This is a genomic window from Streptomyces sp. SCPE 10 (assembly GCF_051980735.1).
GTDB classification, from domain to species: domain Bacteria; phylum Actinomycetota; class Actinomycetes; order Streptomycetales; family Streptomycetaceae; genus Streptomyces; species Streptomyces misionensis.
Genome location: NZ_CP197069.1, coordinates 4,008,793 through 4,097,500, shown reverse-complemented (window position 1 = coordinate 4,097,500; position 88,708 = coordinate 4,008,793). Strand labels below are relative to the sequence as shown.

Annotated in this window: 77 protein-coding genes, 11 tRNA genes, 1 other RNA gene, 2 pseudogenes and 1 riboswitch (2 of these 92 running past the window's edge); of the genes and pseudogenes, 46 read left to right on the top strand and 45 right to left on the bottom strand. The window is 72.5% G+C overall.

Annotated elements, in window-relative coordinates; genetic code table 11:
- Positions 1-530: the 5' portion of a MarR family winged helix-turn-helix transcriptional regulator gene (locus ACSP97_RS19020; protein WP_355146823.1), read on the bottom strand. 19 nt of this gene lie to the left of the window's left edge; only the first 530 of its 549 coding nucleotides appear in the window; its start codon is at positions 528-530; the stop codon falls past the left edge of the window.
- 110 nt (positions 531-640) lie between these two features.
- On the opposite strand from ACSP97_RS19020, the gene ACSP97_RS19015 reads away from it, so the two are divergent.
- Positions 641-1,927 (top strand): MDR family MFS transporter, encoded by a 1,287-nt coding sequence (locus ACSP97_RS19015; RefSeq protein WP_440553479.1) that lies wholly within the window; start codon positions 641-643, stop codon positions 1,925-1,927.
- Between the two features lie 69 nt (positions 1,928-1,996).
- On the opposite strand, the gene ACSP97_RS19010 is transcribed toward ACSP97_RS19015, so the two are convergent.
- The 3 genes from ACSP97_RS19010 to ACSP97_RS19000 form a co-directional block, all read right to left on the bottom strand.
- Positions 1,997-2,797: a class I SAM-dependent methyltransferase gene (locus tag ACSP97_RS19010; RefSeq protein ID WP_440553477.1), complete on the bottom strand. Its 801-nt coding sequence runs from the start codon at positions 2,795-2,797 to the stop codon at positions 1,997-1,999.
- 52 nt (positions 2,798-2,849) lie between these two features.
- Positions 2,850-4,493, bottom strand: a complete 1,644-nt coding sequence (locus ACSP97_RS19005) for an ATP-binding SpoIIE family protein phosphatase (RefSeq protein ID WP_382013502.1) — start codon at positions 4,491-4,493, stop codon at positions 2,850-2,852.
- Between the two features lie 131 nt (positions 4,494-4,624).
- Positions 4,625-6,004, bottom strand: a complete 1,380-nt coding sequence (locus tag ACSP97_RS19000; RefSeq protein WP_355525599.1) for an NAD(P)/FAD-dependent oxidoreductase — start codon at positions 6,002-6,004, stop codon at positions 4,625-4,627.
- A gap of 377 nt (positions 6,005-6,381) precedes the next feature.
- Between ACSP97_RS19000 and ACSP97_RS18995 the strand changes: the two genes are divergently transcribed.
- Positions 6,382-7,179, top strand: coding sequence for a TetR/AcrR family transcriptional regulator (locus ACSP97_RS18995; protein ID WP_355321345.1), 798 nt, complete (start codon positions 6,382-6,384; stop codon positions 7,177-7,179).
- 271 nt (positions 7,180-7,450) lie between these two features.
- Complete coding sequence (locus ACSP97_RS18990; protein ID WP_440553474.1) at positions 7,451-9,322, top strand: sigma-70 family RNA polymerase sigma factor; 1,872 nt, start codon at positions 7,451-7,453, stop codon at positions 9,320-9,322.
- Here ACSP97_RS18990 and ACSP97_RS18985 read toward each other — a convergent pair.
- The gene (locus ACSP97_RS18985) at positions 9,309-12,578 is read right to left on the bottom strand and encodes an ATP-binding protein (protein ID WP_440553472.1); all 3,270 of its coding nucleotides are present in this window, start codon (positions 12,576-12,578) and stop codon (positions 9,309-9,311) included. The two genes, ACSP97_RS18990 and ACSP97_RS18985, sit on opposite strands and share 14 nt — an antisense overlap.
- 112 nt (positions 12,579-12,690) lie before the next feature.
- On the bottom strand, positions 12,691-14,760 hold the full coding sequence (locus tag ACSP97_RS18980) for an asparagine synthase-related protein (RefSeq protein ID WP_440553470.1): 2,070 nt from the start codon (positions 14,758-14,760) through the stop codon (positions 12,691-12,693).
- A gap of 700 nt (positions 14,761-15,460) precedes the next feature.
- Between ACSP97_RS18980 and ACSP97_RS18975 the strand changes: the two genes are divergently transcribed.
- The 4 genes from ACSP97_RS18975 (at position 15,461) to ACSP97_RS18960 (ending at position 20,527) form a co-directional block, all read left to right on the top strand.
- Positions 15,461-16,885, top strand: a complete 1,425-nt coding sequence (locus tag ACSP97_RS18975) for an MFS transporter (protein ID WP_355146806.1) — start codon at positions 15,461-15,463, stop codon at positions 16,883-16,885.
- A 114-nt stretch (positions 16,886-16,999) separates the two neighbouring features.
- Positions 17,000-18,232, top strand: coding sequence for an L-2-hydroxyglutarate oxidase (gene lhgO, locus ACSP97_RS18970; RefSeq protein WP_440553468.1), 1,233 nt, complete (start codon positions 17,000-17,002; stop codon positions 18,230-18,232).
- 63 nt (positions 18,233-18,295) lie between these two features.
- Positions 18,296-19,096 (top strand): tRNA (guanosine(46)-N7)-methyltransferase TrmB, encoded by an 801-nt coding sequence (gene trmB, locus ACSP97_RS18965; protein WP_355146802.1) that lies wholly within the window; start codon positions 18,296-18,298, stop codon positions 19,094-19,096.
- Between the two features lie 42 nt (positions 19,097-19,138).
- Positions 19,139-20,527: a PrsW family intramembrane metalloprotease gene (locus ACSP97_RS18960; RefSeq protein WP_358269946.1), complete on the top strand. Its 1,389-nt coding sequence runs from the start codon at positions 19,139-19,141 to the stop codon at positions 20,525-20,527.
- 45 nt (positions 20,528-20,572) lie between these two features.
- Here the strand turns inward: ACSP97_RS18960 and ACSP97_RS18955 are convergent, their stop codons facing one another.
- The 4 genes from ACSP97_RS18955 to ACSP97_RS18940 all read right to left on the bottom strand — a co-directional run bounded on the left by ACSP97_RS18955 (position 20,573) and on the right by ACSP97_RS18940 (position 24,204).
- Positions 20,573-21,517, bottom strand: coding sequence for an aldo/keto reductase (locus ACSP97_RS18955; protein ID WP_355146798.1), 945 nt, complete (start codon positions 21,515-21,517; stop codon positions 20,573-20,575).
- A 73-nt stretch (positions 21,518-21,590) separates the two neighbouring features.
- On the bottom strand, positions 21,591-22,652 hold the full coding sequence (locus ACSP97_RS18950; RefSeq protein ID WP_388292403.1) for a M23 family metallopeptidase: 1,062 nt from the start codon (positions 22,650-22,652) through the stop codon (positions 21,591-21,593).
- Between the two features lie 9 nt (positions 22,653-22,661).
- Positions 22,662-22,828, bottom strand: a riboswitch (cyclic di-AMP (ydaO/yuaA leader).
- Positions 22,829-23,142: 314 nt separating this feature from the next.
- A tRNA-Met gene (locus tag ACSP97_RS18945) sits at positions 23,143-23,216 on the bottom strand.
- 133 nt (positions 23,217-23,349) lie between these two features.
- A complete protein-coding gene (locus ACSP97_RS18940; RefSeq protein ID WP_440553465.1) occupies positions 23,350-24,204 on the bottom strand; it encodes an NAD(P)H-binding protein in 855 nt (284 codons plus the stop codon).
- An 87-nt stretch (positions 24,205-24,291) separates the two neighbouring features.
- Here ACSP97_RS18940 and ACSP97_RS18935 point away from each other — a divergent pair, with 87 nt between their 5' ends.
- Positions 24,292-24,888 carry a TetR/AcrR family transcriptional regulator gene (locus tag ACSP97_RS18935; protein ID WP_440553462.1) on the top strand — a complete coding sequence of 199 codons (597 nt, stop codon included), beginning with the start codon at positions 24,292-24,294 and terminating at the stop codon, positions 24,886-24,888.
- Between the two features lie 60 nt (positions 24,889-24,948).
- Here the strand turns inward: ACSP97_RS18935 and ACSP97_RS18930 are convergent, their stop codons facing one another.
- Positions 24,949-26,112, bottom strand: coding sequence for a dihydrofolate reductase family protein (locus ACSP97_RS18930; protein ID WP_440553460.1), 1,164 nt, complete (start codon positions 26,110-26,112; stop codon positions 24,949-24,951).
- The gene (gene lspA / locus ACSP97_RS18925) at positions 26,109-26,672 is read right to left on the bottom strand and encodes a signal peptidase II (RefSeq protein ID WP_440553459.1); all 564 of its coding nucleotides are present in this window, start codon (positions 26,670-26,672) and stop codon (positions 26,109-26,111) included. Before lspA ends, ACSP97_RS18930 begins: the two co-directional genes overlap by 4 nt.
- 375 nt (positions 26,673-27,047) lie before the next feature.
- Between lspA and ACSP97_RS18920 the strand changes: the two genes are divergently transcribed.
- On the top strand, positions 27,048-27,686 hold the full coding sequence (locus ACSP97_RS18920; protein ID WP_355321363.1) for a DUF2637 domain-containing protein: 639 nt from the start codon (positions 27,048-27,050) through the stop codon (positions 27,684-27,686).
- Between the two features lie 72 nt (positions 27,687-27,758).
- On the opposite strand, the gene ACSP97_RS18915 is transcribed toward ACSP97_RS18920, so the two are convergent.
- From ACSP97_RS18915 to ACSP97_RS18885, 7 genes are all read right to left on the bottom strand, one after another.
- Positions 27,759-28,298 carry an NADPH-dependent FMN reductase gene (locus ACSP97_RS18915; protein WP_358269951.1) on the bottom strand — a complete coding sequence of 180 codons (540 nt, stop codon included), beginning with the start codon at positions 28,296-28,298 and terminating at the stop codon, positions 27,759-27,761.
- Positions 28,295-28,462: a hypothetical protein gene (locus ACSP97_RS18910; protein WP_435799217.1), complete on the bottom strand. Its 168-nt coding sequence runs from the start codon at positions 28,460-28,462 to the stop codon at positions 28,295-28,297. Before ACSP97_RS18910 ends, ACSP97_RS18915 begins: the two co-directional genes overlap by 4 nt.
- A gap of 325 nt (positions 28,463-28,787) precedes the next feature.
- Positions 28,788-28,860: transfer RNA gene (locus ACSP97_RS18905), tRNA-Lys, on the bottom strand.
- Positions 28,861-28,948: 88 nt separating this feature from the next.
- A complete protein-coding gene (locus ACSP97_RS18900; RefSeq protein ID WP_355146782.1) occupies positions 28,949-30,457 on the bottom strand; it encodes an amino acid permease in 1,509 nt (502 codons plus the stop codon).
- Between the two features lie 112 nt (positions 30,458-30,569).
- A complete protein-coding gene (locus tag ACSP97_RS18895; RefSeq protein WP_440553456.1) occupies positions 30,570-32,705 on the bottom strand; it encodes a DEAD/DEAH box helicase in 2,136 nt (711 codons plus the stop codon).
- A 229-nt stretch (positions 32,706-32,934) separates the two neighbouring features.
- The gene (locus ACSP97_RS18890) at positions 32,935-33,456 is read right to left on the bottom strand and encodes a hypothetical protein (protein WP_440553454.1); all 522 of its coding nucleotides are present in this window, start codon (positions 33,454-33,456) and stop codon (positions 32,935-32,937) included.
- A 177-nt stretch (positions 33,457-33,633) separates the two neighbouring features.
- Positions 33,634-33,984, bottom strand: a complete 351-nt coding sequence (locus tag ACSP97_RS18885; RefSeq protein WP_355146776.1) for a metallopeptidase family protein — start codon at positions 33,982-33,984, stop codon at positions 33,634-33,636.
- A 94-nt stretch (positions 33,985-34,078) separates the two neighbouring features.
- Between ACSP97_RS18885 and ACSP97_RS18880 the strand changes: the two genes are divergently transcribed.
- From ACSP97_RS18880 to ACSP97_RS18860, 5 genes are all read left to right on the top strand, one after another.
- A complete protein-coding gene (locus ACSP97_RS18880; protein WP_440553451.1) occupies positions 34,079-35,629 on the top strand; it encodes a metallophosphoesterase family protein in 1,551 nt (516 codons plus the stop codon).
- Between the two features lie 80 nt (positions 35,630-35,709).
- A tRNA-Glu gene (locus tag ACSP97_RS18875) sits at positions 35,710-35,782 on the top strand.
- Positions 35,783-35,821: 39 nt separating this feature from the next.
- Positions 35,822-35,896: transfer RNA gene (locus tag ACSP97_RS18870), tRNA-Asp, on the top strand.
- Between the two features lie 24 nt (positions 35,897-35,920).
- Positions 35,921-35,994, top strand: a tRNA-Phe gene (locus ACSP97_RS18865).
- 73 nt (positions 35,995-36,067) lie between these two features.
- A complete protein-coding gene (locus tag ACSP97_RS18860; protein ID WP_355146773.1) occupies positions 36,068-36,400 on the top strand; it encodes a hypothetical protein in 333 nt (110 codons plus the stop codon).
- A 15-nt stretch (positions 36,401-36,415) separates the two neighbouring features.
- Here the strand turns inward: ACSP97_RS18860 and ACSP97_RS18855 are convergent, their stop codons facing one another.
- Positions 36,416-37,426 carry an ABC transporter permease gene (locus ACSP97_RS18855; protein ID WP_355525649.1) on the bottom strand — a complete coding sequence of 337 codons (1,011 nt, stop codon included), beginning with the start codon at positions 37,424-37,426 and terminating at the stop codon, positions 36,416-36,418.
- 147 nt (positions 37,427-37,573) lie between these two features.
- Between ACSP97_RS18855 and hrpA the strand changes: the two genes are divergently transcribed.
- From hrpA to ACSP97_RS18840, 3 genes are all read left to right on the top strand, one after another.
- Positions 37,574-41,518: an ATP-dependent RNA helicase HrpA gene (gene hrpA / locus ACSP97_RS18850; RefSeq protein WP_358269957.1), complete on the top strand. Its 3,945-nt coding sequence runs from the start codon at positions 37,574-37,576 to the stop codon at positions 41,516-41,518.
- 96 nt (positions 41,519-41,614) lie between these two features.
- Positions 41,615-41,689: transfer RNA gene (locus tag ACSP97_RS18845), tRNA-Asp, on the top strand.
- A 121-nt stretch (positions 41,690-41,810) separates the two neighbouring features.
- On the top strand, positions 41,811-41,984 hold the full coding sequence (locus ACSP97_RS18840; RefSeq protein ID WP_355146767.1) for a DUF6274 family protein: 174 nt from the start codon (positions 41,811-41,813) through the stop codon (positions 41,982-41,984).
- A 442-nt stretch (positions 41,985-42,426) separates the two neighbouring features.
- Here the strand turns inward: ACSP97_RS18840 and bldC are convergent, their stop codons facing one another.
- Entirely contained in the window at positions 42,427-42,633 is a 207-nt protein-coding gene (gene bldC, locus ACSP97_RS18835; RefSeq protein ID WP_003949541.1) for a developmental transcriptional regulator BldC, read from the bottom strand.
- Between the two features lie 555 nt (positions 42,634-43,188).
- Positions 43,189-44,031, bottom strand: coding sequence for a hypothetical protein (locus ACSP97_RS18830; RefSeq protein ID WP_355146765.1), 843 nt, complete (start codon positions 44,029-44,031; stop codon positions 43,189-43,191).
- Positions 44,032-44,230: 199 nt separating this feature from the next.
- Between ACSP97_RS18830 and ACSP97_RS18825 the strand changes: the two genes are divergently transcribed.
- Together ACSP97_RS18825 and ACSP97_RS18820 are read left to right on the top strand one after the other, a co-directional pair.
- On the top strand, positions 44,231-45,334 hold the full coding sequence (locus ACSP97_RS18825) for a Leu/Phe/Val dehydrogenase (protein ID WP_358269958.1): 1,104 nt from the start codon (positions 44,231-44,233) through the stop codon (positions 45,332-45,334).
- Between the two features lie 290 nt (positions 45,335-45,624).
- Complete coding sequence (locus ACSP97_RS18820; RefSeq protein ID WP_355146761.1) at positions 45,625-45,873, top strand: DUF3073 domain-containing protein; 249 nt, start codon at positions 45,625-45,627, stop codon at positions 45,871-45,873.
- Between the two features lie 93 nt (positions 45,874-45,966).
- Here ACSP97_RS18820 and purM read toward each other — a convergent pair whose 3' ends face one another.
- The 4 genes from purM to ACSP97_RS18800 form a co-directional block, all read right to left on the bottom strand.
- Entirely contained in the window at positions 45,967-47,034 is a 1,068-nt protein-coding gene (gene purM, locus ACSP97_RS18815; protein ID WP_358296005.1) for a phosphoribosylformylglycinamidine cyclo-ligase, read from the bottom strand.
- 34 nt (positions 47,035-47,068) lie between these two features.
- Complete coding sequence (gene purF, locus ACSP97_RS18810) at positions 47,069-48,598, bottom strand: amidophosphoribosyltransferase (RefSeq protein WP_355146757.1); 1,530 nt, start codon at positions 48,596-48,598, stop codon at positions 47,069-47,071.
- A 203-nt stretch (positions 48,599-48,801) separates the two neighbouring features.
- On the bottom strand, positions 48,802-49,173 hold the full coding sequence (locus ACSP97_RS18805) for an META domain-containing protein (RefSeq protein ID WP_355525658.1): 372 nt from the start codon (positions 49,171-49,173) through the stop codon (positions 48,802-48,804).
- Positions 49,174-49,292: 119 nt separating this feature from the next.
- Positions 49,293-50,090: a sterol carrier family protein gene (locus ACSP97_RS18800; RefSeq protein ID WP_440553443.1), complete on the bottom strand. Its 798-nt coding sequence runs from the start codon at positions 50,088-50,090 to the stop codon at positions 49,293-49,295.
- 153 nt (positions 50,091-50,243) lie between these two features.
- Between ACSP97_RS18800 and ACSP97_RS18795 the strand changes: the two genes are divergently transcribed.
- Positions 50,244-50,798: a Uma2 family endonuclease gene (locus ACSP97_RS18795; protein WP_440553441.1), complete on the top strand. Its 555-nt coding sequence runs from the start codon at positions 50,244-50,246 to the stop codon at positions 50,796-50,798.
- A 58-nt stretch (positions 50,799-50,856) separates the two neighbouring features.
- Here the strand turns inward: ACSP97_RS18795 and purL are convergent, their stop codons facing one another.
- Genes purL through purS form a run of 3 tightly spaced genes read right to left on the bottom strand, consistent with a single transcriptional unit; the run spans position 50,857 to position 54,061 of the window.
- Positions 50,857-53,115, bottom strand: coding sequence for a phosphoribosylformylglycinamidine synthase subunit PurL (gene purL, locus ACSP97_RS18790; protein WP_355146749.1), 2,259 nt, complete (start codon positions 53,113-53,115; stop codon positions 50,857-50,859).
- The gene (gene purQ / locus ACSP97_RS18785) at positions 53,112-53,792 is read right to left on the bottom strand and encodes a phosphoribosylformylglycinamidine synthase subunit PurQ (protein WP_440553439.1); all 681 of its coding nucleotides are present in this window, start codon (positions 53,790-53,792) and stop codon (positions 53,112-53,114) included. Before purQ ends, purL begins: the two co-directional genes overlap by 4 nt.
- Positions 53,789-54,061: a phosphoribosylformylglycinamidine synthase subunit PurS gene (gene purS, locus ACSP97_RS18780; RefSeq protein ID WP_137307596.1), complete on the bottom strand. Its 273-nt coding sequence runs from the start codon at positions 54,059-54,061 to the stop codon at positions 53,789-53,791. The genes purQ and purS overlap by 4 nt, the downstream gene beginning before the upstream one ends.
- Before the next feature lie 311 nt (positions 54,062-54,372).
- On the opposite strand from purS, the gene ACSP97_RS18775 reads away from it, so the two are divergent.
- From ACSP97_RS18775 to ACSP97_RS18755, 5 genes and pseudogenes are all read left to right on the top strand, one after another.
- On the top strand, positions 54,373-54,690 hold the full coding sequence (locus ACSP97_RS18775) for a histone-like nucleoid-structuring protein Lsr2 (protein ID WP_031164632.1): 318 nt from the start codon (positions 54,373-54,375) through the stop codon (positions 54,688-54,690).
- A 212-nt stretch (positions 54,691-54,902) separates the two neighbouring features.
- Positions 54,903-54,974: transfer RNA gene (locus tag ACSP97_RS18770), tRNA-Gly, on the top strand.
- 82 nt (positions 54,975-55,056) lie between these two features.
- Positions 55,057-55,132: transfer RNA gene (locus ACSP97_RS18765), tRNA-Gly, on the top strand.
- A gap of 143 nt (positions 55,133-55,275) precedes the next feature.
- A pseudogene (locus tag ACSP97_RS18760) lies at positions 55,276-55,693 on the top strand (LuxR C-terminal-related transcriptional regulator); the annotation flags it as partial.
- Positions 55,694-55,716: 23 nt separating this feature from the next.
- Positions 55,717-55,792 (top strand) — tRNA-Gly (locus ACSP97_RS18755).
- A gap of 43 nt (positions 55,793-55,835) precedes the next feature.
- Here ACSP97_RS18755 and ACSP97_RS18750 read toward each other — a convergent pair.
- From ACSP97_RS18750 to ffs, 6 genes are all read right to left on the bottom strand, one after another.
- Positions 55,836-56,735: a phosphoribosylaminoimidazolesuccinocarboxamide synthase gene (locus tag ACSP97_RS18750; RefSeq protein WP_440553436.1), complete on the bottom strand. Its 900-nt coding sequence runs from the start codon at positions 56,733-56,735 to the stop codon at positions 55,836-55,838.
- Positions 56,736-56,834: 99 nt separating this feature from the next.
- Positions 56,835-58,331: a N,N-dimethylformamidase beta subunit family domain-containing protein gene (locus ACSP97_RS18745; protein ID WP_355146744.1), complete on the bottom strand. Its 1,497-nt coding sequence runs from the start codon at positions 58,329-58,331 to the stop codon at positions 56,835-56,837.
- A gap of 194 nt (positions 58,332-58,525) precedes the next feature.
- Complete coding sequence (locus ACSP97_RS18740) at positions 58,526-60,337, bottom strand: hypothetical protein (RefSeq protein WP_440553434.1); 1,812 nt, start codon at positions 60,335-60,337, stop codon at positions 58,526-58,528.
- Between the two features lie 309 nt (positions 60,338-60,646).
- Positions 60,647-61,903, bottom strand: a complete 1,257-nt coding sequence (gene purD / locus ACSP97_RS18735) for a phosphoribosylamine--glycine ligase (protein ID WP_355525673.1) — start codon at positions 61,901-61,903, stop codon at positions 60,647-60,649.
- A 111-nt stretch (positions 61,904-62,014) separates the two neighbouring features.
- Entirely contained in the window at positions 62,015-64,309 is a 2,295-nt protein-coding gene (locus tag ACSP97_RS18730) for a DNA polymerase III subunit gamma and tau (RefSeq protein WP_440553432.1), read from the bottom strand.
- 75 nt (positions 64,310-64,384) lie between these two features.
- Positions 64,385-64,479: signal recognition particle sRNA small type (ffs, locus tag ACSP97_RS18725), an RNA gene on the bottom strand.
- Between the two features lie 73 nt (positions 64,480-64,552).
- Here ffs and ACSP97_RS18720 point away from each other — a divergent pair.
- Positions 64,553-64,640: transfer RNA gene (locus tag ACSP97_RS18720), tRNA-Ser, on the top strand.
- Positions 64,641-64,828: 188 nt separating this feature from the next.
- On the opposite strand, the pseudogene ACSP97_RS18715 reads toward ACSP97_RS18720, so the two are convergent.
- Positions 64,829-64,960 (bottom strand): annotated as a pseudogene (locus ACSP97_RS18715) (site-specific integrase); the annotation flags it as partial.
- A gap of 68 nt (positions 64,961-65,028) precedes the next feature.
- On the opposite strand from ACSP97_RS18715, the gene ACSP97_RS18710 reads away from it, so the two are divergent.
- From ACSP97_RS18710 to ACSP97_RS18695, 4 genes are all read left to right on the top strand, one after another.
- Positions 65,029-65,364: a hypothetical protein gene (locus ACSP97_RS18710; RefSeq protein WP_440558562.1), complete on the top strand. Its 336-nt coding sequence runs from the start codon at positions 65,029-65,031 to the stop codon at positions 65,362-65,364.
- A gap of 333 nt (positions 65,365-65,697) precedes the next feature.
- Positions 65,698-66,714 (top strand): hypothetical protein, encoded by a 1,017-nt coding sequence (locus tag ACSP97_RS18705; protein ID WP_440553430.1) that lies wholly within the window; start codon positions 65,698-65,700, stop codon positions 66,712-66,714.
- A gap of 422 nt (positions 66,715-67,136) precedes the next feature.
- Positions 67,137-68,735 carry a phytoene desaturase family protein gene (locus tag ACSP97_RS18700; protein WP_440553427.1) on the top strand — a complete coding sequence of 533 codons (1,599 nt, stop codon included), beginning with the start codon at positions 67,137-67,139 and terminating at the stop codon, positions 68,733-68,735.
- Positions 68,736-68,973: 238 nt separating this feature from the next.
- Entirely contained in the window at positions 68,974-69,195 is a 222-nt protein-coding gene (locus tag ACSP97_RS18695; RefSeq protein ID WP_355146732.1) for a hypothetical protein, read from the top strand.
- Positions 69,196-69,223: 28 nt separating this feature from the next.
- Here the strand turns inward: ACSP97_RS18695 and ACSP97_RS18690 are convergent, their stop codons facing one another.
- From ACSP97_RS18690 to ACSP97_RS18675, 4 genes are read right to left on the bottom strand one after another with little or no spacing between them, the layout of a single operon-like run.
- On the bottom strand, positions 69,224-69,979 hold the full coding sequence (locus ACSP97_RS18690) for an SDR family NAD(P)-dependent oxidoreductase (protein WP_355146730.1): 756 nt from the start codon (positions 69,977-69,979) through the stop codon (positions 69,224-69,226).
- Entirely contained in the window at positions 69,976-70,452 is a 477-nt protein-coding gene (locus ACSP97_RS18685; protein WP_355321396.1) for a cupin domain-containing protein, read from the bottom strand. The genes ACSP97_RS18690 and ACSP97_RS18685 overlap by 4 nt, the downstream gene beginning before the upstream one ends.
- Positions 70,449-71,048, bottom strand: coding sequence for a GNAT family N-acetyltransferase (locus tag ACSP97_RS18680; RefSeq protein WP_355525686.1), 600 nt, complete (start codon positions 71,046-71,048; stop codon positions 70,449-70,451). The genes ACSP97_RS18685 and ACSP97_RS18680 overlap by 4 nt, the downstream gene beginning before the upstream one ends.
- Complete coding sequence (locus ACSP97_RS18675) at positions 71,038-73,188, bottom strand: penicillin acylase family protein (protein ID WP_440553424.1); 2,151 nt, start codon at positions 73,186-73,188, stop codon at positions 71,038-71,040. The genes ACSP97_RS18680 and ACSP97_RS18675 overlap by 11 nt, the downstream gene beginning before the upstream one ends.
- 79 nt (positions 73,189-73,267) lie before the next feature.
- On the opposite strand from ACSP97_RS18675, the gene ACSP97_RS18670 reads away from it, so the two are divergent.
- The 4 genes from ACSP97_RS18670 (at position 73,268) to ACSP97_RS18655 (ending at position 75,917) form a co-directional block, all read left to right on the top strand.
- Positions 73,268-73,852 carry an HhH-GPD-type base excision DNA repair protein gene (locus ACSP97_RS18670; protein WP_355146722.1) on the top strand — a complete coding sequence of 195 codons (585 nt, stop codon included), beginning with the start codon at positions 73,268-73,270 and terminating at the stop codon, positions 73,850-73,852.
- Positions 73,853-73,917: 65 nt separating this feature from the next.
- The gene (locus tag ACSP97_RS18665; RefSeq protein WP_440553422.1) at positions 73,918-74,613 is read left to right on the top strand and encodes an HdeD family acid-resistance protein; all 696 of its coding nucleotides are present in this window, start codon (positions 73,918-73,920) and stop codon (positions 74,611-74,613) included.
- A gap of 218 nt (positions 74,614-74,831) precedes the next feature.
- On the top strand, positions 74,832-75,128 hold the full coding sequence (locus ACSP97_RS18660) for a type II toxin-antitoxin system VapB family antitoxin (protein WP_003986294.1): 297 nt from the start codon (positions 74,832-74,834) through the stop codon (positions 75,126-75,128).
- Between the two features lie 132 nt (positions 75,129-75,260).
- The gene (locus ACSP97_RS18655; RefSeq protein WP_382014409.1) at positions 75,261-75,917 is read left to right on the top strand and encodes a LytR C-terminal domain-containing protein; all 657 of its coding nucleotides are present in this window, start codon (positions 75,261-75,263) and stop codon (positions 75,915-75,917) included.
- Between the two features lie 84 nt (positions 75,918-76,001).
- Here the strand turns inward: ACSP97_RS18655 and upp are convergent, their stop codons facing one another.
- A complete protein-coding gene (gene upp / locus ACSP97_RS18650) occupies positions 76,002-76,637 on the bottom strand; it encodes a uracil phosphoribosyltransferase (RefSeq protein WP_146467331.1) in 636 nt (211 codons plus the stop codon).
- A gap of 170 nt (positions 76,638-76,807) precedes the next feature.
- Here upp and ACSP97_RS18645 point away from each other — a divergent pair, with 170 nt between their 5' ends.
- The 8 genes from ACSP97_RS18645 to ACSP97_RS18610 all read left to right on the top strand — a co-directional run bounded on the left by ACSP97_RS18645 (position 76,808) and on the right by ACSP97_RS18610 (position 81,541).
- A complete protein-coding gene (locus tag ACSP97_RS18645; protein WP_355146863.1) occupies positions 76,808-77,095 on the top strand; it encodes a hypothetical protein in 288 nt (95 codons plus the stop codon).
- A gap of 311 nt (positions 77,096-77,406) precedes the next feature.
- Positions 77,407-77,943, top strand: a complete 537-nt coding sequence (locus ACSP97_RS18640; protein ID WP_355322376.1) for a tRNA adenosine deaminase-associated protein — start codon at positions 77,407-77,409, stop codon at positions 77,941-77,943.
- Positions 77,944-78,011: 68 nt separating this feature from the next.
- On the top strand, positions 78,012-78,440 hold the full coding sequence (gene tadA / locus ACSP97_RS18635; RefSeq protein ID WP_355146858.1) for a tRNA adenosine(34) deaminase TadA: 429 nt from the start codon (positions 78,012-78,014) through the stop codon (positions 78,438-78,440).
- Between the two features lie 45 nt (positions 78,441-78,485).
- A tRNA-Ser gene (locus ACSP97_RS18630) sits at positions 78,486-78,570 on the top strand.
- A gap of 179 nt (positions 78,571-78,749) precedes the next feature.
- Positions 78,750-78,929, top strand: a complete 180-nt coding sequence (locus ACSP97_RS18625) for a hypothetical protein (RefSeq protein ID WP_070028759.1) — start codon at positions 78,750-78,752, stop codon at positions 78,927-78,929.
- A gap of 10 nt (positions 78,930-78,939) precedes the next feature.
- Positions 78,940-79,233, top strand: a complete 294-nt coding sequence (locus ACSP97_RS18620; RefSeq protein WP_180330216.1) for a Dabb family protein — start codon at positions 78,940-78,942, stop codon at positions 79,231-79,233.
- Positions 79,234-79,422: 189 nt separating this feature from the next.
- A complete protein-coding gene (locus ACSP97_RS18615; RefSeq protein WP_070028761.1) occupies positions 79,423-80,259 on the top strand; it encodes an RNA polymerase sigma factor SigF in 837 nt (278 codons plus the stop codon).
- A gap of 367 nt (positions 80,260-80,626) precedes the next feature.
- On the top strand, positions 80,627-81,541 hold the full coding sequence (locus ACSP97_RS18610) for an RNA polymerase sigma factor SigF (RefSeq protein WP_355146715.1): 915 nt from the start codon (positions 80,627-80,629) through the stop codon (positions 81,539-81,541).
- 326 nt (positions 81,542-81,867) lie between these two features.
- Here ACSP97_RS18610 and ACSP97_RS18605 read toward each other — a convergent pair whose 3' ends face one another.
- Positions 81,868-82,065: a hypothetical protein gene (locus ACSP97_RS18605; protein ID WP_071828728.1), complete on the bottom strand. Its 198-nt coding sequence runs from the start codon at positions 82,063-82,065 to the stop codon at positions 81,868-81,870.
- A gap of 206 nt (positions 82,066-82,271) precedes the next feature.
- On the opposite strand from ACSP97_RS18605, the gene ACSP97_RS18600 reads away from it, so the two are divergent.
- The 3 genes from ACSP97_RS18600 to ACSP97_RS18590 all read left to right on the top strand — a co-directional run bounded on the left by ACSP97_RS18600 (position 82,272) and on the right by ACSP97_RS18590 (position 86,277).
- Positions 82,272-82,766 carry a MarR family winged helix-turn-helix transcriptional regulator gene (locus tag ACSP97_RS18600; protein ID WP_355146713.1) on the top strand — a complete coding sequence of 165 codons (495 nt, stop codon included), beginning with the start codon at positions 82,272-82,274 and terminating at the stop codon, positions 82,764-82,766.
- Positions 82,767-82,779: 13 nt separating this feature from the next.
- Positions 82,780-85,356 (top strand): MFS transporter, encoded by a 2,577-nt coding sequence (locus ACSP97_RS18595; protein ID WP_355146711.1) that lies wholly within the window; start codon positions 82,780-82,782, stop codon positions 85,354-85,356.
- Between the two features lie 99 nt (positions 85,357-85,455).
- Complete coding sequence (locus ACSP97_RS18590) at positions 85,456-86,277, top strand: YceI family protein (protein ID WP_355146709.1); 822 nt, start codon at positions 85,456-85,458, stop codon at positions 86,275-86,277.
- A 49-nt stretch (positions 86,278-86,326) separates the two neighbouring features.
- On the opposite strand, the gene ACSP97_RS18585 is transcribed toward ACSP97_RS18590, so the two are convergent.
- Positions 86,327-87,052, bottom strand: a complete 726-nt coding sequence (locus tag ACSP97_RS18585; protein WP_358296110.1) for a GAF and ANTAR domain-containing protein — start codon at positions 87,050-87,052, stop codon at positions 86,327-86,329.
- A 193-nt stretch (positions 87,053-87,245) separates the two neighbouring features.
- Between ACSP97_RS18585 and ACSP97_RS18580 the strand changes: the two genes are divergently transcribed.
- The gene (locus ACSP97_RS18580; protein ID WP_440553415.1) at positions 87,246-87,716 is read left to right on the top strand and encodes a PPOX class F420-dependent oxidoreductase; all 471 of its coding nucleotides are present in this window, start codon (positions 87,246-87,248) and stop codon (positions 87,714-87,716) included.
- 22 nt (positions 87,717-87,738) lie between these two features.
- On the opposite strand, the gene ACSP97_RS18575 is transcribed toward ACSP97_RS18580, so the two are convergent.
- A complete protein-coding gene (locus ACSP97_RS18575; RefSeq protein ID WP_355321408.1) occupies positions 87,739-88,494 on the bottom strand; it encodes a TetR/AcrR family transcriptional regulator in 756 nt (251 codons plus the stop codon).
- A 159-nt stretch (positions 88,495-88,653) separates the two neighbouring features.
- Positions 88,654-88,708 carry the 3' end of an ArnT family glycosyltransferase gene (locus tag ACSP97_RS18570; protein ID WP_440553413.1) on the bottom strand. 2,132 nt of this gene lie beyond the right edge of the window, so only the last 55 of its 2,187 coding nucleotides appear in the window; the start codon falls outside the window, past its right edge — the gene reads right to left on this strand; it ends in the stop codon at positions 88,654-88,656.

The following is an 88,708-nucleotide window of genomic DNA, read 5'->3' as shown; positions in this document are numbered from 1 at the left end:
CGGCCGCCGGCGTCCGGCTGGGCGTGCTCCACCCTGCGCAGCAGCGTCGTGAGGACCTCGCCGAGGACCGAGCGCTCGGCCGGGGTGAGGTCCTGGAGCAGGTCCTCCTCGAAGACGGTGGCGAGGCGCATCGCCTCCAGCCACTTCTCCCGGCCCTCGGGAGTCAGCTCGATGATGACGCGGACCCGGTTGGACTCGTCCCGCTCCCGGGTGACCAGGCCCTCGGAGACCATTCGGTCGATCCGGTGGGTCATCGCGGCCGGAGTGAGGCCGAGACGCTTGGCGAGGTCGCTCGGACCCATCCGGTAGGGGGCGCCGGAGAGGACCAGCGCCTTGAGCACCTCCCACTCGGCGTTGCTGATGCCGAGGGCGGCGGTCTGGCGGCCGTAGGCCACGTTCATCCGGCGGTTGAGCCGCGACAGGGCCGACACGATCTTCTCGACCTGGGGGTCGAGGTCCTGGAACTCGCGCTGGTAGGCGGCGATCTGTTCTTCGAGGGTCGGCTCCGTGACGCCGGGCGTGTCGGCCATGGGCCGAGTATGGCACGCGACCGCTTTGCCTTGAAGTCCTTCGCTGTGTACTCTTTAGCTTCGAACTTTAGCTTTGAAGTCTTCACTCCTAACTAGTGAGAGAGGTGAACGTGACCAGGGCGATGGGCGCAGCGATGCGCCGGATCCACGTGGGCAACGCACTCAGCGCGTTCGGGCTCGGCTTCACGGTCCCCTACCTGTACGTCTACGTGGCGCAGGTGCGGGGCCTGGGGGCCATGACGGCGGGACTCGTGCTCGCCGTCTTCGCCGTGGCCGCGCTGATCGTGCTGCCGTTCGCCGGGCGGGCGATCGTGCGGCGCGGCCCGCTGCCGGTCCTGCTCGCCGCCCTGGTCACCGCCGCGCTCGGCGCGCTCGGCCTGGGGCTGGCGGCCAGTGCCTGGTCGGTGCTGCCGGCGGCCGCGGTGCTCGGTGCCGGACAGGCCGTGATGCAGCCGGCGCTGGCCACGATGATCGTGGACTGCTCCAGCGCCGACACCCGCTCGCGGGCGTTCGCCATGCAGTTCTTCCTGCAGAACCTGGGCCTCGGCATCGGCGGCCTCATCGGCGGTCACCTGGTCGACACCACGCGCGTCTCGTCGTTCACCCTGCTGTTCGCGATCGAGGCGGCGATGTTCCTGCTGCTGGTCGCGGTGATGGCCACGGTGCGGATGCCGCGCTCGCCGCGGCTGGAGGACGCGCCCGCCACATCGAAGGGCAGCTGGAAGCAGCTGGTCGGCAACCGGGCGATGGTGCAGCTGTGCGTCCTGGGCTTCGTGATCTTCTTTGCCTGCTACGGGCAGTTCGAGTCGGGTCTCAGCGCGTACGGCGTGGAGGCCGCCGGGATATCCACCTCCACGCTGGGCACGGCCCTGGCCGCGAACACCCTGATGATCGTGGTCGCCCAGTTCGCCGTGCTGAGGTTCGTGGAGCGCGCCCGGCGCACCCGGGTGATCGCCCTGGTGGGCCTGGTCTGGGCGGTGGCCTGGCTGGCCGCCGGGCACGCGGGGCTGGGGCACGGCAGCCAGGAGATGGCCACGGCCGCCTTCGTGTCGACCTACGCGCTGTTCGGTCTGGGCGAGGCGATGCTGTCGCCGACGGTCGCCCCGCTGGTCGCCGACCTGGCGCCGGAGGGCATGGCCGGCCAGTACAACTCGGCGTTCGCCCTGGTGAAGCAGCTGGCGCTGGCCATCGGTCCGGCGGTGGGCGGTCCCCTCGCGGCATCGCTGCACGCGCCGTACATCGTGACGTTCGTGCTGTTCTCGCTGGGCATCACGTATCTGGCGCTGCGGCTCGGGCGGCGGCTCACCCCGGTGCAGAACCAGCCGTGGCAGGCGCGTGCCAGCCGGGTGGTCAGCCGGGGCGGGGCGCCCGCGGAGGCGGTCTCCGCGGAGGCGTGAGCCGTGCGTTGCCGGGACATGACGGCCGTCGCCTTCGGGCGGCGGCCGTTCTCGTTTGCCGGGCCCCGCTCAGCGGGTCGCGGTGACCAGCAGCGAGGTGAAGGGGACGGTCACCGTGCCGTCGGGGGCGATGCGGTCGGCGAGCTGTTCGCGGACCAGTTCGCCGGCCCGGGTGACGGCCTCCTCCCCGCCGGCCTCTTTGAGCATGCCGCCCCAGAGGGTGTCCAGGTGCTCGCGGGCGTAGCGGTCCAGCGGGGGCAGGGTGACGTCGAAGGTGACCTCGCGGTGGGCGGTGTCGCGGTAGCCGGCCGTGTGCAGGGCGGTGGTGAGCTGGTCGGCGGTGCGGGCGTACGCGCGGGCGAAGTAGGGGAGCGCGTCGGGGGCGTACTTCTCCAGCGCGCGCTGCTCGGCGAGGAAGTAGGGCAGGCGGTCGAGCGGGGCCCAGACGGTGGCGGCGAACCGGCCGCCGGGGCGGGTGACCCGGGCCGCCTCGGCGAGGGCGGCGGTCAGGTCGGGGAAGAGCTGGGCGCCCTGCTGGCAGACGACCGCGTCGAAGGTGGCGGCGGCGTACGGGAGGCGGTCGGCGGGGGCCGCGGTGAAGTCGGTGTCCGGGCAGCGGGGCGACCGGTGTGCGCGGGCGACGCGGACCATGCCCTCGTCGATGTCGGCGCCGCGGACCCGGCCGGTGGGGCCGACCAGGGCGGAGGCCGCGCGGGCGGCGAAGCCGGTGCCGCACGCGAGGTCGAGCACGTGGTCACCGGGGCCGAGGCCCGCGGCGGGCAGCAGCTCGGCCACGAACGGGCGCATGATCGGCGCGCTGTGGGTCTCGTACGCCTCGGGGCCTTCGGTGCTGCGATGTATTTGTCCCATACATATGCATTCAACACCCCGGATGGGTGCACAGGCCGACGGCGGGCGTCGCTCAGGGGCGCGGTCTCGGCAGGACGAACTCGCACCACACCGCCTTGCCGCCGCCCGGGGTGCGGCGGCAGCCCCAGGAGGAGGCGATGGTGGCGACGATGGCGATGCCCCGGCCGGACTCGTCGGCGGGTTCGGCGCGGCGGCGCCGGGGCAGGTGGTCGTCGCCGTCGGTGACCTCCACGATCAGCCGGCGGTCGGTGCGGCGGAGTCTGAGGCGCATGGGCGGGGTGCCGTGCTGGAGGCTGTTGGCGACGAGTTCGCTGGTGGCGAGGACGCCGAGGTCGTGCAGTTCGGCGGGGAAGCGCCAGCTGGTCAGGACGCCGGAGGCGAAGGCGCGGGCGCGCGGGGCCGCCTCGACGCCGCCGAGGAGTTCCAGGGCCGCGTTGCGGAACAGCTCGCCGTCGGGGCCCGTGCGGGCGGGCTGCTGGAGGACCAGGACGGCCACGTCGTCGTCGTGGTCGGCGGTGACGCCGGCCGAGCGGACCAGGCGGTCGCAGACGACCTGGGGCGAGCCGGTGGCGCCGGCCAGGGCGCGTTCCAGGGCGGCGATCCCCTCGTCCAGGTCTTCGTCCCGGCGTTCGACCAGGCCGTCCGTGTAGAGGACGGCCGTGGAGCCGGGGCCCAGCGCGATGGAGCCGGAGGAGTGCATCCAGCCGCCGGTGCCGAGCGGCGGGCCGGTGGGTTCCTCGGTGCGGGAGACCGTGCCGTGCTCGTCGCGGACCAGGATCGGCAGGTGCCCCGCGGAGGCGTACACCAGCCGGCCCTCGTTGGGGTCGTGGACGGCGTAGGCGCAGGTGGCGATCTGGTTGGGGTCGATCTCGGTGGCGAGGCCGTCGAGCAGCTGGAGCACCTCGTGCGGGGGCAGGTCGAGGCGGGCGTAGGCGCGCACGGCCGTGCGCAGCTGGCCCATGACCGCGGCCGCGCGCACGCCCCGGCCCATCACGTCGCCGATGACGAGGGCGGTACGGCCGCCGCCGAGGGTGATCACGTCGTACCAGTCGCCGCCGACCGCGGCCTCGGTGCCGCCGGGCTGGTAGGTGGCGGCGATGCGCAGGTCGTCGGGCTGTTCGAGGTCCTGGGGGAGCAGGGAGCGCTGGAGGGTGACCGCGGTCTCCCGCTGCCGGCGTTCGCTGGCGCGCAGCCGTTCGGCGGCCTCGGCGTGGTCGGTGACGTCGGTGGCGAAGACCAGCACGCCGCCGTCGCGGTCGCCGTCCTCGGCGACGGGGGTGCAGGTGAAGGTGTACGAGCGGCCGTCCACCGCGCGGCGGGACTTCAGGGTGCGGGGCCGGCCGCTGCGCAGCACCTGGTCGAGCAGCGGGAGCAGGCCCAGCTCGGCGAGTTCGGGCAGGGCCTCGCGGGCGGGGGCGCCGGCGGGGCGGGGGCCGAAGGCCGTCGTGTAGGCGTCGTTGACGTAGGCGAGGCGGTGGTCGGGGCCGTGCACGAGCGCGACGAGGGCCGGGACGCGGTCCAGGACGTCGCGGGCGGGCAGCTCGTCGACGGCGGGCAGCGGTGCGGTGCCGTCGGCGGGCTGTCCGGCGCGGGCCGCGGGCACGGAGCCTTCCCCCCGCCGGTCCGGGGTCTCGGTCCGCGCGGCGGCGCGGCGCTGCGTTCCGGGGAGCCGGGCGCTCCAGCGCGTGAAGTTCACTGTGGGGAAGGCCTCGTGGGTCTAGGCGGGCGGGTGCCCGGCCGTTGTCGTCGGGCAGTCTGGCAGGGAGCGGGCCGCGGCGGGCGACATCCGTCAGACGGTGGGGCGAATGGTGGAGTTCCGGGATGCGGTCAGGACGACCCCTTCGGGTCGTCCGAGGGGTCGTGAGGATGCATTCCCCCGGCCGCGAGTTCGAACTCCGCGCGCGGGTGTTCGAGTGAACCGAGCGAGACGATCTCCCGCTTGAACAGCCCGGAGAGGGTCCATTCGGCGAGCACACGGGCCTTGCGGTTGGCGGTGGGCACCCTGCTCAGGTGGTAGACGCGGTGCATGAACCAGGCAGGGTAGCCCTTCAGCCGGCGTCCGTAGACCTGGGCGACGCCCTTGTGGAACCCGAGGGAGGCGACGGAGCCCGCGTACGCGTGCGCGTAGGTCTCCAGCGGCTCGCCGCGCAGGGCGTGGACAAGGTTGTCACCGAGCACCCGTGCCTGGCGCAGGGCGTGCTGGGCGTTGGGCGCGGTGAGGGCGCCGGGTTCGGCGGCGGTGACGTCGGGGACGGCGGCGGCGTCGCCCGCGCCCCAGGCGTGTTCGGTGCCCTCGACGGTCAGCCGGGCGGTGCACCTGAGCCGGCCGCCGTCGGTGAGCGGGAGGTCGGTGGCGGCGAGCAGGGGGTGCGGCTTGACGCCCGCGGTCCACACGACCGTACGGGTCGGGAAGCGGCGGCCGTCGCTGAGCACGGCGATCCGGTCCGCGCAGGATTCCAGGCGGGTGCCCAGCAGCACCTGGATGTTGCGGCGGCGCAGCTGGGTGACGGTGTAGCGGCCCAGCTCCGCGCCGACCTCGGGCAGGATCCGGTCGGTGGCCTCCACGAGGATCCACTTCATGTCCTCGGCGCGCACGTTGTGGTAGTAGCGGGCGGCGTACCGGGCCATGTCCTCCAGCTCGCCGAGGGCCTCCACGCCCGCGTAGCCGCCGCCGACGAAGACGAAGGTGAGGGCGGCGTCGCGGACGGCCGGGTCGCGGGTGGAGGAGGCGATGTCCATCTGCTCGATGACGTGGTTGCGCAGCGCGATCGCCTCTTCGACGGTCTTGAAGCCGATGCCGTGCTCGGCCAGACCGGGGATGGGCAGGGTGCGGGAGACGGAGCCGGGGGCGAGCACCAGCTCGTCGTAGTCGAAGAGTTCGGCGGCGCGGCCCTCGTCGGCGGTGGCGAGGGTGGTGACGGCGGCGGTGCGCACCGCGTGGTCGATGGAGACGGCCTCGCCGACGACGATGCGGCAGCGGTCCAGGACGCGGCGCAGCGGTACGACGACATGGCGCGGGGAGATGGAGCCCGCTGCCGCCTCGGGCAGGAACGGCTGGTACGTCATATAAGGGTCGGGAGTGACGACGGTGATCTCGGCTTCACCGCGCCTTAGCTCGGCCTTCAGCTTCCGCTGGAGGCGCAGGGCCGTGTACATCCCGACGTAGCCGCCGCCGACAACCAGAATGCGCGCACGTTCCTTCACCATCCCATGACGCACCCGGCGCAGTGGTTTGTCCACAGCCCCGGCAATTTGTGTGACCGGCGGCCGGGTGCGCGGCGCGGCGGGCGCCGTGTCCGGGGTGCGGGAAAGGGGGCAGGTCAGCGGGGGCGGGCGCGCGGACGAGGACGGCTGGAACCGGGACGTATACGGCTCGTACTCCGATCGGGGGGCGCAGTGTGCGGAACCTGCCCCTTCTGTATTGACTGCCTCTCAACTATGTTCGTGTCGACGGGGTGTGGGGGATGTGGTCGCACGGTCTCTGCGACGGGCGGGGCCGCGGCGACCGGTACCACCTTCGCGCACTCCGGAATCAGTGGCGGGGAGTGTCTCCGGGGGGAGACGTCATGTACCGGGGGAAACACATGCATATTCAGGACACGTCTTGGCCGGCTGCCGCGGTGGCCGCCGGGGGCCCGGCCGTGCAGGTGCCGGCGGCACCGGCGGTCAAGGCGGCGAACGGGCGCGCGGACGGGGCGCGCACGACGCCGCTGCGGGTGGACGCACAGCGCAATCTGGAGCACGTGCTGCGTGCGGCGCGTGAGGTGTTCGGCGAGCTGGGGTACGGCGCGCCGATGGAGGACGTGGCACGGCGGGCGCGGGTCGGGGTCGGCACGGTGTACCGGCGCTTTCCCAGCAAGGACGTGCTGGTCCGGCGGATAGCCGAGGAGGAGACGGCACGGCTGACCGAGCAGGCGCGGACGGCGCTGGGTCAGGAGGAGGAGCCGTGGTCGGCGCTGTCCCGGTTCCTGCGGACGTCGGTGGCGTCCGGGGCGGGGCGGCTGCTGCCGCCGCAGGTGCTGCGGGTCGGCTCCGCGCAGGACTCCGCCGGTCCGGTCGACGGCACGGAGCTGCTGGAAGAGGTCCGGGTGCCGCAGCAGCGGGTGCAGCCGGGCGGCGGCGAACTGCGCCTGGTGGCGCAGGACTCCGTGGACGCCTCGGACGACACCGGGGTCGGCGCGCTGCTGTCGGTCGTCGGCCAGCTGGTGGAACGGGCGCGCGCGGCGGGCGAGTTGCGCACCGACGTGTCCGTGTCCGACGTCCTGCTGGTGATCGCGACGGCGGCCCCGTCCCTGCCGGACGCGGCCCAGCAGGCGGCGGCGTCCGCGCGGCTGCTGGACATCCTGCTGGAGGGACTGCGCTCGCGTCCCACGGCGGGCTGAGAGGTTCTCGTTCCCTCCACCCGCGTCACCCGCGCCGCTCGGCCGGGTGACGCGGGTGGCCTCTTTCCGGGGCCGGTGCGGCAGCCCCGCGGCCCCGCGGCGGCCCCCGACGACGCCGTCCGCCCTGTCCGTCCACCCGCCCGGAGGGGTTTGTTCCGGCGCGACCGCCCGGACGGGTGACCGGGACCGCCGGGCGTCGTTGAAGAAATGACGATGTGGCACGCTGTGGCCGTGATGGGTTGGGCCGGGCCGTGGGCGGGGGCGTTCCGCTGTGAGCGTTGACGGGTGGGACGGGTCACGCGGTGACGACGGCGACGTGGACGCGGTCGGACCGGGCGCGCCGCAGGTGCCGAGCCAGGGACGTCGGACGAGCGGGCACGGTGTGCCGGCTCAGCGCGGCAAGGACCTGCCACCCGGCGACGGCGAACTGATCGAGCGGATGCGGGGCGGGGACGACTCCGCGTACGAGGAGCTGTACCGGCGGCACGCCGGCGCGGTGCGCCGGTACGCGCGCACCTGCTGCCGGGACGCGCACACCGCCGAGGACCTCACCGCCGAGGTCTTCGCCCGCATGTTGCAGGCGGTGCGCGGCGGTTCGGGCCCGGAGCACGCCGTACGGGCCTATCTGCTGACCTCGGTGCGGCGGGTGGCCGCGCACTGGATCAGGTCGGCCCGGCGCGAACAGCTCGTCGACGACTTCGCCGCCTTCGCCCAGCAGGCCGCCCGGTCCGCCGAGGTGTCCGACGACGACACCCTCGAACTCGGCGCCGACGCCCGGGCGTTGCACGAGGCCGAGCAGTCCATGGCCATGCGGGCGTTCCGTTCGCTGCCCGAGCGCTGGCAGGCCGTGCTGTGGCACACCGAGGTGGAGGACGAGTCCCCGAGCGAGGTCGCCGTCCTGTTCGGTCTGGACGCCAACGGCACCCGGGTGCTCGCCAGCCGCGCCCGCGAGGGGTTGAAGCAGGCCTACCTCCAGGCGCATGTCAGCGCCACCCTCACCGCGGACGCGGAGTGCGCCCGCTACGCCGACCAGCTCGGCTCCTACGCCCGCCGCAAGCTGCGCGTCCGCGCCGAGCGGGGGCTGCGCAAGCACCTGGCGGAGTGCGCGCGGTGCCGGCTGGCGGCGGCACAGATCGAAGAGGTCGCCGGCGGCATCCCCGCGGTGGTGCCGGTCGCGGTCATCGGGTGGTTCGGTGCCGCCGGGTACGCGAAGGCGCTCGGCCTCGTCGCCGGGGGCGCGGGGGCCGGTGCCGCGGGCGCCGCGGGCGCCGCGGCGGCGAGCGGTTCCTCCGGGGGCACCGGTTCCGCGGGCGGGGCCGCCGCGGAGGCGGTCGGGGCACCGGTCAAGGCGGGCATCGCGGCCGGGGTCGTCGCCGTGGCCGCCGCCGCGGTGGCCTTCGGACTGGTGAACGACGGTCATCCGGCGAAGGAGACCGCGAAGCCCGCGGCGCCGTCCGTGCCGGTCGTGGTGTCCCACCCGCCGACGCCCGGCCCGGCGAAGCCGAAGCCCGCGCCGTCGAAGACCGTACCGCCGCCGGTGGCGCCCGCCACCCCGACCCCGCCCCCCACGCCCACACCCACCCCGACTCCTCCTCCCACGCCCACTCCCACGCCGGCACCTCCCAAGCCCGCCCCGAAGCCCACACCGGCCCCCACGCCCACCCCGACACCGACCCCGACACCCACCCCGACCCCGCCGCCGGCCCCCGTCGTCTACCAGCTCAGCGAGCTGCGCTACGACGCGGACGGCGACGGCGCCGAGCCCGAGATCGCGCTCGGCGAGAGCAGCTGGGTGTGGCAGCGCTACGGCCTGTCGGTCGGCGGCAAGCTGTACGCGCAGGGGGCGACCGTCCGCGGCGACTCCTCGGTGACCGTCGTCCTCAACCGGCGGTGCACCGCCTACGACGCGCTCGCCGGGGTGGACGACATGACGCTCGGCCTCGGCAAGGTCTCCTTCGCCGTCTACGCCGACGGGGTCCCGCTGTGGCAGTCCGGGACGGTCAAGGGCCGCGACCCGGCCGTGCCCGTCCATGTGGACCTCACCGGGCGGACGACCGTACGGCTCGTCGTACGGCCGCACAGCAACGCCTTCGACCGGACCTCGCTGGCCGACTGGGCGGAATCCCGGTTCACCTGCGCGTAGCCGCCGTGTGCACCCGCCGGATGTCGGCCAGCACCTCCGCCACCCCGTAGCCGGCGCCCCGGGCCCGCTCGGCCGTGTACCGGTCGGCGGACAGGACGGCGCGGGCACCGGCCAGCACCCGGGCGGCCTCGGTGCGCTCGGGCTCGCTGCGCGGGCGGCCGTCGCGCCAGCGGTCGGCGGCCTCGTACAGCCGGACCGCGCCCGGCAGATCCCCGAGCCGGGCCAGCAGTCCGGCCGCGGTGTCCACCAGTCCCCCGGTGATCCACTCGGCGCACCGCATGGTCACGGCCGCCTCCAGCGCCTCGGCCACGACCGGCAGCCCGTGCTCCGGGCCCGACTCCGCGGCCGCCAGCAGCGCCTCCACGGTCCCCAGGGCGGCCGCGAACTGCGGGGGCGCGGCCTCGCCCCGGGTCGCCTCGGACGTCGCGTCGTACAGCTCGCGGGCCTCGGCGGTCCGGCCGTCGTGCAGGGCGATGCAGGCGCGCATCATCAGGGCGAAGGCACGGGCCTCCGTCACCGCGTAGCGGTCCGCGGCCGTGTCCGCCTCCGCGAGGGTGGCGAGCGCGCCGTCCCGGTCGCCGGCGCGGTAGGCGATCTCCCCGAGCCGCGCCAGCAGGAACGGCGACTCCGCGTAGGCGCCCACCTCGTAGGCGAGGCGCAGCGCCTGCGCGTACTCGTCGCGCGCCTCGGCGTAGCGGCCGCGCGCCATGGCCGTCTCACCGGCCGCGCTGCACACCTGGGCCCGCATCCAGCGGTCCCCGACGCGGCGGCTGAGCGTCCGCAGCTCGGCCAGGTCCTCGTCCACGCCGTGCAGATTGCCCGGGGAGTCGACGAGCGCGTGGGTGCGGAACATCAGCGTGACGCCGACCTCCCAGTCGCCGCCGTACTTCCGGCAGTTGGCGACCGCCGGGGTGAGGTCGCGGCCCGCGTCCCCCGGGCCGCCCAGGTAGTAGGCGGTCAGCGGCCAGGTGATGCCGGGGAGGCGGGCGGCGTGCGGGCCGCCGTGTGCGTAGGCCGCCCGGACCAGGGCGATGTAGCGCGGGCCCCGCTCGTCGTCGGTCAGCCGCTCGATCCTGCCCTCCGTGGTCAGGAACAGGTCGGACATCCGCAGGTCCATGCGGAGTTCGCGCAGCGGGTGCCCCTGCTCGCCGTCGGGCGCGGCGAGCAGGGCGCCGACGATGTCGGCCGACTCCATCAGGGCCGGCAGGCCGCCCTCGGGGGCGGCTCCGGCGGCGAGGGCGTCGAGGGCGATGCCCAGGCGGAGCACCTGGCGCGTCCGGGTGACGGCCTCCCGGCGGTGGTTGCGCAGCCACCAGAACCAGCTCATGGCCAGGACGATCGCGCCCGCCTCGGCCTCCTCGCCGTCGCGCACCGCGCGGTCCAGGGCCGCCCGGACGTTGTCCAGGTCGGTTTCCAGGCGGGCGATCCACGGGAGTTGCTCCGCCGAGCGCAGCAGCGGCTCGGCCCGCTCCACCAGCGACCGCACCCAGGCGCGGTGGCGGCGCTCGGCGGCGGCACGCAGTCCGGGGGTGTCGGCCGCGCGCTCGGTGGCGTACTCGTGGATGGTCTCCAGCATGCGGTAGCGCATGCCGCCGGGCACGTCCGGGGCGTCCGGCGTGGCGACCACGAGGGACTTGTCGACCAGCGCCCCGATCAGGTCGGCCGCCGGGCCCGTGCACACGGCCTCGGCCGCCGCGAGGTCCCAGCCGCCGGCGAAGACCGACACCTCGCGCAGCACCGTGCGCTCCCGCTCGTCCAGCAGGTCCCAGGACCAGTCGACCACCGCGCGCAGGGTCTGCTGGCGGGGCAGCACGGTACGGCTGCCGGAGGTGAGCAGCCGGAAGCGGTCGTCGAGCCGGTCGGCGATCTGGCGCGGGGTCAGCATCCGGAGCCGGGCGGCGGCCAGTTCGATGGCGAGCGGCAGCCCGTCCAGACGGCGGCAGATCTCCGCGACGGCGGCGGTGTCGCCGAGCACACCGTCGGGGCGGACCGCCTTCGCGCGCTCGGTGAAGAGGCGGTGCGCCTGCTCGGGGGCCAGGGGCTCGACCGGGCGCACCGACTCGCCGGGCACGCCCAGCGGTTCCCGGCTGGTGGCGAGGATGGTCAGCCCCGGGCAGTGGGTGAGGAGGGTCTCGGCGAGGGCGGCGGCCGCGTCGATGACGTGCTCGCAGTTGTCGAGGACCAGGAGCTGGGTGCGCGGGGCGCAGTACTCGATCAGCAGGGCGGTCGGGTCGTCGTGCTGGGCGGTCAGCTCGGTGTTCAGCAGCACGGTCTCGCGCAGCCCCAGCGCGTTGACCACGGCGCCGGCCACCGCCTCCGGATGGTCCAGCGGGGCCAGCTCGACCAGCCAGGCGGGGGCGAACGCGGCGGCGGCCTCCTCGGCGAGCCGGGTCTTCCCCGAGCCGCCGGGTCCGGTGAGGGTGACCAGGCGGGACGCGCGCACATCGGCGCGGACGGCGGCGAGTTCCGGTTCCCGGCCGACGAAGGAGGTCAGGCGGGGGCGGAGGTTGCCGCGCCGGTCGGGGGGCGGGGCCGGCCGCGCCGGCGCGAGCAGCGAGGCGTGCAGGGCGCGCAGTTCCTCGCCCGGGTCGGTGCCGAGGGTGTCGGCGAGGGTGCGGCGCGCCGACTCGTAGGCGGCGAGGGCGTCGGCGGGACGGCCGGTGTCGCGCAGGGCGCGGATGAGGAGGGCGTGCAGCGGCTCGTCGTAGGGGTGGGCCGTGGTCAGCTCGCGCAGTTCCGGTACGACCTCCCGGGCGCGGCCCAGGGCGAGTGCGGCGGCGGCACGGGCGCGGGTGGCCTCCAGGCGCAGCGCCTCGGGGCGGGCGGCGGCGGTGCGGTCGGGGAGGTCGGCGAGGGCGGGGCCGTGCCAGAGGGCGAGCGCGGTGCTGAGGGCGCGGTGGGCGGTCTCCGGGTCGCCGTCGCCGAGGGCCTTGGTGCCGGTGCGGGTGAGACGTGCGAAGACGTGCAGGTCGACGTCGTCCTCGGTGGCTTCGAGGCGGTATCCGCCGGGGGTGGAGGTGACGGCGCCCTTGCCCAGGGTGCGGCGGAGCCGGCCGACGAGGGCCTGGAGGGCGGCGGGCGCGTCCTGGGGCGGGGCGTCGGCCCAGATCTCCTCGATGAGGGTGTGCGGGGTGGTGGTGCGGCCGGGGCGCAGGGCGAGGGCGGCGAGGAGGGTGCGGAGGCGGGGAGCGGTGAGCGGGAGGGGGTCGCCGTGACCGTCCGCCGCCTGGGTGATGCCGAGGATTCTGTACCGCACCTGGTCATTGTGGACGGGGAGCGGGCATGGGTTCGACGGGTTTGCGGGCGGGACGGCCCCGGGGGGCGTCACCCCGCGCACGCCCCCCGGCGGACCGCACGCACGAACACGCTCACGCGCCGGGCGCCAGCGCCCCCCGACGCGGGGTGATCCCCGCCGGCACCGCCCGCGATCGCGCGGGTGTTCCGGTCCAGCACGTCCCGCGGCGGGCCAGCAGGCGGTGGAGCCACAGTTCGAGGGAGATCAGGTCGGTGAGGCCGTCCAGCGGTACGGCGGAGCCGGCCGCCGCCGCGCGCAGCGCCTTGCGGATCACCCGGGCCTCCACCAGTCCCGCGTCCGCCAGCAGCGGGCGGGAGAAGAGGTCCTGCAACGCGTCGGCGGACACCCGCAGGCCCGCTCGGGCCGTGGCCGCCGAGGAGGCGTGGGTGGGGACGCCCCAGCCGGGCGGGAGGTCGGTGACACCGGCGCCGGACAGGACCGTGCGCAGGATCGCGGCCCGCGCCCCCGGCCGGACCCGCAGCGCCTCGGGCAGCGCGCGGCAGGCGCGGACGACCTGGTTGTCCAGGAAGGGCGCGTGCAGCCGCTGCGACCGGATCTCCGCGGCCTGTTCGAGGACGCGGAGGTCCGCGGCGTACCGGGCGAGCGCGGCCCGCGCCCGATGGTCGCCGGGGCGCTGGACGCCCGTGCCGGCCCGGTCCGCCTCGACCCCCAGCAGAACCGATACTTCGGCCAGCGCCTCCCCCGTCAGCCACCGGGCGGCCGCCCCGGGCGGGGCCCAGGTCAGCGCCGCGAGGGACGCCCCGACCGCCCCCTTGGGCTCCTCGAACCGGCGCCGCATCAGCCGCTCGGCCAGCGCCTCGACCCCGGCCCGGTACGGCGTGCGGGCGAGCCGCCGGGCCGCGCCGTACACCCGCGCCGGGACCAGCACCGAGCCGTCGGCCCGGGCGAGCGCGGCGACCGGCCGGACCAGATGGCGGCGCCTGCGGTCCATCAGCAGGTCGGCGAGCCGGGCCGGATGGGCGTCGAGGACCTGGCGGGCGCCGTGGCCGGTGAAGTGGTCGGCGCTGCCCGCGGCCAGCCGGGCCCGGTGCCGGGCGGCCATGACCAGCGAGGGTCCGGGCTCGTCGGTGAGGGGGCCGTCGAGGTCGGCGTACGGCAGGAGCTCCTCGCCGCCGGTCACCACCACGTGGTGCAGCCGGGGGTTCTCGGCGAGGGCGGCGGCGCGCTGGAGTTCGGCCTCCCGGCCGCCGACGGCGAGGTCGTTGAAGGTGACGGCGAGGAGGCGTTCGCCGGCGCCGTGGCCGAGCAGGGTGCCGGGCCGGCCGGGCAGCCCGGCGGCGAGCAGCGCGAGGGTGGCGGAGGCCGGGCCGCCGGAGAGGTCGGCGCCGATGCCGGGCACCGGCATGCCGCGCCGGGCGCGCCGCTCGGCGGGCCCCATCCCGGGCACCGGGCCGGGATCGAGGTCGGGCACGTGCCGGGGCGCGGACAGCCGGGTGCGCACCGCCTCCACCAGGGCGTCGCGCACGGCGTCCACGGCGTGGTCGGGATCGGCGGGGGGCGCGGACACGGCGAGCGAGGAGACCGGGTCGTAGCCTGCGATCTCCCGCGCCCCGGCGCGCAGGACCAGCGCGTGCCCCGGCGGAACGCGCCGCACCCCCTCGTACGGGGTGGTGTCGCGCAGTGCGGCCGGTACGTCCGGGGCGGCGAGCAGGGCGGCCAGATGACCGAAGTCGAGGTTGGCCTCGACGAGGTCGGCGAGCGGCAGCGCGGCGGTGGCGTACGCGGTGCCGCCCGCCCACGGGGTGTGGAAGACCGGGCGGGCGCCCGCGAGGTCGCCGCAGACGGTGACGCGACGGCCGACCTGGACGACGGCCGTGTAGCTGCCGGGCCAGGCGGTCAGATGGCGCAGGGCGCCGCCGCGCGCGGTGAACAGGCCGCGCCGCAGCTCCTCGTCGGAGGCGCCGCAGATGCCGAGGACCGCGATCCGGCTCTGGTCGTCGGCCTTGATCACCCGCACCTCGTCCGGGCGCCAGTCGCCGACGGCCCACAGCGGGTCGGGGTCGCCCCACAGCAGCTGGGAGCCGACCGGGTGCAGGGTCTCGCCGTCGAGGTCGAAGGCGCCGGCCGAGCCGGGCGCGGCGGTGCCCGCGGCGGTGCTGCTCCACCCCACCAACCACCGCATCGACGCCTCCACAGGCTGTGGACAACCACTGCACCGGACGAACCGGTCCCCATGCTGCCACGAAGGACGCGTGGGAGAGGTGTGGTGACACCGCCCGGGACGGTGGGAAGGCAACCGGCGTTGACGCGGGGACCGCTGACCCGGGACGGAGGGCCGCCGAGCAGGACGCGACGCGAATGCGCCCCCTATGCGCCCCCAAAACGCCTTTCACGCCCCGAAGTTCCATGGTCGCAGCCGCGAACACCCGGCGTTCTGCGGGACGATTTTCAGCCAAATACCGTGGGGCGTGCGGAAAACGAGCACGCTCCGTAGGGGCCCGCGGCGCCCGCGGCGCCCCGCACGCACGCACGGTCCGGGAGGCGGTCGCCGCCTCCCGGACCGGTCCGCCACCCGCGGGGATGAAGGTGGCGGTGTCCCCCAGCCCACTGGATCCAGTACAGCGGGCCGACCCACGCAAGACCAGGAAACCGCCACGGAGTTGGCCGGAGAAGAGCGCACGGCCGGGCGCACGGCCACACGCGCGGGGGCACGCGACGACCGGGCCGTGCACGGTGCGTACAGGACCGTACTGCCGTACGGACCACAATCCCGCCATCCGGAACAATGCCCCTTAACGCTTGGGATGCGGCGAACTACGCTGGGTTTACGAATGCCGCGCGGTTATGCCCGCGCGGCGGCCGTCTGTGTCGAGGGGTGGCGCATGTCCAGGGAGCAACGCGGGCCGAACGAAAAACTCGGCACCGTTCTCGCCCTCGCGGGAATCAGCAACGCAGGACTCGCGCGACGCGTCAACGATCTTGGCGCCCAACGCGGGCTGACTCTTCGCTACGACAAGACCTCCGTGGCGCGCTGGGTGTCGAAGGGCATGGTGCCGCAGGGCGCCGCGCCGCACCTCATCGCGGCCGCCATCGGACAGAAGCTCGGCCGCCCGGTGCCGCTGCACGAGATCGGCCTGGCGGACGCGGACCCCGCACCCGAAGTGGGTCTCGCCTTCCCCCGGGACGTGGCGCAGGCGGTGAAGTCGGCCACCGAGCTGTACCGGCTCGACCTCGCCGGGCGCCGGGCCGGCGCCGGCGGCATCTGGCAGTCGCTCGCCGGCTCCTTCGCGGTGAGCGCCTACGCGACGCCCGCCTCACGCTGGCTGATAACCCCCGCCGACAGCTCGGTCGCGCGGGAGGACGGCTCCGCCGAGGGCACCGGTGCGGCGGTCAGAGTCGGCCACAGCGACGTGCGCAAGCTGCGCGAGGCCGCCGAGGACGCCAGGCGCTGGGACTCCAAGTACGGAGGCGGCGACTGGCGTTCGTCGATGGTGCCGGAGTGCCTGCGCGTGGAGGCGGCGCCACTGCTGCTCGGCGCCTACTCCGACGAGGTGGGCCGCGCCCTGTTCGGCGCCTCCGCCGAACTGACCCGGCTGGCCGGGTGGATGGCCTTCGACACCGGTCAGCAGGAGGCCGCCCAGCGCTACTACATCCAGGCGCTGCGGCTCGCCCGCGCGGCGGCCGACGTCCCGCTCGGCGGGTACGTCCTCGCCTCCATGTCGCTCCAGGCCACCTACCGGGGCTTCGGCGACGAGGGGGTCGACCTGGCGCAGGCCGCGCTGGAGCGCAACCGGGGACTGGCCACGGCCCGCACCATGAGCTTCTTCCGGCTGGTCGAGGCGCGCGCCCACGCGCGCGCCGGGGACGCGCAGGCGGCGGGGGCGGCCCTGAAGGCGGCCGAGGGCTGGCTGGAGCGGGCCCGGGAGGGGGACAACGACCCCTCGTGGCTCGGCTTCTACGGCTACGACCGGTTCGCCGCGGACGCCGCCGAGTGCTACCGGGACCTGAAGCTGCCCCGGCAGGTGCGGCGCTTCACCGAGCAGGCCCTGTCCAAGCCGACGGAGGAGTTCGTGCGCTCGCACGGGCTGCGGCTGGTCGTCTCCGCGGTCGCCGAGCTGGAGTCCGGGAACCTGGACGCGGCGTGCGAGCAGGGGGTGCGGGCGGTGGAGGTGGCCGGACGGATCTCGTCGGCCCGCACCACCGAGTACGTGAAGGACCTGCTGCACCGCCTGGAGCCGTACGGCGACGAACCGAGGGTGGTGGAACTGCGGGAGCGGGCCCGGCCCCTCCTGATGGCTCCGGCCTGACCCCGCGCCCGCCCGGCACCCCCGCCCTCACGCCCGCCCCGCGTCCCGAGCGGTACTGATCACTTCGGCGTTTGAAGGCGATGTCAGTGGCGCAGTGCACTATCGACGTGGGAGGTGGTGCAGGTGCCGGTCGGGGCGTACGACTGCGATGTGCTCGTGGTCGGAGGGGGGATCGTCGGGCTGTCGACCGCGTACGCGATCAGCCGGGTCGCGCCGGGCACCCGGGTGACCGTGCTGGAGAAGGAGCCGGGCCCGGCCCGCCACCAGACCGGGCGCAACAGCGGGGTCGTGCACAGCGGGATCTACTACCGGCCCGGCTCGCTCAAGGCGCGGTACGCGGTGCGGGGCGCCGCCGAGATGGTGAAGTTCTGCGCCGAGTACGGCATCGACCACGCCGTCACCGGCAAGCTGATCGTCGCCACCGAGCGCGCGGAGCTGCCCCGGCTGCACGCCCTGGTGCAGCGCGGCCGGGAGAACGGCATACCGGTGCGGGAGCTGGGCCCCGCCCAGCTCACCGAGTACGAGCCCGAGGTGCGCGGACTGGCCGCGATCCACGTGGGCACCACGGGCGTGTGCGACTTCACGGCGGTCGCCCGGCGGCTCGCCGAGGCCTCGGGCGCCGAGATCCGCTACGGCGCCCGGGTGGTGCGGGTGGACCGGCGCCCCGAGCGGGGCGTGGCCGTGCGCACCGCGGCCGGGGACGTCGTGCGCGGCCGGGTGCTGGTGAACTGCGCCGGACTGCACTGCGACGAACTGGCCCGGCTGACCGGGGACGACCCGGGTGTGCGGATCGTGCCGTTCCGCGGGGAGTACTACGAGCTGGCGCGGCCCGAGCTGGTGCGGGGCCTGGTATACCCGGTGCCGGACCCGGCGTTCCCGTTCCTCGGCGTCCATCTGACCCGGGGCGTCGACGGCGTGGTGCACATCGGCCCCAACGCGGTGCCGGCACTGGCCCGGGAGGGGTACGGCTGGGGCGTCGTGCGCCCCCGCGAGCTGGCCGGCACCCTGGCGTGGCCGGGCTCCTGGGCGCTGGCGCGCCGGCACTGGCGGTACGGCGCGGGCGAGCTGCGTCGCTCGGTGTCCAAGGGGGCGTTCCTGGAGGCGGTGCGCAGACTGCTGCCCGCGGTGCGGGCCGAGGACCTGGTGCGGGCCCCGGCCGGCGTGCGGGCCCAGGCGGTGCTGCGCGACGGCGCGCTGGTGGACGACTTCCTGATCAAGGAGGGGGCCCGCGCGGTGCACGTGCTGAACGCGCCGTCCCCGGCGGCCACCGCGTCGCTGCCGATCGGCCGGGAGATCGCCCGCCGGGCGCTGGGGATGCTGGACGCGGTCGGCGGCCAAGGGGCGTGACCGAGTACGTCTGGGGCCGGGTCCGGTCGCGCCCGTAGACTCGGTCGTACTGTGTCTGATGCGATGAATGCCCCCGAAGCCCTGACCGAACCGGCCCCGCGGGACCCAGGTGCCGCCGTGCGGCGTGCCCGGGCCAAGGGCGAGCCGCGGTTCCCGGACGGCCCCCGGGCCGATCCCGCCGGGTCGCACTTCGAGCGGCGGATCCGCAGCTTCCAGCCGCGCCGCAGCCGGGTGACCGCCGGGCAGGCCGACGCCTTGCGGCGGCTGTGGCCCGCCTGGGGGCTGGACATCGACGGACAGCGGGTGATCGACCTCGCCGAGCTGTTCGGCAACGACCGTCCCGTGGTCCTGGAGATCGGGTTCGGGATGGGCGAGGCCACCGCGCGGATGGCCGCCGCCGACCCCGGCACCAATGTGCTCGCGGTGGACGTGCACACCCCCGGCCAGGGCAATCTGCTGAACCTCGCCGACCAGCAGGGACTGGACAACGTCCGGGTGGGCAACGGGGACGCCATCATCCTGCTGCGCGAGATGCTCCGCCCCGACGCGCTCGACGGGCTGCGTGTCTACTTCCCCGACCCCTGGCCCAAGAAGCGCCACCACAAGCGGCGGCTGATCCAGCCGGCGTTCCTCGACCTCGTCGCCACCCGGCTGAAGTCCGGCGCGCTGGTGCACTGCGCCACCGACTGGGAGCCGTACGCCGAGCAGATGCTGGAGGTGCTCGGCGCCCACCCGGAGTTCGAGAACACGCAGGCCGACGGCGGTTTCGCGCCCCGGCCCGAGTTCCGGCCGCTGACCCGTTTCGAGGGACAGGGACTGGACAAGGGACATGTCGTGAACGATCTGCTCTTCCGCCGCCGGTAAACCGCTCCAGCCCCTCGTCCCGCCACCGTTAGGGTCGATGCCGTGGCCACCAGTCCTGCGTATCCGACGTACCCACCGATCCCCGGCGACGCGGTGCTGCGGCACCCGCACTGGTGGCAGCTGCGGTGGGTGCGCTACGGCGCGCTGATCACCCTGCTGGCCATGTCCGGCCTGGTCATCCTCGCGCTGGTGCGCAGGGAGACCGGGACCGAGGGGTTCCTGGTGGGCCTCGGGCTCGCGGTGCTGCCGGTGCCCTGGCTGGTCACCGCGTTCCGCTGGCTGGACCGGGTGGCCCCCTTCCCATGGCGCAACCTGGTGTTCGCGTTCTGCTGGGGCGCCTTCGCGGCGGCGCTCATAGCCATCGTCGCCAACAGCTTCGCGACCAAGTGGATAGCCACCTCGACCGCCGACCCGGCGAGCGCCAACACCCTCGGCGCCACGGTGATAGCCCCGATCGTCGAGGAGTCCGCGAAGGCCGCGGCCGTGCTGCTGGTCTTCCTCTTCCGCAGGCGCGACTTCACCGGGATCGTGGACGGGATGGTGATAGCCGGGATCACCGCCACCGGCTTCGCGTTCACCGAGAACATCCTCTACCTGGGCACCGCCTTCGGGACCGACCAGCTCACCGGCGGCCACGGCATCGTCTCCGTCACCGCCGCCACCTTCTTCGTGCGCATCGTGATGTCCCCGTTCGCGCACCCCCTGTTCACCACCTGCACCGGCATCGGCTTCGGCGTCGCCGCGCTGAGCGGCCCGCACCAGCGGGCCCGGCGGCTGCTGGTGCCGCTCGGCGGGCTGCTGCTCGCGATGTGCATGCACGCCCTGTGGAACGGCTCCGCCACCTTCGGCCAGTTCGGCTTCCTCGCCGTCTACGGCATGTTCATGCTGCCCGTGTTCGGGCTGCTGACCTGGCTCGGGATCTGGACCCGGCAGCGGGAGCTGCGCACCGTGCGCGAGGAGCTGCCCGTCTACGTCCTGGCCGGGTGGCTGGGTCCGGCCGAGCCGTTCGCCCTGGGCTCGATGCGGGCACGGCGGATGGCCCGCGACTTCGCCCGCCACCACGGCGGCCGGGCCACGGCGCGTGCGGTGGCCCGGTACGAGACCGAGGCCACCGCGCTGGCGCTGCTGCGGCGGCGGGGGCGGCGCGGCCGGGCCGGCGCCGGCTTCGTCGCCCGCGAGCGGGAGCTGCTGGACGAGCTGTGGCAGCGCCGGGACGCGGCCCGGCCCGCGCTGGAGTACGCGGCCCGCACGGCGGCCCCGGCACCGACGCCCTGGGCCCCGGCACCGTACAACCAGGGGTACGGACCGGGGTGGGGCGGCCCCGGACACGGATACGGCGGACCCGCACAGGGCGGCCCCGGGCACGGCGGGCCCGGGTACGGCTACCCGGCGGCGCCGTACGCCACGTCGTACAACCCGTACCGGACGTGACGCCGCCGGGACCCCCGGGACCTCCCGGAACCCCGCTGCCGCCGGCTACGCCGAGGCGTCCGTCAGCTTCTTCAGCTCCTCGTCCGTCAGCTTCAGTTCGCCGACGCCCAGCAGGGCCGGGAGCTGGTCCAGCGTGCGCGCCGAGGCGATCGGGGCGGTGACCGTCGGCTGGGCGGCCAGCCAGGCGAGGGCGACGGTGGCGTGCGGTGCCTCGTGGGCGGCGGCGATCTCGTCGAGGGCGGCGAGGACCTTCTGGCCGCGCTCGGTCTCCGCGTAGTCCGCGGCCCGGTTGGCGCGGGCGCTGTCCACCTTCCGGCCGGGCCGGTACTTGCCGGTGAGGAAGCCGGCGGCGAGGGCGAAGTACGGCACGCAGGACAGGCCCTCACGGGCGACGAGGTCCTGGAGCGGGCCCTCGTAGGTGTCGCGGGAGACCAGGTTGTAGTGGGGCTGGACCGCCACGTAGCGGGCCAGGCCCTCACGGGTGGAGAAGTCCAGGGACTCCCGCAGCCGCTCGGCGCTGATGTTGGACGCGGCGATCTGCCGCACCTTGCCGGCCTTCACCAGCTCGTCCAGGGCGCCGATGATCTCCTCCACCGGCACGTCAGGCTGGTCGAAGTGGGTGTAGTAGAGGTCGATGTAGTCGGTGCCCAGGCGGGCGAGGGAGGCGTCGGCGGCGGCCTTGATGTTGGCCGCGGACAGGCCCGGGTACTGCGGGTGCTGGCTGACCTTGGTGGCGATGACGACGTCGGAGCGGTTACCGCGGGCCTTGAGCCACTTGCCGATGACGGTCTCGGACTCGCCACCCTGGTGACCCTCCACCCAGGCGGTGTAGACGTCGGCCGTGTCGACGAAGTTGCCGCCCGCGGCCGTGTAGGCGTCCAGGACGGCGAAGGAGGTCTGTTCGTCGGCGGTCCAGCCGAACACGTTGCCGCCCAGGCAGAGCGGGAAGACCTCGAGGTCGGAAGAGCCCAGTGTGCGCAGAGAAGTCATGCTCCACCATTACACCCGCGGTGGACGCCCGCGTTCCGCCGCCGGCCCGAAATCGCCACGGGGACCGGTGTGCTCAGGGGGTGAGGCCCTTGTCGCGCAGCCAGGGCGCCGGGTCGACGCCGGTGGCCTGCCCGCCCGGGTGCACCTCCAGGTGCAGGTGCGGTCCGGTGACGTTGCCGGTGGCGCCGACCCGGCCGATGACCTCGCCGGTGGTGACCTTCTGGCCGACCGAGACGTTGATCGAGGACTGGTGGCAGAACCACAGCTCGGTGCCGTCGTCCAGGGTGAGGACGGTGCGGTAGCCGTAGGCACCGGCCCAGCCGGCCTGGGTGATGGTGCCGCCGTGGACGGCCTTGATCAGGGTGCCGGTGGGGGCGGCGAAGTCGAGGCCGGTGTGGTAGCCGGAGGACCACATGGCGCCGGGCTGCCCAAAGGTGCCGGTGATGGTGTACGAGACGACCGGCAGCGTGTACTGCTTGGCCAGCTCGGCCAGCCGCTTGGCCTCGGCGGCCTTCTTGGCGTCGGCCTCGGCCTGCTGCTTGGCGGTGGCGGCCTTGTCGGCGGCCTCCTTCGCGGCCTGGGCGGCCGCCGCGTCGCTCTGCTGCTGGGCGGCGGCGACCATGGCGGCGGTGGCCTTGCTGTCGGCCTGGCCCTGCTGCTGCTCGGCCTGGGCCATGATCCGGTTGCGCAGGGCCTCGCCGGCGCCGGTGGGTGTGCCGTCCTCGGTGGTCTGCCCGATGCCGGTGAGCGCGGTGTCGGTGGCCTGGTGCTTCTCGGCGGAACCGGCGGAGTCGTCGCCGAGCAGGTGCTCCACGGAGGACAGGTGCGGCACCGAGACGGAGGGCAGGTCCGGCATGGAGATGGAGACCGGGGACTTGCCGGTGTTGGCGCTGGCGATGCCGCCCGCGCCGACGGCGGCGATCACACCGACGCCGAGGACGGTGGAGCTGCGTGCGAAGCCGCCGCGCTGCTTGACGACGCGGTGCCGGCCGCGGACCGGGGCGACGGACTCCTCGGTGGGGTTCCACTCCTCCCAGGGGCCCTCGCCCTCGGGGCCGGGGCCGTGGCCGAACGGCTCGGAATCGCGTTGGGCGGGCACGAACGGGGCTTGTGGGGCAGGCCGGTTGGACGCCACGGGGGCGTGCTCCTTTCCTTCCTCCGCCTACCGGGTTAGCTGACGGGTTCGGAGCAGGAAGGTCTCCTACGCGCGTATACCGGCCGTGGACTCGCTGAGTTCACGGTGGTGTCCGCGTGATTCACCCCAAGGTGGTGGTTCCCCGGTTCCCTTACGGGATTCGGCGCGTGCGCACGGAGCCGCCTCGGGTGACGGCTGGGACGACCGCGCTGCGTTATCGAACGTTAATAGACTCGGCCGTCACTTTCCAAGCCGTTCGGCTTGATCATTACGGCTCTGGGGCGTGGACTTACCGCCCAGGGGGCCGCCAAACCGGGCGAGTTGACCGGGGTTCAGGAGTCATCCGGTTTTTGATGGTGACTCAGTTGTTATGCGTACGGCGGTCGCACGGTCACCGTAGGTGATACCTCTTACGGGAGCCGCGGCGACGGCTGCCGGAAAACACTCAGGGCCGGAATCCAGTGCATGGATTCCGGCCCTGAGTCTTCAGTAGCGGGGACAGGATTTGAACCTGCGACCTCTGGGTTATGAGCCCAGCGAGCTACCGAGCTGCTCCACCCCGCGTCGGTGATTCCAGTGTACGCCATGTTCGGGGTGCCGAGCACACGGCTTTGCCGCGGGCCCCCAGGTCCGGGTCACCACCGGGCCGACGGCCCGACCTGCGGCGCGACGCGGTCCGCCGCGACGGCGACCCCGGCTACGGACCCTCCGTGAACGCGGTGGCATGGTCGGCGGCCCACTGGCGAAACGTCCGCGGCGCCGTCCCGAGGATGTCGGCCACCGCGGTGGTGAGGTACGCGGGCTGTCCGACCGCCGCGCTCCACGCGGCGAGCAGCATGTCGACGACCGAGGCGGGCGCCGTGCCCTCCGACAGCCTTCGGAACTCGTCCGGCGTCATCTCCTCGAAGGCGATCCGGCGCCCCAGGGCGTCACCGATGACGTCCACCTGCGCGGCGTGGGTCAGCGATTCGGGGCCCGTGAGGACGTAGTCGGCTCCGACGTGTCCGTCCTCGTGGAGCGTCCGCGCGGCGACGGCCGCGACGTCGCGGTCGTCGACCGGTGCCGTCTCGGCAGCGCCGTACGGCCACCGGACGGTCTCGCCGGCCCGGATCGCGGGTGCCCACCAGGCCAGCGAGTTCGACGCGAACATCCCGGGCCGGATGATCGTCGGTTCGAGTCCGGTCGCCGCGATGAGCCGCTCGATGTCGGCGTGCAGCACGGCCATGGGATTGGGCTGCTGGAAGAAGGGGTGCGGCGTCTGGTGCGGGGAGGAGAGGAAGACGACCCGCCGCACGTGGGCTGCCAGCCGCGCGACGACCGCCTCGGCCGTCTCGGGCGGGGCGGTCCAGACGAGGAGGACCGCACCGGCGCCCTTCAACGCCGGGTCGAGTGACTCGGGCGCGGTGAGGTCGCCGGTGAAGACCTCGGCCTTCGCCGGCAGCGTCGCCGCCGTCTCGGCGCGATGGATGAGGGCGCGGACCGGTACGCCCGCTTCGAGGAGTCGGTCGACGACGACGCGGCCGACCCGGCCCGTCGCGCCGGTCACGAGCACGGGAGGAATGTCTGTCTGATGCACGCCACTCATGAAAACGTTACCCGGTTAAAAAAGCAACTCGGTAACGAATGTTACGGTGGCCAGATGAGCGAGCCGACGGGACTGCGGGCCCGCAAGAAGGAGCGGACGCGCGACGCCATCGGCGACGCGGCCGTCTCGCTGTTCCTGGAGCGCGGCTTCGACCGTGTTTCGGTCAACGACATCGCCGCAGCGGCCGAGGTCTCCAAGCCGACTCTCTTCCGGTACTTCCCCACCAAGGAAGACCTGGTGCTGCACCGGTTCGCGGATCACCAGGGCGAGGCGGCACGCGTCGTACGTGACCGTGAGCCCGGCATCGAGCCGGTGACGGCACTGCACCGGCACTTCCGGGCCGGCCTCGATCGGTACGACCCCGTCACCGGCCTCAACGATCACCCCGAGGTGGTGGCGTTCCATCGGCTGGTGTTCACCACGCCGAGCCTGGCGGGACGGCTCACGCAGTACCGGCTCGAGGACGAGGAAGCACTGGCGAAGGCCCTCGGCGAAGGCATCCGGGCACGCCTGCGAGCCGCGCAGGTGCTCGCGGTCCAACGGGTGCTCGCCCGGACCAACTGGCAGAGGATCGCCGACGGCCGAGCCGCCCGCGACATCCACCCCGAGGCCGTGGCCGACGCCGACCAGGCGTTCGACCAACTGCGGTGACCCGGCGTCTCGGCAGGGCTCCCTGCTGACGGAGCGGCTCGCCCCACGGGGCCGTCCCGATCAGCCGAGCAGATGCCGGTTCGGTGCCTTGGCCAGGGTCTCGTACGCGGGCAGGACGACGACCTCGGCACCCCCGCGGACGAGGACACCGGTGCCGTCGGCACCCGCGACGAAGGTGTCGGGTTCCCGCCAGGCGGTCACCACCCGGCGCACCCCGGCCCGCAGGATCAGCTCGGCGCAGGGCGCGGGGCGGGAGGCGCGGCGGGCGCAGGGCTCCAGACTGCTGTAGACGGTGGCGCCGGGCAGCCGCGGGTCGGCGGAATCGATCTTGGCGAGTGCCGCCTCCTCGGCGTGCACCACCGGGTCGTCCCCCTCCCGGGAGTGGCCGCGGGCCAGCTCGGTGCCGTCGGCGGCGACCACGACCGCGCCGACGCTGAAGGCCGTCTCGGAGGGCGGGCACAGGGCGGCCAGCTCGCAGGCGGTGCGCAGCCAGTGCCGGTCGGCGGCGGCGGGCAGCGGACCGGTGCCGGGCGCGGTGGGCTCGTAGCGCATCAGGACGACGTCCTCGATCCGCCGGGTCTCCACCAGGCGCAGCCGTCCCTCCTGGTAGCGGCCGGGCCCGAACAGCCGCGGGGCCCCCGGGTCGCCGACGATCAGCGGCGCGAGGGCCAGCTGGAGCTCGTCGGCCAGCCCCTGCCGAAGGAGCTGGGTGTGCACGGTGCCCCCGCCCTCCACCATCAGCCGGCCGACCCCTCGCTCGGCGCGCAGATGGCGGAGCAGGGCCCGCCAGTCGAGGTCCGGGCCGAGCGGCACGACGTCGGCGGCGCCGCCGAGCAGCCGGGCGGCCCGCGCGGCGCCCCGATCGGTCGTGTAGACGAGCTTGTCGCCCCCGGTGCGCCAGAACCGGGCGGCGGGGTCGAGATCGCCGGACGCGGTGACGGTGACCTTCAGCGGGTGCTCCGGCCGCCCCTCGGCGAGCCGGGCGGCGCGGCGCTCGGGCGAGCCGACCAGCAGCCGGGGGTTGTCGGCGCGGATCGTGCCGGCGCCGACCAGGAGGGCGTCGGCCGAGGCCCGTACCGCGTCGACCCGGTCGAAGTCGGCCGGCCCGGACAGCAGCAGCCGCTCGGGTCCTGTGTCGTCCAGGCAGCCGTCGAGGGAGACGGCGGCGGACAGCAGGACGTACGGGTACGGCGCGGACTCGGTGAAGGCTCGCTCGGTGCTCATCGGCTCAAGTGTGCGGCCCGCCGGCGCCCGGCCCGTTCCCGGGGAGGGCGCGCGTCCCCCGGTTCGTGTCCGCCGAAGGACAGGACGACGATCAGTACGCCGCCGCAGGTGATCGCCCAGTCGGCGAGGTTCATGACGCTGAAGTCGCGGACCGCCACGAAGTCGACCACCGCGCCGCGCATCCCGCCGGGCGAGCGGAAGAGCCGGTCGGTCAGGTTGCCGACCGCGCCGCCCAGCAGCAGCCCCAGCGCGACCGCCCAGGGGGTGCTGGTCAGCCGGCGCGACATCCGCACGATGACGAGGGCCACCGCGAGCGCGATCAGCGTGAACACGATGGTCGACGCGCCGCCCATGCCGAAGGCCGCGCCGGGGTTGCGCTGCACCCGCAGCTCCAGCCAGGCCCCGAGCACCGGCACCGGAGCCCGGCCCTCCAGCCGCGCGACCACCGCGACCTTGCTCCCCAGGTCGAGGGCGTAGGCGACGGCGGCCACCAGCCACAGCGCCCGTACCCGCCGCCGTGCCGCGGGGGCGCCGCCCGCGCCCGGCTCGCTCCGCTTCACGTTCGTTCTCCTCCCCGTTCCCCCGTCCAGCGTACGGGCCGTCAGGCGGCGCTCCCCGGGAACCTCGGCCATCCGAAACGGCATTCGTATTTTCTCCAGTTGCTGTCATACGACCGCCGGACCCCGCTTTCGAGTTACAGAAGCACCCGAATGCCCCACACCCCCTCTTCCCGAGAGGCTCGTTAGCTGACCGTGGCACGCATTGAGAGACGCACAGCGTTGAATCTCCACTCGCCGGTCACGTTCCGGCTGGAAAGCAAGGAAGGCGAGGTGTTCACCGACGGCTGCTCCGATCTCCTCGACGATTTCCTGAAGAGAATCAGTCAGCTGGAGAGTGAGTACCTGCGGGCAATGGTGAGGCTCTAGGACCGGCCCATGGACAGGATTCACGATGAAGACGTTTTGTGTGACTATGAGTTCAGCACGCTCGAGATGCAGTGGGACCCGGTCGAAGAGCTGGCCCAGATGCTGTCCGGCGCGTCCGCCGCGAATCCTTCCCCGGCCCCGCCGCACGGCAGGTCCAGCCACCGGAAGAACCGCCGACGCATCCGCACGGAACCCGGAACGCCACGCGACAACCAGCGCAGCGCACACGTCACGCTGTTGATCGCGACGATCTCGGTGTGCGCGATCTGCATGCTGGGCTGGTCCTTTTCCTATTCCTACGCCCAACTCCGCGCCACCGCTTCCTCGGTGCTGCCGATGCGGCTGGCACGATGGTGGCCCCTGACCGTGTACGGGCCATGGCTCGTGGCGGCGCTGTCCATTCTCCGGGCGACCGTGCAGAACCGAAGTTCCCGGCGCTCCTGGGGGGTTCTGCTGGGCGCCTCCGCGATGGCGGTCGGCCTGTGCGTCAGCCACGCGGCGCATTCCCCGTTGGCGCTGGTCATTTTCGGAATTCCGCCGATCACCGCGCTGGTGTGCTTCTGGGAGATCGTCGGCCAGGTCTCCTCCAAGGTGACCCGCCCCCGCCACGCGGCCCCCAGCCGGCGCAACGACGTACCGCGCGGGTGAGGACGAGACGGTGACCGGGTGCCGCGCCGACGACGGCACCCGCACGGTCCCCCGACCGGCCGCCGCCGGCCGCTAGCCAACCGCCGCCAGCCGCGCGAGCACCTCGCCGAGCCGCCGCCGCGTCCGTGGGTCGGCGACGAGCCCGTCCTCGCCGACCATCCCCCGCTCCACCGGCACCCTCGCACAGGCCGCGTCCACGACGCGGGCGCCGGTGTACCCCAGCACGGACCGCAGCGTGGCCTCGGCGCCCTCGCCCCGCCCCGGCGCGGCCGCGTTCACCCAGCCGACCGGCTTGTCGCTGATCTCGACGCCGCCGACCGTCCAGTCCAGCAGGTTCTTGAACGATCCCGGCAGGGTGCCCGCGTACTCCGGCGTGCAGATCAGCATCCCGGCCGCCCGCCCGATCGCCTCCCGGAGCCCGGCCACCGGCGCCGGCAGCGGATCGGTGTCGTCGTCCGGGTTGAAGTGCGGAAGCCGTGCCAGCCCCTCGTACAGCTCGGCCCGCACCCCCACCTCCGGCGCCACGGCCCGCGCGGTCCGCAACAGCGCCTCGTTACTGGACCCGCCGCGCAGGCTCCCCGACAACAACAGAATCACCGGATGATCGGTCATCCGGCCAACGATAGTGATCCGTACCGGAGTTGGCGCGTCCCGTACCCGGAGGCGCCCGCGCGTCCGGAACAGACGGCCGGCAGTTCGGGCAGGGCGTTCTCCCGCAGGTCCAGGTGGCGCAGTTCGCACAGGCCGGCCATGGACGACGGCAACGCCTCGATCACGTTGCCCCGCAGCCACAGCTCACGCAGCCGCCGAAGGCCTCCTCCTCCTCCTCCTCCGTGTCCGGCAGCGACGCCGACCCGCCGGTCACGGATGAAACCCGCCGAAGGCCGGGGCCGCTCGCGGCCCCGGAGAGGACACCGGAGGCGGGGCAGGGAGGCCGCCCTCGTAGGGCGGCCGCCCGCTCCCCTCATCCCGGGGTCGTCGCGCATCTGCTGCCATGATCACCGCGACTCGGTTGAGCTTCGACTGAGCTAGCGATCATGAAACCCACCTAGAACGGACGCGCCCCCAGCTCGAACTACCTCTGAGCTGGGGGCGATCCTGTAGGCCCTGTGGGACTCGAACCCACAACCAATGGATTAAAAGTCCACTGCTCTGCCAATTGAGCTAAGGGCCCAGGCGATGTTGCCTGTCCGAGCATAGCCGCAGAGGGCCGGGTCTCCGATCGGGTATCGGGGACCCGGCCGCGTCGTGGCGGCGGATGGCTACTTTTCGACGGGGTCGGGCGCGGGGGCGCGGGTGGTGCCGAGGAACCAGTGGCGGGCCGAGACGAGCCACCAGGTGGTGGCGAAGCCGAGGACGACGAGGACGGCGACGGGGGCGTAGTTGAAGGTCTTCCAGGTGACGGGGGAGACCTGCGGGAGCATGAAGAGGATCGTGATCGCCACGACCCACAGCACCGAGACCACTCCGATCGGTCCCGACCAGCGGCCCAGGTGCCACGGCCCCCGCTCGAACGCGGCGCCCCTGCGGACCCGCAGGAAGGTCGGCACGACGTAGGCGATGTAGAGCCCGATCACCGCGATGGACGTCACCGCCGCGTACGCCGTCGAATTGATCAGGTAGGGCAGGCCGAGGGCCAGGGCGCCCAGCGCGGCCAGCCAGACCGCCGCCACGGGGGTGCGGGTGCGCGGACTGACCGTGTGCCAGACGCGGGAGAACGGCAGCGCGCCGTCGCGGGAGAAGGCGTAGATCATCCGGCTGTTGGCGGTGACGGAGGCCATCCCGCAGAAGAGCTGGGCGCCGATCACCACCAGGAGCAGCAGCTTGCCTGAGGTGGCGCCGAGCGCGTCCAGGAGGATCTGGGCCGGCGGGGCGCCCGTGGGGGACGCCAGTTCCTTGTCGTACGACTGGATGGCGAAGGTGAAGCCCAGCAGCAGGACGAAGCCCGCGATCCAGGACGTCCAGATGGAGCGCACGATGCCCTTCGGGCCCGCCGTGGCGGCGTCGTGCGTCTCCTCGGTCATATGGGCGGAGGCGTCGTAGCCGGTGAAGGTGTACTGGGCCATCAGGAGGCCGAGGAGGACCACGTAGGCGCCGCTGCCCCAGCCGGTCTCGTTGACGAAGTGGGTGAAGACGAAGCCCGCTGAGCGGTGGTGGTCGGGCACGGCGGCCAGCGCGCCGACGATGACCAGCACGCCGAGCACGTGCCACCACACGCTCACGCTGTTCAGGAAGGCGACGATCCGCACCCCGAAGGTGTTCAGCAGGCCGTGCAGCAGCAGGATCGCGGCGAAGAGCAGGACGGTGCGGCCGCGGGTGACCTCGAAGCCGAACTGGAGGTTCAGGTAGGCCCCGAGGAAGGAGGCCGCGCCGAAGTCGATGCCCGCGGTGACCGCGACCTGGCCCAGTACGTTGAACCAGCCCGTGAACCACGCCCAGGCCGCCGCCGAGCGGGGCGGCGCCAGCCGGTGGGCCCAGAAGTACAGGCCGGCCGAGGTCGGGTAGGCCGAGCAGATCTCGGCCATCGACAGACCCACGAGCAGTGTCATCAGGCCGACCGCGACCCAGCCCCAGGTGATCACGGCGGGGCCGCCCGTGGTCATGCCGAAGGAGTACAGGGTCAGACAGCCCGACAGGACCGAGATGATCGTGAAGGACACCGCGTAGTTGGCGAACGCCGACATCCGGCGGGCGAGGACCTGCGTGTAACCGAGCTGGGCCAGCCGTTCCTCGTCCGACGGCACACCCGCTGTCGCGTCTTCATCTGTCATGCCCCCAGCAATTCCCCCGTCGCCTGCGTGACATGCGTCACTCGGGGGCGGCATGCGGAAGGGCCCGCACGACCGAGTCGTGCGGGCCCTTCCGGCGAGTACGGAGCCGAGGTCAGCCGTTGCGCTTCCAGCGCGGCTTGTCGTCACGGCGGCCGAAGGAGGAGCCGGTACCGCGGTGGTCGTCACGACGGCCGTAGGGGCGCTCGTGGCCACCGGAGCGGAAGCCCGGACGGTCGTCGCGGCGGTCGCGGTTGAAGGGACGGTCGCTGCCCCGGTGGCCGCCACGGTCGTCGCGACGGAAGCCGCCACGGTCGTCACGGCGCTCGAAGGAACGGCCACCGCGGTCGTCGCGACGGTCACGGTCACGGTCGCGGTCACCGAACGGACGGCGGTCGTCACGACGCTCGAAGGAACGGCCGCCACGGTCGTCACGACGGTCGTCACGGCGCTCGAAGGAACGGCCACCGCGGTCGTCACGACGGTCACGGTCACGGTCACGGTCGCGGTCACCGAACGGACGGCGGTCGTCACGGCGCTCGAAGGAACGGCCGCCGCGGTCGTCGCGACGGTCACGGTCACGGTCGCGGTCACCGAACGGACGGCGGTCGTCACGACGCTCGAAGGAACGGCCACCGCGGTCGTCACGACGCTCGAAGCCCCGCTCGCCGCGGTCACGGTCGTAGCCGCGGCGCTCCCGGCGCTCGTACGGCGCCGAAGCCGCCGGACGCTCCTCGCGCTCGGCCGGCTGCGCCGCCGGCTCCTCGGCCACGGCCAGCTCCTCGGCCGCCGACGCCTGCGCCTCGGCCACCGCGGTCTCCGGGTCCTCGCCGCGCTCGCGGGCGACCCGGGCCACCAGGCGGTCGGCCTCCTCGCGCAGCTCGGTCGCGCGGCGCTGGGCGCGCTCCAGCTGCTTGGTCAGCTGGGCGACCTCGCGCTCGGCCTGCTGCGCGGCGTTGCCGGCGGACTCGGCCTGGACCTCGGTCATGGAGCGGGCGCCGGTGATCTCGGCGACCTCCGGGTCGAAGGCGGCGCCGCCCTGGATGATGTGCCGGGCCGCGTCGACGCCCGCGTCCTCCATCAGGCGGAAGATCTGGCGCCGCTGGTGCGGCAGGGACAGCGAGACGACGGTGCCGGTGCGGCCCGCACGCGCGGTACGGCCCGCGCGGTGCAGGTAGTCCTTGTGGTCGCCGGCCGGGTCGACGTTCAGCACCAGGTCGATGCCGTCGACGTGGATGCCGCGGGCGGCGACGTCGGTGGCGACCAGGACGTTGACGTACCCGTCCTTGAAGTCGGCCAGGGTGCGGGTGCGGGCGCCCTGGGTCATGCCGCCGTGCAGCGCGTCGGCCTTCACACCGGCGTCGCGCAGCTGCTCGGCGACGCGGTCGGCGCCCAGCTGGGTGCGGACGAAGATGATCGTGCGGCCCTTGCGGGAGGCGATCGCGGCGGTGACCGGCGCCTTGTCCTTGGGCTTCACGATGAGGATGTGGTGGGACATGGTCGTCACCGCGCCCTGGGCCGCGTCCACCTCGTGGGAGACGGGCTCGGTCAGGTAGCGGTCGACGAGGGTCTGGATCTCGTTCTCCATCGTGGCGGAGAAGAGCATGCGCTGACCGCCCGCCGGGACCTGGTCGAGCAGCTCGGTGACCTCGGGCAGGAAGCCCAGGTCGGACATCTGGTCGGCCTCGTCGAGAACGGCGATCCGCACGTCCTCCAGGGAGCAGGCGCCGCGGTTGATGATGTCGCGCAGCCGGCCCGGGGTGGCGACGAGGACGTCGACGCCGCGCTCCAGGGCGTAGATCTGGTTGCCCATCGAGGTGCCGCCGCAGACGACCTTCATCTTCAGGCCGAGGACGTCGCCGTACGGCTGCAGCGCGTCGGCGACCTGCATGGCCAGCTCACGGGTCGGCGTGAGGATGACCGCGCGGGGGCGCTTCTTCTCGGTGCGGCCGCCGGCCAGCGTGGCCAGGGTGGGCAGACCGAAGGAGAGGGTCTTGCCGGAGCCGGTGCGGCCACGGCCGAGGATGTCCTTGCCGGCCAGGGCGTCCGGGATGGACGCGGCCTGGATCGGGAAGGGGGTCGTCACGCCGTTCTGTGCGAGCTTGCGCACGATGCCCTCGGGGAGGCCGAGGTCGGCGAAGGTGGTCTGGGGGGCCTCGGGGGCCTGGGTCTCAGTGGCCTCGGTCGTCTCGTCCACGAGTTCGTTTTCGTTCTCGGACACGACGATCTGGTCAAAACTGGACACGGACATGCGAATGCGAAACCTTCCGGAGTCTCGTCGGCACGCGCCCGTCAACTCCGTGATTCGCACACGACCGCCTCAATGCGGTCCGCCACGGCAAAGGAGAGTACGCGCCACACGGCGCGCTCTGTGGTGGCGCCGGGCAAATGGGATCAAACGATCTACCACCATACGCACCCACCGCCCCCGAAGGCAAACCGATCCCCGCTCCGGACCGCCCGAATCCGTGTGCGTCGGGTCACACCCGGGCCAGCGCGGCCGGCCGGGGCGCGGGCTCGCGCTGGACGAGCTGCGGGCCCGGGTCCTCGTGCGCCGAGGAGGACGGCTCGGCCGAGGGCGGCTCCGTGGCGGGCGGCGGCGGGGTGGTGGCCGGCGGCTCGGGCGGGGCGGAGGTGGGCCCCGGGGTCGGCTGGCCCCCGGACGGCGCTTGCGGGGCCCCGGGGCTCTTGCGGGGCTTCGCGGAAGAGGCGGGGGCGCTGTCGGCGCCGGACGCACCGGCCGACGCCGAAGCCGGCTCCCCCGGCTTGTGCCGGCCGTCGTGCCCCTGCCTGCCGTCGCCCTCCGTCTCGACGCGTCCGGGACCGGCCAGGCCGTCCGCCGCCGGGCCGCCGACCGCCGCCGCGGCGGGGCCGCCGGACCGTCCGGCCGGGCGCGAGGGGGCGGTCCGCCCGCCGGGGTCGGCCACGCTCACACAGCCGGCGGCGAGCGAGACGGCCAGCGCCGTGACGACCATTCGGGCAGGTACGTACAAGGGGCGCACGGCGGCCACCTCCGGGGAAGGAAAGGAGTCAACCTCCCCAACTCCCGCCACCCGCAGGAGGACACGCGCCGCGTACGCATCAACTCCGCGGGCGCTCGGGCCGGTCGGCGGCGGGCGGGCGGGCCGGTCGGCGGCGGGCGGGCGGGCCGGTCGGCGGCGGGCGGGCGGGCGGGCCGGTCAGCCGTAGCCGAGCGCGTGCAGCCGGGCGTCGTCGATGCCGAAGTGGTGGGCGATCTCGTGCACCACGGTCACCTCGGTCTCCGCGACGACGTCCTCGCGCGTGTCGCACAACCGCAGCGTCGGCCCCCGGTAGACGGTGATCCGGTCCGGCAGCACCCCGGCGTACCACTCGCCCCGTTCGGTCAGCGGGGTGCCCTCGTACAGGCCGAGCAGATCGGGGTCGCCGGCGGGCGGTTCGTCCTCCACGAACACCGCCACGTTGTCCATGAGCCGCGTCAGCTCCGGGGGGATCCGGTCGAGCGCCTCGGCGACCAGTTCCTCGAACTCCTCGCGCGTCATCTCCAGCACAGGGCCATTGTCCGGCACGGGAGGGGCGGAAGGGCCGTACGAGGACGGCGGAGCCCCCGGCATACCCGCACCCGCACATGGGCATACGGGACCAATGGTCCGCGTCCCCTTCGCAGCCCGCTTCCGCCGCCGTCACCGCCCACTCCCCGACCTGGAACTCGCCGCCCGCCCCCGGCCGTGGCTCGGCGCCCTCGGCCTCACCGGAGTCGTGCTGGCCGGCGCCTGGCTGGGACTGCTGGTCGTCGGCAACGTACGGACCCCGGTCGGCCCGATGAACACCACGATGGCGCTGCGCCCGTCCCTGTCCGGCGGCACGAAGATCAACGTGTCCCCGCTGGGCGCGCTCACCCTGGACAGCCATGTGGCACCGGTGCGCCTGGACGTGAACGTCGACCAGCTGGACCCGCTGCGCTCGCAGGAACTGGTCGACCACCCGGAGCGGTTCTCCGGGCTCCAGGGCGAGGTGGTGCACGACGTCGAGCACGGCACGCTCGACCTCGCCGTGCGCTCCGGCGTGGCGGTGGTCGCCGGCGCCGGGCTCCTCGGCCTCGCCGTCTACCGGCGCCCGCGGCGCGCGCTCGCGGCCGGCGGGCTGGCCCTGACGCTGCTGGCCGCCTCGGGCGTGTCGGCGTACGCCACCTGGAACCCGAAGTCGGTGATGGAGCCGAGGTTCTCCGGGCTGCTGTCCTCGGCGCCGTCGGTGATCGGCAACGCACGCAGCATCGTCACCGGATTCGACGTCTACCAGAAGGAGTTGGCGCGCCTGGTGACGAACGTGACCAAGCTCTACGACGTCACCTCCACGCTGCCCGCCTACCAGCCGGACCCCTCCACCATCCGGGTCCTGCACGTGTCGGACATCCACCTCAACCCGGCGAGCTGGAAGATCATCGCCTCGCTGGTGAAGCAGTACAAGGTGAACGTGATCGTGGACTCCGGCGACACGATGGACCACGGCACGGCGGCGGAGAACGGCTTCCTGGACCCGGTCGCGGACCTCGGCGTGCCGTACGTCTGGGTGCGGGGCAACCACGACTCCCGGACCACCCAGGGCTATCTGGCGCGCATGAAGAACGTGCGGGTGCTGGACGACGGGCACGCGGTGACCGCGGGCGGGCTGCGCTTCGCGGGGATGGGCGATCCGCAGTTCACCCCGGACCGCGCGGTGGTGCCGGGTGGCGACGCGGCCGAGCGGCTGGCGGGCGACCGGCTGGCCAGCGCGCTGCGCTCGCAGCGGGCGGCGGGCACGCCGGTGGACGTGGCGATCGCGCACGAGCCGGTGGCGGCGCGGGAGACCGACGGGGAGGTGCCGCTGGTGCTGTGCGGGCATCTGCACCACGAGGGGTACGAGAAGCTCCCGTACGGGACGCGGCTGCGGATGGAGGGCTCGACCGGGGGCAGCGGGCTGCGCGCGGTGGAGGGGAAGTACCCGGCGCCGATCGAGGCCTCGGTGCTCTACTTCGACCGCGACACCCACCGGCTCCAGGCGTGGGACGCGATCGAGCTGGGCGGTCTGGGACTGACGACGGCCCAGGTCAGCCGCCATCTGGCCGACGACAACCACCCCGGCGCGAGCCCCGGTGCGAGCCCCGGTGCGAGCCCCGGCACGACGCCTTCGGGGGCGACCGCGTCCACCCGCCCGTAAACCGTTTTGGCGATCCCCCTCGCCATCCCATATGCTTCTCACGTCCCCGACGCGCTGAGAAGCGCCCAGGCGGGCCGATAGCCCTCATCGTCTAGCGGCCTAGGACGCCGCCCTTTCAAGGCGGTAGCACGGGTTCGAATCCCGTTGGGGGCACGCATAACCGTGTGCGACACTGTTGCACACAAACAGCTTGGTCCTGTGGAGCAGTTTGGAGTGCTCGCCACCCTGTCAAGGTGGAGGCCGCGGGTTCAAATCCCGTCAGGACCGCTGAGGTTTCACGTGAAACCTCGTGGCTGGGTAGCTCAGTTGGTACGAGCGTCCGCCTGAAAAGCGGAAGGTCGCCGGTTCGACCCCGGCCCCAGCCACAGCCAGAAGGCCCCGTTCGACGAACGGGGCCTTCTTCGTATGGCGGCGTCGCACTACACGGTCGGGGGGACCATGAGCGGTACCGAGGTCGAGCTGGAGCAGGACAAGGCGAAGTACGGGTTGCTGGCGGTGAGCGTCAGCAACGTCGCGATCGTCGTGGTGGCGGTCGTCGGGGTCTGGCGGCTGCACGGGGACACCTCGGTGATCGTCGGCATCCTCACCGCCGCGTTCACCGCCGTCAGCAGCATGACCACCGCCTATCTGGGGATCAAGGCCGTCTCCAACACCGCGCGGTCCATGACCCTGGGGAACGCGCCGGTCCAGCAGGCCGCCCCGGTGCCCACGCCCCCCGCTCCCGCCCCCGCCGTACCCAGTCCCGCCGCGCCGGTCGAGCCCCTTTCCTAGGGCCTCTCGTCCGGATCAGGCCGGTTCCGCCGGACGGCCGCCCGGGTGGCGGTGGCGCCAGATCAGGAAGACCGCGCAGCCGAGGACCGACCAGCCCGCCAGCACCAGGAACGGGAAGGCGTGCTGGTCGCCCCGGAAGTACACCGCGGTGTGCTGGGCGTTCACCGAGGCGCCGGGCGGCAGCCAGCGGCCGATCGCGCCCAGCGGCGACGGCAGCAGGGGCCAGGAGACCGCACCGCCGGACGACGGATTGCCCAGCAGCACCATCAGCCCCCAGGTGGGCAGCATCGCCCACCGCCCGAACAGGGTGTTGAACATCGTGAAGACCATGCCGGACGTGAACATGGTCAGCGCGAGGATCAGCCACGACTCCATGAACGGCAGCCGCAGCGCGTGCAGCCACCAGTCCACCACCGCCGCGATCGTGAACCCGCCGAGCAGGGCGTAGGCGGCGGTGAACGCGATGCGCTCCATCGGGTTCAGCGCCTTCGCGTGCACGCTGAGCTGGATCGCCCCGATGAAACCGATCACCACGGCCGCGAGCGAGATGTAGAAGATCGCCAGCCCCCGCGGATCGCCCTTCTGGAGCGGCTTGAGATCGCGCAGCACCACCGGCGTGCCGGTGGCCTTGCTCACGCTCGCCGCCGCCTGACCGAGCACCTGCGCGACCGTCGCGCCGGACGCCGACGACACGTCCAGCGTGATCGCCCCGCCGTGCGCCGGGGCGTCCACCACCGCGAAGACGCGCTGCTGCTCCACCGCCCGCACCGCCGCCGCCCGGCTGTCGTACGGGTGCACCTTCAGCGAGGCGGACAGGGCCCGCTCCATGCCCGCGATGAAGCGGCGGGCCGGCGGCTGGTCGTAGGCGCCGGTCACCGCCGTGGGGATGCTGTGCGGGGTCGGGTTCGCCATCGCGTAGGTGTAGGAGCCGGCGAAGAGGCCGGCCGCGGCGGAGATGAGCAGGAGCAGGACCGTGGCGGGAAGGAACGGGGACTGTTTGAATGCCGTCCAGCGCGAATCGGACATAGGGGAACTTTGGCATCTCGCCGTGGGGGTCGCCCGTTCATCGCGGGGCGCGGGTCGCACGCGCCGGGCCCGCCGTTCGGGGCCCCGCTCCACCCGGCGTCAATTCGGTCGCCTCGATTTCGGCCGAGGTGAGATCCTGGATCGCGTATGTCTACGCATCCAGCCCCCGCCCTCGGCACCCTCGCCCCCCGCCTGACCGAGCTGTCGCTGCGCGACGCGCACCGGCTCGGGCGGCGGCTCGAGGGCGCGCGCAAGATCCGTAAGCCGGAGGCCCGCGCCGCCGTTCTCGCCGAGATCGAGGGCGAGATCGACAAGGCAGCGGGCCGAATGGCCGAGCGGCGCGTGCGCGTGCCGGCCGTCAGCTATCCCGAGCAGCTGCCCGTCAGTCAGAAGAAGGACGAGATCGCGGCGGCCATCCGCGATCACCAGGTCGTCATCGTGGCCGGTGAGACCGGCTCCGGCAAGACGACCCAGATCCCCAAGATCTGTCTCGAACTCGGCCGTGGCGTGCGCGGCATGATCGGGCACACCCAGCCCCGCCGGATCGCCGCCCGCACCGTCGCCGAGCGGGTCGCGGAGGAGCTGCGGACACCGCTCGGCGAGGCCGTCGGCTGGAAGGTGCGCTTCACCGACCAGGTGAACCCGGACGCCACCTTCATCAAGCTGATGACCGACGGCATCCTGCTCGCCGAGATCCAGACCGACCGCGAGCTGCGCGCCTACGACACGATCATCATCGACGAGGCCCACGAGCGGTCCCTCAACATCGACTTCCTGCTGGGCTACCTCGCCCAGCTGCTGCCCAAGCGGCCGGACCTCAAGGTCGTCATCACCTCGGCGACCATCGACCCCGAGCGCTTCTCCCGGCACTTCGGCGACGCCCCGATCATCGAGGTCAGCGGCCGGACCTACCCGGTCGAGGTGCGCTACCGCCCGCTGCTGGAAGCGGACTCCGAGGACGCCGACCGGGACCAGATCACCGCGATCTGCGACGCGGTCGAGGAGCTCCAGGCCGAGGGCAAGGGCGACATCCTCGTCTTCCTCTCCGGCGAACGGGAGATCCGCGACACGGCGGACGCGCTGGAGAAGAAGAAGTACCGGTTCACCGAAGTGCTGCCGCTGTACGCCCGGCTGTCGCACGCCGAGCAGCACCGGGTCTTCCAGCCGCACACCGGGCGCCGGATCGTGCTGGCCACGAACGTCGCCGAGACCTCCCTCACCGTCCCGGGCATCAAGTACGTCATCGACCCCGGCTTCGCCCGGATCAGCCGCTACAGCCATCGCACCAAGGTGCAGCGGCTGCCCATCGAGCCGATCTCCCAGGCCAGCGCCAACCAGCGCAAGGGCCGCTGCGGCCGTACCTCCGACGGCATCTGCATCCGGCTGTACAGCGAGGACGACTTCCTCGCCCGGCCGGAGTTCACCGACGCGGAGATCCTCCGTACCAACCTGGCCTCCGTCATCCTCCAGATGACCGCGGCCGGGCTCGGCGACATCGAGAAGTTCCCCTTCATCGACCCGCCGGACCACCGCAACATCCGCGACGGCGTGCAGCTGCTGCAGGAACTCGGCGCGCTCGACCCCGCCGAGAAGGACCCGCGCAAGCGGCTCACCGACACCGGCCGCAAGCTGGCCCAGCTGCCCGTGGACCCGCGCCTGGCCCGGATGGTGCTGGAGGCGGACAAGAACGGCTGTGTCCGCGAGGTCATGGTGATCGCGGCCGCGCTGTCCATCCAGGACCCGCGCGAGCGCCCGGCCGACAAGCAGGCCCAGGCCGATCAGCAGCACGCCCGCTTCAAGGACGAGACCAGCGATTTCCTCGCCTATCTGAACCTGTGGCGCTACATCCGCGAGCAGCAGAAGGAGCGCGGCTCCAGCTCGTTCCGGCGGATGTGCAAGCAGGAGTACCTGAACTTCCTGCGCATCCGGGAGTGGCAGGACATCTACACCCAGCTGCGCACGGTCGCCAAGCAGATGGGCATCCACCTCGACGAGAAGGACGCCCCCGCCGACCGCGTGCACGTCTCCCTGCTCGCCGGCCTCCTCTCGCACGTCGGGATGAAGGACGTGCGCGAGGGCAACAAGAACGAGTACCTGGGCGCCCGCAACGCCAAGTTCGCGATCTTCCCGGGCTCGGCGCTGTTCCGGAAGCAGCCCAAGTTCGTGATGTCGGCCGAGCTGGTCGAGACCAGCCGGCTGTGGGCGCGGGTCAACGCGAAGATCGAGCCCGAGTGGGTCGAGCCGCTCGCCGGGCACCTGCTGAAGCGCACGTACAGCGAACCGCACTGGGAGAAGGACCAGGCGGCCGTGATGGCGTACGAGAAGGTCACGCTGTACGGCGTGCCGATCGTCGCCCAGCGCAAGGTGAACTACGGCCGCATCGACCCCGAGGTCTCCCGCGAACTGTTCATCCGCAACGCGCTGGTGGAGGGCGACTGGCGCACCCACCACAAGTTCTTCGCCGACAACCGCAAGCTCCTCAGCGAGGTCGAGGAGCTGGAGCACCGGGCGCGGCGCCGGGACATCGTGGTGGACGACGAGACGCTGTACGACTTCTACGACCAGCGGGTGCCCGAACACGTCGTCTCCGGCGCCCACTTCGACTCCTGGTGGAAGCGCAAGCGGCAAGAGCAGCCCGACTACCTGGACTTCGAGCGGGAGATGCTGATCCGGGAGTCGGCGGAGGCGGTCACCAAGGCCGACTACCCGGACTCCTGGCGGCAGGGCGCCCTGAAGTTCCGGGTCACCTACCAGTTCGAGCCGGGCGCGGACGCCGACGGCGTGACCGTGCACATCCCGCTCCAGGTCCTCAACCAGGTCACCGACGAGGGCTTCGACTGGCAGATCCCGGGTCTGCGGGAAGAGGTCGTGACGGAGCTGATCCGCTCGCTGCCCAAGCCGGTGCGGCGCAACTACGTGCCGGCGCCGAACTACGCGAAGGCCTTCCTGGAGAAGGCGGTCCCGCTCCAGGAACCGCTGACCGTGACGATGGCCCGTGAGCTCAAGCGGATGGTCGGCGTGCCCTTCGAGGCGGAGGACTTCGACTGGTCCAAGGTCCCCGACCATCTGCGGATCACCTTCCGGATCGTCGACGAGCGGCGCCGCAAGCTGGCCGAGGACAAGGACCTGGAGGCGCTGAAGCTCAGGCTGAAGCCGAAGGCGCGCAAGGCCCTGTCCCAGGCCGCCGCCGCGACCGCGTCCCGCGAGGGCGGCCCCGCGCTGGAGCGCACGGGGCTGACCGACTGGACGATCGGCCGGCTGAGCCGGGTCTTCGAGACCCGGCGGGCCGGCCAGCCGGTCAAGGCGTACCCGGCGCTGGTGGACGACGGCGACACGGTCTCCGTGCGGCTGTTCGACACGGAGGCCGAGCAGGCGGAGGCCATGTGGAAGGGCACCCGGCGGCTGATCCTGCGCAACATCCCGGTGAACCCGGCCAAGTTCGCGTCCGAGAAGCTCAGCAACCAGCAGAAGCTGGGGCTGTCCGCGAACCCGCACGGCTCCGTCCAGGCCCTGTTCGACGACTGCGCGATGGCCGCGGCCGACAAGCTGATCGCGGACTTCGGGGGGCCGGCCTGGGACGAGGAGTCGTACCGGAAGCTGTACGACAGGGTGCGCGCGGAGATCGTGGACACCACGGTGCGCACGGTCGGCCAGGTCCAGCAGGTGCTGGCCGCCTGGGGGGCCTGTGAGCGGCGTCTGAAGGCCGTACGGAGCCCCGCGCTGCTCGCCAACCTCACGGACGTCCGCAAGCAGCTGGACGCCCTGGTGAAGCCGGGCTTCGTCACCTGGGCGGGGATACGGCGGCTGCCCGACCTGATGCGGTACCTGGTGGCCGCGGACCGGCGGCTCCAGCAGATGCCGACGAACGTCCAGCGGGACACCACCCGCATGGAGAAGGTCCACGAGATGCAGGACGAGTACGCCTGGCTGCTGGAGCAGCTCCCGCAGGGGCGGCCGGTGCCGCAGCAGGTCCTGGACATCCGCTGGATGCTGGAGGAGCTGCGGGTCAGCTATTTCGCCCATGCGCTGGGCACGGCGTACCCGATCTCCGACAAGCGGATCGTGAAGGCGATCGACGCCGCCGCACCGTGACCGGCTGATCACGGGAGGTGAGTTCGACCTGGCGGCCTCACCTCCTGTACAGTCCTTCTCGCAGCGCAACGCGGCAAGCGGAGCGCGGCGACATCTGGTCCTGTGGAGCAGTTTGGAGTGCTCGCCACCCTGTCAAGGTGGAGGCCGCGGGTTCAAATCCCGTCAGGACCGCATGGAGAAGGGCCCCCTCGCGAGGGGGCCCTTCGTCGTTCCCGGGGTGCGTCCGGCACCCTTGACGACTCCGCCTTCCCTCGGTACCCAGAGGACAGCACCCGGGTTCTGGAGGTGGGCGATGGGGGCATCGGTCAGGCATGAGACACGGGCACTGCTGAGGGCGCACCTCGCGGCCGCGTCGTCGTACCGCCACCTCACCCGCCACTGTCCCGTCTGCCACCGCCTGCTGCGGCTGGCGATGGACTCGGGGACGCCGCCCCGGGACAAGGACGAGCGGCCTTCCGCGACATGACGCGGGGCGGCCCCAACTCCCGTGCGCGCAGGGGAGAGTGGAGGCGATGCTTCCATTAGCGCACGGATGCCCGAGGCAACAAGTGGCCCGCAATGTGACGGGTGTCACCGTATGAGTTTTGAGATCGGCGGTACTTACACCCGTCCTACAACCGGTCAATTTAATATGTGCAATTGCACCGCTCCCCAAGGGGCTCCCCCGGTACCCGCACAGAGCGCCCACCCCACCCCCGACCAGCGCACAAAACGGATCGCGCTGGACTCGGCGGAGTCCAGCGCGATCGACGACGCACCCTGTGTCGCTTGCCGACAACGTTCTCTTCGGCCTGGGCGTGGGGCCTGTTGGGGCAGGTCCCGCGTCGCTTGGAGCTAGGGTTTCGGGCGGTTCGGCGGGTTGGGGGGCCTGCCGGTTCGCCCTGTTTTCAGTTGTTCCGCCTGCTCGGTCAGGCCTCGCTGCGCTGCTGCGGGATGCCCGCGAGCAGGGCGCGGACCTCGGCCTCGCGGTAACGGCGGTGCCCGCCGAGCGTGCGGATCGACGTGAGCTTGCCGGCCTTCGCCCACCGCGTGACCGTCTTGGGGTCGACGCGGAACATGGTGGCGACCTCAGCCGGGGTCAGCAGCGGCTCGGCATCAGGGGTGCGAGCGGTCATGAGCGGCCTCCTCGGGAGAACCGAACCTTCTCGGTTCTTTCCTCTAAATTCTGCACCTTGACCCGCGTTGCCCGAAATGGCGGACGCGAGTCGAGTCGGTTATAGGACGAACGGCTTGTCCTCGGCACTACAACTACACCATCTGTCCAGCCCGGTCGGCCAAACCGATGGAATTGCCCTCCCAGGTGTTCATCAGCGACGGAAGCCGATGGACCATGCCATAGCGGACAGTCACGCCACTGTGACGATCAGTCACAGGGCGATCAGGAGGCATCAGACCCCCCAAAGAGTGCAATGCTGAGATTCCGCCCATAGTGCACCACACTTGGACGGAAGGAGCCCTCCCCGGACTCCTTGTCCTATTTTGGCACGAGGAGGGGGAAGAGGCGCAAGGGGCCCCGTACGTGCGGTCCATCACCCTTCGGCCATTCTGGACACAAACGCCCGGATCCGGACCGACATCCCGTCAGCTGGGTGAAGTGCGCTTGACCGTACGCCGTCCAACGCCCTCTCAGCTGTGGCGCAGGTCACGTTTTCGGTGTTTCTGTTGAAACGTCAGTTCGCCGAACGCCGGTCCCGCACCGCACGCCACCGCTCCACGAGCCGCGCGTACGCCTCCCCGGCCGCCTCTCCGTCACCCCGGCGCAGCGCGTCGATGCCCGCGGCCACGTCCGCCGCCGAGTGGTCGTCCTCCAGCTCGCCCGTCGGCAGGACGTGCACCAGACCCCCGTAGTCCAGTTCGACCAGGGAACGCGGGTGGAACTCCTCCAGCCAGCGGCCGACGTCCACCAGCCCGTCGATCAGCGGTCCCTCCGGCACGGCCTCCCGCAGCGTGCGCAGCGCCCGCGCCACCCGCCGCCGGGCCTGCACCATGGGGGTGCGGTAGCGCAGCACCGGGGGCACCTCGGCGGTGCCCTTGTCGTACCGCCGCTCCTCGTCCGCGACCAGCACGAACCAGTTCAGCGGCACCTGCCAGGTCGCCGTGCGGATCCAGGGGCGCGCGTCGGGGTTGCGGGCGAGCCAGCGCTCGTAGTCCAGCGCCGCCTGCCGGCGCACCACCGGGGGCAGCACCGCGTCCAGCACCGGCGGGGGCAGCTCCCCACCGAGGTCCTCCAGCGCCTGCCAGCCGCGCAGCCGGGTCCGCCAGGGGCACACGCACACGACCCCGTCGACCTCCAGGACGAAGGCGTCACCGCTCTCCTGCACCGGCACCGCGACCGGTGGCGTGGGCACCAAGTCGGCCAGGGAGCGCCGCAGTTCATCCTGGTAGGAGGGGCGCTCGGGGCGGCGGGCGTAACGCGCCCAGTGGCCGCGCTCCGGCTCCGGGAAGGCGCCCAGCGGCTCGTACACGCGCAGATAGGCGGCATAGGGGACGACCACGGAGGACACCTTCGGCACGCCTGCTCCCTCCCCATCGGACCCGGCTCGAAACACTGCAAATCGTGCCACGGTCAGGCGACCGAGGCGGCCCCGTGCGAGTGATCCTGAACACTGCGCGGACGGTGGTCGGGCCGAGGCTCTACGCTCATGCCACCAGCACCCGCCACCCGTACGGGGGCTGCTCCCCACTCGCCGCTCGTACACAGGAGTCACCACAGTGACCGACGTAACCGGCGCGCCTGTCGATGTCCTGCACACCCTGTTCCACTCGGAGCAGGGGGGCCATGAACAGGTCGTGCTCTGCCAGGACCGCGCCACCGGCCTCAAGGCCGTGATCGCCCTCCACTCCACCGCCCTGGGCCCGGCCCTCGGTGGCACCCGCTTCTACCCGTACGCCACCGAGGCCGAGGCCGTCGCCGACGCCCTCAACCTCGCGCGCGGGATGTCGTACAAGAACGCCATGGCCGGCCTGGACCACGGCGGCGGCAAGGCCGTGATCATCGGCGACCCCGAGCGGGACAAGACCGAGGAGCTGCTGCTCGCCTACGGCCGCATGGTGGCCTCCCTCGGCGGCCGCTACGTCACCGCCTGTGACGTCGGCACCTACGTGGCCGACATGGACGTCATCGCCCGCGAGTGCCGCTGGACCACCGGCCGCTCGCCCGAGAACGGCGGCGCCGGCGACTCCTCGGTGCTCACCTCGTTCGGCGTCTACCAGAGCATGCGCGCCTGCGCCCAGCACCTGTGGGGCGACCCGGTGCTGCGCGGCCGCAAGGTCGGTGTCGCCGGTGTCGGCAAGGTCGGCCACCACCTGGTGCGCCACCTCCTCGACGAGGGCGCCGAGGTCGTGATCACCGACGTCCGCCCGGACGCCGTGCAGCGGATCCTCGACCAGCACGAGGGCGTGACGGCGGTCGCCGACACCGACGCGCTGATCCGCGTCGAGGGCCTGGACATCTACGCGCCGTGCGCGCTCGGTGGCGCCCTGAACGACGAGACCGTGCCGGTGCTCACCGCCAAGGTGGTGTGCGGTGCCGCCAACAACCAGCTCGCCCACCCGGGTGTGGAGAAGGACCTCGCCGACCGCGGGATCCTCTACGCGCCGGACTACGTGGTGAACGCGGGCGGGGTCATCCAGGTGGCCGACGAGCTGCACGGATTCGACTTCGAGCGGTGCAAGGCGAAGGCGTCGAGGATCTTCGACACCACGCTGGCCATATTCGCACGTGCGAAGGAAGACGGGATTCCGCCGGCCGCGGCGGCCGACCGGATCGCCGAGCAGCGCATGGCCGAGGCACGCGCCGCGCACACCGGACACTGATTCGTTCGCACAAATGAGCGGTACCCGTCGGCGGCAACTTAGAGAGAACTCTCACTTCCACCGGCGGGTCGTTCCCCGATAAGTGGTTAAAATCGCCACTGACCAGCGAGGACGGGGCGCCTCGAAGGTCCTGTGCACACGCGCGTGCTGCGGGCGACGTACCGTATGGGCGCGGGCTCAGGTACCGTGGAAGCCCTACGGACCGGCCTCTCCGAGGAGAGTCCGTTCCAGATCATGAACGCGTGTCAGACTCTGGGGCCGTCGAGCCCCGTCACCGAGGGGGTCGAGCCATGGGGCGCGGCCGGGCCAAGGCCAAGCAGACAAAGGTCGCCCGCCAGCTGAAGTACAACAGCGGTGGGACTGACCTTTCACGTCTGGCCAGTGAACTGGGCGCATCAACTTCGAGCCAGCCGCCGAACGGCGAGCCGTTCGAGGACGATGACAACGACGAGGACGACCTTTACTCCCGTTACGCCGACCTCTACGAGGACGACGAGGACGAGGACGAGGGTCCCTCACAACACCGTCGCGGCGCTTGACCTTGCACTGAGCACCAGTCCGGTCGGTGGCACAGCCACCGACCGGCTTCTGTGCTATCCGCAAGGGGGTCCCGCGGGCACCACCCCGTAGGGTCAGCCCGCGTAGTCCCCCACCAGCTCGGCGCCGCTCTCCTTGTCGCCGCGCTCGGTGATCTCGCCGGCCACCCAGGCGTCGACACCCCGGTCGGCCAGGGTCGCGAGGGCCACCTCGGTGGACTCCGCCGGCACGATCGCCATCATGCCGACGCCCATGTTGAGCGTCTTCTCCAGCTCCAGGCGGGCCACGTCCCCGGTCCGGCCGACCAGGTCGAAGATCGCACCCGGGGTCCAGGTCGCGCGGTCGACCACGGCGTGCAGCCCGTCCGGGATGACCCGGGCCAGGTTGGCCGCGAGCCCGCCGCCGGTGATGTGGCTGAAGGCGTGCACCTCGGCGGTGCGCGTCAGGGCCAGGCAGTCCAGCGAGTAGATCTTGGTGGGCTCCAGCAGCTCCTCGCCGAGGGTGCGGCCCAGCTCGGCCACCTCCGACTCCAGGGCCAGGCCCGCCGTGTTCAGCAGGACGTGGCGGACCAGGGAGTACCCGTTCGAGTGAAGACCGGAGGACGCCATCGCGATCACGGCGTCACCCTCGCGGATGCGGTCCGCGCCGAGCAGCCGGTCGGCCTCCACAACGCCCGTACCGGCGCCCGCGACGTCGAAGTCGTCCTCGCCGAGCAGACCCGGGTGTTCGGCCGTCTCACCGCCGACCAGGGCGCAGCCGGCCAGCACACAGCCCTCCGCGATGCCCTTGACGATGGCGGCGACGCGCTCGGGGTGGACCTTGCCGACGCAGATGTAGTCGGTCATGAACAGCGGCTCGGCGCCGCACACCACGATGTCGTCCATCACCATGGCGACCAGGTCGTGGCCGATGGTGTCGTAGACGCCCATGCGGCGGGCGATGTCCACCTTGGTACCCACGCCGTCCGTGGCGGAGGCCAGCAGGGGCCGCTCGTAGCGCTTGAGGGCGGAGGCGTCGAAGAGTCCGGCGAAGCCGCCGAGGCCGCCCAGCACCTCGGGGCGCCGGGTCTTCTTCACCCACTCCTTCATCAGCTCGACGGCGCGGTCGCCCGCCTCGATGTCGACGCCCGCCGCTGCGTAGCTGGCACCAGTTGTCTCAGACATGACTGTGAGAGCTTTCGTGTCGTACTGCGGGGTGTTACGGGCGGCGGATCGCGTCGGCCGCGGCCGTCTCGGCCGGACCGGCCGCCAGCTCGGTCTCCAGCAGCTGCTTGCCGAGCAGCTCCGGGTCCGGCAGTTCCATCGGGTACTCGCCGTCGAAGCAGGCGCGGCACAGGTTCGGCTTCGCGATGGTGGTCGCGTCGATCATGCCGTCGATGGAGATGTAGGCGAGCGAGTCGGCGCCGAGGCTGGTGCCGATCTCGTCGATCGTCATGCCGTTGGCGATCAGCTCCGCGCGGGTCGCGAAGTCGATGCCGAAGAAGCAGGGCCACTTCACCGGCGGCGAGGAGATCCGGATGTGCACCTCGGCCGCGCCCGCCTCGCGGAGCATGCGAACCAGGGCGCGCTGGGTGTTGCCGCGCACGATCGAGTCGTCCACGACGACCAGGCGCTTGCCCTTGATGACTTCCTTGAGCGGGTTCAGCTTCAGCCGGATGCCCAGCTGGCGGATGGTCTGCGAGGGCTGGATGAAGGTGCGGCCCACGTAGGCGTTCTTCACCAGACCGGCGCCGAAGGGGATGCCGGACGCCTCCGCGTAGCCGATGGCGGCCGGGGTGCCCGACTCCGGGGTCGCTATCACCAGATCGGCCTCGACCGGGGCCTCCTTGGCGAGCCGACGGCCCATCTCCACGCGGGAGAGGTACACGTTCCGGCCGGCGATGTCGGTGTCCGGGCGGGCCAGGTACACGTACTCGAAGACACAGCCCTTGGGCTTTGCTTCCGCGAATCGCGAGCTGCGCAGGCCGTTCTCGTCGATGGCGACGAACTCGCCCGGCTCGATCTCCCGGACGAAGCTGGCGCCCACGATGTCGAGGGCGGCGGTCTCGGAGGCGACCACCCAGCCGCGCTCCAGACGGCCGAGGACCAGCGGGCGGATGCCCTGGGGGTCGCGGCCGGCGTAGAGGGTGTGCTCGTCCATGAAGACGAGCGAGAAGGCGCCCCGGACCTTCGGGAGGACCTGCTGGGCGGCCTCCTCGATGGTCAGCGGCTTGCCGTCCTCGTCGACCTGGGCGGCCAGCAGGGCCGTCAGCAGGTCGGTGTCGTTGGTGGCCGCGACCCGGGTGGAGCGGCTGTTGTTGTCGTTCGGCAGTTCGGCGACCATCTCGGCGAGCTGCGCCGTGTTGACCAGGTTGCCGTTGTGGCCGAGCGCGATCGAGCCGTGCGCAGTGGCGCGGAACGTCGGCTGGGCGTTCTCCCACACGGAGGCGCCGGTGGTCGAGTAGCGGGCGTGACCGACCGCGATATGACCCTGGAGCGAACCGAGAGAGGTCTCGTCGAAGACCTGGGAGACCAGGCCCATGTCCTTGAAGACGAGGATCTGGGAGCCATTGCTGACCGCGATTCCCGCGGATTCCTGACCCCGGTGCTGGAGGGCGTAGAGCCCGAAGTACGTGAGCTTTGCGACCTCTTCACCCGGAGCCCAGACACCGAAGACGCCACACGCGTCCTGGGGGCCTTTCTCACCGGGGAGCAGGTCGTGATTGAGTCGACCGTCACCACGTGGCACAGCACCGAGTGTAGGCGAGATCGACCACTGGTCCGAATTGGGGATACGCGGTCGTAACGGACGGGTGGTTTACCGATCAGGTTGTTGCTTTCCACGTTTACGCAGGTCAGCTGGGTGCTGTCGGCGACCGGCGGGGCGTCGGACGGGCGGCCGTGCCCGGAGCCCGGGCGGTTTGGCCGTATGCGTGAGTGAGGTGTCGCACATCATTCGGGTGTGCTGCGGGTGAGGTTCACGCGGTCACCGTGACTCGTGGTGAGGGTGAGCTTGCCGTCCTCACTCGTCCCGGTGAGCGTCCGGCCGCCCAGCAGCCCGGCCAGGGTCCGCTCGAAGGCCATCCGGGCGCTGTCACAGGCCATTTTGGTGGTGCGCAGCGCACCGAAGCCGATGCGGTCGCCGTGCAGGGTGACGGGGGCGCTGAAGGAGTTGCAGCCGAGGTTGCCGGCGGCGGTTCCGGCCGTCCCGTCGGGGGCGTCGACGCGGAGGCGGGCGGCGGCCGGGGCGGGTCGGGTCGTCCCGTCGCTGGTGACGCTCACGATCCGCCACTCAACGCCGGTCAGGGGTTCGTCGACACTCACGGCTCCACTGTGCGCCGAGGTGGCCCCGCAGGCCACCAGCAGGGGGAAGAGCACGGAGACCGCAGACGCTTTGTACCGTTTCATACCGCTGGGACGGCGGACCGTCCGGGACGGTTCCCTCAGCTCATGACCGGCAGCAGCGCCCCGATGTCGGCGCGCTCCCCGCTGGCGCTGACCTTGGCCTCGTCCAGCGCCTCCCGCCAGGCCAGACGGCCGGTGGCGAGCCGTACCCAGGTCAACGGATCGGTCTCCACCACGTTGGGCGGGGTGCCCCGGGTGTGCCGGGGCCCCTCGACGCACTGCACCACGGCGTACGGCGGCACCCGCACCTCGGTGGAACCACCGGGCGCCTTCACCGCGAGGGCGTCCGCGAGCAGCCGGGTGGTGGCGGCCAGCGCCTGCCGGTCGAACGGCACGTCGAGACCCGGCACGGCCGCGTTCAGGTCGTCCGTGTGGACGACGAGTTCCACGGCACGGGTGACCAGGTAGTCGTCCAGGGACAGGGCGCCCACGTTGGTCCGCAGCAACCGGGTGCCGGGCTGCTCGGCGAGGAGGTCGCGCAGCGAGGCGTCGACGTCCGCGAGATGGGCGTCGAGGTCGGGGTGCTGGGCGGTGAGGTCCCGGGTGAAGGCGTCGATGGCCGCGGAGTTGGCAGCGGTGGCGAAGGGCCAGTCGAGCAGCACGGCGTCCGCCGTGGCCGGCGCGGGCTGCGCCACCGCGCGGTGCACGGCAGTCACCGCCATCCCGATGTGCACCACCAACTCCCGCACGGTCCAGCCGCCGAGCCGCGTGGGCCGCGCCAACTGCTCGCCCTCCAGGCGCCGTACGGCATCCCGCACGGCCCCGAACTGACCGAGCACGGCGGCACGGGTGCGGGCGGGGTCGTAACTGCGGGAGCGTTTCCTGGCAGGAGGCATGGGGCGAGCCTAAGCGGTGTGAAGGCCCCCGCCCGCTCACCCGTGTGAGTGACCAGCGGCGGAACTCGCGCCGCGCCGACCTTGATCGGCCGACACTGGCCTCCGCCTGGAAGGGGGTGCAACACGACGGTTATGGCCGAGCGCACGTCTCAGATGTCAGTGCAGGAGTTCGAAACGATCGCCTCCACTGCTCCCGAGACCGTCACGTTGGAGTTCATCAACGGACGGATCGGAGTCAAGAAGGCGGCAGACGGAGATCACGACACCATCGTGGCCTGGCTGGCACGGCGGTGTATGCAGGCCCGGCCCGACCTGGACCTGTACCAAGGCCGCGGACTCCGGGTGGAGGCCTATCGGGAGGGACGGGCAAAGCCGGATGCCGTGGTCGTACCCGAAGCCCACTTCGCGGGACACGGTGAGTGGGCCGACCCGGCCGGGGTGCTCATGGTCGTCGAGGTCACCTCGTACGACGCGGACACCGACCGGCGGGACCGGCACGAGAAGCCGGCCGCGTACGGCCAGTCGGGGATCCCGCTGTACCTCCTGATCGACCGGGACTCCTGCATCGTCACCGTGCACAGCAACCCCGACCGGCAGATCGGTGGCTACCGCGACGTCCACACCGCGAAGTTCGGTGAGAAGGTGCTCGTCCCCGGTCCGATGGGCATCGAGCTGGACACGGAGATCCTCAAAAACTACGTCCGCTGACCGGCCGTCGCGGTGAGAGACCCCCGCCCGGAACGGGTCGTCCGGGCGGGGGTTTCCGTCACGCCAGCAGCGACGGGATCGTGTTCTCGTGGGCCGCGCGCAGGTCGGACAGGGGGAGGGTGAACTCGCCCTGGACCTCGACCGTGTCGCCGTCGACCACGCCGATGCGGGTGACCGGCAGACCGCGGGCCGAACACATGTCGTTGAAGCGGACCTCCTCCGAGCGCGGGACGGCCACGAGGGCGCGGCCGGCCGACTCGGAGAGGAGGAAGGTGAAGGCGTCCAGACCGTCGGGGACGATCAGGCGGGCGCCCTTGTCACCGAGCAGCGCGGACTCCACGACCGCCTGGATCAGACCGCCGTCGGACAGGTCGTGCGCCGAGTCGATCATGCCGTCGCGGGAGGCGGAGATCAGGATCTCGGCCAGCAGCCGCTCGCGCTCCAGGTCCACCGCCGGGGGCATTCCGCCGAGGTGGTCGTGGATCACCTGGGACCAGGCCGAGCCGCCGAACTCCTCGCGAGTGTCGCCGAGGAGGTAGAGCAGCTGGCCCTCCTCCTGGAAGGCGACCGGGGTGCGGCGGGCCACGTCGTCGATCACGCCGAGGACCGCGACGACCGGCGTCGGGTGGATCGCCGCCTCGCCCGTCTGGTTGTACAGCGAGACGTTGCCGCCCGTGACCGGCGTGCCCAGCTGCCGGCAGCCGTCCGCGAGACCGCGCACCGCCTCCGCGAACTGCCACATCACCGCCGGGTCCTCCGGCGAGCCGAAGTTCAGGCAGTCCGAGACCGCGAGCGGCTTCGCGCCCGTCGTCGCCACGTTGCGGTACGCCTCCGCCAGCGCCAGCTGCGCGCCCGTGTACGGGTCCAGCTTGGCGTAGCGGCCGTTGCCGTCCGTGGCGATGGCGACGCCGAGGCCGGTCTCCTCGTCCACGCGGATCATGCCCGAGTCCTCGGGCTGGGCCAGCACCGTGTTGCCCTGCACGAAGTGGTCGTACTGCTGCGTGATCCACTTCTTGGAGGCCTGGTTCGGGGACGCGACCAGCTTCAGGATCTGGTCCTTCAGCTCCTGCGAGGTCGCCGGACGCGGCAGCTTGTTCGCGTCGTCGGCCTGGAGGGCGTCCTGCCAGTCGGGGCGGGCGTACGGGCGCTCGTAGACCGGGCCGTCGTGCGCCACCGTGCGCGGGTCGACGTCCACGATCTTCTCGCCGTGCCAGAAGATCTCCAGCCGGTCGCCGTCGGTCACCTCGCCGATGACGGTGGCGATGACGTCCCACTTGGCGCAGATCTCCAGGAACCGCTCGACCTTGTCGGGCTCCACGACCGCGCACATGCGCTCCTGCGACTCGCTCATGAGGATTTCCTCAGGAGACAGGGTCGAGTCGCGCAGCGGGACGTCGTCCAGGGTCACGCGCATGCCGCCGGAGCCGTTGGACGCCAACTCGCTGGTGGCGCAGGACAGTCCGGCCGCGCCCAGGTCCTGGATGCCGACGACCAGCTTCTCCCGGAACGCCTCCAGGGTGCACTCGATGAGGAGCTTCTCCTGGAAGGGGTCGCCGACCTGCACCGCGGGGCGCTTGGAGGGCTTGGCGTCGTCGAAGGTCTCGGACGCGAGGATCGACGCGCCGCCGATGCCGTCGCCGCCGGTCCGGGCCCCGTACAGGATGACCTGGTTGCCGGCGCCGGAGGCCTTGGCGAGGTGGATGTCCTCGTGCCGCATCACACCGATGGCGCCGGCGTTGACCAGCGGGTTGCCCTGGTAGCAGGCGTCGAAGACGACCTCGCCGCCGATGTTGGGCAGGCCCAGGCAGTTGCCGTAGCCGCCGATGCCGGCGACCACGCCGGGCAGGACGCGCTTGGTGTCGGGGTGGTCGGCGGCGCCGAAGCGCAGCGGGTCGACCACCGCGACCGGGCGGGCGCCCATCGCGATGATGTCGCGGACGATGCCGCCCACGCCCGTGGCCGCGCCCTGGTAGGGCTCGACGTAGGAGGGGTGGTTGTGCGACTCCACCTTGAAGGTGACCGCGTAGCCCTGGCCGACGTCCACCACACCGGCGTTCTCGCCGATGCCGACGAGCAGCGCGTCGGACTCGGGCGCCTTCTCGCCGAACTGGCGCAGGTGGACCTTGGAGGACTTGTACGAGCAGTGCTCGGACCACATGACCGAGTACATGGCGAGTTCCGCGCCGGTCGGGCGGCGGCCGAGGATCTCCACCACCCGCTCGTACTCGTCCTTCTTCAGGCCGAGTTCGGCCCAGGGCAGCTCGACGTCGGGGGTCGCGGCCGCGTGCTCGACCGTGTCCAGAGGCGTCCGGCTCATGCGTTGACCAGCTTCTTGAGGATCGAGGTGAAGAAGGGGAGGCCGTCGGTACGGCCCGTACCGATCAGCGGCTCGACGGCGTGCTCGGGGTGCGGCATCAGGCCGACGACGTTGCCGGCCTCGTTGGTGACGCCGGCGATGTCGCCCAGCGAGCCGTTGGGGTTGAAGTCCAGGTAGCGGAAGACGACACGGCCCTCCGCCTCCAGCTTGTCGAGCGTGTACGAGTCGGCGACGTACCGGCCGTCCATGTTCTTCAGCGGGATGTGGATCTCCTGGCCCCGGCGGTAGTCGCCGGTCCAGGCCGTCTCCGCGTTCTCCACCCGCAGCTTCTGGTCGCGGCAGATGAAGTGGAGGTGGTCGTTGCCGAGCATCGCGCCCGGCAGGAGGTGGGCCTCGGTGAGGACCTGGAAGCCGTTGCAGATGCCGAGGACCGGAAGGCCGGCCTTCGCCTGCTCGATGACCGTGTCCATGACCGGCGAGAAACGGGAGATGGCGCCGGCGCGCAGATAGTCGCCGTAGGAGAAACCGCCGGGCAGCACCACGGCGTCGACCTGCTTGAGGTCCTTGTCCTTGTGCCACAGGGCGACCGGTTCGGCGCCCGCGAGACGGATCGCGCGCTGGGTGTCCCGGTCGTCCAGGCTCCCCGGGAAAGTGACGACGCCAATACGAGCGGTCACTTCGCCGCCTCCGCGACTTCCGCGCCCTCTTCGACCTTGACGGTGAAGTCCTCGATCACGGTGTTGGCGAGGAAGGATTCCGCGAGATCATGGATGCGGGCGAGCGCGGCCTCGTCGACCGGCCCGTCAACTTCCAGTTCGAATCGCTTTCCCTGACGTACGTCCGAGATCCCTTCGAATCCCAGGCGCGGCAGCGCACGCTGGACCGCCTGGCCCTGGGGGTCGAGGATCTCCGGCTTGAGCATGACGTCGACTACGACGCGTGCCACTGGCACTCCCGGTGTGTGGTGCTGAGCAGGTTCCTTCAGACTACCCGCACAAAATTTCTACGCGAGTAGAGTTGGAGGAAACTACGTGAGGCGCATCACGATCGGGTGTCGGAGCCCGACCGCCGTGAAAATTTCTGGGAAAGTTCGACGGGCCGCCCGCGACCCCTATTGCACTCGGACACGCGGACGGTTTTAGTCGGGCTTCACATTGCATTGCCGGGCACTGTACAAATGAATTGGCAATAGCCGATACTCGGTACGTCGACGCCGCTTGAGCTGTATCGACGTGCCGCACGAAGGGACCGATATTCGTGGCGCAAAAGGTCGTGGTCACTCTCTTTGACGACATCGACGGCTCGGAAGCGGCGGAAACGATCGCCTTCGGACTCGATGGCAAGTCGTACGAGATCGACCTGAACGAAACCAACGCCAAGAAACTGCGCAAGGCGCTCGCGCCCTACGTCGAGGCCGGCCGCAAGAGGTCGCGCTCCGGCAAGGCGTACAAGCAGACCGAGGTGGCGCCCGACCCGGCGGCCGTCCGCGCCTGGGCCCAGGCCAACAAGATGGACGTCCCCGCGCGCGGGCGCATCCCCAAGAAGGTCTACGAGGCGTTCAGCGCCGCACAGTGAGGCGGGACAGGGCCCGCGAAGGGGCGGCTCTCAGGGTCCGTCAGCGGGCCCTGGGGGCCGTGCGGTTGGGCCGCCCCGAGGCACCGGCCGGGCCGGCGGGGAGCCGGGAAGGGGCCCGCGGGGGAACCGACTTGCGCAACCCCCCTGCTGATCAGCTAATGTCTGAGTCACGCCGAGGGGCGAGGCCGAAAGGCCGAAACCCCGAGGATCGTGCGGGTGTAGTTCAGTAGTAGAACATCCCCCTTCCAGGGGGAAGGCGCAGTGTGCGATTCCTGTCACCCGCTCTGGCACCGGTCGTCATGACCACTCCTGTGGATCAGGTAGGCTGGTGCTCGCACCGATCGGTGGGAGCCGGTCGGGAGCAGTGCGGACGTAGCTCAGTTGGTAGAGCGCAACCTTGCCAAGGTTGAGGTCGCGAGTTCGAGCCTCGTCGTCCGCTCCACGGAAAAAACCCTGGTCTTCGCGACCGGGGTTTTTTCGTTTCCCCGCCATACGCGCAGTCGGCTTCTCCCACGCGCGGGAGATCCCCCGCTGCCGAGACCGGTGAATGCCGGTGCGATCCGCGACCGCCCGGCGCGGAGAGTCGTGACGGTCGCCACATTTCCACGGGCCGAGCTGCCCGGCCATCGGCCGCCGTTCGTCACCGGGCAGGGGCGGCCCGGGCATCCGAAGCGGGCGCTCACGCGAGGGTGCGCCGGTTCGCGCCGAAGACCGTCGATGCGCGGCGGCTCCGGGAGACCATCCGTACCCTGCACGCCGGAAACCGTTGGGTGAACCCCGAGTTGGCGACCGACGCGAACCCCGCCGGGGACTCGCCGCCCCCCGCGCGGAAGGCGGAGGCGCTGGAACCGGCCGCCGGCGGGGCGCCGGTCACGGAGATCGCCGAGCGGGCCGTACTGTCTCCGGGGACAGTACGGAACCACCTCTCCTCGGCCCCACCGGGATCGGTGCGGAGAACCGGCATGCGGCAGTGCGTCTCGCGCGCCGGAAAGGTTGGGTATAGTAGCTGTCGCGCCACGGCGCAGTGCGGACGTAGCTCAGTTGGTAGAGCGCAACCTTGCCAAGGTTGAGGTCGCGAGTTCGAGCCTCGTCGTCCGCTCCACGGAAAAGACCCCGGTCCACTGGACCGGGGTCTTCTTCGTTCCCTAGGACCAGCGAGTGCCGGTCAGCCGCTCGTAGGCCTCCACGTACTTGGCGCGGGTGGCGTCCACGACCTGCCGCGGCAGCGGCGGCGGGGGCTGCTCGCTCCTGCGGTCCCAGCCGGACTCGGCGGAGGTCAGCCAGTCCCGCACGAACTGCTTGTCGTACGACGGCTGCGCATGGCCCGGCTCCCACTCGTCGGCCGGCCAGAAACGGGAGGAGTCCGGGGTGAGCACCTCGTCCGCGAGGACCAGCTCGTCACCGTCGAAGCCGAACTCGAACTTGGTGTCGGCCAGGACGATCCCCCGGTCGCGGGCGATGTCCCGGGCCCGCGAGTACACGGCGAGGGTGGCCTGGCGCAGCTGGGCCGCGGTCTCGGCGCCCACCTGGCGGGCGACCTCCTCGTAGGAGACGTTCTCGTCGTGCTCGCCGACCTCGGCCTTGGTGGCCGGAGTGAAGATCGGGGCGGGCAGCTCGGAGCCGTCGACGAGACCTTCGGGGAGGGCGAGGCCGCAGACGGTCCGGGACTCGTTGTACTCGACCAGGCCCGAGCCGGTGAGATAGCCGCGGGCCACGCACTCGACCGGGACCATCTTCAGCGACTTGCACACAAGGGTGCGGCCCGCCCAGTCGGCCGGAGCACCCGCGGGCGGCTCGGTGGAGATCACATGGTTGGGAGCCAGATCGCGCAACTGGTCGAACCACCACAGGGAGAGCTGCGTGAGGACGCGGCCCTTGTCCGGGATCTCGGAGGGGAGCACCCAGTCATAGGCGGAGATGCGGTCGCTGGCGACTATCACGAGGTCGCCCGCCTCGTTCTGGTACAGGTCCCGCACCTTTCCGGTGTGCAGGTGCACCAGGCCCGGAACCTCGATCGGCTCGGGCTTTTCTACGAATCCGGACACGGTTCCTCCCCGTGGTTCTGTCCAAGTGCCTCGATTCTCCCTTATGGGAGGTGAACCGCGGGCGGGGGGTCGGTCCGGGAGTACCCGGCACGGGGCGCGTCAGTCGCGTTTGCAGATGCGGTCCAGCAGATTGGCCGTGGCGCGCTGGATACGGGGGTCCACATGGCCGGGGCGGTCCAGGGCCGGGGACCACGCGAAAGTTCCGGAGGCGAACACCCAGGCGCCCGAGGGGGCGCGGTACAGGGAGGTCTCCTGGTGGCGCAGCGTGCCTGCGGCGTCGGTGTAGGGGGAGTGGGCGAGCAGGATGCGCTCGTCGTGCTCGGGCAGCGGGGTGCGCGGGAAGTACCGGTCGGCCTCACCCGCGACCAGACCCGGGATCTCGTCGCCCTCGTGCGCGCCGGTCGCCTCCCACAGCCAGTGCCCGGCGTTGCGCACGATCAGCGGGCGGGGTTCGGGCACCCGGCCCGCGTACTGGATGCCGATCAGCTCCTGTTCCGGCCGGTCGACCTCCCGCCACAGCACCGGTCTGCCGGGCCCCTTGCGCTTGCGGCAGGTCAGCAGCCGGTCCGGCACCCCGGACGGCGACGGCCCCAACTCGACCTGCCAGTACATGGAGTTGGCGGAGAGGAAGACCAGTGAGGTGCCGTGGTCGCGGGCCCGCTCGGCCGCGCGGCGCATGGGGACCGACCAGTACTCGTCGTGGCCCGGGAAGATCAGGCCCCGGTAGCGGGTGGGGTCGACCCGGCCGGCGTGCAGATCGCGGGCGTCGGCGTAGGCGAGGTCGTAGCCGTAGCGCTCGGCCCAGCGGATGACGTCGTAGGCGTGCCCGACGTGCAGCGGCAGGCCCGCGCCCGCGTACGGCCGGTCGAAGGAGACCGTGGTCGCCGCGTCGGCCTCGCCGAGCAGCCGGCCCCGCTCGTCCCAGGCGTGGTAGAGGCTGGCGCCGGTGTGCCCGTCCTCCGGGTAGAGGTTGTACGCCTGCCAGGTGACGTCGGGCAGCAGCAGGAGCAGATCGGCCGGGCGGTCGTCGCGGACCGTGAACGGCACGTGGGAGCGGTAGCCGTCGGAGGTCGTCAGCACGGCCACATAGGCGCCGACGCTCCAGTGCGAGGGCACCTGGAGACGCCAGGACAGCCACCAGTGGTGGCAGGACACCGTACGGTCGGCGGCCAGCGGCTGCGGCTGCACGATGCCGGACAACCGGGGGCTGGTGGTGATCTGGGCGGCGCCGTCGCCCGCGTAGTGGCCGATCCGGTAGATGTCGACGGAGAACTCCTGCGGCGGATCGACCGTGATGTGGAAGTCGATCGCCTCGCCGGGCGCGACCGCGCCGGTGGCGGTGAAGCCCTTGATCTGCCGGTGCACGTCGTCGGCCGAGCGGGGGCCGCCCGGTGAGGTGCGCGGCGCGGGGACGCGGCCGGCCGCCGTGGTGTGCTGCTGGGGCACGGCCTCGACGTACCAGGGCACCACATGGCCGGTGTCATCGAAATACGTCTCGCTGCCGCGCAGCCAGGGCACCGGGCCCAGGCCGAAGGGGTCCGTCACGGCGTGCGCGAGCGCTCCGGACTCCCAGCGGCGGATGTGGTCCGAGGCCATGGTCGCTCCCCTCCCCCGAGCCCACCGTGTCCTGTTCGGGCGGGGCTCGCGGTGCTCGGCCGTGCTGTCGTATGTCGCATGCCTTTGCCAGGTGCGTGATGGTCCCCAGCACATCACATGGAGCACGGGGACGGTCACCATTCGTTGCGAATTAACCTAAGTGGCCAATTGACCCAAGTGACAACCGGAATCGGTCAGACCAGGCGTATGGGCTTCTCGGGGCGTATGCCCGCGGCGGCCAGCCAGTCGCGCAGCGGGCCCGGGTCGCCCCGCTCGATCAGGCTCAGCACCCGGGGCGTGAGATCGGCCGCCCGCTCGCCGTGCAGCAGCAGGGCGGGGCCGTCCAGCCAGTCCAGGGCCGGGACCGCGCCGGCGGTGTCCACGGCCGCGCAGCACACCATCGCCGTGACGTGGTCGGCGAGCAGTTCGCGGGCGGTGCGCGGAGGTTGCAGGGGGACCAGCGGCAGCGCGCCGCCGTCCCACAGGGTGCTCGGCGGGCCCTGGCCCGCGGCGGTGGCGCCCCGCGGCACGGCCGTCTCCTCGCGGGCCACCTCGGCGCTCAGGCCGGCGGCGAGGACGGCGCTGCGTTCGGTGCCGGGGTCCTCGTCAGGATCCTCCCCCGGGCCCTCGTCCGGGCCGTCGGGCGCGTGGTCGTACGGGACGAGGGCGGAGCCGGGGGCGGCCGGGGCCGGTGCGGCGCCGGTGGCCGCGTCGGCGGCGTGCCCCTGGGTGGCGGGGGGCTCGGTGAGGTGGTCCAGGACGCGGGAGAGGGTGGGGGCGGGCCGGGCGGGGCGGGTGCCGAGGGAGTCCAGGACGCGGTGCAGACGGGCCGCGTCGGCCCGCCAGGTGCGGTCCACGACCTCCTCCGGATACGACTGCCAGTCCACCGGCGCCCAGTCGGGGCCGCACTCGGCGGGGCCGCCGTGGAAGAGGCGCGCGGCGAGCAGCGAGGCGGCCTCGTCCATCGTGCCGGGCTCCTCCAGGAGGTCGCAGGCGGGCCGCTCGCCGAGACGGGAGGCGAAGCCCTCGGCGAGCCGGTCGCGCCGGGACAGCTCGGTGAGGGCGGCCACCACGCCCGCGTCCAGCCGGGAGGGCCAGCGGCCCATCCGCCAGGCGGGCAGCGCCACCCGGGTCAGCAGCCGGTCCCAGCCGGCGTAGGCGAGGCCGACCTGCTCCTGGGCGACGATCCGCACGCCGTAGTCCACCGTCTGCGCCCGCTCGGCCGCCGCCGCGGCGACCCCGCGCTCCAGCTGCGCCGCGTGTTCCCGGCAGGCGCCCAGCAGCAGCCGGGCCACCCGGCCGAGGACCGCGCACGCCGCTCGGGCCAGCGGCCCCCGGCCGGGGGTGGCGGCCACCGCCGCCGTGGCGTCCAGACCGCGTACGAAACGGCGGGCGGCGGCTATGTCGGGGTGCGCCGAGGGGCCCGTACCTGCGACGACCGGGGCGAGGACCGCGCGCAGCTCGCCGACCCGCATCCACCACAGGAACGGGGAGCCGATGACGAGGACCGGGGGGACCGGGACCCGGCGCGGGGAGCGGCGCCCCTCACCCGGTATGTCGGCCGCACCGGGCCCGGGGCGGGGCGGCGGGCCGTGGGCCGCGTGGGCCCGGTCCTCCAGCCAGCTGTCGCAGTCCGGGGTGAGGGCTATGGCGGAGGGCGCCGGCACCTCCAGCCGCTCGGCGAGATCGCGCACCATCCGGTACAGGTCGGGTGCGGACTCCTCGGGGACCGGCACCGTGGGGCTCGTGGCGGGACGGGCCCGGGAGACGACCAGGGCGATCCCGGCGGTGGCCAGCAGGACGAGGACCGCGAGCACGCCCACGGCCCAGCGGGCGGCGTCCCACCCAGGGCCGACCAGGTGGCCGGTGACCGCACCGGCCAGCAGGATCACCTCGGCGCCCGCGGGCAGCACGGCCACGCCCAGGGCCCGGCCCCGGACCCGCAACACCGCGAGGGCCCGGGAGCGCGCGGCCTGCGCGCCCGCTTCCACACCGATTCCGGTCACGTGCCGACCTCACCCCCTCCCCTGCCGATGCCGTGCTGTCCTGGCGCTGCTCACTCCCCCACTGTGGCATCCGTCACTGACAACGCAATGCCGGTGGGCCAAGTGCCGGAACGCTTGCGCGGCACCCTAGTTGCGGCCCCGGCTCACGTCAGCCGTATGGGCGATTGCTCACTCGATGGAATGGCTTTGGTCAGAGCTGGGTGACAGACAGCAAAGATCAGGCCCCGGATTCGATCCGGGGCCCGAGGGGTTCTCACAGGGGTTCTTCCAGGGTTTCCGGGGGTTCGCCCGGCGGCAGGGGACGGCCGGTCAGACCGCCTGAGCCGCCGCCTTGGCCGCGATGTCCGTGCGGTGCTGCGAGCCGTCGAGCCGGATCCGGTCCACCGCCCGGTACGCCCGCTCGCGCGCCTCGGTCAGGTCCTTGCCGGTCGCGGTGACGGACAGCACGCGTCCGCCCGCGCTGACCACCGCGTCGCCGTCCCGCCGGGTGCCCGCGTGCAGCACGTAGGCGTGCGGGGCGTCCTCGGCGGCCACCTCGTCCAGACCGGTGATCGGGTCGCCGGTGCGCGGGGTGCCGGGGTAGTTGTGCGAGGCGACGACGACGGTGACGGCCGCGTCCTCGCTCCAGCGCAGCGGCGGCAGGTCGGCGAGGTTGCCGGTGGCGGCGGCCATCAGCAGCCCGGCCAGCGGGGTCTTCAGGCGGGCCAGCACGACCTGGGTCTCCGGGTCGCCGAAGCGGGCGTTGAACTCGATGACCCGCACTCCCCGGCCGGTGATCGCCAGACCGGCGTAGAGCAGACCGGAGAACGGCGTGCCGCGCCGCCGCAGTTCGTCCACCGTCGGCTGGAGCACCGTGCGCTGCACCTCGTCGACCAGCTTCGGGTCGGCCCAGGGCAGCGGCGAATAGGCGCCCATGCCACCGGTGTTGGGGCCCTCGTCGCCGTCCAGGGCGCGCTTGAAGTCCTGCGCGGGCTGGAGCGGTACGACGGTCTCGCCGTCGGTGACCGCGAACAGGGACACCTCGGGGCCGTCGAGGAACTCCTCGATCACCACGCGCTCACAGGCGGCCGCGTGCGCCTTGGCGGCGTCCGGGTCGTCGGTGACCACCACGCCCTTGCCAGCCGCGAGCCCGTCGTCCTTGACGACATAGGGAGCACCGAAGGCGTCGAGGGCCTCGGCGACCTCCTCCGCGGTGGTGCAGACGTACGACCGGGCGGTCGGCACTCCGGCCGAGGCCATCACGTCCTTGGCGAAGGCCTTGGAGCCCTCGAGCCGGGCGGCCTCGCCGGACGGGCCGAACACCGGGATGCCCGCCGCGCGCACGGCGTCGGCGACCCCGGCGACCAGCGGGGCCTCCGGGCCGACGACGACCAGCTCGGCGCCGAGCCGCTGCGCCAGCGCGGTCACCGCGGCACCGTCGAGCGCGTCGACCTGGTGCAGCTCGGCGACCTCGGCGATGCCGGCGTTGCCGGGGGCGCAGTGCAGCGCGGTGACGTCGGGATCGAGGGACAGGGAGCGGCACAGGGCGTGTTCGCGGGCGCCGCTGCCGATGACGAGGACCTTCACGGGGGTCAGCCTAATGGCAAGGTCGCCGAAGGCCGGGGGCCGGGGAAGTCGTAGGTTCCTCCAAGGGACGGCCTCGGGGCTCGCCGCCCGTCACCCGGCGTTCGGCCCCGGTCACTCGTTGGTGAACTCCTCGACCACCGTGGCCCCCAGCTCCCGCACGATCAGTTCGTGCCCGGACAGGGCCGACTCGTCCAGGTCGGGATCGTCGTCCTCGGGGATGTCGTCCTCGATGGAGACGGGGGGCGGCTCGGGGGCCGCGGCGGGCCGGGGCGCGGCCGGGCCGGACGCCGCCCGGGGAGCGGCGGGGGCCTGCGGTGCGGACGGGGCGGCCGGGCCGGGCCGGGCCGCGGCGGGTGCGCCGTAGCCACCGCCGCCGGACGCGCCCGCGCCGGGGCCGCCGTAGCCACCGCTGCCGGGGCCGCCCTGACCGCCGCCGAAGCCGGAGCCGCCCGGGGCCGGGGGCGCGGCGCCGCCGCCGGACGGGTCGACGACCGCCTCGATCTTCCAGTGCACGTTGAACTGCTCGGCCAGCGCGGCGCGCAGCACGTCCTCGCTGCCGCTGCCGGCGAAGTTGTCCCGGGCGCCGGCGTTGACGAAGCCGAGCTGGAGGGTGGTGCCGTCGAAGCCGGTCACCTGGGCGTTCTGGCTGAGCAGGATCCAGGTGAAGCGCCGGCGGTTCTTGACGGCCTCCAGGATGTTCGGCCAGAGCACGCGGGGGTCGAGACCGCCGGCCGGGGCGGCCGCGGGGGGCTGCGGGGCCGCCGGGGCGGGGGCCGGCCGCGCACCGGCCGGGGGCCCGCTCTGGGCCGGGGCCTGGCCCTGGGGTCCGCCCGGCGCGGCGGCCGTGGGCCAGCCGCCGGGACGCCGCCCGCCACCGGCGGGGGCGGCGGTGGGCCAGGCGCCGGGGGCGGCGGCCGGGGCGGGGGGCGCTTGGTCGGCGGGGGCGGGCGCGGGCGCCGCTTGAGCCGCGGGTGCGGGGGCGGCGGGCGCGGGAGCGGCGGCAGGCGTGACGGGTGCGGGAGCGGGGGCGGGCGGTGCCGCGGGCGCCGGAGCGGGTGCCGGAGCAGGCGTCGGCGCGGATGCCGGTGCCGCGCCGCCCGCGCCGGGGCCGGCGCCCTGCGCCCGCACGGCCGCCCGCGCCGCCGCGGGTCCTCCGCCGGGCGGCACCGCCGCGACCGGGGCGCCGCCGTGCGCCTCCGGCCCGGGGACGTACCCCATGGCCGGGGCACCGGCGCCGCCGGAGAAGTCGACGCCGCGCTCCAGGCGGTCGAGACGGGCCATGACGGAGCGCTCGTCGCCGTAGGCGGCGGGGAGCAGCACGCGGGCGCAGATGAGTTCGAGCTGGAGGCGCGGCGAGGTGGCGCCGCGCATCTCGGTCAGGCCCTCGTTGACCAGGTCGGCGGCGCGGCTCAGCTCGGCGGCGCCGAAGGTGGCGGCCTGGGCCTGCATGCGCTCCAGTACGTCGGCCGGGGCGTCGATGAGCCCCTTGTCGGCGGCGTCGGGGACGGCGGCGAGGATCACCAGGTCCCGAAGCCGTTCGAGCAGGTCGGCGACGAAGCGGCGGGGGTCGTTGCCGCCCTCGATGACGCGGTCCACGACCTCGAAGGCCGCCGCCCCGTCCCCGGTGGCGAAGGCCTCCACGACGGAGTCGAGGAGGGAGCCGTCGGTGTAGCCGAGGAGGGCGGTGGCCATGGCGTACGTCACACCGTCCGCGCCCGCGCCCGCGAGGAGCTGGTCCATGACGGACATGGAGTCACGGACGGATCCGGCACCGGCGCGCACGACGAGGGGGAGCACGCCGTCCTCGACGGGGATGTCCTCCTTCTGGCACACCTCGCCGAGGTAGTCGCGCAGGGTGCCGGGCGGCACCAGCCGGAAGGGGTAGTGGTGGGTCCGGGACCGGATGGTGCCGATGACCTTCTCGGGCTCGGTGGTGGCGAAGATGAACTTGAGGTGCTCCGGCGGCTCCTCGACCACCTTCAGCAGTGCGTTGAAGCCGGCCGACGTGACCATGTGGGCCTCGTCGATGATGTAGATCTTGTACCGGCTGCCGGCCGGCCCGAAGAAGGCCTTCTCGCGCAGCTCACGGGCGTCGTCCACGCCACCGTGGGAGGCGGCGTCGATCTCGATGACGTCGATGGAGCCGGGGCCGTTGCGCGCCAGGTCCCGGCACGACTGGCACTCGCCGCACGGGGTCGGGGTGGGACCCTGCTCACAGTTCAGGCAGCGGGCGAGGATGCGCGCGCTGGTGGTCTTCCCGCACCCACGCGGCCCGCTGAACAGGTACGCGTGATTGACCCGGTTGTTCCGCAGCGCCTGCTGCAGCGGGTCGGTGACATGCTCCTGCCCGATGACCTCGGCAAAGGTCTCCGGACGGTAGCGGCGGTACAGCGCGAGAGACGACACGCTTACGAGGTTATAGGCGCCCACCGACAACCGGCCCCGCCCGCCGACGCCGGCGCCCGCACGGGGCCAGGCAACGCAGACGCCCCCCACGCACCCGCCAGAGCCGACCTACCCTTGCTGCCTTCCGGCCCTGGGGGAGTTCAGTCAGATAGCGCCGCGTGAGGGGCTACGCAGAGAGTACCCGATCCGGGCCTGCGGGAACGAGTTCGCGAGCACTCCCCTCGGTCATGTAATGTTTCCGGCGGAGGATTCGCCTAGAGGCCTAGGGCGCACGCTTGGAAAGCGTGTTGGGGGCAACCCCTCACGAGTTCGAATCTCGTATCCTCCGCCAGTGCCTCACCGGGCACGATGTCGAAGGGCCCCCTGGAAACAGGGGGCCCTTCGGCGTTGTCCCTACGGCTCGTGGGATCGGTCACGTGCAGGTACCGCGCGCATCCGGGCAGCGCCGCCCGGCTCCCGACCCGTGATCTGATCGATGACCCGGTCCGGGACCCCGAGCAGCATGCACACGGTGCCCGGGTGGGCGGTGCCCGCCCTGCTGCCAGCGCTCTGCATCCGGCGGTAGGGGTTCTCCGGGTGCTCGGGTTTCAGGCGGTCGATGCGGTGCCGGCCGATGCCGGGCACCAGGTGCACCCGGACCGCCACGTCGTAGCGGCGTGTCTGGCGGTGGTCATGCCCGGCGCGCCCCGATTCAGTACCTGCACACGGACGTCCGGCCGGTGCTGGACGGGAAGTACTCCGACGACATCGGCAAACAGCTCTGCTCGGCTGTGGCGGAAGCGCTCTTGCCCGCCGGATGGACGTCGTACGACAACGGCCTTCACGGCATCGCTCAGCGGTACTTCCTTCAGGCCCCGCGCATGCCGCAAGCGGCCGGTGACCGGCTCCTCGGCGGCAAGCTCGGCCAGCGCACTCCGGAGAGCAATCCGCCATACATCGCGTATTTCGATGAAGTGGAACTTGCGACCGAGATCGGCCACTGTTTCCGCGTTTTGGGGCGGTCCGCGGAAGCGGCAGAACGAGGCGCAGTCGAGGGCCTCTCGATTGAATTGTGATCTCAGCTGGGCGTGTTGCCCGATCGTCGATTGATCCGGCATGAATCATTTCTTCCGGTGTTCCGGTGCCGCTGACGGCAACTACACCCGTGATCGCCCGAAGGAGCCTCGATGCGTCTGAGCATCTCTCGTATCGTCCCCATTCTCATGGGACTCACTCTCGCCGCTTTGGGTGCCGTTACACCGCCCGCTGGCGCACAAACCGCCACACCGGGTCCGGACCTACTCGGAGTGTCGCGGTCGGCTACGCCGCCTAGCAACCCAATGCACGGCACTCCCTCCGCGGAAGTAAGCAGAACCGCTCGTGGGACCAGCCGGCGTCTGACTGTGAACGTGACCAGCTGCACGGAGAGCGACCTGCAAGCCGCGATCGCCACTGTCGCCACAGTGGGCGGCACGGTCAACCTCAAGCGGCATTGCACCTACACCCTCACCGACGCCACACCGCCCAACGGCGACAACGGGCTCCCGGTGATCAAGAACAAGGTCACGATCAACGGACGCGGCGACACCATCACCCGGGCCGCAACCGCAGGTGATTACCGTTTCTTCGAAATCGACGGACCTGATGGAAAGCTCACTCTCAACGCCCTGACCCTCAGCAAAGGTCACGCGTCCAGTGGACTTGGCAACGGCCGGGGCGGTGCGATCTGGCTCAGTGGTGCCGGTCCCGCACTGACGCTGAACGACAGCTGCCTCACCACCAACACCGCCGACACCTTTGGCGGGGCCATCGACAACGACAATGGCGCGGTGAGCGTCAACAGGAGCACGCTCTACAACAACACGGCGAATTCCGGCGGGGCCTTGTTTGTCAGCCCATTCGGAGGTTCCGGTACGGCGACCGCCGACAGAAGCAGGATCACCGGCAACCACGCAACGCGTCTGGCCGGCGGGATCGCCGCCGCCGTCGGCACGACGGTGACACTGACAAGCACCCGAGTCACCCGCAACGACGTCACCGGTACCACTCCGCAGGGCGGTGGCATCGCGCAGGCCGGAACCATGACGCTGAAGAGAAGCGAGGTCACAAGCAACACAACCACCGGCACCAATGCGCAGGGCGGCGGCATCTTCAATGTTTCCGGCACGGTGAAGCTCACCGACAGCCCGGTCACCCGCAACACTGCCAACGGCACGAATTCCCACGGTGGCGGCATCTTCAATACGGGCTTCGGCACGGTGACTCTCACCCGTAGTCCGGTGATCCACAACCAGGCGCTGGGAACGGGTGCGAACGGTGGCGGCATCTTCAACGCCGCCGGCACGGTGACGCTGGTCGCCAGTCCCGTCACCCGTAACCAGCCCGACAACTGTGGCAGCCCCAGCACCGTACCCGGCTGCTCCTAGCCTCGATCTTTCGTGTGGGTCCGCCGACGGAGTCGGTGGACCCGCCGTACGCCTCACCGGGCACGATGTCGAAGGGCCCCTGGAAACGGGGGCCCTTCGGCGTTGTCCGCCCTGGTCGCGGTCCACCACGGTCGCGGAACGTGGTCCCGGTCACATGCCCGCGTCGGGCGCGCGTCCACGCCACGGCCGCGAGGGCGTGGCGGGCGTCATGGCGCAGCCGTCCCCTGACACAAGGCACCGGACACAAGGCACCGGCCGGCGCGACCCGCGGGGCGGGGCCGGGGTGGTGGTTCGCGAGCGTTGGACAGTCAGGCGGCCGCGGGGAAGGCTGGATGGGTGGGGGACGGGCCCTCGTCCTCGCCGGTGACGGCTCGCCCGGGCGGAGCCCTGGCGCCCCGCCGCTCACGGTCACAGGAGCGCTGATGACACCCACCTTCGACGCGGTCGTGATCGGGTCCGGCGTGAACGGCCTGGTCGCCGCGGCCCGGTTGGCCAAGGGCGGCTGGTCGGTGGCCCTCGTGGAGGGGCGCGACAGGCTGGGCGGCTTCATCGCCACCGAGGAGCGGACCCTGCCGGGCTATCTGCACGACACGTACTCCTCGTGGCACCCCCTGTTCGTGTCCGGCCCGGCCTACGCGGCCCTCGGCGCGGACCTGCACCGGCACGGTCTGGAGTACCGCAACACCGACGGACTGATCACGGGCACCGTCACCGACGAAGGCCGCGTGGTCCTCGCCCACCGCGACCCCGCGGCCACCGCCGGGACGTTCGCCCACCCCGAGGACCGGACCGCCTACCTCGCCCTGTTGCGGAGGTTCCTCGACAACGCCGACGCGCTGGGCGGCATCCTGGGCGGTGAACCGCGCTCGCCACAGGTGCTCCGGCACGTGGTGAAACTGCTGCGCCGCGAGCGCTTCAGCGGCACCGAGGAGTGGCTGCGGGCCACCGTGACCAGCGGCCGCTCCTACTGCCGCGGCGCCTTCCGCGGCGACGAGCCCGATGTGCTGTGGACACCCTGGCTGCTGCACGCCGGTCTCTCCCCGGACCACGCCCTGGGCGGTCTGACGCTGCCCGTCCTGGCCGCGACCCTGCACGGCTTCGGCCTGCCCGTGGTGGCGGGCGGCGCCCGGAACTTCGTCCGTGCTTTCGTGGCACTGCTCGGCGAGTTCGGGGTGCACGTCTCCACGGGGAAACCGGCGCGGCGGCTGCTGCTGACCGACGGCCGGGTCACGGGCGTCGCCACCGACGGAGAGACCTTCCGGGCCCGCCGCGCCGTCCTGGCCTCGGTGACCCCGACCGCGCTGTACGGCGAACTCCTGCCACCGGACGCGCCGGTTCCGCCCGCCGTCCGCGACGAGGCCCTGCGCTACCGGTACGGGCGCGCGGCGATGCAACTGCACGTCGCCCTCTCCGCCCCGCTCGGCTGGCGCGACGCGCGCCTGGCGGGCGTACCGCTGGTCCATCTCGGCGACGGGTCCGCGAGCACCGCGATCGCGTGCGCCGAGGCCGAGGCGGGGCTGCTGCCGCGCAGGCCCACCCTGGTCGTGGGCCAGCAGTACGTCCTGGACCCCGCACGCGTGCCGGACGGCGCGGCGGCCCTGTGGATCCAGCTCCAGGAACTGCCCTACCGGCCGACCGGCGACGCGGCGGGCGAACTGGACGCCGACGGCCGCTGGACGAAGGAGCTGACCGAGGGATACGTCCGACGGGTCCTGGCCCGGGTCGCGCTGCACGCGCCCGACCTGCCGGAGAAGCTGCTCGCCTGGGACGCGATCACGCCGTCGGACCTGGCGGCGCACAATCCGAACGCGGTCCACGGCGACCCCTACGGCGGCTCGGCCGAATTCGACCAGGCCCTGCTGTGGCGCCCCCTGCCGAGCGCGGCCCGGCACGCCACGCCTGTGCCCGGCTTGTGGCACATCGGCGCCTCGACCCATCCCGGCCCCGGTCTCGGCGCCGGATCGGGGCACCTCGTGGCCCGGCACCTCCTGCGCGGCAGGCGCCGGAACGGCCGCCGCTGACCACCGAGGTCCCGACACCCCGACGCCCCGAGCCGGCGGCCCCGGCGACCGGCCGCGAGCCCTCCCGACCCCCGTCAGGCACCGATCGCCCCGCCGGCCCAGCGCTCTCGACCCTGCCGATCGCCCCGCCGACCCGGCACCCCCCGACCCTCCCGATTCCCCGACCGCCCGGCACCCCCCGACCAATCCGATTGCCCCGACGGCCACGGAACGCGGCCCCGTGGGCGCATACTGAGTCATGACAAAGCCCGCTGCGCCCAAGCGTCACCTGCCCACCAGCCCCTTCAAGGCCCCGGTCGTCCCGGCTCCCAAGCACTTCGCCCTGGGGGACCAGGTCACGCACGACGTGTACGGCCTCGGCCGGGTGATCGGCATCGAGGACGGAGTCGCGGCGCTCGTCGATTTCGGCTCGGCGCAGAAGCGGATCTCCAGCCCCTACACCAAGATGACCAAGCTGTAGGACCCCGAGTCCCCGACCGCCCACGTGCTCACCACGTGGGCCGCGCCGACACCCCTCCGTCCACCACCAGGTCGTGCCCGGTGATCCAGGAAGCCAGGGGCGAGGCCAGGAAGACGCACGCGTCGGCCACGTCCTCGGGACGGCCCAGACGGGCCGCGGGGGCGGCGGCGAGCCAGCGGCGGACACCGTCCGGCCAGGCCTGTGCCAGGCCCGGCCGGTCGATCAGTCCGGGCGAGACCGTGTTGACGCGGATGCCCTCGGAGCCGTACTCCAGGGCCGCCGCGCGGGCGTGCGTCACCACCGCCGCCTTGGCCGCGCCGTAGTGGGCGTGGCCGGGGGCCGGACGGGCCGCCTCGATGGAGGCGATGTGGGTGATGGTGCCGCCGCCGCGCATCCGGGCGGCGGCGGCCTGGGTGCAGGCGAAGACGCTGGTGAGGTTGGTGTCGACCACCGTCCGCCACTCCGCCGCCGTCATCCCCGGCAGCGGCTGGACCGGCTGCACGGCCGCGTTGTTGACCAGCGCGGTGAGCCGGCCGCCGGACCATCGCGCGGCCTCGCCGACCAGCCGGTGGCAGGCGTCCTCGTCCGTCAGGTCCGCTTGGAGCACGACCGCCTCGCCGCCCAGTTCCCGGATCCGGGCGGCGACTTCGGCGGCCGACTCCACCGCCGTGCGGCAGTGCAGGGCCACCGCCGCGCCCTCCTCGGCGAAGCGCAGTGCGATGGCGCGGCCGATGCCGCCGCCCGCGCCGGTCACCAGGGCGGTCTGTCCGTCGAGCAGGCTCATGGGCGGCACAGTTCCCTGATCCGGGCGGCCTCGGACGGATAACGCGCCGTGAGGTCCGCCGCGTCGCCGTGTTCGTAGTCCGCGTAGGTGAAGCCGGGGGCCGTCGTGCAGCCGAAGAACGTCCACGCGCCGCCCGCCGCCACCCGCGCCCCCATCCAGGTGCGGGCCGGGACGGTGAGCTGGAGCCGCTGGCCCGCGCCCAGGGCGGGGCCGAGGACGGCGGTGCTCGTGGTGCCGTCGGGGGCGAGGAGCAGCAGTTCGAGCGGGTCGCCGAGGTAGAAGTGCCAGATCTCGGCGTACGGCAGCCGGTGCAGGGCCGAGTAGTCGTCCGCCGTGAGCAGCGCCACGATGGCGGCCCCCTCCGGACGGCCGTCCGCCCGCTGCGGGCCCGCCCAGGTGCGGCGGAACAGCCCGCCCTCGCGGGGGATCGGTTCGAGTCCGTAGTGCGCGATCAGCTCGTCCGCGGTCGTCACCCGGGGAAGGCTACCGGCCGCTCCAGGAAGGCGAGTTGCGCGTGCTTCTCGGGGAGGTACACGTCCGGGAGGTCCACCTCCGGCAGGACGACGGCCGGTCCGGGCACGAAGCCCTGGCGCAGGAAGCGGGCGATCGCCTTGGCGTTGCGCACGTCGGGGTCGACGACGAGCCGGCGCCGGCCGAGGGCCGTGAGCGCGTACGTCGTCAGCACGGACAGCAGCGCGTGGCTCCAGCCGGGACGCGGTCCGCCGGGGTCCGCGGGGGCGAGGAGGACGTGGACGCCGAGGTCGCCGGGGCGTACGTCGTAGCACTCGCCGACCCGGTCGGCGGCCGGTTCGTACGTCTGGAACAGCGCGGCCGGGGCGCCGTCCTTGGTGACCAGGTGGGCGTGGTGGGTGTCGAGGCCGGCCATGTGCGCGTAGATCTCGGCGACCTGGTCGCGAGTGAGGCCGTTCATGCCCCAGAAGGCGGCGCGTTCCTCGCTCACCCAGGAGTGGACCACGTCCGCGTCGGCGGCCGGGTCCAGGGGGCGGATGCGGACGGTGCCGAAGCCGTCGACGTGCTGCTCGTACGGCTCGCGCGGGTCAGTGGTCATGGGAATGCTCCTCGGTGCGGTCGCGGGTGAGCAGGGCCCAGTCGGTGACGACCGGGGCCAGTTCTCCCCCGAGCCACAGGGGGAGTTGGTCGCGGTGGTGGGGGCCGCCGGTGACGCCGTCGGCGCCGAAGGGGACGATCCAGCGGCTGCGCTCCCGGTCGGACAGGTCCCAGACGTAGCGGGCGGCCGGGCCCCGGGCGGCGCGGTCGGTGAGACCGGGGACGGCCGAGGTGCACAGCACGCAGTCGTGGTCGCCGGCCAGACCGGGGGTGGCCGGGGCGTCCGGCAGCGCCTGCCAGGGGGCCAGGCGGTGGGTGTCGGACCAGTCGCCCGCGGGCGGCGCGGCGGCCGTCTCCTCCAGGGCCGCGCGGACCAGGGCCGGGCGGTCGACGCCGTACGACTCCTCGGCGCGCAGCAGGTGTTCGAGGGCGTAGCCGATGCGCGGGACGAGCGCCAGCCACGGTCGCAGCACCTCCGGGCAGCGGGCCGGGGGCTCGGCGAGCGGGGCGAACGCCGGGTGCGCGGCGAGGCGGCGTACGACCGCTCCGCGCAGCGCCGCGTAGGCCGCCGCGTCGGTGCTGCCGGCGTCCATGTGGCGGTCCCAGGCGAGCAGGCGGTCGCGCAGCCGGGACGCGGCGGGGGTGAGGCCGTCGAGCGCGGCGAGGTGGCCGAGCAGGGGTGCGGCCGAGGCGAGATGGGTGTCCATGTGGAGGGCGGGCATGTCCTCGGCGCTCCATGCGGCGCGCGTGCCGAGGAGGGCGCGGATGCGGTCGGCGCGGTGCGGCGGCGCGAACTCGACGCCGAGGGGGGCGGCGAGGCCGCGCTGGTTGGCCATCACCGCGATGCCGTCCGGGACGGGGGCGTACGGCATCTGGTGCCAGCCGCGCCAGTCGTGGCCGGGGCGCCAGGCGGGGACCGGTTGGAGGCGGTTGGCCCGCGCCCGGAGCGGGACGCGCCCGGCGACGCGGTACAGGGTGCCGCCCGCGGTGTCGGCGGCCTGTACGACGTTCACCGGCTCGGCCCAGGCGTCCAGGGCGCGGTCGACGTCGGCGACGGTGGCGGCGCGCAGCAGCGGGAGGAGGGCGCCGAAGCCGAGGTCCTCGGTGACCCGGGGCGGGTGGCGCAGCGCGAGCGCCTCGTCCTCGCCGCCGGCTCCCGGTTCGGCGGCTTCCGTTTCCGTGGTTCGCGTTGCGGTGGCTCCCGGCTCGTGCGACGGCCCCGCCGGGCCGCCCGCGATCACCGGCCCCCGCGGCGTCTCGATCACCTCGATCTCGACCGGGGGTGCGCCCGCGACGTCGACCGTCTCCCGGTGGGAGTGCACGGTGCGCCAGGTGCCGTCCGGGTCGAGGCACCGGACCTGCGAGCCGGTGCGGCGCAGCCGTTCGCGGTAGAGGTCCTGGTAGTCGGCCATGGCGTTGGTGATGCCCCAGGCGACCGTGCCGGCGTGGCCGAAGTGCGCGATGCCGGGGGTGCCGGGCACGGCGAGTCCGATGACGTCGAACTCGGGGCAGGCCAGCCGGATTTGCTGGTAGACGCCGGGGTCCTCGATGAACCGGTGGGGGTCGCCGGCGAGGAGCGCGTGCCCGGTGGTGGTGCGGTCGCCGCCGACCAGCCAGCCGTTGCTGCCGGCCGTGCCGGGGCCGTCGGTGGCGAACAGGCCGACCGCGTCCGGGCCCAGGTGCCGGATCGCCCGCTCGCGCCAGAGCTTGGCGGGGAAGCCCGCGAAGAGGAGGTGGGTGGCGAGCCAGACGGCGAGCGGGGTCCAGGGCTCCCAGCGGCCCGCGGCGAGACCGGCGCGGGCGAACTCGGGGGCGCGGCGGGCACCGGCCGGCAGTCCCTCGTTGACGCCGTCGGCATAGGCCCGGACCCACCGCGCCGTCTCCGCGTCCCGGCGTTCCAGCGCGGTGAAGCAGCGGCGGGCGGTGTCGGCCAGGCGGGCCCGGCGGGCGAGGACGTCCCAGGAGGCGGCCAGGGCACCGAGGAAGGACGCCGAGGTGCCCTGGGCGCGGTGCCGCTCGACCTCCAGCTGCCAGGCCCGGTCGAACGCGGTGACGCGGCCCTGGGCGCGGGCCAGTTCATGGACGTCCGCCGCCCGCAGATGGGGGATGCCCCAGGCGTCGCGGTAGGTCTCGGCGGGCACCCGCCCTCCATTTCTTAGGTAAGGCTAGCCTAATTACTGTTTGATGGAGGAATCGTACGCGACGCGGGATCATCGACCCATGGACGTCACCCTGCACCTCGCCCAGGACCCGGAGGCCGACGCGCTGCTCGGGCGCTCGCCGCTCGCCGCGCTCACCGGGATGCTGCTGGATCAGCAGGTCCCGATGGAGTGGGCGTTCAAGGGGCCCCGCACCATCGCCGACCGGCTCGGCGCCGGGGACCTGGACGCGCACGAGATCGCCGCGATGGACCCGGAGGCCTTCGCCGCCCTGTTGTCCGAGAAGCCGGCCGTGCACCGCTACCCGGGCTCCATGGCCAAGCGCATCCAGCAGCTGTGCCGGTATCTGGTCGAGCACTACGACGGGGACGCGGAGGCCGTCTGGAAGGACGCCGGCAGCGGGGCCGAGCTGCTCAAGCGGCTGGAGGATCTGCCGGGCTTCGGCCGGCAGAAGGCGCAGATCTTCCTCGCGCTGCTGGGCAAGCAGCTCGGGGTCACGCCGGCCGGCTGGCGGGAGGCCGCCGGCGCCTACGGCGAGTCCGGGTCCCACCGGTCCGTCGCCGACATCACCGGGCCGGACTCGCTGGCCCGGGTGCGCGCTCACAAGCAGGAGGCGAAGGCCGCGGCCAAGGCGGCCCGGAAGTAGGGGCCGGGTAACCCTGGTGGCCCACCCGGGTGGCGGTGCGCGCACCGCCGTTCCGAGCATGGAGCATGACCGAGGCATCGAGCCACGGCCCGGAGTGGGGCCGCGAATACGACGATCAGCGCGTCCACGGCGGACACCCGCCGGGCACCGCGCACGATCCGCACGGGCACCGCGGGCGACCCGAACCCGAGCCGCCCCTCGAAGGCCCGCTGCACGCCCTGTCCCGGGCCGCCTGGCAGGTGGTCCTGGTCACCGGGGTCGCCTCCCTGGTCCTGGGCATCCTGATCCTGGTCTGGCCCGGCCCCTCACTGCTCGCGGCCGGCATCCTCTTCGGGCTCTACCTGCTGGTCAGCGGCGTCTTCCAGCTGGTCGCCGCGTTCGGCACGCACCAGGCGACCTCGCTGCGGGTGCTGGCGTTCGTCAGCGGCGCGCTGTCGATCCTGCTCGGGCTGCTCTGCTTCCGCGGGCCCATGCAGTCGATCCTGCTGCTCGCACTGTGGATCGGCATCGGCTGGCTGATCCGCGGCATCACGCACACCATGGCCGCCGTCTCCGACCCCCGGATGCCCGCCCGCGGCTGGCAGATCTTCCTGGGCGTCCTCACCTTCGTCGCCGGGATCGTGCTGATCGACTCGCCCTTCCGGTCGGTCGCGGTGCTGACCCTCGTCGGCGGCATCTGGCTGGTGGTGGTCGGCGTCACCGAGATCGCCACCGCCTTCCGCATCCGCCACCGGGCACGGCAGGTGCCGCAGACCGTGTGAAGACCGGCCGCGCCCCGCGCGCCGGTCCGGTCCACAGCCTGTGCACAACCAGCGCGCGGCGGGCGGCGCGCCGGAGGCGCCGTTCCCCGCCTCCGCCGGGCACGGCCCGGACCGGCATCCCGAAAGGTACGCCTTCGCCCGTATTGTTCGATCTTTTCAGGGGCCGCACTCGGGCGCCATGGCTGCGCCCGGAACGTCTGGGCCGGTAGGCTTTCCGTGTGATCTTCAAGCGCATCGGAAACGGCCGGCCGTACCCCGATCACGGCCGGGAAAGCACCCGGCAGTGGGCGGACGTCGCACCGCGCCCGGTCCGCCTCGATCAGCTCGTGACCACCAAGCAGCAGCTGGACCTGGAGACTCTGCTGGCGGAGGACTCGACGTTCTACGGGGACCTCTTCGCGCATGTCGTGAAGTGGCAGGGCGACCTCTACCTGGAGGACGGTCTGCACCGCGCGGTACGCGCCGCGCTCCAGCAGCGCCAGGTGCTGCACGCGCGCGTGCTCGAACTGGGCTGACCCGGCGCCCGGTCCCGCGGCCGGCCGCTCATCGGCCGCGCGGCGCCCGCAGATTGACCCTTTCGGGTTCCACTGGCGACCTGGACTGATCATCTAATAGGCATCGCCGCTCGGGCACACTACGCTGCGTTCATGAGCATGCTGACTCCCCCCGGCATGGGCGGCAAGTACCGGATCACGGGGGCGAAATACCCCCGGATGCGCCCGCCTCGGCGGCGGGGCAGGCTGGTCGTGGCCGTCCTGGCCTCCGTGTGTGCGCTCGGCCTGCTCGGCTGGGGCACGCTGCAGCTCATCGACGTCTTCAAGGGCGGCAATCCGGCCGCCTCCGGCGCGAAGAAGGACTGCGGACCCAAGGACACGGCCGGCGGGACCAGAGCCGCGTCCGCGCGCCAGGCGAACCCCCTGCCCGAGCCCGGCCGGATCACCGTCAACGTCTACAACGCCACCACGCGCTCGGGGCTGGCCAAGGACACCGCGGACGAGCTGAAGAAACGCGGCTTCAAGATCGGTGACGTGGGCAACGCGACCACGCAGTACGACAAGAAGGTGAAGGGCACGGCGCTGGCCCTCGGACCGGCCGCCGCCCTGCACACCTCCCTGCCGGTGCTCGGCGCGCAGGTCGCGGGCGTCGAGCAGCGGGCCGACGGGCGCAAGAAGGCCGACCTGGACCTCGTCCTCGGGGACGGGTTCAAGGGGCTGGCCAAGCCCGCGGACGCCGCGCGGGCCCTGACCGTCCTCACGGCACCGGCGCCCACGGCTTCGGCCGGCTCCGGGAAGAAGGGCTGCTGAAGCCTTTCTCCTCGGGCGGGCACCCGCCGCGCCCGATCACGCCCCCGCGGCCGGACCGCCCCTTGACGGCGTCGCGGACGCCGGTTACTCGGCCGCGCCGTACAGCCGGTCGCCCGCGTCGCCGAGGCCCGGGACGATGTAGCCCTGATCGTTGAGGTGGTCGTCGACCGCGGCGGTGACCACCGTGACCGGGGTGCCCGCCAGCTCGCGCTCCATCAGCTCGACGCCCTCGGGGGCGGCCAGCAGCACCACGGCGGTGACGTCGTCGGCGCCGCGCTTGATCAGCTCGCGGATGGAGGCGACCAGCGTGCCGCCCGTGGCCAGCATCGGGTCGAGGACGTAGACCTGGCGGCCCGAGAGGTCCTCCGGCATCCGCGTGGCGTACGCGGAGGGCTGGAGCGTCTCCTCGTTGCGGAGCATGCCCAGGAAGCCCACCTCGGCGGTCGGCAGCAGCCGGACCATGCCGTCCAGCATGCCGAGACCCGCGCGCAGGATCGGGACGACGAGCGGGCGGGGACGGGCGAGCTTGACACCAGTGGTGCGGGCGACCGGCGTGTCGATGTCGACGTTCTCGGTGCGCACGTCCCGCGTGGCCTCGTAGGCGAGCAGGGTGACCAGCTCGTCGGCGAGACGGCGGAAGGTGGCGGAGTCGGTGCGCTGGTCGCGCAGCGTGGTGAGCTTGTGAGCGACCAGGGGGTGGTCGACGACATGGAGACGCATGCCCATAACCGTACCTGCGCCCCGGACCGGTCGGCGCTGGCGTCAAACCGCCCGACCCGGGGAAAGCGGGGAAGGACGGACTGGGGTGGTGTGACGTGTCTGACCTGCCTGAGACGCCCGACGACGCGACCGGGAGCGGAACGAGGGGGCCGTACGGCCCCGACGACGTCATACGGACGGGGAAGTCCGGCCCCGCCGGGCGGGGGAAGCCCGGCCCCACCAAGCGGGGGACGAACGGCCCCGGATTTTCCGGGGGCACGACCGCCGGACCCGCCGCCGCGGAGCGCGGGACGAGCGCGCCCGACACCCCCGAGACCGACGCCGAGCGGCGCCGCCGTCGGGCCCTGTTCCTGCGGGAGCTGGCGGAGGCCCGGGCGTTGCGGGCCCGGGTGCAGCCGCGACGCGCCAAGGCGGCCCGGCTGCGCCACGCGCTGCGGATGCGGACATTCCGCTGGTAGGACGGGTGCCCTGAGCTGGGGGCCGCTCGGCAAGTGGTGGGTGGGGAAGATCGTCGCCCGTGCCGGAGTTTCCGAGGTGGGCGTGCGTGAGCGCCCGGCAAAGCCGCGTACGATCCGCAGGTGGCCGCAACGAAGCCGCTGGCGACCCGCTGAGGAATCACGCTCGAAACCGCCGGACACAGGGAGCCGAAGACGTCCCCTGAACGCCTGGTTTCTGCCACGATTCCGAGTGGGTGGGGCTCGGAGCCGCCCAAGAACCTCCGCCGGGGGGACCCCCAACCGGCACGCCTATGACCAGTGGGAGAGTCACGGTGTACTTCGCCGCACTGCTCGCGCGCACCGAAGACGGGTGGGAAGCGAGCGACACAGAGCTCGACGATGTGGAGACCCTGTCGGATCTGGCCGACCTGGCCCGTGAAGCCTCTCCCGAGGAGGACACGGTGCTCGTCCTGATCGAGCAGGAGGACGCCTGGTTCGGCGTCGTCCGCGTGGACGGGGAGGACGACCCTCGGATCTATGTCTCGGACGCGGCCGCCGCCGTCCGCAGCGCCTACGGTGAGCTGCTGCTCACCGACGAGTTGCTGGGCCGGGAACCCGGCGCCACCGACGGCCCCGACCTGGACTCCCTGGACCTCGACGGCACCGAGGACGGCGAGTCCGAGGCCGACGAGGACGAGGAGGAGACCACCGGGTCCGACTCGGTGCCGCACAGCCCGGTCGGCGACGGCGAGATCCTCGACGACCTGGGCATCAGCGAGAAGGAACTGCGCACCCTGGACGCCGAGGACGCGCTCGGTTCGATCGCCGAGGCCCTGGGTGCCTCGGAGGTGCTGGAGACCGTCCGCTGACCGCCGGCCACCCGGTGGGCACCCCGCGTCCGGCACCGGACCCGGTGCGCGACCGCTGGCGGGAGGCGATGCGACTCGCCCTGGACGAGGCCGCCCTGGCCGTCCGGGGCGGGGACGTCCCCGTCGGGGCCGTCGTGCTGGCGCCGGACGGCACGGTGCTCGCCACCGGGCACAACGAGCGCGAGGCCACCGGCGACCCCACGGCCCACGCGGAGGTCCTCGCCGTCCGGCGGGCCGCCGCGCGGCTCGGGCAGTGGCGGCTGACCGGCTGCACCCTCGTGGTCACCCTGGAGCCGTGCACGATGTGCGCGGGCGCCCTGGTGCAGTCCCGGGTGGACCGGGTGGTCTACGGCGCCCGGGACGACAAGGCGGGCGCGGCCGGCTCGCTGTGGGACGTGCTGCGCGACCGGCGGCTCAACCACCGGCCCGAGGTGATCGAGGGCGTGCTCGCGGGGGAGTGCGCCGCCGTCCTCACGGAGTTCTTCCGGGATCGCTGAACACCGATTTCGAACCACGCCCCGCCGTGCTGTAAGGTCTCCCTCGGTAGCGTGTCCGAGCGGCCGAAGGAGCTCGCCTCGAAAGCGAGTGTGGCGCAAGTCACCGAGGGTTCAAATCCCTCCGCTACCGCTTCCGAAAGGGCCCCGTCTCACGACGGGGCCCTTTCCGCGTTCCCGGCCCCCGCGGGCCACGCGCCCAAAACGCCTTGCCCGGCGGGCCGTTGGTCCCCGATAAAGGCGTGAACGTTACACTCGCCGCCGGCGACAGGGGCCTCACGGGCCATGGACACGGACACTAGGGAGGCCGCGGTGGCGATGAACGCCAAGAAGATCGTGGTGTACGCGCTCGTGGTCTTCGTGCTGTACGTGATCATCACGGACCCCGCCCGAGCGGCCGACTACGTCCAGATAGGCTTCGAGGGCATATCCAACGCGGCCAGGGCCATCGGGGACTTCATGACCTGGGCCGCCAACGGAGGAAAGAGCTGAGGTACTCCGCATGATCCGCCACCTGGTCCTGTTCAAGCTCGACGAGGGCGTGCAGCGCGACGATCCGCGGGTGGTGGCGGGCGAGGCCGCCTTCCGGGCGCTCCCCGAGCAGATCGAGGAACTGCGGGCCTGGGAGTGCGCCTGGAACATCACCGACCGGCCGATCGCCTACGACTTCGCGATCAACTCGGCCGTCGAGGACACCGAGGCCCTCCAGCGCTATCTGGACCACCCCGCCCACCAGGCGGGTGTCGCCCTGTGGCGTGAGTTCGCCACGTGGGTGATCGCGGACTACGAGTTCTGACACCTCGCCCTTCCAGGGCGCCTTCGCCACCGAAGCCCTCCGCCACGCAGGCGGGGGGCTTTCCCGCGTTTTCCGCCCAGTCTCCCCCATGTTTGAAACCAACACGGCGTTATCAGGTGCTTGCACACAGTGCACATGTCTTGTGATGCTATGACCGCTTTTGACGGATGATTGACCGAAGAGGTGGCGTTGACCGTGTCGGCCAGTACTGCGCCGCCCCAGGAGGAGGCCCCCGTCCCCGCCTCTGTGAACCCCGGGAAGCGCCGTGGCGCAGACACCCGCGCGCTGACCCAGGTGCTCTTCACCGAGCTGAAGCAGCTCGCCCCGGGTACGCCGGAGCACAACCGGGTGCGGGGAGCGCTGATCGAGGCGAACCTCCCGCTCGTGCGCTACGCCGCCGCCCGCTTCCGCTCCCGCAACGAGCCCATGGAGGACGTGATCCAGGTCGGCACCATCGGCCTGATCAACGCCATCGACCGCTTCGACCCGGACCGGGGCGTGCAGTTCCCGACGTTCGCCATGCCGACCGTGGTCGGCGAGATCAAGCGGTACTTCCGGGACAACGTCCGCACCGTGCACGTACCGCGCCGGCTGCACGAGCTGTGGGTGCAGGTCAACAGCGCCACCGAGGACCTGACCACGCTGCACGGCCGCTCCCCCTCCACCGCGGAGATCGCCGAGCGCCTGCGGATCAGCGAGGAGGAGGTGCTCAGCTGCATCGAGGCGGGCCGCTCGTACCACGCCACCTCCCTGGAGGCCGCGCAGGAGGGCGACGGACTGCCGGGGCTGCTGGACCGCATCGGCTACGAGGACCCGGCCCTGGACGGCGTGGAACACCGCGACCTGGTCCGCCACCTCCTCGTCCAGCTCCCCGAGCGCGAGCAACGGATCCTGCTGCTGCGCTACTACAGCAATCTGACCCAGTCACAGATCAGCGCGGAACTCGGCGTCTCCCAGATGCACGTCTCGCGCCTGCTCGCCCGCAGCTTCCAGCGACTGCGCTCGGCGAACCGCATCGACGCATAACCGATAACCGCTCCGCCATATAACAGAGTTCCGGGCGGATACCGGACGACATGGCGGGAGCATGGTGGGCGCACCGAAGCACACACCCGAACAGCCCTGCATCGCAAACCAGATCGAGCGCTCACTGCCGCGAGCGATTCGCTCACCAGGGCCGTTGCCGACACTTTCGGCCCGACTGCCCGTCAGACCCCTTTTCTCCAGCGGTGATTCACCTCTCTCATGTCGACATGTCACTACAGCGCGTTGCCGACATGTGACATTCTGCGGGAGACGCGTTTGCCGGAGCCCCGGCTCCGGTATTCAGGTGAAGGCTGCGTTCTCGACCGATGACGCGGCCGCGACCGTCCCGCGACCCAAAGGGGGTGGCATGTCCGCAGAACAGGGCAGCTCGAAGGTGCTGACGCCCGCGAAGAGCGAGGCGGCGCCCAAGGAGCTCGACGCACTCGACGTCCTCGACGGCATCGAGGGCGTCACGGCCCTCGACGCCGTGCCGGCCCCGGCCGTCCCCGCCACGGGCGAGGCCATCGACACCCGCACCCTGTCCCGCTCCCTGTTCCTGCGGCTCGCCGCGCTCGACGAGAACAGCCCCGAGCGCGCCTACGTCCGGGACACCCTGATCGAACTGAACCTGCCGCTGGTCCGCTACGCGGCGGCGCGGTTCCGCTCGCGCAACGAGCCGATGGAGGACATCGTCCAGGTCGGCACCATCGGCCTGATCAAGGCGATCGACCGCTTCGACTGCGAACGGGGCGTGGAGTTCCCGACGTTCGCGATGCCCACGGTGGTCGGCGAGATCAAGCGCTTCTTCCGGGACACCTCCTGGTCGGTGCGTGTCCCGCGCCGCCTCCAGGAGCTGCGCCTGGCCCTCACCAAGGCCAGCGACGAGCTGTCGCAGAAGCTGGACCGCTCCCCGACGGTCACCGAACTCGCCGCCGTGCTCGGCGTCTCCGAGGAGGACGTGGTCGACGGCCTCGCGGTCGGCAACGCGTACACCGCCTCCTCGCTGGACTCCCCGGCCCCGGAGGACGACGGCGGCGAGGGCTCCCTGGCCGACCGGCTCGGCTACGAGGACACGGCCCTGGAGGGCGTGGAGTACCGGGAGTCCCTCAAGCCGCTGCTGGCCAAGCTCCCGCCCCGGGAGCGGCGGATCATCATGCTGCGCTTCTTCGCCAACATGACCCAGTCGCAGATCGGCGAGGAGGTCGGCATCTCCCAGATGCACGTCTCGCGCCTGCTCACCCGGACCCTGTCCCAGCTGCGCGAGGGTCTGATCTCGGACTGACGCCTCCCGCCCGACGGGGCGTCGGCCGCCATGGCCGGACGCCTCGTCAGGGGACGCTTCGCCCGACGCCCGGATCACCCGGCCGCCGACGTGCCCTCGCGGGGGCGTCGGCGGCCGTCGTCCGTCCGGGGGGCGGCCCTGGAGGCGCGCGCCCGGTGCGGGCGACGGGGACGGCCGTACGGCGGTCGGCGGCCCGGCACGCCCGAGCACCGGCACCCGCCCTCCGTCCCGGGCGTGGGCGCTCGTACGTCACCGCGGTGCGCCCACCATGTCCGTCCGGTGGAAGTGATCAGCGCGGGACCGGCGGGCCCTGCGGAAGGGGTGTGCTACTTCAGCGCCAGCCAGGCGACTCCGGCCACCACCACGAGCGCCACGACGACGCCGATGATCAGACCGATGCGCGGGCCGGAGGGGGCGGCCGCCTGCTGCTGGCGTCCCTGCGGAGCCTCGTCGACGAACGCGCGGAACATCTGAGTGCTGCCGGCGGGGTCGTAATTGCCCTGGGGGCCCTGGGTGTTAGCCATGGCCCGAGACCTTAGCGAAGACGGCCCCTGCCGCCCAAGTGGGGGGCCACCGGGACAGACGGGGACAGGCCCCCCGCACCGACCTGCATATTCACGACCGCAACGCTTGCCTTTGCCAAGTTTTTACGCGGGTGGCCCCCAGGTTATTTGCCTGTAGCAACCAATCCCGTTTATGGTTGCCCCAAGCAACGAATACGGGAGGTGTGATGGCCGAGCAGGCGCAGTTTGAAGAGCTGGCGCGTCAGCTCAGCGCCGTCGGCGCCGTGAAACGGGACCTCGTGCGGGTGCTGCCGACGGACTGCCCGGGCGGCTCGGCGGCCGTGCTGACCTTGCTCGGCCGCCACGGAGACATGCGCATGAGCAAGCTGGCAGAGCTACTCGCCGTGGACCTGTCGGTGACCAGCCGGCATGTCGCGCACGTCGCCGCGCGCGGCTGGATCGAGCGGGACCCGGACCCGGCGGACAAGCGCTCGCGCATCCTGCGCCTGACGCCCGCGGGCCTGGAACAGCTCGACGAACTGTCCCGGCGGACCTCGCAGCTGCTCGCCGAGCGGCTCAGCGACTGGACCGACGACGAGGTCGGCCAGCTGATCGGGTTGATGACCCGCCTGCGCTCGTCCTTCGGCGACTGCCGGCCGCCCTCGGCCCGGCCGCCCACCCCCGTAGTCGAACAGACCACCCGTACACCCGCAAGCACGTAAGTAAAGGAAGCCCATGGCAACGACCACACCAGCCGGTGTGCGGGCTCACGCCAAGCACGGGGGAGGCTCCTCGGCGGGCGACGCCCCGATGACTCACCGGCAGATCATGGAGGCGCTGTCCGGCCTGCTGCTGGGCCTGTTCGCCGCCATCCTGTCGTCGACGATCGTCACCAACGCACTGCCGACGATCATCAAGGACCTCGGTGGCGGCCAGTCCGCCTACACCTGGGTCGTCACCGCCGCACTGCTGGCGATGACCGCCTCCGTGCCGCTGTGGGGCAAGCTCGCCGACCTGGTGAGCAAGAAGGCGCTTGTCCAAATATCCCTGGTCATCTACATCGCCGGTTCGGTCATCGCGGGTCTCGCGCCGAACCCGGCGATGCTGATCACCGCGCGTGCGGTGCAGGGCCTGGGTGCCGGCGGTCTGTCCGCCCTGGTGCAGGTCATCCTCGCCGCGATGATCTCCCCGCGTGAGCGCGGGCGCTACTCCGGCTACACCGGTGCCACCTTCGCCGTCGCCACCGTCGGCGGTCCGCTGCTCGGCGGTGTCATCACCGACACCAGCTGGCTCGGCTGGCGCTACTGCCTGTTCGTCGGCATCCCCTTCGCGCTGATCGCGCTGTTCGTGCTCCAGAAGACGCTGCACCTGCCGGTCGTCAAGCGCAAGGTCAAGGTCGACTGGCTCGGCGCCTTCTTCATCACCGCGGCGGCCTCGCTGCTGCTCATCTGGGTGACCTTCGCCAACGACAAGTACGACTGGCTGTCGTGGCAGACGTACACGATGGTGGGCGCCACGATCGTGCTGGCCCTGCTGTTCGTGTTCACCGAGACCCGGGCGTCCGAGCCCATCATCCCGCTGCGCCTGTTCCGCAACCGCACGATCTCGCTGGCCTCGCTGGCCTCGCTGTTCGTCGGTGTCGGCATGTACTCGGGCACGGTCTTCTTCTCGCAGTACTTCCAGCTGGCGCGGGACAAGTCCCCGACCATGTCCGGTGTGATGACCATTCCGATGATCGGTGGTCTGTTCATCTCCTCCATGGTCTCCGGGCGGATCATCTCCAGCACCGGACGCTGGAAGAACTGGCTGGTCGCCGGCGGTCTCTTCCTGACCGCGGGACTCGGCCTGCTCGGCCTGATGCGCTACGACACCCCCTACTGGCAGCTGGCCATCTACATGGCGCTGCTGGGCATCGGCGTCGGCATGATGATGCAGAACCTGGTGCTGTCCACGCAGAACCAGGTCGCCCCGAAGGACCTGGGCGCCGCCTCCTCCACGGTGAGCTTCTTCCGCTCCCTCGGCGGTGCGGTCGGCGTCGGTGTGCTGGGCTCGGTCATGTCGGACCGGATCACCCACTACGCCACCAGCACCATCGGCGAGCTGAGCCCGAAGGCCCGGATGGCCGCGGGCAAGGCCATGGGCGGCGGCGAGCTGCCCGACATGAACAGCCTGCCCCTGCCGATCCGGCATTGGCTGGAAGGCGCCTACGGTCACGGCATCGCCGACGTCTTCCTCTATGCGGCACCCTGCGCCCTGGTCGCCTTCGTCGTGGTGATGTTCATCAAGGAGGTTCCGCTGCGGACGACCGGCGCGCTGGCCCAGGCCGCGCAGGAGAAGACCGGGACGACGGCCGAGGCCGCCGCGCCCGTCGAGACCACGATGGAGAACGCCACCATGCAGAACCTGCCGGGTGAGCCCGCCCAGGAGAAGGTACCCAGCCTGACCGCACCCGCTCCGGTGGTCGGCGCCACCGAGGCGCTGGCGACCGCGACCGCCTCCGCGGCGCCGATGACCGCCGTGGCGACCGTCGCCGAGCCCGGCTCGGGCGGTGACGGCACCCCGGTGCACGGCTTCGTCCGCGGCGCCGAGAGCGCCCCGGTCCCGCAGGCCGCGGTCACCCTGATCTCGCTGGCCGGCCGCCAGCTCGGCCGCGCGGTCGCCCAGGGCGACGGTTCCTACGCGCTGGCCGCCCCCGGCACCGGCTCGTACGTCCTGATCGCCTCCGCCGACGGCTACCAGCCGCAGGCCTCCACCATCGTGGTGGGCGAGGAACCGCTGTCGTACGACATCCTGCTCAGCGGCACCAGCGGGCTGACCGGTGTGGTGCGGGCCGCCGGGAGCGCGCAGCCGGTCAAGGACGCCATGGTGATCGTCACCGATGTGCGCGGTGACCTGCTGGCCACCGCCACCACCGGGGAGCAGGGCGAGTTCGCCTTCACCGACCTGGTGCCCGGTCCGGTGACCGTGGCGGTCAACGCGGCCGGCTTCCGGCCGCGGGCGCTGCCGGTCGAGGTGGCCACCACCGGGATCACCCGGATCGGCGTCGACCTCGACGCCGGCGCCCAGCTCCAGGGCGTGGTCCGGGCCCCGCACGGTCCGCTGGCCGACGCCCGGGTGACCCTGGTCGACCAGGCGGGCAACGTGGTCGGCACCGCCACCACCGGTGAGGACGGCGCGTACGCCTTCACCGACCTGGACAGCGGTGAGTACACCGTCATCGCGACCGGCTACCCGCCGGTGGCGACCGCGCTGACCGTCACCGGCACCGGGGCCGACGGTCACGACATCGAACTCGCCCACCCCGGCGAGTAGTTCCACCCGGCCCGTGGCGGGGCACGCTCCGACCGGAGGTGCCCGTCACGGGCCGGTTTCTCACGACCGATTTGTAAGGCTTTGCAGGGAGAAAACGGGATGGGACTGACCGCGAAGATCCGTACGCGGGACGGGTGGGCCGTGTCGCACGCGGTCGTCACGGTGACCGACATGACCGGTACGCAGGTGCTGCGGGCCGAGGCGGACGCCGAGGGGGCCGTGAAGGACACCACCGAACTGGCGCCGGGGGCGTACACCGTGATCGTGACGGCCGTCGGCTACGCGCCGGCCGCCTCCAGCGCGATCGTCACCGCGAGCGGACGGGCCGAGATCGGCGCCGTGACCCTGGCCCGGCAGGGCGGCACCGAGCTGCCGCCGCCCGGCCCCTGGACCATCGACCCGGCGCACTCCTCGGTCGCCGCGGTCGCCCAGCACCTGGGGATCTCCAGCGTGCACGGCCGGTTCACCGACTTCGGCGGCACCATCGAGATCGCGCCGGACGACGTCGCCAAGTCGCGGGTGGAGGCGGTGATCAAGGCCGGCTCCATCGACACCGGCAACGGCATGCGCGACACGCATCTGCGCTCCGGTGACTTCCTCGACGTCGAGAGCCACCCGGAGATCACCTACCGGTCCACCGGGCTGACCCAGGCCGGCCCGGACCGCTGGACCGTGCACGGCGAGCTGTCGCTGCACGGCGTGGTGCGGCAGGTCGACCTGGACCTCGCCTACCTCGGCACCGGCGCCGACCCGTGGGGCGGCACCCGCGCCGCCTTCCGCGCCACGGCGGAACTGCACCGCGAGGACTTCGCGATGAACTACAACCAGGTCCTCCAGGCGGGCATCGCCGCCATCGGCACCACGCTGAAGGTGCAGCTGGACATCCAGGCGGTGCAGGGGGACAGCCTGCCCACGGCCTGACCCTCCCGCACAGGGGCCCGCCGACCGCGAGACGGTCGGCGGGCCCTTGTCAGTTCTCCGTCGCGCCCACGATGCGCCGCGCCAGGTCGCGCAGTTTGACGTTCTCCCGCTGGGAGGCGCGTACCAGGCTCTCGAAGGCCGCCTGGGCGTCGATCTCCATGCGCTCCATCAGGATGCCGGTGGCCTGTCCGATCAGATCGCGGGTGTGCATGGCCTCCGTCAACTGCTCGCGCACCGTCACCGAGTTGAGCGCGAGGCTCACATGCGCGGTGAACAGCCGGCCGAGCCGGGCGGCCGTCTCGTCGAAGGCGCCCGGTTCCCGGGAGTAGGCCGTCAGCACGGTCAGCCGGCGCTTGTCGGCGCGCAGCCGCATGGACAGCACCGAGCGCAGCTCCTGGCCCTCGCCGTCCGCGCCGACGCTGTCCGCGACCCGCACCACCGGCGAGGTCCACAGCCGCTCCCAGTGCGGCAGTTCGGGGGCCCCGGCGTCGCGCACCAGGTCGTCGGTCCAGGCCAGCGCGCGCAGCGTCTCCCCGTGCTCCAGCTCGCAGACCCCGGCGTGTTCGGCGCCGGGCAGCAGGCGCACCGCGAGCCGTACGGCGGTGTCCAGCGTGGCGCCGGGCGTGGGACTCTCGTGCAGCTCGCGGGCCGCCGCCGTCAGGGCCTCGGCCAGGTCGAGACCGCCCAGGGAGCGGGTCGCTTCGGAGACGTCGTACGCGGAAAAGTCGAACACGGGAAAGTCGGACGCGGCCACCACGAACCTCTCGTATGACATGACCGTACGGCCATGCGCAGGAGAGCTCCGCAGCACATTCCCGACTGCGAGCACAGGACAGAAGAACTCTAGCTGCTCCATTGCGGTGAAGTGACCTTCCCCCACGCCGCCCGCGCGGCCCGGGGCCCGGCGCGCCGAGCCTGTGCCCAGCAGGGTCAGGCTCACACGCCGCTTCGCGTTCTAGGCTGCGGCCATGGCACCGAACATCGCGACCAACACCCGTGTCTCCCTGGACGAGCTGCTGGACTTCGTACGGCCCCGCCACCGCGCGCTGCTGATCACCCGCCGCGCCGACGGCTCCCCGCAGGCCTCCCCGCTGACCTGCGGGGTGGACGACTCCGGCCGGATCGTGGTCTCGACCTACCCGGAGCGGGCCAAGACCCGCAACGCCAAGCGGGACCCGCGGGTCGCCCTGGTCGTGCTCAGCGACGGCTGGAACGGCCCCTGGGTGCAGATCGACGGCACCGCCGAGGTGATCGACTCCCCCGACTCGGTGGAACCGCTGGTCGAGTACTACCGCAACATCGCCGGTGAGCACCCCGACTGGGACGAGTACCGGGCGGCCATGCTCAAGCAGGGCAAGTCGATCATCCGGGTCACGCCCGAGCGCTGGGGGCCGGTGGCGACCGGCGGCTTCCCTGCGCGGCTGGTCAGCGGGGACTGAGGGCTGACGGGGCGCTGCTCCGTCAGCCCCGTTCGACCATCGCCTCGATCCCGGCGATCAGCAGGTCCAGGGCGAAGGTGAAGTCACGGTCCATCAGCTCGGCGACCGTGCCCTGGCCGCGGGCGTCCATAAAAGGTCCGGAGTCCTGGAGGAACTGCGCGGTGCCGGGGTCCTGCCGCACCGAGTCCAGGGCCTGCTCCTGGTAGTCGTCCGGGGTCAGGCCGCTGTCGGCGATCCGGGACATGAACTGGGCCTCTGTCGTGCCGTAGCCGTAGACGAACTGGAAGACGGCCGAGATCGCGCTCATCACCCGGTGCGCGGGCAGCCCGGAGCCGCCGAGGATGCGCTGCGCGCTGCGGGAGAAGTCCAGCGCGTGGGGCCCGACGTTCAGGTACTGGCCGGCCAGCCGGGACAGCCAGGGGTGGCGCACCAGCAGCCCCCGGTACTCGGCGGCCAGCGCCCGCAGTTGCCCGCGCCAGTCGGCCGTGTCGTCCTCGGCGGGCAGCCGCAGTTCGCCGAAGGCCGCGTCGAGGGCGAGTTCGAGCAGGTCGTCCTTGGTGTCGACGTACCAGTACAGGGACATCGCGGTGACGTTCAGCTCGCCGGCCAGGCGCCGCATGGAGAACCTGGCCAGGCCCTCGGCGTCCAGCAGCCGTACGGACACCGCGGTGATCCGCTCCCGGTCCAGTCCGGAGGGCTGCCCGGCACGTCCGCCGCGCCGCGGCTTCTCCCGCAGCCACACGCTGTCCCGCGCCGACCGCCCCGCCGACTTCGCCACCGGCACACCTTCCTCTGTCTTCGGCCCGTCAGTGCTCCGCTCGGTCCCGCTGCCCGCGATCCGGGGGCCGTGGCGGCACGCGGGCGCGGGCCCGGGCGCCCGCGTGCCGTCACCCCTGTCCGCCGGCACCCGGACGCGGACCCGCTCCGCCGTTTCCGCTCAGCCCTTCACGCGCTGGGTGAGATCGTAGAAGGTGGCCGAGCCCACGGACACC

What these genes read in the sequence shown, in the direction of transcription:
- ACSP97_RS19010 (WP_440553477.1), bottom strand. Translation starts at nt 2,797, where the DNA reads ATGGGACAAATACATCGCAGCACCGAAGGCCCCGAGGCGTACGAGACC.
- ACSP97_RS19000 (WP_355525599.1), bottom strand. Translation starts at nt 6,004, where the DNA reads ATGGTGAAGGAACGTGCGCGCATTCTGGTTGTCGGCGGCGGCTACGTC.
- ACSP97_RS18995 (WP_355321345.1), top strand. Translation starts at nt 6,382, where the DNA reads ATGCATATTCAGGACACGTCTTGGCCGGCTGCCGCGGTGGCCGCCGGG.
- ACSP97_RS18980 (WP_440553470.1), bottom strand. Translation starts at nt 14,760, where the DNA reads ATGCGGTGGTTGGTGGGGTGGAGCAGCACCGCCGCGGGCACCGCCGCG.
- ACSP97_RS18975 (WP_355146806.1), top strand. Translation starts at nt 15,461, where the DNA reads ATGTCCAGGGAGCAACGCGGGCCGAACGAAAAACTCGGCACCGTTCTC.
- trmB (WP_355146802.1), top strand. Translation starts at nt 18,296, where the DNA reads ATGAATGCCCCCGAAGCCCTGACCGAACCGGCCCCGCGGGACCCAGGT.
- ACSP97_RS18955 (WP_355146798.1), bottom strand. Translation starts at nt 21,517, where the DNA reads ATGACTTCTCTGCGCACACTGGGCTCTTCCGACCTCGAGGTCTTCCCG.
- ACSP97_RS18935 (WP_440553462.1), top strand. Translation starts at nt 24,292, where the DNA reads ATGAGCGAGCCGACGGGACTGCGGGCCCGCAAGAAGGAGCGGACGCGC.
- ACSP97_RS18930 (WP_440553460.1), bottom strand. Translation starts at nt 26,112, where the DNA reads ATGAGCACCGAGCGAGCCTTCACCGAGTCCGCGCCGTACCCGTACGTC.
- ACSP97_RS18920 (WP_355321363.1), top strand. Translation starts at nt 27,048, where the DNA reads ATGGACAGGATTCACGATGAAGACGTTTTGTGTGACTATGAGTTCAGC.
- ACSP97_RS18915 (WP_358269951.1), bottom strand. Translation starts at nt 28,298, where the DNA reads ATGACCGATCATCCGGTGATTCTGTTGTTGTCGGGGAGCCTGCGCGGC.
- ACSP97_RS18900 (WP_355146782.1), bottom strand. Translation starts at nt 30,457, where the DNA reads ATGACAGATGAAGACGCGACAGCGGGTGTGCCGTCGGACGAGGAACGG.
- ACSP97_RS18895 (WP_440553456.1), bottom strand. Translation starts at nt 32,705, where the DNA reads ATGTCCGTGTCCAGTTTTGACCAGATCGTCGTGTCCGAGAACGAAAAC.
- ACSP97_RS18880 (WP_440553451.1), top strand. Translation starts at nt 34,079, where the DNA reads ATGGTCCGCGTCCCCTTCGCAGCCCGCTTCCGCCGCCGTCACCGCCCA.
- ACSP97_RS18860 (WP_355146773.1), top strand. Translation starts at nt 36,068, where the DNA reads ATGAGCGGTACCGAGGTCGAGCTGGAGCAGGACAAGGCGAAGTACGGG.
- ACSP97_RS18855 (WP_355525649.1), bottom strand. Translation starts at nt 37,426, where the DNA reads ATGTCCGATTCGCGCTGGACGGCATTCAAACAGTCCCCGTTCCTTCCC.
- hrpA (WP_358269957.1), top strand. Translation starts at nt 37,574, where the DNA reads ATGTCTACGCATCCAGCCCCCGCCCTCGGCACCCTCGCCCCCCGCCTG.
- ACSP97_RS18840 (WP_355146767.1), top strand. Translation starts at nt 41,811, where the DNA reads ATGGGGGCATCGGTCAGGCATGAGACACGGGCACTGCTGAGGGCGCAC.
- bldC (WP_003949541.1), bottom strand. Translation starts at nt 42,633, where the DNA reads ATGACCGCTCGCACCCCTGATGCCGAGCCGCTGCTGACCCCGGCTGAG.
- ACSP97_RS18820 (WP_355146761.1), top strand. Translation starts at nt 45,625, where the DNA reads ATGGGGCGCGGCCGGGCCAAGGCCAAGCAGACAAAGGTCGCCCGCCAG.
- purM (WP_358296005.1), bottom strand. Translation starts at nt 47,034, where the DNA reads ATGTCTGAGACAACTGGTGCCAGCTACGCAGCGGCGGGCGTCGACATC.
- ACSP97_RS18800 (WP_440553443.1), bottom strand. Translation starts at nt 50,090, where the DNA reads ATGCCTCCTGCCAGGAAACGCTCCCGCAGTTACGACCCCGCCCGCACC.
- ACSP97_RS18795 (WP_440553441.1), top strand. Translation starts at nt 50,244, where the DNA reads ATGTCAGTGCAGGAGTTCGAAACGATCGCCTCCACTGCTCCCGAGACC.
- purL (WP_355146749.1), bottom strand. Translation starts at nt 53,115, where the DNA reads ATGAGCCGGACGCCTCTGGACACGGTCGAGCACGCGGCCGCGACCCCC.
- ACSP97_RS18745 (WP_355146744.1), bottom strand. Translation starts at nt 58,331, where the DNA reads ATGGCCTCGGACCACATCCGCCGCTGGGAGTCCGGAGCGCTCGCGCAC.
- ACSP97_RS18700 (WP_440553427.1), top strand. Translation starts at nt 67,137, where the DNA reads ATGACACCCACCTTCGACGCGGTCGTGATCGGGTCCGGCGTGAACGGC.
- ACSP97_RS18695 (WP_355146732.1), top strand. Translation starts at nt 68,974, where the DNA reads ATGACAAAGCCCGCTGCGCCCAAGCGTCACCTGCCCACCAGCCCCTTC.
- ACSP97_RS18690 (WP_355146730.1), bottom strand. Translation starts at nt 69,979, where the DNA reads ATGAGCCTGCTCGACGGACAGACCGCCCTGGTGACCGGCGCGGGCGGC.
- ACSP97_RS18680 (WP_355525686.1), bottom strand. Translation starts at nt 71,048, where the DNA reads ATGACCACTGACCCGCGCGAGCCGTACGAGCAGCACGTCGACGGCTTC.
- ACSP97_RS18670 (WP_355146722.1), top strand. Translation starts at nt 73,268, where the DNA reads ATGGACGTCACCCTGCACCTCGCCCAGGACCCGGAGGCCGACGCGCTG.
- ACSP97_RS18665 (WP_440553422.1), top strand. Translation starts at nt 73,918, where the DNA reads ATGACCGAGGCATCGAGCCACGGCCCGGAGTGGGGCCGCGAATACGAC.
- ACSP97_RS18655 (WP_382014409.1), top strand. Translation starts at nt 75,261, where the DNA reads ATGAGCATGCTGACTCCCCCCGGCATGGGCGGCAAGTACCGGATCACG.
- upp (WP_146467331.1), bottom strand. Translation starts at nt 76,637, where the DNA reads ATGCGTCTCCATGTCGTCGACCACCCCCTGGTCGCTCACAAGCTCACC.
- tadA (WP_355146858.1), top strand. Translation starts at nt 78,012, where the DNA reads ATGCGACTCGCCCTGGACGAGGCCGCCCTGGCCGTCCGGGGCGGGGAC.
- ACSP97_RS18620 (WP_180330216.1), top strand. Translation starts at nt 78,940, where the DNA reads ATGATCCGCCACCTGGTCCTGTTCAAGCTCGACGAGGGCGTGCAGCGC.
- ACSP97_RS18610 (WP_355146715.1), top strand. Translation starts at nt 80,627, where the DNA reads ATGTCCGCAGAACAGGGCAGCTCGAAGGTGCTGACGCCCGCGAAGAGC.
- ACSP97_RS18605 (WP_071828728.1), bottom strand. Translation starts at nt 82,065, where the DNA reads ATGGCTAACACCCAGGGCCCCCAGGGCAATTACGACCCCGCCGGCAGC.
- ACSP97_RS18600 (WP_355146713.1), top strand. Translation starts at nt 82,272, where the DNA reads ATGGCCGAGCAGGCGCAGTTTGAAGAGCTGGCGCGTCAGCTCAGCGCC.
- ACSP97_RS18595 (WP_355146711.1), top strand. Translation starts at nt 82,780, where the DNA reads ATGGCAACGACCACACCAGCCGGTGTGCGGGCTCACGCCAAGCACGGG.
- ACSP97_RS18590 (WP_355146709.1), top strand. Translation starts at nt 85,456, where the DNA reads ATGGGACTGACCGCGAAGATCCGTACGCGGGACGGGTGGGCCGTGTCG.
- ACSP97_RS18585 (WP_358296110.1), bottom strand. Translation starts at nt 87,052, where the DNA reads ATGTCATACGAGAGGTTCGTGGTGGCCGCGTCCGACTTTCCCGTGTTC.
- ACSP97_RS18580 (WP_440553415.1), top strand. Translation starts at nt 87,246, where the DNA reads ATGGCACCGAACATCGCGACCAACACCCGTGTCTCCCTGGACGAGCTG.